Annotated in this window: 117 protein-coding genes and 1 tRNA gene (2 of these 118 cut by a window edge); 43 read left to right on the top strand and 75 right to left on the bottom strand. The window is 36.0% G+C overall.

Annotated elements, in window-relative coordinates; translation table 11 throughout:
* On the bottom strand, window positions 1–336 hold the 5' portion of the coding sequence (gene purL / locus LS66_RS01540; RefSeq protein ID WP_034368002.1) for a phosphoribosylformylglycinamidine synthase subunit PurL. 1902 nt of this gene lie to the left of the window's left edge; only the first 336 of its 2238 coding nucleotides appear in the window; it begins with the start codon at window positions 334–336; its stop codon lies beyond the left edge, outside the window.
* 161 nt (window positions 337–497) lie between these two features.
* On the opposite strand from purL, the gene ppsA reads away from it, so the two are divergent.
* Window positions 498–2927 carry a pyruvate, water dikinase gene (ppsA, locus tag LS66_RS01545; RefSeq protein WP_011116663.1) on the top strand — a complete coding sequence of 810 codons (2430 nt, stop codon included), beginning with the start codon at window positions 498–500 and terminating at the stop codon, window positions 2925–2927.
* 70 nt (window positions 2928–2997) lie between these two features.
* Here ppsA and LS66_RS01550 read toward each other — a convergent pair whose 3' ends face one another.
* From LS66_RS01550 to LS66_RS01570, 5 genes are all read right to left on the bottom strand, one after another.
* Window positions 2998–3654, bottom strand: coding sequence for a hypothetical protein (locus LS66_RS01550; protein ID WP_236096952.1), 657 nt, complete (start codon window positions 3652–3654; stop codon window positions 2998–3000).
* Window positions 3617–3940, bottom strand: coding sequence for a hypothetical protein (locus LS66_RS01555; protein WP_052057504.1), 324 nt, complete (start codon window positions 3938–3940; stop codon window positions 3617–3619). Before LS66_RS01555 ends, LS66_RS01550 begins: the two co-directional genes overlap by 38 nt.
* A 99-nt stretch (window positions 3941–4039) precedes the next feature.
* The gene (locus tag LS66_RS01560; protein WP_052057503.1) at window positions 4040–4747 is read right to left on the bottom strand and encodes an NlpC/P60 family protein; all 708 of its coding nucleotides are present in this window, start codon (window positions 4745–4747) and stop codon (window positions 4040–4042) included.
* A 29-nt stretch (window positions 4748–4776) separates the two neighbouring features.
* Entirely contained in the window at window positions 4777–5487 is a 711-nt protein-coding gene (locus tag LS66_RS01565; protein WP_034368011.1) for a hypothetical protein, read from the bottom strand.
* Window positions 5484–6917: a PhoH family protein gene (locus LS66_RS01570; protein WP_011116658.1), complete on the bottom strand. Its 1434-nt coding sequence runs from the start codon at window positions 6915–6917 to the stop codon at window positions 5484–5486. Before LS66_RS01570 ends, LS66_RS01565 begins: the two co-directional genes overlap by 4 nt.
* Before the next feature lie 67 nt (window positions 6918–6984).
* On the opposite strand from LS66_RS01570, the gene tpx reads away from it, so the two are divergent.
* Both tpx and LS66_RS01580 read left to right on the top strand, forming a co-directional pair.
* A complete protein-coding gene (tpx, locus tag LS66_RS01575; RefSeq protein ID WP_034366912.1) occupies window positions 6985–7482 on the top strand; it encodes a thiol peroxidase in 498 nt (165 codons plus the stop codon).
* An 8-nt stretch (window positions 7483–7490) separates the two neighbouring features.
* The gene (locus LS66_RS01580; protein ID WP_052057392.1) at window positions 7491–7910 is read left to right on the top strand and encodes a pyridoxamine 5'-phosphate oxidase family protein; all 420 of its coding nucleotides are present in this window, start codon (window positions 7491–7493) and stop codon (window positions 7908–7910) included.
* A 7-nt stretch (window positions 7911–7917) separates the two neighbouring features.
* Here LS66_RS01580 and LS66_RS01585 read toward each other — a convergent pair whose 3' ends face one another.
* The 8 genes from LS66_RS01585 to hisS all read right to left on the bottom strand — a co-directional run bounded on the left by LS66_RS01585 (window position 7918) and on the right by hisS (window position 14935).
* The gene (locus LS66_RS01585) at window positions 7918–8415 is read right to left on the bottom strand and encodes a hypothetical protein (protein ID WP_034366910.1); all 498 of its coding nucleotides are present in this window, start codon (window positions 8413–8415) and stop codon (window positions 7918–7920) included.
* Window positions 8416–8459: 44 nt separating this feature from the next.
* Window positions 8460–9347: a TerB family tellurite resistance protein gene (locus LS66_RS01590; protein WP_034366908.1), complete on the bottom strand. Its 888-nt coding sequence runs from the start codon at window positions 9345–9347 to the stop codon at window positions 8460–8462.
* Window positions 9348–9401: 54 nt separating this feature from the next.
* Window positions 9402–9710, bottom strand: a complete 309-nt coding sequence (locus tag LS66_RS01595; RefSeq protein ID WP_011116653.1) for a hypothetical protein — start codon at window positions 9708–9710, stop codon at window positions 9402–9404.
* On the bottom strand, window positions 9711–10526 hold the full coding sequence (locus LS66_RS01600) for a hypothetical protein (RefSeq protein WP_034366906.1): 816 nt from the start codon (window positions 10524–10526) through the stop codon (window positions 9711–9713).
* Between the two features lie 17 nt (window positions 10527–10543).
* The gene (locus LS66_RS01605) at window positions 10544–11212 is read right to left on the bottom strand and encodes a DUF5644 domain-containing protein (protein WP_034366904.1); all 669 of its coding nucleotides are present in this window, start codon (window positions 11210–11212) and stop codon (window positions 10544–10546) included.
* Between the two features lie 82 nt (window positions 11213–11294).
* The gene (locus LS66_RS01610; RefSeq protein ID WP_034366901.1) at window positions 11295–11786 is read right to left on the bottom strand and encodes a hypothetical protein; all 492 of its coding nucleotides are present in this window, start codon (window positions 11784–11786) and stop codon (window positions 11295–11297) included.
* A complete protein-coding gene (locus LS66_RS01615) occupies window positions 11755–13557 on the bottom strand; it encodes a M3 family oligoendopeptidase (RefSeq protein ID WP_201273642.1) in 1803 nt (600 codons plus the stop codon). Before LS66_RS01615 ends, LS66_RS01610 begins: the two co-directional genes overlap by 32 nt.
* A gap of 55 nt (window positions 13558–13612) precedes the next feature.
* Window positions 13613–14935: a histidine--tRNA ligase gene (gene hisS, locus LS66_RS01620; protein WP_193328826.1), complete on the bottom strand. Its 1323-nt coding sequence runs from the start codon at window positions 14933–14935 to the stop codon at window positions 13613–13615.
* Between the two features lie 181 nt (window positions 14936–15116).
* Here hisS and waaF point away from each other — a divergent pair, with 181 nt between their 5' ends.
* Genes waaF through LS66_RS01645 form a run of 5 tightly spaced genes read left to right on the top strand, consistent with a single transcriptional unit; the run spans window position 15117 to window position 19156 of the window.
* A complete protein-coding gene (gene waaF, locus LS66_RS01625) occupies window positions 15117–16355 on the top strand; it encodes a lipopolysaccharide heptosyltransferase II (protein WP_081947953.1) in 1239 nt (412 codons plus the stop codon).
* Entirely contained in the window at window positions 16345–16971 is a 627-nt protein-coding gene (locus LS66_RS01630) for a flavin reductase family protein (protein WP_034366898.1), read from the top strand. Before waaF ends, LS66_RS01630 begins: the two co-directional genes overlap by 11 nt.
* Window positions 16964–17350 carry a glycosyltransferase family A protein gene (locus LS66_RS01635; RefSeq protein ID WP_034366895.1) on the top strand — a complete coding sequence of 129 codons (387 nt, stop codon included), beginning with the start codon at window positions 16964–16966 and terminating at the stop codon, window positions 17348–17350. Before LS66_RS01630 ends, LS66_RS01635 begins: the two co-directional genes overlap by 8 nt.
* A 1-nt stretch (window position 17351) precedes the next feature.
* The gene (gene dapE, locus LS66_RS01640) at window positions 17352–18530 is read left to right on the top strand and encodes a succinyl-diaminopimelate desuccinylase (protein WP_034366892.1); all 1179 of its coding nucleotides are present in this window, start codon (window positions 17352–17354) and stop codon (window positions 18528–18530) included.
* A 17-nt stretch (window positions 18531–18547) separates the two neighbouring features.
* Window positions 18548–19156: a YhcH/YjgK/YiaL family protein gene (locus tag LS66_RS01645; protein WP_034366889.1), complete on the top strand. Its 609-nt coding sequence runs from the start codon at window positions 18548–18550 to the stop codon at window positions 19154–19156.
* Window positions 19157–19162: 6 nt separating this feature from the next.
* Here the strand turns inward: LS66_RS01645 and ligA are convergent, their stop codons facing one another.
* Window positions 19163–21121: an NAD-dependent DNA ligase LigA gene (gene ligA, locus LS66_RS01650; protein WP_193328825.1), complete on the bottom strand. Its 1959-nt coding sequence runs from the start codon at window positions 21119–21121 to the stop codon at window positions 19163–19165.
* A gap of 108 nt (window positions 21122–21229) precedes the next feature.
* Here ligA and LS66_RS01655 point away from each other — a divergent pair, with 108 nt between their 5' ends.
* The 3 genes from LS66_RS01655 to LS66_RS01665 are packed head-to-tail and all read left to right on the top strand — an operon-like array spanning window position 21230 to window position 24305.
* On the top strand, window positions 21230–22198 hold the full coding sequence (locus LS66_RS01655) for a chemotaxis protein (protein WP_011116641.1): 969 nt from the start codon (window positions 21230–21232) through the stop codon (window positions 22196–22198).
* Between the two features lie 40 nt (window positions 22199–22238).
* Entirely contained in the window at window positions 22239–23984 is a 1746-nt protein-coding gene (gene aspS / locus LS66_RS01660; protein ID WP_034366886.1) for an aspartate--tRNA ligase, read from the top strand.
* Window positions 23985–23993: 9 nt separating this feature from the next.
* On the top strand, window positions 23994–24305 hold the full coding sequence (locus LS66_RS01665; RefSeq protein ID WP_034366883.1) for a YbjQ family protein: 312 nt from the start codon (window positions 23994–23996) through the stop codon (window positions 24303–24305).
* A 228-nt stretch (window positions 24306–24533) separates the two neighbouring features.
* Here the strand turns inward: LS66_RS01665 and LS66_RS01670 are convergent, their stop codons facing one another.
* Both LS66_RS01670 and topA read right to left on the bottom strand, forming a co-directional pair.
* Window positions 24534–25169 (bottom strand): outer membrane beta-barrel protein, encoded by a 636-nt coding sequence (locus LS66_RS01670; protein ID WP_052057389.1) that lies wholly within the window; start codon window positions 25167–25169, stop codon window positions 24534–24536.
* A gap of 146 nt (window positions 25170–25315) precedes the next feature.
* Window positions 25316–27565 (bottom strand): type I DNA topoisomerase, encoded by a 2250-nt coding sequence (gene topA, locus LS66_RS01675; protein WP_011116637.1) that lies wholly within the window; start codon window positions 27563–27565, stop codon window positions 25316–25318.
* Between the two features lie 162 nt (window positions 27566–27727).
* Here topA and LS66_RS01680 point away from each other — a divergent pair, with 162 nt between their 5' ends.
* Together LS66_RS01680 and LS66_RS01685 are read left to right on the top strand one after the other, a co-directional pair.
* Window positions 27728–29272: a flagellin B gene (locus LS66_RS01680; protein WP_034366880.1), complete on the top strand. Its 1545-nt coding sequence runs from the start codon at window positions 27728–27730 to the stop codon at window positions 29270–29272.
* A 31-nt stretch (window positions 29273–29303) separates the two neighbouring features.
* Window positions 29304–31205, top strand: a complete 1902-nt coding sequence (locus LS66_RS01685; RefSeq protein WP_138091827.1) for a motility associated factor glycosyltransferase family protein — start codon at window positions 29304–29306, stop codon at window positions 31203–31205.
* On the opposite strand, the gene LS66_RS01690 is transcribed toward LS66_RS01685, so the two are convergent.
* The 14 genes from LS66_RS01690 to LS66_RS01755 all read right to left on the bottom strand — a co-directional run bounded on the left by LS66_RS01690 (window position 31206) and on the right by LS66_RS01755 (window position 41949).
* Window positions 31206–31604: a hypothetical protein gene (locus LS66_RS01690; protein ID WP_034367405.1), complete on the bottom strand. Its 399-nt coding sequence runs from the start codon at window positions 31602–31604 to the stop codon at window positions 31206–31208.
* 27 nt (window positions 31605–31631) lie between these two features.
* Window positions 31632–31955 (bottom strand): hypothetical protein, encoded by a 324-nt coding sequence (locus LS66_RS01695; protein WP_138091830.1) that lies wholly within the window; start codon window positions 31953–31955, stop codon window positions 31632–31634.
* Window positions 31956–32114: 159 nt separating this feature from the next.
* Window positions 32115–32672: a Fe-S-containing hydro-lyase gene (locus tag LS66_RS01700; protein ID WP_011116632.1), complete on the bottom strand. Its 558-nt coding sequence runs from the start codon at window positions 32670–32672 to the stop codon at window positions 32115–32117.
* A gap of 11 nt (window positions 32673–32683) precedes the next feature.
* The gene (locus tag LS66_RS01705) at window positions 32684–33529 is read right to left on the bottom strand and encodes a fumarate hydratase (protein ID WP_011116631.1); all 846 of its coding nucleotides are present in this window, start codon (window positions 33527–33529) and stop codon (window positions 32684–32686) included.
* 62 nt (window positions 33530–33591) lie between these two features.
* Window positions 33592–34395: a hypothetical protein gene (locus LS66_RS01710; protein ID WP_034367399.1), complete on the bottom strand. Its 804-nt coding sequence runs from the start codon at window positions 34393–34395 to the stop codon at window positions 33592–33594.
* 6 nt (window positions 34396–34401) lie between these two features.
* Window positions 34402–34680 (bottom strand): hypothetical protein, encoded by a 279-nt coding sequence (locus LS66_RS01715; RefSeq protein ID WP_011116629.1) that lies wholly within the window; start codon window positions 34678–34680, stop codon window positions 34402–34404.
* Between the two features lie 368 nt (window positions 34681–35048).
* On the bottom strand, window positions 35049–35489 hold the full coding sequence (locus LS66_RS01720) for a hypothetical protein (protein ID WP_011116627.1): 441 nt from the start codon (window positions 35487–35489) through the stop codon (window positions 35049–35051).
* Between the two features lie 27 nt (window positions 35490–35516).
* Window positions 35517–36182, bottom strand: coding sequence for a 3-methyladenine DNA glycosylase (locus LS66_RS01725; RefSeq protein ID WP_034367418.1), 666 nt, complete (start codon window positions 36180–36182; stop codon window positions 35517–35519).
* Window positions 36169–37752 (bottom strand): ABC transporter ATP-binding protein, encoded by a 1584-nt coding sequence (locus LS66_RS01730; protein ID WP_034367415.1) that lies wholly within the window; start codon window positions 37750–37752, stop codon window positions 36169–36171. Before LS66_RS01730 ends, LS66_RS01725 begins: the two co-directional genes overlap by 14 nt.
* Window positions 37739–38806 carry an ABC transporter permease gene (locus LS66_RS01735; RefSeq protein ID WP_034367396.1) on the bottom strand — a complete coding sequence of 356 codons (1068 nt, stop codon included), beginning with the start codon at window positions 38804–38806 and terminating at the stop codon, window positions 37739–37741. The genes LS66_RS01730 and LS66_RS01735 overlap by 14 nt, the downstream gene beginning before the upstream one ends.
* Complete coding sequence (locus LS66_RS01740) at window positions 38799–39851, bottom strand: microcin C ABC transporter permease YejB (protein WP_034367411.1); 1053 nt, start codon at window positions 39849–39851, stop codon at window positions 38799–38801. Before LS66_RS01740 ends, LS66_RS01735 begins: the two co-directional genes overlap by 8 nt.
* Before the next feature lie 79 nt (window positions 39852–39930).
* The gene (kcuS, locus tag LS66_RS01745; RefSeq protein WP_011116622.1) at window positions 39931–40167 is read right to left on the bottom strand and encodes a KCU-star family selenoprotein; all 237 of its coding nucleotides are present in this window, start codon (window positions 40165–40167) and stop codon (window positions 39931–39933) included.
* A gap of 56 nt (window positions 40168–40223) precedes the next feature.
* The gene (locus LS66_RS01750) at window positions 40224–41096 is read right to left on the bottom strand and encodes a hypothetical protein (RefSeq protein WP_034367393.1); all 873 of its coding nucleotides are present in this window, start codon (window positions 41094–41096) and stop codon (window positions 40224–40226) included.
* A 10-nt stretch (window positions 41097–41106) separates the two neighbouring features.
* Window positions 41107–41949: a hypothetical protein gene (locus LS66_RS01755; RefSeq protein ID WP_034367390.1), complete on the bottom strand. Its 843-nt coding sequence runs from the start codon at window positions 41947–41949 to the stop codon at window positions 41107–41109.
* A gap of 221 nt (window positions 41950–42170) precedes the next feature.
* Between LS66_RS01755 and LS66_RS01760 the strand changes: the two genes are divergently transcribed.
* Window positions 42171–42246, top strand: a tRNA-Val gene (locus LS66_RS01760).
* On the opposite strand, the gene lspA is transcribed toward LS66_RS01760, so the two are convergent.
* Window positions 42225–42725, bottom strand: a complete 501-nt coding sequence (gene lspA, locus LS66_RS01765; RefSeq protein ID WP_081947974.1) for a signal peptidase II — start codon at window positions 42723–42725, stop codon at window positions 42225–42227. The genes LS66_RS01760 and lspA overlap by 22 nt on opposite strands.
* 22 nt (window positions 42726–42747) lie before the next feature.
* The gene (gene glmM, locus LS66_RS01770) at window positions 42748–44109 is read right to left on the bottom strand and encodes a phosphoglucosamine mutase (RefSeq protein WP_034367387.1); all 1362 of its coding nucleotides are present in this window, start codon (window positions 44107–44109) and stop codon (window positions 42748–42750) included.
* An 87-nt stretch (window positions 44110–44196) separates the two neighbouring features.
* Between glmM and rpsT the strand changes: the two genes are divergently transcribed.
* The 3 genes from rpsT to LS66_RS01785 are packed head-to-tail and all read left to right on the top strand — an operon-like array spanning window position 44197 to window position 46638.
* Window positions 44197–44469 (top strand): 30S ribosomal protein S20, encoded by a 273-nt coding sequence (gene rpsT, locus LS66_RS01775; RefSeq protein ID WP_011116617.1) that lies wholly within the window; start codon window positions 44197–44199, stop codon window positions 44467–44469.
* A 25-nt stretch (window positions 44470–44494) separates the two neighbouring features.
* Entirely contained in the window at window positions 44495–45562 is a 1068-nt protein-coding gene (gene prfA, locus LS66_RS01780; protein WP_034367384.1) for a peptide chain release factor 1, read from the top strand.
* Window positions 45559–46638: a glycosyltransferase family 10 domain-containing protein gene (locus LS66_RS01785; RefSeq protein WP_034367381.1), complete on the top strand. Its 1080-nt coding sequence runs from the start codon at window positions 45559–45561 to the stop codon at window positions 46636–46638. Before prfA ends, LS66_RS01785 begins: the two co-directional genes overlap by 4 nt.
* On the opposite strand, the gene LS66_RS01790 is transcribed toward LS66_RS01785, so the two are convergent.
* The 6 genes from LS66_RS01790 to LS66_RS01810 all read right to left on the bottom strand — a co-directional run bounded on the left by LS66_RS01790 (window position 46578) and on the right by LS66_RS01810 (window position 52990).
* Window positions 46578–47162 carry an isoprenylcysteine carboxylmethyltransferase family protein gene (locus LS66_RS01790; protein WP_081947975.1) on the bottom strand — a complete coding sequence of 195 codons (585 nt, stop codon included), beginning with the start codon at window positions 47160–47162 and terminating at the stop codon, window positions 46578–46580. The genes LS66_RS01785 and LS66_RS01790 overlap by 61 nt on opposite strands.
* Before the next feature lie 34 nt (window positions 47163–47196).
* A complete protein-coding gene (locus LS66_RS10235) occupies window positions 47197–47358 on the bottom strand; it encodes a hypothetical protein (RefSeq protein ID WP_236096953.1) in 162 nt (53 codons plus the stop codon).
* A gap of 67 nt (window positions 47359–47425) precedes the next feature.
* Window positions 47426–49801, bottom strand: coding sequence for a ribonucleoside-diphosphate reductase subunit alpha (locus LS66_RS01795; RefSeq protein ID WP_034365744.1), 2376 nt, complete (start codon window positions 49799–49801; stop codon window positions 47426–47428).
* 9 nt (window positions 49802–49810) lie between these two features.
* Window positions 49811–50434: an NAD(P)H-dependent oxidoreductase gene (locus LS66_RS01800; protein WP_034365747.1), complete on the bottom strand. Its 624-nt coding sequence runs from the start codon at window positions 50432–50434 to the stop codon at window positions 49811–49813.
* A 71-nt stretch (window positions 50435–50505) separates the two neighbouring features.
* On the bottom strand, window positions 50506–52308 hold the full coding sequence (gene typA, locus LS66_RS01805; protein WP_034365749.1) for a translational GTPase TypA: 1803 nt from the start codon (window positions 52306–52308) through the stop codon (window positions 50506–50508).
* Between the two features lie 109 nt (window positions 52309–52417).
* Window positions 52418–52990 (bottom strand): adenylate kinase, encoded by a 573-nt coding sequence (locus tag LS66_RS01810; protein WP_011116610.1) that lies wholly within the window; start codon window positions 52988–52990, stop codon window positions 52418–52420.
* A 113-nt stretch (window positions 52991–53103) separates the two neighbouring features.
* Between LS66_RS01810 and LS66_RS01815 the strand changes: the two genes are divergently transcribed.
* Window positions 53104–53892 (top strand): DUF3943 domain-containing protein, encoded by a 789-nt coding sequence (locus tag LS66_RS01815; RefSeq protein ID WP_236096954.1) that lies wholly within the window; start codon window positions 53104–53106, stop codon window positions 53890–53892.
* Between the two features lie 18 nt (window positions 53893–53910).
* Here LS66_RS01815 and LS66_RS01820 read toward each other — a convergent pair whose 3' ends face one another.
* Both LS66_RS01820 and LS66_RS01825 read right to left on the bottom strand, forming a co-directional pair.
* Window positions 53911–54492 carry a hypothetical protein gene (locus LS66_RS01820; RefSeq protein WP_011116608.1) on the bottom strand — a complete coding sequence of 194 codons (582 nt, stop codon included), beginning with the start codon at window positions 54490–54492 and terminating at the stop codon, window positions 53911–53913.
* A 12-nt stretch (window positions 54493–54504) separates the two neighbouring features.
* Window positions 54505–56055, bottom strand: a complete 1551-nt coding sequence (locus tag LS66_RS01825; RefSeq protein ID WP_236096955.1) for a DEAD/DEAH box helicase — start codon at window positions 56053–56055, stop codon at window positions 54505–54507.
* 154 nt (window positions 56056–56209) lie between these two features.
* On the opposite strand from LS66_RS01825, the gene LS66_RS01830 reads away from it, so the two are divergent.
* The 15 genes from LS66_RS01830 to LS66_RS01900 are packed head-to-tail and all read left to right on the top strand — an operon-like array spanning window position 56210 to window position 69219.
* Window positions 56210–56950, top strand: coding sequence for a cytochrome c biogenesis CcdA family protein (locus LS66_RS01830; RefSeq protein ID WP_034365752.1), 741 nt, complete (start codon window positions 56210–56212; stop codon window positions 56948–56950).
* 1 nt (window position 56951) lies between these two features.
* Window positions 56952–58232, top strand: coding sequence for a metal-dependent hydrolase (locus LS66_RS01835; RefSeq protein ID WP_034365754.1), 1281 nt, complete (start codon window positions 56952–56954; stop codon window positions 58230–58232).
* The gene (locus LS66_RS01840; protein WP_011116604.1) at window positions 58232–59056 is read left to right on the top strand and encodes a mechanosensitive ion channel family protein; all 825 of its coding nucleotides are present in this window, start codon (window positions 58232–58234) and stop codon (window positions 59054–59056) included. The genes LS66_RS01835 and LS66_RS01840 overlap by 1 nt, the downstream gene beginning before the upstream one ends.
* Window positions 59056–60330: a metal-dependent hydrolase gene (locus LS66_RS01845; protein WP_034365757.1), complete on the top strand. Its 1275-nt coding sequence runs from the start codon at window positions 59056–59058 to the stop codon at window positions 60328–60330. The genes LS66_RS01840 and LS66_RS01845 overlap by 1 nt, the downstream gene beginning before the upstream one ends.
* A complete protein-coding gene (locus LS66_RS01850; protein WP_034365760.1) occupies window positions 60327–60806 on the top strand; it encodes a low molecular weight protein-tyrosine-phosphatase in 480 nt (159 codons plus the stop codon). Before LS66_RS01845 ends, LS66_RS01850 begins: the two co-directional genes overlap by 4 nt.
* A gap of 36 nt (window positions 60807–60842) precedes the next feature.
* On the top strand, window positions 60843–61226 hold the full coding sequence (locus tag LS66_RS01855) for a Spx/MgsR family RNA polymerase-binding regulatory protein (RefSeq protein ID WP_011116601.1): 384 nt from the start codon (window positions 60843–60845) through the stop codon (window positions 61224–61226).
* Window positions 61227–62597 (top strand): NlpC/P60 family N-terminal domain-containing protein, encoded by a 1371-nt coding sequence (locus LS66_RS01860; RefSeq protein ID WP_011116600.1) that lies wholly within the window; start codon window positions 61227–61229, stop codon window positions 62595–62597.
* Window positions 62594–63463: a metal ABC transporter solute-binding protein, Zn/Mn family gene (locus tag LS66_RS01865; protein WP_011116599.1), complete on the top strand. Its 870-nt coding sequence runs from the start codon at window positions 62594–62596 to the stop codon at window positions 63461–63463. Before LS66_RS01860 ends, LS66_RS01865 begins: the two co-directional genes overlap by 4 nt.
* A gap of 3 nt (window positions 63464–63466) precedes the next feature.
* Window positions 63467–64198: a metal ABC transporter ATP-binding protein gene (locus LS66_RS01870; RefSeq protein WP_034365762.1), complete on the top strand. Its 732-nt coding sequence runs from the start codon at window positions 63467–63469 to the stop codon at window positions 64196–64198.
* Window positions 64191–65003 (top strand): metal ABC transporter permease, encoded by an 813-nt coding sequence (locus LS66_RS01875; RefSeq protein ID WP_034365764.1) that lies wholly within the window; start codon window positions 64191–64193, stop codon window positions 65001–65003. The genes LS66_RS01870 and LS66_RS01875 overlap by 8 nt, the downstream gene beginning before the upstream one ends.
* A complete protein-coding gene (locus LS66_RS01880) occupies window positions 65000–65191 on the top strand; it encodes a DUF5408 family protein (protein ID WP_011116596.1) in 192 nt (63 codons plus the stop codon). Before LS66_RS01875 ends, LS66_RS01880 begins: the two co-directional genes overlap by 4 nt.
* Window positions 65192–65217: 26 nt before the next feature.
* Window positions 65218–67770, top strand: a complete 2553-nt coding sequence (locus LS66_RS01885; protein ID WP_034365767.1) for an RNA ligase — start codon at window positions 65218–65220, stop codon at window positions 67768–67770.
* A gap of 16 nt (window positions 67771–67786) precedes the next feature.
* Entirely contained in the window at window positions 67787–68248 is a 462-nt protein-coding gene (locus LS66_RS01890; RefSeq protein WP_034365770.1) for a hypothetical protein, read from the top strand.
* A gap of 15 nt (window positions 68249–68263) precedes the next feature.
* Complete coding sequence (locus tag LS66_RS01895; RefSeq protein WP_236096956.1) at window positions 68264–68842, top strand: hypothetical protein; 579 nt, start codon at window positions 68264–68266, stop codon at window positions 68840–68842.
* Window positions 68839–69219, top strand: coding sequence for a hypothetical protein (locus LS66_RS01900; RefSeq protein ID WP_236096957.1), 381 nt, complete (start codon window positions 68839–68841; stop codon window positions 69217–69219). Before LS66_RS01895 ends, LS66_RS01900 begins: the two co-directional genes overlap by 4 nt.
* Window positions 69220–69227: 8 nt before the next feature.
* On the opposite strand, the gene LS66_RS01905 is transcribed toward LS66_RS01900, so the two are convergent.
* The 11 genes from LS66_RS01905 to LS66_RS01955 all read right to left on the bottom strand — a co-directional run bounded on the left by LS66_RS01905 (window position 69228) and on the right by LS66_RS01955 (window position 79391).
* Window positions 69228–69560 (bottom strand): YraN family protein, encoded by a 333-nt coding sequence (locus tag LS66_RS01905; protein ID WP_034365772.1) that lies wholly within the window; start codon window positions 69558–69560, stop codon window positions 69228–69230.
* A 23-nt stretch (window positions 69561–69583) separates the two neighbouring features.
* A complete protein-coding gene (locus LS66_RS01910; protein ID WP_034365775.1) occupies window positions 69584–70879 on the bottom strand; it encodes a homoserine dehydrogenase in 1296 nt (431 codons plus the stop codon).
* 9 nt (window positions 70880–70888) lie between these two features.
* On the bottom strand, window positions 70889–72097 hold the full coding sequence (locus tag LS66_RS01915; RefSeq protein ID WP_034365778.1) for an LL-diaminopimelate aminotransferase: 1209 nt from the start codon (window positions 72095–72097) through the stop codon (window positions 70889–70891).
* 35 nt (window positions 72098–72132) lie between these two features.
* Complete coding sequence (locus tag LS66_RS01920) at window positions 72133–72942, bottom strand: hypothetical protein (RefSeq protein ID WP_011116587.1); 810 nt, start codon at window positions 72940–72942, stop codon at window positions 72133–72135.
* Window positions 72936–74093 (bottom strand): hypothetical protein, encoded by a 1158-nt coding sequence (locus LS66_RS01925; protein WP_011116586.1) that lies wholly within the window; start codon window positions 74091–74093, stop codon window positions 72936–72938. Before LS66_RS01925 ends, LS66_RS01920 begins: the two co-directional genes overlap by 7 nt.
* The gene (gene rlmB, locus LS66_RS01930; RefSeq protein WP_034365780.1) at window positions 74080–74769 is read right to left on the bottom strand and encodes a 23S rRNA (guanosine(2251)-2'-O)-methyltransferase RlmB; all 690 of its coding nucleotides are present in this window, start codon (window positions 74767–74769) and stop codon (window positions 74080–74082) included. Before rlmB ends, LS66_RS01925 begins: the two co-directional genes overlap by 14 nt.
* 4 nt (window positions 74770–74773) lie before the next feature.
* Complete coding sequence (gene rsmI, locus LS66_RS01935; protein ID WP_034365782.1) at window positions 74774–75634, bottom strand: 16S rRNA (cytidine(1402)-2'-O)-methyltransferase; 861 nt, start codon at window positions 75632–75634, stop codon at window positions 74774–74776.
* 4 nt (window positions 75635–75638) lie between these two features.
* Entirely contained in the window at window positions 75639–75842 is a 204-nt protein-coding gene (gene rpmE / locus LS66_RS01940; protein ID WP_011116583.1) for a 50S ribosomal protein L31, read from the bottom strand.
* Between the two features lie 158 nt (window positions 75843–76000).
* Window positions 76001–77260, bottom strand: a complete 1260-nt coding sequence (locus LS66_RS01945) for a hypothetical protein (protein ID WP_034365785.1) — start codon at window positions 77258–77260, stop codon at window positions 76001–76003.
* A gap of 18 nt (window positions 77261–77278) precedes the next feature.
* Window positions 77279–78418 (bottom strand): Opr family porin, encoded by a 1140-nt coding sequence (locus tag LS66_RS01950; RefSeq protein WP_011116581.1) that lies wholly within the window; start codon window positions 78416–78418, stop codon window positions 77279–77281.
* A gap of 76 nt (window positions 78419–78494) precedes the next feature.
* On the bottom strand, window positions 78495–79391 hold the full coding sequence (locus LS66_RS01955; RefSeq protein ID WP_236096958.1) for a radical SAM/SPASM domain-containing protein: 897 nt from the start codon (window positions 79389–79391) through the stop codon (window positions 78495–78497).
* Between the two features lie 219 nt (window positions 79392–79610).
* Here LS66_RS01955 and htpG point away from each other — a divergent pair, with 219 nt between their 5' ends.
* A complete protein-coding gene (gene htpG, locus LS66_RS01960) occupies window positions 79611–81470 on the top strand; it encodes a molecular chaperone HtpG (RefSeq protein ID WP_201273644.1) in 1860 nt (619 codons plus the stop codon).
* Window positions 81471–81550: 80 nt separating this feature from the next.
* Here htpG and LS66_RS01965 read toward each other — a convergent pair whose 3' ends face one another.
* Window positions 81551–82978, bottom strand: a complete 1428-nt coding sequence (locus LS66_RS01965) for an aminotransferase class V-fold PLP-dependent enzyme (RefSeq protein WP_052057320.1) — start codon at window positions 82976–82978, stop codon at window positions 81551–81553.
* A 343-nt stretch (window positions 82979–83321) separates the two neighbouring features.
* Between LS66_RS01965 and acnB the strand changes: the two genes are divergently transcribed.
* From acnB to LS66_RS01985, 4 genes are all read left to right on the top strand, one after another.
* Window positions 83322–85901, top strand: coding sequence for a bifunctional aconitate hydratase 2/2-methylisocitrate dehydratase (gene acnB, locus LS66_RS01970; protein WP_034365796.1), 2580 nt, complete (start codon window positions 83322–83324; stop codon window positions 85899–85901).
* A gap of 182 nt (window positions 85902–86083) precedes the next feature.
* Window positions 86084–86698, top strand: coding sequence for a sulfurtransferase-like selenium metabolism protein YedF (gene yedF, locus LS66_RS01975; protein WP_011116575.1), 615 nt, complete (start codon window positions 86084–86086; stop codon window positions 86696–86698).
* Between the two features lie 87 nt (window positions 86699–86785).
* The gene (gene selD / locus LS66_RS01980) at window positions 86786–87754 is read left to right on the top strand and encodes a selenide, water dikinase SelD (RefSeq protein ID WP_236096964.1); all 969 of its coding nucleotides are present in this window, start codon (window positions 86786–86788) and stop codon (window positions 87752–87754) included.
* Between the two features lie 75 nt (window positions 87755–87829).
* Window positions 87830–88522 carry a hypothetical protein gene (locus tag LS66_RS01985; RefSeq protein WP_034365803.1) on the top strand — a complete coding sequence of 231 codons (693 nt, stop codon included), beginning with the start codon at window positions 87830–87832 and terminating at the stop codon, window positions 88520–88522.
* Window positions 88523–88534: 12 nt separating this feature from the next.
* On the opposite strand, the gene xseA is transcribed toward LS66_RS01985, so the two are convergent.
* Complete coding sequence (gene xseA, locus LS66_RS01990; RefSeq protein WP_034365806.1) at window positions 88535–89788, bottom strand: exodeoxyribonuclease VII large subunit; 1254 nt, start codon at window positions 89786–89788, stop codon at window positions 88535–88537.
* A 95-nt stretch (window positions 89789–89883) separates the two neighbouring features.
* Between xseA and LS66_RS01995 the strand changes: the two genes are divergently transcribed.
* Window positions 89884–90735, top strand: coding sequence for a biotin synthase (locus tag LS66_RS01995; protein ID WP_034365809.1), 852 nt, complete (start codon window positions 89884–89886; stop codon window positions 90733–90735).
* 11 nt (window positions 90736–90746) lie between these two features.
* On the top strand, window positions 90747–91634 hold the full coding sequence (locus LS66_RS02000) for a YihY family inner membrane protein (protein WP_011116569.1): 888 nt from the start codon (window positions 90747–90749) through the stop codon (window positions 91632–91634).
* A 54-nt stretch (window positions 91635–91688) separates the two neighbouring features.
* Here the strand turns inward: LS66_RS02000 and LS66_RS02005 are convergent, their stop codons facing one another.
* From LS66_RS02005 to LS66_RS02070, 14 genes are all read right to left on the bottom strand, one after another.
* The gene (locus LS66_RS02005) at window positions 91689–92294 is read right to left on the bottom strand and encodes an outer membrane beta-barrel protein (protein WP_081947935.1); all 606 of its coding nucleotides are present in this window, start codon (window positions 92292–92294) and stop codon (window positions 91689–91691) included.
* 160 nt (window positions 92295–92454) lie between these two features.
* Window positions 92455–93420: a hydroxymethylbilane synthase gene (gene hemC, locus LS66_RS02010; protein ID WP_011116566.1), complete on the bottom strand. Its 966-nt coding sequence runs from the start codon at window positions 93418–93420 to the stop codon at window positions 92455–92457.
* A gap of 9 nt (window positions 93421–93429) precedes the next feature.
* Window positions 93430–95196, bottom strand: coding sequence for a proline--tRNA ligase (locus tag LS66_RS02015; RefSeq protein WP_034368075.1), 1767 nt, complete (start codon window positions 95194–95196; stop codon window positions 93430–93432).
* Between the two features lie 9 nt (window positions 95197–95205).
* Window positions 95206–96528 carry a glutamyl-tRNA reductase gene (hemA, locus tag LS66_RS02020; RefSeq protein ID WP_052057512.1) on the bottom strand — a complete coding sequence of 441 codons (1323 nt, stop codon included), beginning with the start codon at window positions 96526–96528 and terminating at the stop codon, window positions 95206–95208.
* 10 nt (window positions 96529–96538) lie between these two features.
* Entirely contained in the window at window positions 96539–97450 is a 912-nt protein-coding gene (locus tag LS66_RS02025) for a polyprenyl synthetase family protein (protein ID WP_011116563.1), read from the bottom strand.
* Window positions 97447–97923, bottom strand: a complete 477-nt coding sequence (locus LS66_RS02030; protein WP_011116562.1) for a hypothetical protein — start codon at window positions 97921–97923, stop codon at window positions 97447–97449. The genes LS66_RS02025 and LS66_RS02030 overlap by 4 nt, the downstream gene beginning before the upstream one ends.
* Window positions 97916–98179, bottom strand: coding sequence for a DUF2018 family protein (locus LS66_RS02035; RefSeq protein ID WP_011116561.1), 264 nt, complete (start codon window positions 98177–98179; stop codon window positions 97916–97918). The genes LS66_RS02030 and LS66_RS02035 overlap by 8 nt, the downstream gene beginning before the upstream one ends.
* Before the next feature lie 3 nt (window positions 98180–98182).
* On the bottom strand, window positions 98183–99493 hold the full coding sequence (gene hisD, locus LS66_RS02040) for a histidinol dehydrogenase (protein ID WP_034368073.1): 1311 nt from the start codon (window positions 99491–99493) through the stop codon (window positions 98183–98185).
* A 121-nt stretch (window positions 99494–99614) separates the two neighbouring features.
* The gene (mqo, locus tag LS66_RS02045; RefSeq protein ID WP_011116559.1) at window positions 99615–101099 is read right to left on the bottom strand and encodes a malate dehydrogenase (quinone); all 1485 of its coding nucleotides are present in this window, start codon (window positions 101097–101099) and stop codon (window positions 99615–99617) included.
* A gap of 198 nt (window positions 101100–101297) precedes the next feature.
* Window positions 101298–102029, bottom strand: a complete 732-nt coding sequence (ubiE, locus tag LS66_RS02050; RefSeq protein WP_011116558.1) for a bifunctional demethylmenaquinone methyltransferase/2-methoxy-6-polyprenyl-1,4-benzoquinol methylase UbiE — start codon at window positions 102027–102029, stop codon at window positions 101298–101300.
* Window positions 102022–103440, bottom strand: coding sequence for an argininosuccinate lyase (argH, locus tag LS66_RS02055; protein WP_034368300.1), 1419 nt, complete (start codon window positions 103438–103440; stop codon window positions 102022–102024). Before argH ends, ubiE begins: the two co-directional genes overlap by 8 nt.
* 10 nt (window positions 103441–103450) lie before the next feature.
* Window positions 103451–103891 carry a protoporphyrinogen oxidase HemJ gene (gene hemJ, locus LS66_RS02060; RefSeq protein WP_011116556.1) on the bottom strand — a complete coding sequence of 147 codons (441 nt, stop codon included), beginning with the start codon at window positions 103889–103891 and terminating at the stop codon, window positions 103451–103453.
* 16 nt (window positions 103892–103907) lie between these two features.
* Complete coding sequence (locus LS66_RS02065; RefSeq protein WP_236096959.1) at window positions 103908–104498, bottom strand: YigZ family protein; 591 nt, start codon at window positions 104496–104498, stop codon at window positions 103908–103910.
* Between the two features lie 29 nt (window positions 104499–104527).
* Window positions 104528–104977 (bottom strand): META domain-containing protein, encoded by a 450-nt coding sequence (locus tag LS66_RS02070; protein WP_226989490.1) that lies wholly within the window; start codon window positions 104975–104977, stop codon window positions 104528–104530.
* 108 nt (window positions 104978–105085) lie between these two features.
* Here LS66_RS02070 and LS66_RS02075 point away from each other — a divergent pair, with 108 nt between their 5' ends.
* On the top strand, window positions 105086–105874 hold the full coding sequence (locus LS66_RS02075; protein ID WP_011116553.1) for a histidinol-phosphatase: 789 nt from the start codon (window positions 105086–105088) through the stop codon (window positions 105872–105874).
* Window positions 105875–106049: 175 nt separating this feature from the next.
* Here LS66_RS02075 and LS66_RS02080 read toward each other — a convergent pair whose 3' ends face one another.
* The 3 genes from LS66_RS02080 to htpX form a co-directional block, all read right to left on the bottom strand.
* Window positions 106050–107177 carry a porin gene (locus tag LS66_RS02080; RefSeq protein ID WP_034368020.1) on the bottom strand — a complete coding sequence of 376 codons (1128 nt, stop codon included), beginning with the start codon at window positions 107175–107177 and terminating at the stop codon, window positions 106050–106052.
* 115 nt (window positions 107178–107292) lie between these two features.
* Entirely contained in the window at window positions 107293–107871 is a 579-nt protein-coding gene (gene folE, locus LS66_RS02085) for a GTP cyclohydrolase I FolE (protein ID WP_034368022.1), read from the bottom strand.
* 117 nt (window positions 107872–107988) lie between these two features.
* On the bottom strand, window positions 107989–108918 hold the full coding sequence (htpX, locus tag LS66_RS02090; RefSeq protein ID WP_011116550.1) for a zinc metalloprotease HtpX: 930 nt from the start codon (window positions 108916–108918) through the stop codon (window positions 107989–107991).
* 81 nt (window positions 108919–108999) lie between these two features.
* Here htpX and ciaB point away from each other — a divergent pair, with 81 nt between their 5' ends.
* On the top strand, window positions 109000–110952 hold the full coding sequence (ciaB, locus tag LS66_RS02095; RefSeq protein ID WP_034368024.1) for an invasion protein CiaB: 1953 nt from the start codon (window positions 109000–109002) through the stop codon (window positions 110950–110952).
* A 19-nt stretch (window positions 110953–110971) separates the two neighbouring features.
* Here the strand turns inward: ciaB and LS66_RS02100 are convergent, their stop codons facing one another.
* Together LS66_RS02100 and LS66_RS02105 are read right to left on the bottom strand one after the other, a co-directional pair.
* Window positions 110972–112279, bottom strand: a complete 1308-nt coding sequence (locus LS66_RS02100; RefSeq protein WP_052057506.1) for a CCA tRNA nucleotidyltransferase — start codon at window positions 112277–112279, stop codon at window positions 110972–110974.
* A 1-nt stretch (window position 112280) separates the two neighbouring features.
* Complete coding sequence (locus LS66_RS02105; protein WP_034368026.1) at window positions 112281–113435, bottom strand: FAD-binding protein; 1155 nt, start codon at window positions 113433–113435, stop codon at window positions 112281–112283.
* A gap of 112 nt (window positions 113436–113547) precedes the next feature.
* Between LS66_RS02105 and LS66_RS02110 the strand changes: the two genes are divergently transcribed.
* On the top strand, window positions 113548–114060 hold the full coding sequence (locus LS66_RS02110; protein ID WP_011116545.1) for a DUF4149 domain-containing protein: 513 nt from the start codon (window positions 113548–113550) through the stop codon (window positions 114058–114060).
* Between the two features lie 22 nt (window positions 114061–114082).
* On the opposite strand, the gene LS66_RS02115 is transcribed toward LS66_RS02110, so the two are convergent.
* A complete protein-coding gene (locus LS66_RS02115) occupies window positions 114083–115009 on the bottom strand; it encodes a DUF2860 domain-containing protein (RefSeq protein ID WP_011116544.1) in 927 nt (308 codons plus the stop codon).
* A gap of 184 nt (window positions 115010–115193) precedes the next feature.
* Window positions 115194–115343, bottom strand: the 3' end of a protein-coding gene (gene flgE / locus LS66_RS02120) for a flagellar hook protein FlgE (RefSeq protein ID WP_011116543.1). 2007 nt of this gene lie beyond the right edge of the window; the window shows 150 of its 2157 coding nt (coding positions 2008–2157); the start codon falls outside the window, past its right edge; the stop codon is at window positions 115194–115196.

The following is a 115343-nucleotide window of genomic DNA, read 5'->3' on the forward strand; positions in this document are numbered from 1 at the left end:
AGCCCCTGCGTGAGGCTCAATGAAACTTGGGTGATTATGAGATTCTATCTTAAAGACCGCACAAAGATTTTCCCCAATATCAATTATGCCCGCATTTTCACCTGGTCCTTGTACAACCCAAGGAGCTTTGGTAGGGAATCCATTAAGATATTTTTTGCTTGATTTGTAACTACAATGCTCACTCCACATTGCCGCAAAAATCCCTAATTCTATAAGGTTTGGAGGACGCTTTAAAATCTTAAGAATCTCCTCATAATCCTGCTTTGAAAGCTTATGAACCTTTAGAGTCTCATCAATGTCTTTAATCTCACCCAAAAGATGTGTAATATTTGTCATTGCCACCTCAATCATTGCAAAAATAAATAAAAAGTGTAGATTCTATCACAACTTATGCTTTTTTTCGCTTTTGTTTAAGAGTTACACTTTTTAAGTTTGGGATAAACTTTGATTAACTACAATATTCGCTCTAGTTAAAAACAACAATGAAGGTGTAGTGTATGAAATATATTAAGTTTTTTAAAGAGCTCAACAATAAAGATGTGCCGATTGTAGGCGGTAAAAATGCAAGTATAGGCGAAATGTTTCAAGAACTTGTGAGTGAGGGTATTAAAGTCCCTAATGGTTTTGCCATCACAAGTGAGGCATATTGGTATCTCTTAGATTCTGGTAGCATTAGAGAGAAAATTATTGATTTGCTTGATGGTGTTGATGTAACCGAAATAGATGTGCTTAAAACACGTTCTAAAAAAATCCGTGAGCTCATCTTCGGCACACCATTTCCTGATGATTTGCGCAAAGAGATTTTTCAAGCATATGAAATTTTGAGTGGAGAATATGGTATGAAAGAAGCTGATGTGGCAGTGCGCAGCTCTGCAACAGCTGAAGATCTACCTGATGCGAGTTTTGCAGGACAACAAGATACTTATTTAAATGTGAAAGGCAAAACAGAGCTTATACACTACATCAAATCTTGCCTTGCTTCACTCTTTACTGATAGAGCGGTAAGTTATCGTGCTTCAAGAGGGTTTGACCACTTTAAAGTTGCTCTCTCTGTGGGAGTGCAAAAAATGGTGCGAGCAGATAAAGGAAGTGCTGGGGTAATGTTTAGTATTGATACAGAAACAGGCTTTAAAGATGCAGTGTTTATTACTTCATCTTGGGGGCTTGGTGAAAATGTAGTGGGTGGCACGGTCAATCCTGATGAATTTTATGTATTTAAACCTACGCTTAAAGAAGGAAAACGTCCTATTATTAAACGTCAGCTCGGACACAAACATCAAAAAATGGTTTATGCACCACGTGGAAGCGAACACCCTACAAAAAATATTAAAACAACTCAACGCGAAATGAAAACCTTTTCTATTACTGATACAGATATTCTTACGCTTGCACGTTATGCAATAAAAATTGAAGAGCATTATACAAAAGAAGCAGGAGAATATCGCCCTATGGATATGGAATGGGCAAAAGATGGTGATAGTGGCGAAATTTTCATCGTCCAAGCCCGCCCAGAAACCGTTCAAAGCCAAAAGAGCAAAAAAAGTGATGGGCAAAAGTTAGAAAAATTTAAGTTTGTCAATCCCGAAGTCAAAAAAGAAATTATCCTTGTAGGAAAGGCAATAGGTGGTAAAATAGGTTCAGGAAAAGTGCGTATTATCAATGACATAGAACATATGGATAGCTTCAAAGAGGGTGAGATTCTCGTAACTGATAATACTGACCCAGATTGGGAGCCAGCAATGAAAAAAGCTGCTGCAGTTATTACTAATCGTGGTGGGCGCACTTGCCACGCAGCGATTGTTGCTAGAGAAATAGGTGTGCCTGCAATTGTGGGGGCTATTGGTGCAACTGATAGGCTTTATAGTGGTATGGAAGTAACTATTTCTTGTGCAGAGGGAGAAGAGGGATATATCTATGATGGTATTCACGAATATGAAATTGAAACCATTGAACTCAATAATCTTGGGAATCCAAAAACTAAAATTTATATGAATGTGGGCAACCCTGAAAAAGCCTTTAGTTTCTCACAGATTCCAAATCACGGCGTAGGTTTAGCACGTATGGAGCTTATTATTCTTAATCAGATTAAAGCACACCCCCTTGCTCTCCTTGATATTCAAAATGGCAATACTAAAGGCTTGAAAGAAAAATCAGAAATTGAAAAAATAATATCTGGCTATGAGAATCCAAAAGATTTTTTTACAAAGAAAATTGCTGAAGGTATCGGTATGATTTGTTCAGCCTTCTATCCTAATCCTGTTATAGTGCGCACAAGTGATTTTAAATCAAATGAATATCGTGGTATGCTCGGTGGAATGGGATATGAACCACACGAAGAGAATCCAATGCTTGGCTATCGTGGGGCAAGCAGGTATTATTCCGAGCAATATCGTATAGCCTTTGAATGGGAATGTCAAGCTCTCGCAATGGTGCGTAACGAAATGGGATTAACTAATATGAAAGTAATGATTCCATTTTTGCGCACACCTGAAGAAGGAAAAAAGGTGCTTGAAATTATGCGGCGTAATGGATTAGAATCTGGCAAAAATGATTTAGAAATTTATGTTATGTGCGAATTGCCTGTAAATGTCATTTTAGCTGATGATTTCTTAAGTATGTTTGATGGATTCTCAATCGGCTCAAATGATTTAACCCAGCTTACACTCGGTGTAGATAGAGATGGACAGCTTGTAAGTCATATCTTTGATGAACGTAATCCTGCAATGTTTGCGATGTTTAAAAAAGCCATAGAATCTTGTAAGCGCCATAATAAATACATTGGTATCTGTGGGCAAGCTCCGAGTGATTATCCCGAAGTTACTGAATTCCTTGTTAAAGAGGGTATTAGCTCTATTTCACTTAATCCCGATTCTGTTATTGCCACTTGGCAAAAAGTCGTGGAAGTGGAAAAATCACTAAAAAAATAAATACATTAATAAAGGGTGCAAATGTATCCCTTTATTAAAGAACCCTAGTGCCCTTTGAATACTTAAGTCATTATTTAGATACTACAGGAATATCAGGATAATGTGGAATATTAGGATAATCCAAACCCACAAGTGTTGCGCTTCCCCTTAATGGTTGCGCATCATTTGGTATCAAATCTTTCCGCAAATACGAAATTTCAATAAGAGGAGAAAAAAGTAGATTTTTAGCAAATAAAAGTCCTCCATTATGATTAAAATGCGTATGGATAGGACAATAATATTCGTTTAATTTTGCTAATACGGCTAGTCGCCTTTGTGTAAATACTTCATTATCAGGGTTACAATTATGAAATTCAAAAAGTATTTGAGGAAAATATTTTGCAAGAAGGCTTATGTCAATATTTTCAAGCAATTCCCATTCGGCATCTTCAATATCACATTGCAATATATTATGTGCATTTTTATCAAATTTATTTTCATTGATAATCTGCATAAGTGTAGTAGTATCGTGAGATTCCACAGCACCTACAAACTTTTTAAAAAATTTTATGTTTGGGTGATTGGGATAAGGAGAAGTTTTGATACTCGCATCATATTCTAGCACTTCATAACCCATATCTGCCATTTCTAAATCAAACGGAGAATAATCAGATACACCTAATGAAACACATTTTGGGAGAGAATTGCCTTTAACGGGGGGGGGGGCATAATAAACAATAACCACCATCAGCTTGTCCGCCTACACGCACAAATTGAAAAGAAGAATGGCGAAGCGGTCTTATGAGAGAAAAGTATTTTAGGGCATTTTCAGTATTATGTAATATCTTTGGACTAATAAAAGCCTTTGATAATTCTAACAATACATTAGGATTATCCATATGAGCCACCATTTGAGCAGAAAGCAAAATATTAAAAGAATTAAAATTTTTATCTTGAGCATTGAGCTTATCATAAACTTTTTTGAGCCTTTTAGGCATTGCAAAAGCATATTCAAAGTAGCGAAGAAATTTCATTTCATCTCCTTATTTAGTAAATACCATAGAGTAGCATTAAATTTATAAAAATATTATGAAATCCCAAGTAAAAACTTGCAAATGGCTTTTACAAACAAATTAAAAATAACTCCTTGCACCTTTATAAGTTTTGTTCCAATAAGCTGAATCTAATCGCGCCTTACTTACTACTTTCCCTTTACTTGGAGCGTGAATAAACTCATTGTTACCAATATAAACACCAACGTGATTTATTCTTTTACTTCTATTTGTGGTAAAAAATACCAAATCACCCTTTTGAAGCTTAGATTTTGCAACAGAGCTTCCATCATTGTATTGCTCATATGAAGCGCGCGGAAGAGAAATACCATTAAGACGATAAATTGCACGTGTCAGCCCACTGCAATCAAATCCAGATTCTGAAGTGCCTCCCCATTTATATGGCACACCAAGATATTGATGAGCACTCTCTACAATGTCATCTCTAATATCATTTGATTTTTTGCGCTTAGATGTTTTGAGTGCATAAACTTGTGGAGAAACAATAAAAAACTCATTAATGAGCCCTTGTTTTTGATACTCTTGTGCTCTTATTTTTGCATCTTCAAAACTTTGATAATTCCCAAAGCGCACTTTATACATTCCAGCTTCTTTAAATAAAAATGCATCAAGTCCTTTTTGATTAAGAGAATCCACCAATCGCCCAGCATTCTCTACACTACTAAAACTTCCCACTTGCACATTATATAAAGGAGATTTTGGCACACTCAAAGCACAACCGCCATAAAAAACAATAATAATTAAACATAACAGAGGTTTTATTTTCATTTTAATCCTTATGTGTAGATTCTATATAATTAAAACATCGGTGGAGCTAAAAATCGTAATCCTAAAGATACCCAACTTTCTTTACCTAAAAAAGCATTTCCATAAGTGCCATCAAGCTGGATTCTATCTTGTAATAACCATACTCTAAGTCCTAATTGATATTTTGGCGTATCAAATCGCTCATAAAAAAACTCTCCTAAAATCCATAATCTTTGAGTAATTTGCTGCTCTAAACCTAAACCAATATTATAAATTTGCCTATCTCCATTATTACGCTTAAGCTTATAGCCAAGATTAGAATGCAAAAGCAAAGTATTATCAAAAAAAGCCGCACTTATAGGAATATACATATAATATTCATTCCGGTGTTTAGAACGTTTAAAATTATAAGCATTACCCAATGCTAAACCAAAACTATATCCATCAGATTCCACATCTTTAAAAACTTTCTTTGCCCCTGTTACAAACTGACGACCGCCAAAGCTCTCATCGGCTAATCTCTCATCAATAGGTGCATTACTAAACATACCACCCATACTTATTTCCACATCAAAAAATAAATTACAACCGGGCAATATCCAATACTCGCCTATTTTACCATTATATACTCCCCAAGTTTCAAGCTGACAGGAATGTTTATCTACCACGCGTGCATCATCATTAATCATTGGACGCGCCCCATACATTCCTATCACATATATGAGTAAAATGAGACAGATTCTATAAAGTGAATTTTTCAAAAATTTTCTCCAAACCAACTTGCTACATCACTTCGTATAGTTTGATGTAAATGAATGCCAGCAATAAAATTATCTTTAAGCGCTTTAGTAAGCAAGCTTAATGCACCATTGCGAAACTTGCTTAAATATGGGTGGTCAATCTGTGCCCAATCTCCTAAAAATACAATCTTACTCCCCTCACCTATACGAGTGCCAATAAGTTTAATTGTAGCATTTGAAGCATTTTGCACTTCATCAAAAATGACAAACTTATTGCCAATACTAATTCCTCGTGCGTGAGCAATATCTACTATTTCAATTTTGTGTTTTTGGAGGAAATATTCAGTTGCATCTTGCTTTTGTATGCCATTGACTTCGCCACGATATTCAATGCGTTTAGCAAGTGAGCTTTCTTGGAGTTTGTCAATAGTGAAATTTATAGCACCATAAAGTGGATACATAAAATATCCAAGCTTTTGATTCTCATCTCCTTTACGATAACCAAGCTCCGCTTCTTTGTCATTTGCGGTAATGGTATTACGCATATAGATAATACCATCAACTATACCATTTTTGACAAGAGTAATGCCCGCTTGAAGAGCTATGAGTGTTTTTCCACTTCCTGTTGAGCCTGTGGCAATAGTGAGATTATTTTGCGGGTGAGTAAGAAGTGCATAAAACATTTTTTGCTCAAGATTAATAGGCATAATATAGGGTTGGTGATTTTTAAGAATCTCATCAAGATTGAGTTCTTCAAATGCTTCTCCTACCTTAATTCCAAAGATTTTCTTACCTGTTTTATACAATGAATTATCTGTATTATCCACTTCATCAATTTGGATAAGACTCCATTGTGTAAGATTCTGAAATTTTTTATTATCTTTTAAATGCGTCAAAGGCGTATCTTTATGTATCTCAAAAGACACCCAAAAATCAATATCACTTGGATTTTCAACTCTATCACGAAAAAGTGATTGTGCAGGAATACCCTGTGCTTGGGCACGCACTTTGAGCGAAATATCATTACTTAAAAGAACCAAGCCATAATCTCGTGCAATTTCAATGAGTTTAGAATCGTTATAGCTATGCTCTTGTGGCAAAAGTTTATATTTTGAGCGATAAATCAGCGTCAAAGGAACGGAAAAATTCTCATATTTGAAAATGAGAGTTTGGGTGAAATCATTATTATCTTTAGCTACGTGCATAAGAGTTGTATTAGTTACTATTTTCTGCAAAAGCCCTTCATTATCCGCGCCATCACTATTAATGCACCGAAAAAACTCACGCGCAAAGAAGCCTGTTTCATTCTGTAAATCTTTCTTTTTATCAAGCTCTTCAATAACAACATCGGATATAAAAAGTTCATTTTGTGCATTTTGCCACAAAAAAATGATATTTTGCGTATCATCAAGAATAATAGAAGTATCAAGTAAATAATGCTTAGTAATCAATTAACTCCCTTTGGTTAGAATGCCTGATTGTATCAAAAGATATATTAAATAATAAAAAGGAATAAAAATGGAAGTAAAATTTAAAGGTACTCCAGCGCAATTAAGCGCAAATACAATTAAAGTCGGCGATGATGCTCCGCAAATCAAACTTACTGCGAAAGACCTCTCACAAGTGCAAATAGGCGGTGCAAGCGGAAAATATCAAATCATTAATGTGGTTCCAAGTCTTGATACAGGTGTGTGTGCAACACAAACAAGACGTTTTAACCAAGAGGCTGCTACATTACAAAATACGAATGTATATGTAGTTTCAATGGATTTACCCTTTGCACAAGGGAGATTCTGCAGCACTGAAGGGATAGAGAATCTTACTCCTTTGAGTGATTTTGTAACAAAAGATTTTGGCAAAGCTTATGGCTTACTTTTGCAATCCTCTCCGCTTGTAGGATTACTTACTCGTGCAGTGCTCATAATTGACCCTCAAGGAAAAGTGATTTATACAGAGATTTGTGAAGAAATCACACAAGAACCAGACTATGAAAAAGCTTTAGCAGTAATAAAATAGGTTTTAAAATGGGAAAATTTACAGTCACACAAATTGATAAGATTCTTGCTTTAGGTGTCTTTTATCTTGCTACTAAAGGCACTTGTGGAAACCCAAGAGTGCGTCCCATAAGCTCCTATATTGTTCATAATGGCAAGCTTTACTTTGGCACTTCTAAAAATAAAAATCTTTATAAACATATTGAACAACACTCAGGAGTGGAAATTTGTATTAGCACACCAGATATTCTTTCATTGCGCATTAGGGGCGATGCACATATTGTTAATCATCTTGATGCAAAAGAAGCATTAATGGCTAAATATAAACGTATAGCTCAAAGTTTTGACAATAATCCTGCTCACCCTAATTTCGCAATTTTTTATCTTGAAAATATAAGTGCGCAACTACAAGATTTTAGCGGCAACATTCTCCTTTATAAGGAAAATTAAAAAGGGATTAAAAAATCCCGCCATTGACATTATCAACAAACTTCATCTTATTAATCACAGAATCTATCAATCCTTGCATTTCTTTGCTATGGTCATCATTTGCTGCAATTTTGTCAAATTCATCAAAGCTCACTTTTGATGAATGATTTTTTAAATAATCCATAGCTACTTTTTCATTGCTATTAATCAAACCTTCTTTTCTTAAGGTATCGGAGAGATTCTCAAATGAAGTTTTATCCCTAAAGCCACCCTCAAGATCTCCACCAATCTCGTGAGCTTTTTTAAGCTCTTGAGAAGGAGAAAACCTATCCTCTATACGTCTAGTAATATCTACGGATTGCAAAGATTGTATGCTTTTATCTTTATTGTGCACACTATCTACGCCATTAAGCTTTTGTTCACTTTCTTTGCTTTCATTTGCATTTCTTGGCTGATTTTCAACATTATAGATATTAGCAAGCATACCTTGCACGCCACCATTATGATTAATTTTTGTAATATCCATTTGAATCCTCCATTAAGATTACAAAATTAAAGCAAACTTTATTCCTAAAAATCCCAACCTTTGTGCGCTTTATCCCCTTTTTCGGTGATTTTTTCTATTTCTTTAGTATCTTCTACTAAAGAGGCATTCCTAGATAAAGATTCTAAAAGCAAGGTATAAGCCCCATCAATCTCCTTAATACGTATAAGCGAGGTATTATGAAAACTTTTATTGATGTTTTTATTATCAAAAATATTTTGCTTAGCACTTTTAATAAGTTCATTGTATTTGTGCGTTAAACTCTCCTTTGTTATATTTTCATCTTTTATATCAAAAATTTCTTTTGCTTTTTCTTCATTCATTGATATTTCTTTAGCATATTCTTGTTCAAATTGTTCAAAAATGACATTAAAATCCTCATTAGAGATTTCAAATAATGCTGCAATATCAATAATACAATCACGCTCACTTTCTGCAAGAGAGCCATCGGCATAGGCAATGACAAATAAAAATTCTACCACTTTTAAACGTTTTTTATACTCGCCTTTTGTAAGCAACACATATTCATCACATAACTCTTCAAGGGCAATATTTGAAGATTTTTGCTCCATCAATATGTCTTTTAATTCTTCCTTGCTCATCTTTGGATTCTTTGCTTCTTGTGCCATATCTGTAAGCATTTCATCAACAAGTTGTTCTTCAAGTGGGCACATCTTCTCATCACTCCATACTACGCGCCCTAAAATTGCGGCTAATACTCCAAATTCACTTGATTTTACTTTGTCAATATGCGTCATTTCTTGATAAGGATTTTTAAAATCTATTGGAGTATTATCTATACGATTTGTATTAAATTGTGGATTCTGATGAAGCGGATTTTTAAGGTATTCTTGTAAGGTATTGTAGAGAAAATACACCACCACTCCAGCAATAAGTAATAACACGATTTCCATTGTGAATCTATCCCTTTTTATGTAATTTAAATATTATTGTAACAAAAATTTAGTTTAACGTTTATTAATCCGTTGTTCAAAATCTTTTTTAAGCTTTTCCTCTTGCTCAAGCGCATTTTTTTTAAGACGCCTTAACTCCTCTAAACGTTCATTTTCAAGTGCAATTTTACGCTCTCTACTATCACGGATTCTTTGCATATATTCCTCTCGTCTTTTGGGGTCTTGATAGCGAATAGGCTTCATAAAAAGCACACCTAAAATAACAAAGAAAAATATCAATGCCATTGCTGCATCGCCACCACCAAAATGATACCAAGTTGAACCAACAATTGCTGCAAAAAGCAATTTAAGAAATACTTGCATTTATATCAACTCCACCTTTTGTTTATGATGTGCAAAACCAAGCTTAGTTTTATCTTTTTCACCAAATGCTAAAAGCAAAATTTGAGGCAAAAAAAGAATAGGCAAGGCGATATTATCACGATTATATGCTTTACAAAGCTGTGTGCGCTGCACATCAAGTATATTGAATTGACTAAGTGAATGACTCAAGATAAAATCTATGCCCAAATCTGCTAAATCAAAAAAAAGCTTTGCACTATTATAAATTGCACTCTGTGGATTAATATTAAGTAAATGTGCATAATATTGATAGCAAATGGGCGTATCAATAAATTTTAAATCAATTTGTTCATAGATTCTATGATTAGTGCTTTTGGGCAAATGCGCTTGATACGCACCACGAAGTATTACAGATGAAAATGTCGTAAATTTTTTACAAACCAATGCATTTACATCACACCCATTAAGCAAATCAGGTAAATAACTCATCTGCACCTTACTATCATAGAGCAAGTTGAACTTATGGAGGTATTCTGTCTCAATTTGACGCATAATCTTCGCATTAGATTCTATAATCATTTTAGCATAAAGAGCATTGGCATACGCATCTTCTTCTAAAAAAACAAGTGTCGCATCAGCAGCATTTGCTAAAGCTAAATTATAAGCAACATTGCGTATCAAATCATCTTTTTGCACTAATCGTGCCCAATATCCTCCACAATCAGCTAATGGTGTATTAAGAGTGAGCACTTCTAGCTTAAGTTGGGTAAAAAGCTCCTTGGCGCTGCAGAGTAATGCTTGTGCATTCTCATATTTATCATAAATAATATATTTCATTGCTTTACCCCTACCCTTTATTTTTGAACTTTAAGTGTATGCAAATGCTTCCATTGCTTAGATTCTGAAGAAAATACAATATTTCTCATAATCTCCCATATTTCCTCATCAATCGCATTTGCACGTGGATATACCATATCTGCAAGACTTACAAAATTTAATATGCCACTTTGTTTATCAAGAATCCACTCACGAATAGCTTTAATTCTATCTGGATGACGCGAGAAAATCCATTTAAGATATAAAAAAAAGCCATCACCTAAATATGTATCATTTCTCATAGGGGTAATTAAATTAAGAGCAAGATATTTTTCAAACTCTTCCTTCTCTTCGACACTCAAAAATTCTGCCCATACGAAAAATGATTCATATCGTTTCCACAACATTTGTCTATCAAAAAGCAAGTCCTTAGAAGCATAATAAGTGCTAAGAGGTTCAATTTGCCATTGTTCCCCAAATTGCTGTATAAGCTCAATAATATCAATGTCTTCAAAAACTGCTATACCATTGATACGCAATGCCAAAGCACTTGTATCGCAACCATAACCCTCTATTTCACTTTTAAGAAAGTGGAGTATATCTTTAAGTGTTTGGCTTTGATTAAAGTGAAATACAAATTTTTTATAATAAGGCAAATAATCTACGCCTGCCTCAAAAGTAAAAGCTTCAAGATGCACTTTGTCCATAACACCCCCTTTTTCTAAAGTTTTTAAGATGTATGACAATAATCTTAACATATTTCATTTACACTCTCCCTTAAAAGGTTAATTATTTTTTAAAAAATCTACTATTTTGTAAGCTAGAAGCAAATGCTAGGTTTGATTGCTCTAAGCCTTCTTGCTGCACAAAAGTAATTTGCTCTAATTCCTCTGGAGAAAGATTATAAAAGCAAGGGTGGCTTACATTAGTAAATAATGGAATCTCACGCAATAAATCGTTATCGTGAAGTAATATCTGCACAATACCGCTATACGGAATACTCACCAAACTGCCAATATTTTCATTACCAAAACCTGCCTCAAAAGTAATATGTTCATTCCTAAGTTCAATACTCTCAAAAGTGTAGCCAGCAAGCACAAAAAGTGTAATATCATTAAAAGTGTTGCTAATATTCTCGGGCAACAATGGAGAAAAATTTGTGCGCTTTATATCACATAAAAGATTAAAATTTATCCCCTCTTGAACAAGAAACATTAAAGTATCTTTAGCGTAAGTATCTACAATTAACTTAAAATGTGGATGAAAGAGAATTTTGTGCATTGACCAACTCCTTAAACTCCTCAAGCATTTTTTGCACTTCAGCCATACCTATAAGCCAAAATTTATCACTCTCAAGGTTAAAACCAAATGAAGCAATCAAATCTTTAGGGCTTTTACTTCCGCCAAGTGAAAGAAAATCTGTATATTTTTGGATAAATTTTGCTCTCATACGAGGTGTTTTTTGAGATTTATACAAACCAAAAAGCGCTAATACAAGTAATTGCCCATAACTATAAGCATAACAATAAAAAGGTGAGTGCACAAAATGCGGGATGTAACACCACCAGCCATCATAATTCTTAGTTAATTTTAGGCTATCTCCAAACATACGTTCATTTTCTTCGCGCCATATTTTATCAAATACTTCAGGCTTAAGCTCTTCACTTTGAGCGTGGATTCTACGCTCAAAGTGTGTCATTACAATTTGACGAAAAAGCGTAGAAAAAATATCTTCTAGTTTTCCTGCATATAAGCTTATAAGCTCTTGTTTATCCAATGTTGTTTTAAGCATATCAAAAAGTAACATTTCAGCAAAAACAGATGCGGTCTCTGCTGTTGTAAGCGGTGTATCCATATTAAGATAGCCCTGCGTTTTAGAAAGCTCCTGATGTATCATATGTCCAAATTCGTGCGCAATCGTAAAAGCATCACGGCGTGAGTTTGTATAATTAAGCAACACATAAGGGTGCGCACTAGGCACACTTCCGTGGCTAAAAGCTCCACCACGTTTGTTAGGTGTAGGGTGAGAATCTACCCACCCTTTTTTTAATGCTTTTAAAGCAATATCTTTGAATTCCTTGCTAAAATTTTCAAATGCTTTCAAAACAAGTTTGATAGCTTCGTTATAGGATATTTCGTATGTATGAGTGTCAAGAGGCGCGTAACGATCATAATCTTGCAGTTCATTTATACCAAGTAAAGAAGCTTTGACACGATAATAATCAGCCACAATACCATAATGCGCACTTACAATATCAATGAGTTTATCTACGCTTTTTTGTGTTGCACCATTATTAATATGACGGAAAGATTCAGGAAGTTTATAGCCACGCAATGTTGTTGTAATACTAAGGTCTTTTCGCACCATATTAAGAACATAACTCAAAAGATGACGGGATTTTTTGAGTTTTTTACTAAAAACCTTTTGAGCATATTTACGCACACTGCGTTTTGAATGATGAAGCAAACTCAAAATTTCCTCCTCACTCAATTTATGAGACTTTTTACCCTTATTTGATTTTTTATTTTCTTTCTTAAGCGGCTCAAAACGAAATTGTGCTAAATGCTCATCAAAAAGTCTTGAGAATGCTCCTACACCAACGGGTGAAGTTGCTAAAAGCACTTTTTCCTCTGCCAAAGAAAGTTGATAAGTATCTTGTTCGATAATCTTTTCCAAAAAATACGCATATTGTGGTGTATGTTGTATAACCTCTTTCCTATGCGTCTCAGGAAGCTTACAAAATTCAATCTCAAAAAAGAGCACAAGATTCTGTATTTGTGTAGTTTGCATTTCATATTTAGCATACAAATCCCCTTGTGTAGTATCTTTTGCAAAACACAAAAAAACATAGGTCATTATGCGTCCAAAACCTTCAAGAATCTGTTCATACTCTTTTATCACATCAGCAAATTCATTTGGTTTAATATTTTTAAGTTGCCCTTCATAGCTTTTGGCAAATTTTTTAGCACGGCGCAAATGGCTTGACATAAATCGCTCAAGTTGCTCTTTTGTCTTAAAAAGTGGAGTTAAATCCCATTGACTAGATTCTATAATGCCTCTCATACTGCTCCTTTGTGTTTTTAATTTATTTTGCTCTAAATTCATTTTACTCCTCCTGAATAAGTGCAAGAGCTTTAAGAAAGCTTATGCTATCTATTTGCACACCTGAAGTCATATTTTTAAGTGTGAGAGTTTTTGTATTAAACTCATTCTCTCCAATGACAACTACAAACTCATATCCTTTCAAATGAGCATAAGTAAATTGTTTTTTAAGTTTGGAAGCTTCTGGATACACTTCAATGGGAATCTCACTACAACGAAAAGATTCTGCAAGTAAATGAGCATATCCAAAATATAGTCTATCCATACACACAATAAGCGCGCGAGCAGATGTCGCTCTTTTTTGTAAGAGCTCAAGCTCCTCAAGTGCTGCTAAAAGCCTATCAATACCAATACTCGCGCCAACACCACTCATTTTTTCTTTAGAAAAAGTGCGCGTAAGATTATCATATCTTCCGCCAGAACATACGCTCCCTATGCTTTTTAAGGCATTCAGAGTTGTTTCATATACAATGCCTGTATAATACCCTAATCCACGAGCAATTGAAAAATTAACACGATAAGTATCTCTATCCATTTGCAAAGATGAAAGCACTTCATAAAGCATTTTTAAATCCTCAATGCCTTTTTTAATAGAATCATTCCATTCTTCCATAAATGAAATTTGTCTAAAAAAGCTTTCACTCTCACCTTGTTGCTTAATTGAAGTGTATTCTAAGAGATTCTCTACTTGATTATTATTTAAACCCAATTCCTTTTGTAACTCCTCACTTACACGCTCTTTACCAATTTTATCAAGCTTATCAATAATACGCAAAGCCACATTTATATCTTTTTCTTGTGTAATACCGCAATATTCGCAAATACCATTTAGAATGCTACGATGATTAAGCCAAATAGTAAATTCCTCGATGCCAAGTTTCATCAATGAGGCATAAATGACTTGTAAAATTTCAGCATCACACGAGATACTATCACTCCCAATAAAGTCAAAATCACATTGTGTGAATTCTCTATACCTTCCTCTTTGTGCTCGCTCTCCACGAAATACATTTCCAATCGCATATCGTTTAAAAGGCAATCCTACTTCATTTTTATATTGTGATACAAAACGAGCTAAAGGCACGGTTAAATCAAATCTCAATGCTACATCGCGCCCACCGTGATCTTTAAAACGATAGAGTTCCTTTTGTATTTCATCGCTACCCTGTTTAATAAGCACATCAGCATACTCTAAATGCGGTGTTTCAATAGGCACGAAACCAAAATTCATAAATACATTGCTCACTTTATTAAGTAAATGTGCTTTTGCAAGCGCCTCTTTTGGCAACCTATCTTTAAAACCGCTTAATGTGCGAGGGGTAACCAATGCCATTTGTAAACCTCCTTTAAAATTTCACTAACTAAAGTATGTGGATTCTACCTTAAAAATGTTTTATTTCGGCTACATTATGAGGTAATTTGGCAAATTTTTCACACTTTATAGTTAAATTTTAGCTTTTTATGCTTACAATATTACTTTTGTTGCATTTTACACAGGAGAAATTATTGTGCTATCATTGAGATGTCCTACAAATATTCCCACTCAAGAAGTAAAAAAGATTCTATTACGCTTACCAAATTGGTTGGGTGATAGTGTAATGGTTTCTCCCGCATTTGAATGGCTTAAACATAGTTTTGATAAAGCAAATTTTACTCTGGTAGGAAGCAAAGCAAGTTGTGGGATTTATGAACGAGATGAACGCGTAAAACATATTTTTATTGATGAGAGTAAAAAAGCGCGCTCCCGCATTTTAGCTACAAAGACACTTGCGCAAAATATAGGAAAGCACGATATAGCTATTAGTTTTAGCAATACTTTTTTCTCAGCATTATTACTTTATTTGAGCAAAAGCGCAGTACGCATAGGCTACGCTAAAAATGCGCGAAGTTTTTTACTTACACACGCTTTACCCTTAGAGAAATATGATTCTCAAGGACAAAAATATCATCAAGTATTTTTATATCTTCTACTTATCACACCCCTTGTGCAAGTGCAAAAACAAGCTATTGCATCTTATACGAAGACACTCTCTACACTTACAGAATCTTCACATCTCACACAAAATAAACATTTCTCACCAAAAGATATACTCTCTATTCTTGCCACACAACCGCTTACACTCATTTCCCATACGCAAACATTACATCAATCTCATACCCATACAATAGGAATCAATCCCGGAGCAGCTTTTGGTAGTGCTAAACGTTGGGAACAATCACATTTTATTACTATAATAGAGCACTTTCTTACTCAAGGCTATGAAGTCTATCTTTTTGGTTCAAGTGCCGAATCTGATGCGAACACATCTATTGCAAATGCTTTTATTGCACATTCTCAAAATCAACATTTCCATAATCTTACTGACAAAACAAACTTAAGCGAACTGATTGATTATATCGCTGCAATGGATATTTTTATTACCAATGATAGCGGACCTATGCACATCGGTGCAGCTTTAAAAATACCTATGATAGTGATTTTTGGACCAACAGATATGAACGAAACAGCACCCTACATACCTAGTGTGCCCTGTGTAAGAAAAGATTCTATATCTTTTTGTGAAGACCAACAAGTAAAATCTCTTTACGCTCTTGTTTGTAAATCTCTCCCTTGTGCGCCTTGCAAAAAACGTGAATGTCCCTTAAAACATCATAATTGTATGAAACTTATTACTCCAACAGAAGTTATCACTCAAACGCAAAATCTCCTAAAACTCCATTATAAAAGGCTTGATAATGATACTTAAATCTTGCGATTCTACGCCATTACAAGCTTATAAAATTCTAAGTAATACAATTACACCTCGCCCTATAGCGTGGGTAAGCACTATTTTTCCAAATGGTGGAATAAATCTTGCGCCTTTTAGTTTTTTTGCGCCTATTAGTGTTAATCCACCTATTTTCTCTCTTTGTATTATGCAAAAAAGTGATGGCAGCCATAAAGATACTTATAAAAATATTATTAACACGTGTAAGGCTACCATTAGTATGTGCGAACACTCTCATCTCCAAGCTTTACACGATACGAGCACAGAACTTGCATATAATGTAAGTGAGGCAAATAAATTTGATATTCCACTTGAGTTGCTTCAATCAGGATTTCCTCCCGTGCCTCAAGGCATTAAAGTCGCCTTTATGTGTAATTTATACGATGTGCTAGAGCTTGGCGAAAATAAAAGTATGCTTTTAGAAGTTGATTCTTTTTATATCGCTGATGAACTATATAGTGAAGACTTGAACTTTATGCCCACTTTTATCGGACGTGTAGGACGTATATATAAATTATGCTCTACGCCCATTACGCTAAATCCAGGTTCCAAAGATAAACAAAAACCATCAATTCAAGGAGAGAGTGATGAATGATACGCCTCTTTTTTCTATTATTGTGCCCATTTATAATGTGCAATCCTATCTTAAAGAATGCCTAGATTCGCTCTTAGAACAAAGTTATAAAGATTTTGAAATTATACTCATTAATGATGGCAGCACTGATAAAAGCGGAGAAATAGCACAAACTAATGAAACCTATGCTTTTTATTACCGCTGTATTCGCACCTTACTTAAACGCATAATGCGCATTTTAAATAACCTACCTTGGAGTGATGAAAAAGCTGATATTATTCAAAGCATTAAACCCCTTTATGCCTATGCACCTTATCGCACGAAATTTTCAATGAATTTTCCACACTTTAGTGCCTTTGCTACAAAAGCACTCTCTTATCTTAAATCTAAAAAGGACTAATATGCCTCTTTCACTTTTACAAGAGCTCATCAAGCGTCCAAGTATCACACCTCAAGAATGCGGTATTTATGAGATTATCCTTAATAAATTAAATTCTCTCATACAAAAGGAACATATTGATACATTCATCATTGAGCAAGAAAAAGAGGGGGTAAAAAATCTCTTTTATCTTATTGCACCTAAAGGTGCAGACAAATCAAATCTGCATCATTTTTGTTTTGCAGGACATATTGATGTTGTGCCAACGGGAGAGGGTTGGGAGTTTGAACCATTTTGTGGGACACAAGATGAAAAGTATATCTATGGACGAGGCACGCAAGATATGAAAGGAGGCGTAAGTGCCTTTATATGTGCCGTTTGTAATATTTTAGAATTCCATAATACTTCTTCATTACCCATTATGCTCTCAATCCTTCTTACAAGTGATGAAGAAGGAGAGGGAATCTATGGCACAAAGTTTATGCTTGAAGAGCTTAAAAAACGCGATTTGCTTCCTCATAGCTGCATTGTCGCAGAACCTACAAGCATAAATCGCACAGGCGATATGCTTAAAATCGGTAGACGTGGCTCAATCAATGGCACACTCATCATTGAAGGCAAACAAGGACACGTTGCCTATCCACAAAAATGTATCAATCCCATAGAACTATTAGGGAGCAAGCTTGGTGCATTAGCAGGCATAGAATTAGATAATGGGGATTCTCATTTTGCGCCGAGCAAACTTGTAATTACCGATATTCGAAGCGGTATGGAAGTTGTAAATGTAACACCACAGAATCTCAAAATAATGTTTAATGTGCGTAACTCACCTTTAAGCAATGAAGATTCTATTCGCTCTTATATTACCTCAATTCTTGGCTCCCTACCCTATGAACTCACGCTTAAAACTAATTCGCTTCCATTTATTACAGCAGATGATAGTGAAATTGTCAAATCACTTTGCGCCATCATTGAACGCACTCTTGGCATCACACCACAACTAAGCACAAGTGGAGGGACAAGTGATGCAAGATTCTTTGCATCTTATGGTGTAAATGTAGTGGAAATAGGTGTGCCAAATGATAGAATCCACGCTATAAATGAACGCGTATCAATAAGTGATATACTTGCGCTGCACGATATTTTTGTAGAATTTTTGCAACTCTTTATAAAGAATGCTAAAATAAAGAATCTCAAATAAAATATAAGGAACAAAAAATGGCAATCATCGGCAAACTTGCGCATTTAGATTGGTTTTTTAAAGCCTACCCTGTGCTTAAAGACATACAAGAATATATGAACAACGCTTTAAATCCCACACACGATATATACAAAAGAATATGCTCTCTTAATATTCCTCCACTTAAGGAGCGTTATGAGATAAGCTATCCCCTTACGCAAGGTGTGCGTGCTATTGAACAATCTTATCATCTCAAACCAATGCGCAATGCCTTTTTTGAGTCCCATCGTGTATTTATTGATTTCCAGCTTGTAGTAGAAGGCTATGAATATATGTTAATTGGCGATAAAAGCACATTTGATATACACATACCTTATGATGAAAGCAAGGATTTAATAGTCTATAACAACCTTTTAAGAGATTCTCATAGAGAATATAGCACTTTAAAATATACTTTACCCATTAATGAATCTTTAAATACACCCTATCGCACTAGTTTGCTTCTAAGTAGTGGAGATTTAGCAATTTTTTTCCCAGATGATACTCACGCTGGAGGTTTAGAACTCACACCTGATGTGCCTACACCTTCATCTTATGCTATTAAAAAAAGTGTATTGAAAGTGCCTGTATCATTGCTAGAACTATAAATTCTTTCACTTATTGATTTGCGCAAGAAATTCTTCTTCATTTAATGTGGTAATATTTAAAGATTGTGCTTTTTCTAGCTTGCTCCCTGCCTTTTCTCCATAAATAACAAAATCGGTTTTTTTACTTACACTTGAGCTTATTTTTGCACCCTTAGATTCTAAAAGTTTAATAATTCTATCTCTTGGCTGACTTAGTGTGCCTGTAAGCACAATAGTTTTATTAAAAAAAACATTATTGTTATCAATTTCTAATAACTCTACTTTAGGCTTGATAATACAAAGCAGCTCAGCAATAAGCGTTTTGTTAGCGTGATTAAATTCCACAAGCGAATATGCCATTTCCTCCCCAAATCCATCAACGCTCAATATTTCTGAAAGTTCAAGTTCAAACACATTTAATCCAAATTTTTGAGCAAGCTTTTTACTTGCGCCTTCACCAATATGTTCAATGCCAAGTGCATTAATAAAACGCCATAACTCTACACCTATAGTATTTTGTATAGCATAAATAAGATTATTTGCCCTCTTTTCTTGCCACCCTTCAAGTGTGAGCAATTGTTGTATGCTTAAAGCATAAATATCTTTAATATTTCTTACAAAGGCATTTTCATAGAGTTGTATCACGATTTTTTCACCTAAACCATCAATATTAAGCGCTTTTTTTGAGGCAAAATGGATAATGGATTCTATTACACGCGCTTCACAGCTTAGATTCTGACATTTGATGAATATATCTTCAAGTAAAAGTTCTTCTCCACAGACTGGACAATGCGTAGGTTTAGAAATAACTTTTTGAGTACCATCACGCAAAGCCACAAGCGGTTTAATGATTTTAGGAATCACATCTCCACTCCGAATAATAATCACTTCATCGCCCAAACGAATATCTTTGCGCTCAATTTCACTAAAGTTGTGTAAAGTTGCACGTGAAATCATCGCTCCCTCAATCTCCACAGGCTTTAGTTCTGCCACAGGTGTAATAATACCTGTGCGTCCAACTTGTAGGCTTACAGATAGAATCTTAGAGCTCTTTTCCACTGCGGGAAACTTATAAGCACAAGCAAAACGAGGAGATTTAATCGTCCAACCAAGTTGTTGTTGAGAGGCAATTTTATCAAGCATAATCACCATACCATCAAGCATTATGGGATAATTATTGCGTTGAGAAAAAAGCACATTATAAGCATTTTGTATGGATTCTATACTCTCGCAATAACTCAAAAAAGGCACAGGAGCAAAACCAAGTCGTGTAATTGTATTAAAAGCTTCATAAAAGCTCTCAAATCGTATCAAACCTGCCCCAATGCCCCAAGGCATAAAACGAAGTTTGCGTTTAGCAGTAATTTTTGCATCAAGCTGTCTCAAACTCCCTGCTGCTGCATTACGAGGATTTGCAAAAAGGCTTAGGTTTTCGCTTAAACGATCTTGATTAATATATTCAAAATCCTCTTTGGCTATGACTACTTCACCGCGTATCTCAATTTCCTCTTTATAATTAATTTCAAGAGGAATACTCTGAATCGTCTTTGCATTATGCGTTACAAGCTCCCCAATAACACCATCTCCTCGTGTCGTAGCACTCACTAGCTTGCCTTCTTGATAAAGGAGATTGAGACTTGCACCATCAAATTTAGGTGAGCAAGTAAAAGTAGCTTGAGGGTAGCTTTTATAGATTCTTTGCACCCATTCTACTAGTTCATCATAATTAAAAACATCTTCTAGACTCCACATACGCTCCAAATGCGTATTTTTACTAAAAGATTCTAAGGGCACATCACCTACACGTTGTGTTGGCGAACTTGCATCAATAAGATGAGGATTTTCTTCTTCAAAACGTACTATCTGATGATAGAGGCTATCATATTGCTCATCAGTTGCAATAGGTTCATCAAGCACATAATAGTGATATGCCATCTTTTTGAGAATCTGCACTTGTGTGTAATATTCTTGACTTGTCATAACGATTTACCTTTAAAATTTGAAGTTTAAGTGCTTATATTATGTATTTTATGATAGAATCATACCATTATTTAAGCGACATTTCTGTATTTCTTCTTATTTTGGAGGCTGACTTTGACACAAAAGCAATCTTTGATTGATAAAACAACTTCTTTGCATCTTAATAATGAAGTGCAGTTTTTATGCTTTACACTTGAAGAAGAAAGTGATGGCTCAAATCAGCTTTATGCAATGAATGTATTTAAAATACGTGAAATTATATACTATAATGATGACCTTACTGAAACTGCGGGAGACAATAGTGGTATTGTATTGGGTTATCTTACGGTGCGTGATGAAACAATTCCTCTTGTAGATATGAGACGTTGGCTCTATTATAGCAAGGAATGCCCTAATAGAGATTTGCGAGAATATTCACTCAATACAGATAAGAATCTCGTGATTATATGTAGCTTTTCTAATCATACCGTTGGGCTTAAAATTATGGGTGTAAAGCGCATTATCCATAAAAATTGGAATGACGTGAGCGTTGGACCAGAATATGGTGTAGATGGCGAATCAAAAATCACTGCTACGACAAAATACGATGATGGTTCAGTGATTCAAATTCTTGATGTAGAACGTATGCTCACAGAGGCTTTCCCGGGTGGAAACGCTGCAAATGAACTTGAACTCAATGATATAAAAAATATTGAAAGTGATAAAATTGTGCTTCTCGCTGAAGATTCTAAACCAGCAGCCAAATCATTACAACAAATCATAGAAAAACTCGGTCTTAAGTATTTTACTTTCCCTAATGGCAAGGCATTACTTGATTATCTCCATAATCCAGGTGTAGCCGCAAATATTGGGGTGATTATCACAGATTTAGAAATGCCTGTTGTTTCAGGCTTTGAAGTGCTTAAACGTATTAAAGAAACACCTGCAACTTGTCATATTCCCGTTATTATCAACTCATCAATGAGTAGCGATAGTAATTACCAAATGGCAGAACGACTGAAAGCTGATGGATTTATTAGTAAATCAAATCCTACTGAAATTGAACAATCTTTACGCCAGATTCTTGAAGAAATGAATTTTTAATTCTCTATGAATATGTTTATTTTACTCTAAAAGGCTAGCAATGTTAAGAACTCATTTATGTGCGGAATTAGGAGAGGAGCATATTGGCACAGAAGTGCAAGTTTGCGGCTGGTGCAATACTTACAGAGACCACGGAGGTGTAGTTTTTATTGATTTGCGCGATAAAAGTGGTATTGTCCAACTTGTATGCGACCCAAGCACTCAAGCTCACGCTATCGCTTCAAGTGTGCGCGATGAATATGTACTCGTTGCAAAAGGTAAAGTAAGAGCAAGAGGTGCAGGACTAGAGAATCCTAAACTTAAAACAGGTATGATAGAAATTGTGCTAAACTCACTTATTATTGAAAATAAATCGCCCACACCTCCCATTACCATTGGTGATGAAAGCGTAAATGAGGAGTTACGACTTAAATATCGTTATTTGGATTTGCGCTCTCCTAAAGCATATAATATATTCAAAATCCGCTCTGATGCAGCTATTGCTACACGTAATAGTTTGCAAAAAATGGGCTTTTTAGAAGTAGAAACGCCTATACTTACAAAAGCCACACCTGAAGGGGCAAGGGATTATCTTGTGCCCTCACGTGTGCATCAAGGTGAGTTTTATGCCCTGCCCCAAAGCCCACAGCTTTTTAAACAACTCCTTATGATGAGCGGATTTGATAAATATTTTCAGATCGCTAAATGCTTTCGCGATGAAGATTTGCGTGCTGATAGGCAACCAGAATTTACGCAAATTGACATTGAAATGAGTTTTTGTGAGCAAGAGGATATTATTAGTGTAGCAGAGAATCTACTTAAAGATATTTTTAGTGCGTGTGGCACGGAGATTGAAATACCTTTTATGCGTCTACCTTATGCACAAGCTATGGAATCTTATGGAAGCGACAAGCCCGATTTACGCTTTTGTATGCCGCTTGTAGAAGTGGGAGATTTATTTGTAGATTCAAGCAATGCAATTTTTAAAAATATCGCACAAGATTCTAAAAACAATCGCATTAAAGCTCTATGTGTCAAAGGTGGAGATACATTTTTTTCACGCAAGACTCTAGGTGAAGCAGAAGATTTCGTGCGTAAGTTTGGTGCAAAAGGGCTAGCCTATGTTCAAGTAAAAGAAAATGAACTCAAAGGTCCTTTAGTAAAATTTATCTCTGAATCTGCACTCAATGAGCTTGTATCGCGCGTAAAAGCAGAGGTTGGAGATATTATTTTCTTTGGCGCAGGAGCTAAAAAAATAGTATGGGATTATATGGGAAGGTTGCGTCTTAAAGTTGCTGAAGATATGAAGCTTATTAATGAAAACGAATATAAATTTTTATGGGTGGTGGATTTTCCTATGTTTGAAAAAGATGAGGGTAAAACAAAAGCCCTACATCACCCTTTTACAATGCCAAATGATTTGGATAAAGAAGATATTGAGGAGATTACCTCTGTGGCTTATGATGTGGTGCTCAATGGCATTGAACTTGGTGGGGGAAGCATTAGAATCCATAAAGATTCTATACAAAAGCGTGTGTTTGAATTACTTGGCATTAGCACACAAGAAGCAGAGGATAAATTTGGCTTTTTACTTGAAGCATTAAGCTTTGGTGCACCTCCACACGGAGGAATTGCTATTGGATTTGATAGATTGATTATGCTTTTAAGTAAATCTCAAAGTATCCGCGATGTCATTGCCTTTCCTAAGACACAAAGAGCAACTTGCCCGCTTACTCTTGCCCCAAGCAAAGTTAATGATGAACAGCTTAAAGAACTTCATATCCGCGTAAAAAATGAACTAAAATAAGGAGGCAATATGAAACTTTATAGTGTTGCTTATATACCACAAAGTTATGAAGTCTTAGGGCTTGTCAAAGGCTCAATGGTGCAATCAAAACACATAGGACGTGATATTATGGCAGGGCTTAAAGGTATTGTTGGTGGAGAGATTAAAGGCTATACCGAAATGCTTAATGACGCGCGAAATATCGCTACCGAGCGTATGATAGAAGAAGCCCACGCTCTTGGAGCAAATGGCATTATTGGTATTTCTTATGCCACTTCATCGCTTATGTCTAATACTTCAGAAGTGCTTGTATACGGGACTGCAGTGAAAATCTTATCCTAATTGATGAAATATGTAATTTTTGCTTGTGCCTTTGTAATGGCATCGTTTTTTCATAACGCACACACCACTTTTTGAGCACGACATCACAGCATTGGTTGGACGAGCAATAGTGTAAAGTGCTTTTTCAAGATTTGGGTTTTTAAAATAAATTTATCATTTAGATAAGGAGATTCTTAAATTTGAGTTTTGCAGTAAATATATTTACTGCAATCGTGAATCTAAAAGATTTTAGAAATTAAAAATATAACGCAGCTCAACATTATAATCATATGAACCTGTCATTTTTATCTTTTGGCCTCCATTGTCTCCATCAAAAATAGTAGTTTTTGTAAATGGCACGCGAGCAGCAATTTCTAGCCCATAATGCTTAGCAAACACACTACGCAAACCAAAATTTAAACCTGCACTAAAAGCAGTTTTTTTAACATTTTTTGAATCTGCAATATCCTTACCAATATCTTTACCCCAAGTATTTGCACCTGCTCCAGCTCCTAAGAAAAAACCAAGGTTTGCATTAGGGCGAGCGATAAAATTATAGAGCATATCAATATTTACCCCATAATCCATTAGAGTTCCTCTAAATTTTTGACCCACATCTTTTCCAATTGTATTTACATTTATATAGTAGCGCAATCCAAAGTTAGGAGTAAAGAATTGCTTATAACCAGCAATAAATGCAAAGGTTATGCCATTATAATCTGTCTTACTAGTATCTCCACTAACATTTGATACTTTAATATGAGGAGTTCCATAACCTACAGCATTGCCTCCAAACACACCGCTCTCTTCAGCCACAAGCGCCGAAGCCACAAAAAATAAAATTATAGCCAACCTTGCAAACAATTTTTTTGTTTTAATTGTCAAACCACCCTTATTGATTAAATTTGCATTTTTTATTTTACAAATGCATAAGCGCTATTCTACCCCCTACCCCGATTTTGCTTAAAAGCAAAAGGTTTTTTGAGGTTTATCTATTTTTTTAGAGAAAAAGTAACATTATTTGATAATTTTTATATTTCTATTCTATGCTTGCATTTGAGACATTCGCGCACTTGTTTTTTGCGATATTCACGCTCTACGCTTATTCCGCCACATTGCGGACATTTCTCTTTGATAGGCTCAAATTTTGAGATAAAAGTGCATTTTGGATAGTTCTTGCAGCCATAAAACGCTCCCCTGCGGCTAAATCTTTTTACAATCTCTCCTTCGCATTCTGGACAAACCACACCTTCAACACTATGAGCCTGTGCTTTGTCTGTGAGAGATTTTGTATTTTTACATTTGGGATAACCGCTACACGCGATAAATTCACCATTACGACCAAACTTTTTTATCATAGGTTCGCCACATTTTTCACATACACCATATTCTTGGGATTGCGATTGAGAATCTTGCTGTGTAGGTTTAATATATTTACATTTGGGATAACCGCTACACGCGATAAATTCACCATATTTGCTCTTGCGTTGCACAAGCTCTTTCCCACATTTTGGACACATCTCTCCTGTAGGAATAGCAACTTTTTGTGAGACAATCACTTTTTTGCCAGATTCTATCTTTTGCATAAATGGCTGATAAAACTCCCACAGCACAGATTCCCAATTCATTTTTGCTTGAGCGATTTCATCAAGCTTATCTTCTAATCCGGCGGTAAAATGGGTATCTACAATCTCATCAAAATAAGATTCCAACATTTCTATCACCTTAAATGCACTTTCTTGCGGCACAAGCTGCTTTTTTTCTATATTCACATATTCTCGTGCCACAAGCAATGCAATAGTTGGTGCATAAGTGGAGGGACGACCAATACCAAGTGATTCCATACTTTTAATAATGCTTGCTTCAGAATAACGCGACGGAGCTTCGGTGGATTTTTGAACAGATTCTATATTATTTAATAACACATCTTCGCCCTCTTTGCATTCGGGCAAAAGCTTATCTTTGTCATCATTTCCCATAATTTTATAGAATCCATCATAAACAAGTTTGCGCCCACTTGCTTTAAATTCAATCAAATGTGTTTGATTATGAGGTGTAAAAATAATATTTTGTATCTCAAAAAGCGCATCTTGACTTTGTGAAGCCAAAAAACGATAATAAATAAGTGCATAAAGCTTATGCTCTTCTGGCTTAAGATAAGATTTTGCGATTTCTGGAGTAAAATCAAGATTGGTTGGTCGTATCGCTTCGTGAGCTTCTTGTGCAGCTTTGGATTTGGTAGCATAATTTTTGGTTTTAGCAGGAACATATTCTTTGCCATAAGTTTTTATAATCATTTCTCTTGCGGCTTTTTGCGCTTCTTTGGCAATATTAAGACTATCTGTCCTCATATAGGTAATTACCCCCATACTTCCAAAATTTGTTTCCACACCTTCATAAAGTCGTTGTGCAATACTCATTGTCCGTGAGGGAGAAAATCCTAATAAACTTGAGGCACTTTGTTGTAATGTAGAAGTCATAAATGGTGGAGGTGTTGATATTTTCTTACTTTTTGTGATAATTTCTTTAATAAAAAATTGCTGCTTTTGGATATGCTCCAACATCGCCTCTACCGCCTCAAAATTTTGCAAAGAGAGCTTTTCAAGCTTTTTGTCATAAGTGATGAGTTCGGCTTCTATATTATTTTGACCATTATCTTGGTTTTTTTGCTTACTCTTAGGTTTCATATTAAAAACTGCATTAATTAAAAAATAAATTGTCGGCTTAAAGGCGCGTATCTCTCGTTCCCTATCCACAATAATCTTAAGCGCAGAACTTTGCACACGTCCTGCTGATAATCCACGCTGAATCTTGGAAGAAATAAGTTCGGAAAGTTTAAAACCAACAATCCTATCAAGCAACCGCCGTGCTTGTTGAGCATTTACCTTTGCCATATCAATTTGACGCGGATTTTGCAATGAGTGCGTAATAGCATTTTTTGTAATCTCGTGAAACACAATGCGTGGGATTTTTTCATAAGGGAGATTTAGAGCTTGAGTAATATGAAAACCGATAGCCTCCCCCTCTCTATCCTCATCTGTTGCAATATAAGTTACCTTTGCTTTTTTACTAGCAACCTTAATTTTCTCAACAATCTCCATATGGTCTTTACTGATAGTGTATTGTGGGTGGAATGTTTTATCCTTTATATCAATGCCAAAAGTATATTTTGGCAAGTCTCGGATATGACCTTTAGAGGCTATAACCTCATATTTACTCCCTAAAAAATTCTTAATCGTCCTTGCTTTGGCGGGCGATTCTACAATGATTAAATCTTTCATAGCTTAAATTCCCCTAATGCCTAATTTCTATGAGAAATAAAAAACGGATTTTAGCACAGATTCTCATTAGAATTTCACATTTTATGTTTTTTGACACAAAAAATATGGAACATCTTTTGCTTAATCGGCACAAATGAAAAAAAGTTTAGCAAAGGATGCAAAATGAGTTTTAGGATAAACACAAACATCTCCGCCCTTACTGCTCACACTATCGGTGTGCAAAACAATAGAAGTCTGCATAGCTCACTTGAAAAGTTAAGTTCTGGCTTACGCTTAAATAAAGCAGCTGATGATGCTTCAGGTATGGCGATTGCTGATAGTTTAAGAAGTCAAAGTGAAAGCTTGGGACAAGCAGTCCGAAATGCAAATGATGCTATCGGTATGATACAAGTTGCAGATAAAGCAATGGACGAGCAGCTAAAGATTCTAGACACCATTAAAACCAAAGCTATTCAAGCAGCACAAGATGGACAAAGTAACGAAACAAGAAAAGCGCTTCAAAGTGATATTATTCGCCTTTTAGAGGAGCTTGATAATATTGCAAATACTACAAGCTATAACGGGCAACAAATGCTCTCTGGTGCATTTTCAAATAAAGAGTTTCAAATTGGTGCATATTCAAATACAACTGTTAAAGCCTCTATCGGTCCTACAAGTTCGGATAAAATTGGACACGTGCGCTTAGAAAGTGGATCATTTGGAGGGATTGGTATGCTTGCTTCTGGTGCAGCATCAAATCTTACTGAAGTAATGTTAAAATTCCGCCAAGTTGATGGAAAGCACGATTTTGAAACTGAAACCGTTAAAATTTCTACATCTGCAGGAACAGGTATAGGTGTTTTAACTGAAGTTATCAATAAATATTCTGATACACTAGGTGTGCGTGCTGCGTGGAACGTAATGGCAACAGGTGATGTGCCTGTGCTCTCTGGCACTATTCGTGAGCTAGTTATCAATGGTGTAACAATCGGAAATGTTCACGATATTCGCAAAAATGATTCTGATGGACGCTTACTTAATGCCATTAATTCTATTAAAGAACGCACGGGTTGTGAAGCTTTTACTGATATTACAGGGCGTATGAATGTGCGTAGCCTTGATGGGCGAGCGATTTGTATCCGCACTCAAGGCGATAGTGGAAAAATATTTGGTGGAGGAAATTTCGCTGGTATCTCTGGAACAGACCACGCTATTGTTGGGCGCTTAACGCTTATTAGAACAGATGCAAGAGATATTATTGTGAGCGGAGTAAATTATAGCCATATAGGATTCCATTCTGCGCAAGGTATTGCCGAATTTACTGCAAATCTCCGCTATATACGTGGGGAAATGGACGCGAATGTCGCTTCTGCTTGTGGAGCAAATGCGAATGTCGCTCAAGCTAATCTCCATTTTGATGGTATCGGAGCTGGGGTTACAAGCCTTAAGGGTGCAATGGTAGTTATGGATATGGCAGAATCTGCACGTGCCCAGCTTGATAAACTCCGTGCAGATATTGGTTCAGCACAGATTCAACTTGTTTCAACTATTAACAACGTCTCTGTTACACAAGTTAATGTTAAAGCTGCAGAATCAAATATTAGAGATGTGGATTTTGCATCAGAATCTGCAACATTCTCTAAACATAATGTTTTGGCTCAAAGCGGTAACTTTGCAATGGCACAAGCTAATGCTGTGCAACAAAATGTGCTTAGACTTCTTCAGTAGTCAAGTAGCATAACTATTATAAATACACTTTATGCAGGATTTTTTTAGTCTAAATCTCTCTGCGTTGGCAATTCGCTCTCCTGCCCTCGCACTTAGATTGAACGAGTTTGAACCTAACCAGGACTTTGAAGTTTATCAAGGAAACGACCCTCTTAATATTAATATTATTGACAAACGCTCAAATACTCCACTCTTTCAAGGTAACCCGCTTGAAGAAACAAATGCTAAAATTGAATCGTTTGCAAAATATTCACATTATCCTTATTTGTATTTTTTTGGCATAGGCAATGGGGTGTTTTATAAAGTCCTTTTGCAAAATGATTTTTTAAAACGTATCATTGTGCTTGAACCTGAAATAGAATTACTCTTTATTGTGCTACATTTTATGGATTTTTCTAAAGAAATCTTAGAAAAACGGCTTATTTTTATTGACGCTAAAAGTTGCGATTCTACGAGCATTGATATACTTTTTGCAAGTAATCGTGATGCAAAAATTTACTCAAAAGTCTATGATTTACATCTTTTTAATTCCTATTATGAAATTTATTCAGAGCTTTATATCAAAATTAATCAATTTTTTATCCGCTCTATTGAACATAGTGTAATTAGCGTAGGTAATGACAGCCGAGATTCTATCATTGGCATTTCACATCACATACAAAATCTCCCCGATGTAATTAAATCGCCCACTTTGCTTGATTTACTCGCACAAATTAAAGGAAGAGATACAGCCATTATTGTCGCCACAGGTCCAAGTTTAAGCAAGCAGATTCCATATTTAAAGCAAATCCAAGATTATGCTACAATCTTTTGTATTGACGCATCTTTCCCAATCCTTGCAAAAGAGGGTATTAAACCCGATATTGTTTTTTCACTTGAACGTGTAGAACTCACAGCAAAATTCTATGAAGACACTCCTAAATGGGCACACAAAGACGTTATATTTGCAATCACTTCCATTGTGCATAATCGTCTTAAAAATGCACTTAAAGGTAATGTAGTGCAATATTCTTTGCGTCCTTTTGGATATACAAACTACTTTGAGATTCCAGAATATGGCTATTTGGGCATCGGTATGAGTGCTGCAAATATGGCTTATGAGCTTGTGGTGCATTCGCGCTTTAAACGTTGTATTATCATTGGACAAGACCTAGCATTTGGCGAAGATGGCACATCTCACGCTAAAAACGCCGTATATGGCACACACGAAATCAATCCCGAAGAAATGGAACAAAAGGGACAAAAAATTATGGTAGAAAAATATGGTGGCGGCGGTATGATAGAATCCACAAAAATATGGAAGCTATTTTTAACATTTTATGAACGCGATATTGCCAACACTCCTTATCCTATTGAGGTAATCAATGCTACAGAGGGAGGTGCTCGCATACACGGGACAAAAGAAATGCCTTTCCCTGAAGCTATCAAACTCATTGATACTTCACATAAAAAATCCCCTATCACACTCACTTTACCCACATCTGAAGCTTATGAAGCAAATCTAGCTAAAATAAAGCAAAAAACTCGCGAGTGGATTGATTTAGGGCTTAAAGATAAAGCATTTGTTGAAGAAGTATTTTTAGAAGTAGCAGCACTTACCGAACGTTTTGAGCTTCTCAATAAAGAAAAGCGTTTAGAAGAGCTTAAAAGTGAAGAATTACAAAAGTGTATAAATAGAATCCAAGAAGTAAAAGAGCTTTTTGATAAGCGGCGATTCCGTGAATGCTTTATGGACGCACTTCAATCTTATATTTTTCATCAAGAAATGGACATCGCTCGCATACTTGTAATGCCAGCTAACAATGAGGAAGCAAAGCTTATTAAACAAGCTGAACTCATTTATGCGCATAAATATTGGCTTTTCTCGCTTGCAGGAGGTATGGATAGTGTGATTGAAGTTGTTAAAAAAGCTTTTGCAACTTGGGAGATGTAATCACATAAAAGGCACTTTAAATTCTGCAATTCTTTGTCGTATTTGTTCTAATCGCACTTTATCTATTACCTCACCCATTGCCTTTTGAATGCTTAAATACAAATTTTCTAACATATCTTTTTTGAGAGATTCTATATCTAATACATTTGGATTAAAATCTACTTGTCCATTTTTTAGCTCTTTTTTCGTCCAAATTCTCAAAATCCCGCTCACAGCAGAAAAACGATTAAGATTCTCTTCTTCTAAGGCAATTAAAACCACGGGTATTCCCATAGCTACACAAGGAGCGGCACAATGCAGCGCACAAGTGATGATGAGTTTTGCTTGATTTTTATAAGTCTCAATCAAAGATTTATTTCTTTCATAGCTACTTTGCCAATCTAACCTCTCTTCAGGCACAACCCTGGGATATATTTATAAATCGCCTTAGTAACACCAACCAAAAAAAACCTTATTTTGTTCTACACTTGCTTCTCGTTTAGGAAGTGTAAGAGTCAAACAACGCGAAAAATAGGATTTTATACCAAGTTTTTGACAAAACTCCAATGTATATAAATCCCGACAACCGATTTCTTTGTTTTCAAAATACCAAGGATAATAACTGATAAAATATTGCAAAGATTTATGAAATGAAGTGGCAAAATGTGTGCCTACAAAAACGCTTAAAGTCTCATTATCAAAAAAATGATTCTGTTGTATTTGTGCATTGGGATTTGGCACGATAAAATGCCTTAAGTTTAGTATTTGCATTTCTGTTTGGGTTGTATCAAAATGAACAAATACCTGTCGTATCTTTCTCTTTAATCTAGATATAAAAACATTATTCCCCCATTCACATTATATTTATTTCGGAGTTTGTTATTGAACATAAATCTTAATAGATTTGAGAATCTATTAAGATACAAAATACTAAATTTTCTTATAAGGAGCTTGTCCAACTTCGTAGTAATTATTGCCTGACGCATCAATAGCCACAATCGCAGGGAAGTTTTCTATTGTAAGTCGTGCAACCGCTTCAGGTCCTAACTCAGGATAAGCTAAGACTTCATATTTAGTGATACATTTTGAAATGAGTGCTGCCGCACCACCCACAGCCACCATATATACAACGCCGTGCTTAACCATAGAATCTATGACTTCTTTGCTGCGATAGCCTTTACCAATCATTCCGTGAATGCCTTGCTCAATGATTGTCGGCGTATATTTATCCATTCTCCCGCTTGTTGTAGGACCTGCGCTACCAATCGCATTGCCCGGCTTTGCAGGAGTGGGTCCAAGATAATAAATCGTCTCGCCACTCAAATCCACAGGGAGTTTTTCTCCACGCGCTAACGCTTCAGTTAAAGCTTTATGTGCCGCATCACGAGCGCATAAAATTGTGCCAGAGATTAGCACACTCTCCCCTGCTTTGAGGCTTTTTGCCACTTCTTTACTTATAGGTGCAGTGATTTTTTTTGGCTCTCCCATTTTTTTCCTCCTTAAAGCTCAATATCAGCGTGTCGTGCGGCGTGGCAGTTGATATTTACTGCCACAGGAAGCCCCGCAATGTGTGTAGGATACCATTCCACATTGACTTTAAACGCAGTCGTAGTGCCACCTAATCCTTGTGGTCCTACGCCTGTTTGATTCGCAATTTCAAGCAATTCTTCTTCAAGCTTGGCATAGCGTGGGTCTTTATTTTTAGAATCTATTTCGCGCACAGCCGCCTGTTTGGCTAAAATTGCTGCTTTTTCCATTGTCCCACCAATACCTACGCCAATCACCATAGGAGGACAAGCATTGGGACCTGCGAGTTTCACCGCTTCGGTAAAGACTTTTTTCACACCCTCAATGCCATCGGCTGGGACAAGCATTTTAAGCACACTTTTATTCTCGCTCCCAAAGCCTTTAGGGCAGACTTTTAAATGCAACTTATCGCCCTTGATTATTCGCGTATGAATGACTGCAGGAGAGTTATTTGTCGTATTTTTGCGCTCATAAAGTGGCTCTTCTACGACAGATTTACGCAAATAACCATTCGTATAGCCCTCTTTAATACCCTCATTAATGGCATCTTCAAGGTAGCCTCCGGTGATATGCACATCTTGCCCGATTTCTACAAACACCACGGTCATACCTGTATCTTGGCAGATAGGCATCATATTGCTTTCCGCAATCTTGCCATTTTCAATGAGCGTATCTAGGATATTTTGTCCTAATGCAGACTTTTCACTTCCCTTTGCAGCACTAAAGGCGCGTTTAATATCGGGCGTTTGGATACAACACGCATTAATGGCAAGTTTAGCAACAGCAGATTTAATATCTTCATATCGCACTTCTCTCATTACTTCCTCCTTATTTTTGTTTGAAAACACACCATTCTACTCTAATATAATGTAAAAAAGACTTAAAGCCATTTATTAAATCCAAAGCCAAACTCTAAGCCAAAAATTGCTTGCATTGCTTGTGGATAGACACTAGAGACGCCATAGCGATTTATTACACTTGAAGATGCAGAATCTAAATGTGTGAGGGTAAAAGTGAGCTTACTATACAGCCCATAGAGTTTATTTTTGTGTAAGCCCACAAAAGCGCGGATTTGGTGATTATTTGGCTCTAGTTTGCTCCATTTTGTAGCAGCACCAAACCTATCGGGCGTGTATCTATCAGGATAAGTATAGAGTCCATACACACCATAGTTATAGGAGATTCCATACTCTAAGGCGAGATTATTTTCTAAAAGATAAGAGCCAGATACCCCAAGTCCCAATGTAAAAAGTGCAGTATTTGGCACACCATATTTTTCATCAAAAAATAAAGCACTTCCGCCAAGAATAATCCCCACAAAAAAAGGATTTTGCACATCATTTTTCACATTTTTGCTTAAAAATATCGTGCTATCTATATGCGCACCAAAGGTATTGAATCTATCCTTATTATAGGCTATCACAGCATTTTGAGCGTTTTTTACATTTGCATTGAGTAACCCAAATGTAGCATTCCATATCAAGCCATATTTTGCAGTATATTGAGAGAAAAGAGCATTGAATGTCCCGCCAAGCATTGACATATCGTGTAAAGAAGTATGATGCACTCCTGCTAATGCACCAAGCCCGATTTTATAATCTGTGCATTTAAATTCATCACAGCTATACTCCGCCCTAAGTGCGCAAAGTGTAAGGCACAAAAGAGCGAAGATTCTATAAAGCATTTACAATTACCAATTTATAGGTGGGCTTGTAAAACTAACATCCTTGCAGTTCTTATTTAAAAGACAATTAAGTCCCCAAGTAACCCCTGTAATGCCTATTGCAGTAAGCCAAAATTCTCCTGTTGTATTTTTCATTTCCTCATCACTTAAAGCAACGACATTCACTTCTGTATTCCCAAAAAGCAATGCTTTATCAGCATTTGTAAGTTCTTTTTGAGGTTTAGCCGCACTAAGAGTAGCAACACATAGACTTAAAACCACCACAATACTAGAAAATCTTTGCATAGCAACCTCCTAAGTTTTTATATAGGCTTATATATTAGTAAATAAAGATTTAAATATCACTTAAAAATAAAAAACATTATCAATTATATACTGCTTTCAAAAAAACTTAATCATATTTTAGATTCCACCCAAATTCTAAGCCTATCATCATATTACCTTTATGGGAAAATTTCATATTGTCATTATAGAACATAAAACTTTTTGAATCTTGTGGCGTAAAATACATCAAATGAGTTTCTGCATTTATGCAAAAGAAGATTTACTCCACAAAGCTCTAATACCACAAACAATAAAAAAATTTCTTCATTGTCGTCTCCTTAGAAACACTACTTTGATATACTACAAAAATCATTCTTATGACTATCACATCAAGGCATAACAAAGCAAGTAGTATGTATCGTAGTGTTATTGTTCTCATCATAAGTGATAAGATGATGCGCCTTATCTGTATCAAAGGAGAGTAAAATTAAAACTTGATTTTCTGAAGGCAATTCTATCTCTGCAGCGTGTCTTTGCTCTAAAATACTTTGTGTGGATATTTTTTGAGGCAAAAACGAATGTTTTTTTCTTAATGAATTATACACATCATCTAATGTCTTATTTTTATATACACAATGACTACCCAACTTTACTTTATTGTTAAATAAATCCAAACACTCAGGAACAGATTTACTTTGTATAGCACTATAATGTTTGGTAACCTCATCTTGAGGCACACAAGGGACTTTAGGGTGGCTATGTTCTAATGCATAAACTTGAATGCCAAATACTATTCCTAAAAACCAAACTTTTTTTATATTGACTTTCATTTTGCTTCTCCTCCTTAAAGCTCAAGTCTATTGTATCAAAATATGTTTTATATCCTGCTTTGTCTTACTCCATTCTACAATCTTGCCGTGAAAACGTGCAAAAATCTGCGCCAAACTCATATCTTGCGGATAAAGCTCATAGACTAAAGCAAGATTCTCTCTGACCCCATTCTCACAAAATGCCCTTAATTCCTCATAATCCTCTATCTCCCAGCCCAAAGCAGTCAGCAGCCTATGCGTGTATCTATCCACAACCATTACCTCACGCTCACAAACATAATTTAAAATTGCATACGCACTCTCGCGCCCTATACCCTTTTGAGCTATAAGCCATTCAAAATCCACAGCATTTTTAAAGCTTTCAAAATCTCCAAAATCTGTCATAATAGCGTGGGAAAGCTGAGTAATATAACTAGATTTTTGCCTCTGCAAACCAATGATATGTGATTGCAAGACATAAGATTCTATATGTGCCATTTGTGCTAAATCTTTTTGAGAATCTCCACTTAAAATTCCAGCCTTTTTCATAGAATCAAGCATTATTTCTACCTTACTCCATTGCGTATTTTGCACTAAAATTGCTCCAAGAACCACTTCAAAGCTTCCTGCTCCTTCCCACCACCAGCTTGGTTTACCTTCTAAAAGTCCATAAGATTTAAGTGCTTTAAGTAAGCTAAAGCTAGATTCTATCATTTTTCCCTCTTTTAAAAAACTCTGTAATAAGACTTTTTGCATACGCATTTTGAGGATTTGCAAAAACTTCCTTACTCACCCCTTGCTCTACCACACGCCCTTTATGCAAGATAAGAATCTCATCGCTTAAGGCTTGTAAAATCTCTAAATCGTGGGTAATAAATATATAACTCATATCTAATTGTTCTTGAAGCTGCAATAAAAGCGTAAGAATAAGCTTTTGAGAGCTTTTATCAAGTGCAGAAGTTGGCTCATCAAGGAGTAAAATTGAAGGTTTCCTCACAATGGCACGAGCAATAGCCACGCGCTGCTTTTGTCCTCCGCTAAGTTCAAAAGGATAACTTTGTGCAAAATGCGTATCTAGCCCCACAGATTCTAATGCCCATTCCACTTGTTTTTTAAAAACAGCAAATTTCCCACCCAATGCCTCTGCAATAATATCTCCTATGGTAAATCTTGGCGAAAGCGAGGAAAAAGGGTCTTGGAATACAATGCTGATATGTCTTCTTAATTCTTGCATATCTTTTAGACTTGCATAATTATGTCCTTTAAAATATATCGTCCCCTTTATCTCAAGTAAGCGCAATAATCCTAATGCGAGGCTTGATTTCCCACTGCCTGAAGCCCCAGCAAGACCTAGAATCTGCCCTTTTTGCAAGGTAAAATTGACATTTGATACAAGATCTTTAAAATGCGTTTTGAAAAAATGCCGCACAGATACACCCACATTCAAATTTTCTACCTTTAAAAGCGTGCTATCTTTTGAATTTACTCTCTTATGCACCTTAGTAGGTAAAATCAAAGATTCTATAAGAAAACGTGTATAAGAATGCGTAGGGCACGTAAAAATATTACTTGTTGTATTTTCCTCTACAACTCTGCCCTCTTTCATCACTACAACCTTATCGCAAAATCCCTTTACCACACCCAAATCGTGGCTTATAAATAAAATCGCACTTGTGGTGCTAAGATGAGAAAGTAGCTCCATAATTTGCCGCTGAATAAGCACATCAAGCGCCGTTGTTGGTTCATCACAAATAAGAAGTGTGGGATTATTAATAATGCTCATCGCAATAGCCACGCGCTGCTTTTGTCCTCCGCTAAGTTCAAAAGGATAACGATGAACCAAATTTGTGCTTAAATTGACAGATTCTAATACTTCTTCTAGCCTTTCTTGTGCTTTTGTATGTAATGCTTTGCCGCGTAAATGCGGATAAAGATCATTCGCGTGGATATAAAAACTCTCTAAAATCTGTTTTCCTACTTTATGAAGTGGATTAAGACTTGAGAGTGGCTCTTGGGGAATATAAGCAATGTCTTTTCCTCGCAAAGAGCGTAAATCCTTTGGGTTAAGAGCAAGGATATTGTGATGATTGAAACATATCTCCCCGCTTTGAATGCTAATATTATTTTGGAGTCGTAAAATCATCTGTGCAAGCATACTTTTGCCCGAACCAGATTCTCCTACAAGTGCAACTTTTTGACTCTTAGCAATGCTCAAAGAGACATTGCTCAAACTAAAATGCGAGGAGTGTAAAAATGAAGCATAAAGATTCTTAATCTCTAAAATCATTTTTATCCTTTAAATTCGTATGAGATTGCATACTTGGCTTTATATGTGGGTCAAGTGCATCGCGTAAACCCTCACCAATAAAAACAAGGATTGAAAGCAACACGCAAAGTGCTACAAAAGCACTTATACCTAAATGTGGAGCAGAGAGATTATTTTTACCTTGTGCGAGAATCTCGCCTAAACTCGCACTTCCTACAGGCATACCAAAGCCCAAAAAATCAAGACTACTTAACGTTACAATGCTTCCAGCCATAATAAAAGGCGTGAAAGTAAGCGTAGCACTCATCGCATTGGGCAAAATATGGACAAACATAATTTTTATATCACTCACACCCATAGCTTTTGCAGCTCTCACATACTCAAGATTCCGTGCTTTTAAAAATTCAGCCCTGACAAGATTAACAAGTATCATCCACGAAAAAGCCAACACCACGCATAAAATCCACATAAAACTTGGCTCAAATACACTTGAAATGATAATAATCACGAACAAAATAGGCACAGCGTTTAAAATCTCAATGAGCCGCTGCCCTATTAAATCAATTTTACCTCCATAATATCCTTGCAATGCTCCTACGCTTACACCGATAATCACACTACATATACTTAAAATAAGGGCAAAAATAATAGAGATTCTATATCCATAAATAAGCCTCGCAGCTACATCTCTTGCTTTATCATCTGTGCCTAGATAATGCTTAGAATCAGGAGATGTCGGGGCTTGAGTAGGTAAATCCATAACAATACTATCATAGCTATAAGGAATAGGCGCATAAACAACAAAAGCATCTTTAAGCAATTCATCTCTCACATAGCTATCTAAATAATCACTCCAAGTCTCAAAATCCCCACCAAAAGTAGTTTCAGGGTAATTTACAAACACAGGAAAATACATTTTGGAATCTTTATAAATAAAAAGTGGCTTGTCATTAGCGATAAATTCTGCAAATACGCTTATTAAAAAAAGGAGTGCAAAACATATAAGGGAATAAAAAGCGCGTTTATTTTGTTTGAAGACATACCAACGAGTTTTGAGTATACTATTAGACATTTTTGCTCCCAAAATGGATACGTGGGTCAATGAGATAATACATCACATCACTTATAATACCTATCACAAGGGCAATAAAAGTAAAAATATATAAAGTGCCAAAAATAACAGGATAATCGCGGTTAATCACACTTTCATATCCCAAAAGCCCCAAACCATCAAGGCTAAAAATAATTTCAATAAGCAAACTTCCGCTAAAAAATGCACCCACAAACACAGCAGGAAATCCGCTTACGATTAAAAGCATTGCATTGCGAAAAATATGCTTATAAAGTATATAAGATTCGCTCCCACCCTTTGCTTTAGCACTTATCACATAGCTTTTGTGAATCTCCTCCAAAAAGCAATTTTTGCTTAACATACTTAAAGTTGCAAAACCACCTATGGAAATGCACAACACAGGCAAAAATAAATGCCATAAATAATCTTTAATCTTGCCCCACATATTTAAAGATTCAAAATGCTCACTCACTAGCCCTCGTAAAGGAAAAATATCAAAATAACTCCCTCCACAAAAAAGCACGATAAGCACCACACCAAACATAAAAGCCGGAATCGCATTAAGCACAACAATAATGACGCTACTTATCACATCAAAATGCGAACCATTACGCACTGCTTTTGCAATACCTAGCGGAATGCTAATAAGATAAATAATAAGTGTGCTAAATATCCCTAGCGAAATAGACACAGGCAATTTTTGTGCGATGATTGAAAGCACACTTGATTGGCTATAAAAACTCTCACCAAAATCAAAACAGGCAAAATGAAAAAGCATTTGAAAATATCGTTCGCTTAGAGACTTATCAAAGCCATAGAGTTTTTTTATCTCTTCTATAAGTTCAGGCTCTAAGCCAATAGAGCCTTTATAAAGAGTATTTTGCCCTACTGCTGCCTCACTTAAATGCCCGAGATTCTCTATTTTAGCTATTGTCTGCTCCACAGGACCACCCGGGGCAAGCTGCATAAGCAAAAAATTAATACTCATCACACCTATAAGAGTGGGGATAACAAGTAAAAGCCGTTTGAAAATATAGCCTAACATCGGACGCTCTTGTAAAAAATCTGTGTAAGAATAAAATGCTTGAAAATTTGTTGTCGCAAACCTTGCGAGATATTGTTTATCAGCATTTTGCACTTCCTGCACCATACTTTGCCTCTAAAGCTTCTGTAAAAAACTCTTTTTGCGTCTTAGGGATTGTATCAGGGTGGTGAATTCTCATATGTTCTAAATATTTATCATAGCTTGGCATACCCACTAGCAAATGAAAAAATCTATCACTACGCCGATAGAGTGTCTTTAGCTTATGCCACCAAAGTTTATACGAATGCCCCTTACGCGTTTTGTCATTATTTTCCATTGACTCCCACGCTTTTATAGAATCTAAAAGCTATAATATAGCGTATTTAGTTTAACTTAAAACCCAAAGCTGTATTGAATAAAAAGACGATGTGTATTATTTTTAGGTTCATATAAATACACTTCATTACCTGTATAAATGCTCTCTGTTCTTATGCTCTTTGAATCTCCAATATTCCAATATTCATATACTAAACGTAATGAACGCAATTCTCTTGCTTTATTGAAAAAATTTGCTCCAATAAAGGCTGAAAATCCAAAGCCCTCTTTTTGCGTAACTCTTACATCACCTGTATAGCCATATTTACTCGCTGTAGAGAGGTGATTACCAAAAATCAAATAACGATAGCCACCACCATAGGTAAATGCTATTTTTGGATTTAAAAGTGCCTCTCCCTCAATCTCTAAAGGCACATAAAAATACCCCTGTATTCTATCCATTGACATAAACTCATTGCGATTAAGATGATAACCCAGTCCTGTTTGGAGATAAAGTGTGGCATTTGAAGAATGCAAGAGATTATATCCACCCTTTAACTCTATATCTCCAGCAACAGAGCCATCCATACCATATGCCTTCTCTCCGTCTCTATCGGGATTATCTGGGTCTAAAATACCACCTGTATAAAGCCCAAGTGCATAATTTACTCTCAATGTCCCCTCTAGCTTAATACCTTGCGAGATATGCCCTATCTGTCCTATAAGTCCAAATATCAAGGTATCTATGTGCATCACTGTGGGTTCAGTATAGCGATAATACCCACTATAAAAACCAAGAGAGCGATAAAAGCCCTGTTTAATAAGGCTTTTTTGCCATTTTGATTGAGAATCTCCTGCAAAAATACTCTCATCTGCCTTACTCATACCACAGAACAAAACACAAAAAAGAAACATTGTGATAAAAAATTGAGATAGTTTCATTGCTTTCATTATGCCCCCCTTAGAATCCAATGCCAAATCGTAAGCCCACATAGCTTATACTTGAGCGTGGATAAGAGACAACAGCACTTCCGGGTAAGTAACCGGGTGTGCCACTTGAACCCGCAGGTGGTTGTGCAATACTAATAGTTGCACTCTCTGATGCCCCAAAGCTTTGGTATGAAGCTAAGATATTAGTATAAAAGAAAGTTTCTTTGCTTACATAATACCTCCCACCAACACTTAAGCGTAATCCATAGCCTCTATTCATTGAAAGATTTCTTTTATTATCACCTGCATCATATTGAACAAGCAATGATTGAGATAAGCCTATATCATAGGCTAAAAGATATTCAAAAGCAACACGAGGACGCACTCTTATATCACCTCGCAATTCAATAGGCAAATAAGAAGCTAAAATTTGTCCAGCAGCAGGAGTATTGATTGAAACAGAGAGGAAAGTAGCAAATTTATAGCCTGTGCCAATGTATAAAGGCATATCAACACTCCGCCTTATTAGCGAATAACCAACATATATAAGACCATCAAAAAATAAATTCACACTGCCCACAGGTGATTTTTGACTTGTAAGATTCTCTGTGCCTTGCAAAGGATAGTGCTTATTAATATTTCCTGTGCTACCTCCTAACATTGCATCTGAGCCCCAAACAAAACCATTTTCAAAAATAGAATAAGAATCATAATGCAAGGCTATATGCAGGGAATCTATATGGCTTTTCCCTGCATTATGCGCTAAATATGCAAAGTTTAATCCTAATTTTGAAAAAGAACCATTTATTAGCTCATCAGCCTTGCTCTGCACACCTAAAACCAATACCAAAATAACTAATAAAATGCGTTTCATAAATTCCCCCACCTAAATTTATTTATAAACATATTATCAAAAAAAAAAAAAACGCAAAATCAAGTTATTAAATATAACGACAAACAATGAACTGCTAAAGCGATATGGCACAAGAAAATCAAATAATATTTAAGAAAGTTTAAATCAAGCTTGAGATAGAATCCGCTCTTTTTAACTTAGTGTCGCCTTTGTTGGCAATGATTTAAAGTTTTTATAATAAAGGTCGCGTAGCTCAGTTGGTAGAGCACTACCTTGACATGGTAGTGGTCGCTGGTTCAAGTCCAGTCGTGGCCACCATTTCTTTTTTCTTGTAACATTTGATAAATCATCAACACCACACTTATATCAATGAGCACATCAGCAAGGTTAAAAATTGCAAAATCAAACCAATAATGCCAATACACATAATCTACAACTCCCTCATATACAAATCTATCAATGATATTTGATAAACCCGCACCAATTAAAATGCCAAGAGGCACATAATGTTTAATAAAAAAATCACTCCACAATGCACCCGCAAATAAAATAATCAAAAGCAGAATCTGAATATATTTTAAATATTCCTCTAAAAAGCTAAACATTGAAAATGCTACGCCTTTATTATATACAAGAGCCCTCCCCCCGATAGTTATTGCTTCACTCTCCCATACAAAGCCCTCAAGCATAATGAATTTTACCCATTGATCAAGAGCTATACTTAGGATAAAAAGCGCAATAAAAATACTTAGTTGTTTTGCTGTAATCTGCTTTAAATACCTAAATGCAAAAGTCATATTGTCTCATTTTATTTGTTATTTACACATTGAGCTGCTTTTGGCATAAATCAACAAGCATTTTAACTTGCTCACTCACAAGCTTGCAATCTTTACCTTCCACCAAGATTCTAAGTTTATTTTCTGTGCCAGAGTAGCGCACAAGGTGGCGATTCCCAGATGCACTGATAGAATCTAATTTTTCTTGCAATCCATTAATTTTTTCAAGTGGCTTTTTTTGAGAAACTTTAAGATTCACAAGCTCGCTCGGATAAATCTCAAAGGGATTAAGCGCATCTTGAGAACTTTTCCCACTTTGGATTAAAAGTGCTAAAACTTGCAATGCACTCACCAAGCCATCGCCAGTTTTTGCATAATCACTAAAAATAATATGTCCGCTGCTCTCCCCTCCAAAATTAAGCTTATGCTCACGCATTTTATCCCATACATATTTATCTCCAACATTGCAACGATGAAGCCCTATTTGATGAGACTTAAGGAACTCTTCAAGTGCAAGATTACTCATCAAAGTTGCCACAATAGCATTATTTTCAAGTTTGCCAATTTGCTTTTGATACAAAGCAAGTGCACCGATGAGTTTATCACCATTGACAATATTTCCTTTATTATCCACCACCACTAATCTATCCGCATCGCCATCAAGAGCAAAGCCCACATCAGCACGATATGTCATCACTTCTTGAGCCAAGCCTTCAGGGTGCATAGCTCCGCACTGCTTGTTGATATTGTATCCATTAGGCTCATCATTAATAGCTATCACATCAGCTCCTAATTCGCTCAACACAATAGGAGCAACACGATATGCTGCACCATTAGCACAATCACACACTATACGCAATCCTCGTAAAGTTAGATTCTTTGGAAAAGAATTTTTAATATGCACAATATAACGTCCCACCACATCATCAATACGCTTTGAACTACCGATTTCTAGCCCACTTTTGAGTGCGCTTTGGAGTGAGGTGGGATTGTAATAATAAGATTCTATACTTTCTTCTTCTTCTTGAGCAAGTTTATAACCATAATGATTAAAGAATTTTATACCATTATCATCATAGGGATTATGGCTTGCGCTTATCATAATTCCCGCATCGCATCGCATATCCTCTGTCAAAAAAGCAACTGCGGGAGTAGGCATAGGACCAATTTGTATCACATCATAGCCCACAGAAGTGAGAGCAGAAACAAGAGCGTTTTCTATCATATAACCGCTACGACGTGTATCCTTGCCTACGAGAATCTTATTTGTCAATGAATGTTGGCGAAAGTGTATCCCCGCACTTGTTCCTAAAGCTATCACACTTGAGGGAGTAATCACTTCCCCCGCACGTCCTCGGACACCATCAGTGCCAAATAGTTTTGTCTTTGTATCTTTTGTCTTCATTCAATCCCCTTACAGACTTTTAAACTGCATTTAATCAAACTTTTGGCAGAATCTTGCCCTAATTTTTTAAAAAAAGGACTAATAAAAATGGCAAATCATAAATCTGCTCAAAAACGCATTCGGCAAACAAAAACTAGAACTGAACGCAACCGATACTACAAAACGCGTATTAAAAATATTGTCAGAGACCTTCGTGAGGCTGTTTTAAACAAAGATGTAGCAAAAGCACAAGAAGCGCTCAAAATTGCCAATAAAGAACTTCATAAATATGTCAGCAAAGGGATTTTGAAAAAAAACACTGCTGCACGCAAAGTATCGCGGCTTAATGCAAGTGTGAAAAAAATCGCTCAATCTGCTTAAATTATTATATTTTTAAGAGGTTGAAATGCTTATTGACAAACTTAAACCCATTGTGGCACGTTATGATGAGATTTCAAGCCTCCTTAGTTCAGAATCCGTTCTCTCAAATATCAAACAGCTCACAGAGCTTAGCAAAGAACAAAGCGATATAGAATCTATTGCGCAAAATGCCAAAACATATTTTTCCATCCTTGAAAATATCGTGCAAAATAAAGCCTTACTTGAAGACAAAGAGCTTGGCGAACTTGCCAAAGAAGAACTCAAAGATTTAGAATCTGCTAAAGCCACATTAGAAGAGGAAATCAAACTTCTTCTAATCCCCAAAGACCCAAATGATAACAAAAATATCTACCTTGAGATTCGTGCTGGGACAGGCGGTGATGAGGCAGGGATTTTTGTAGGAGATTTGTTTAAAGCATATTGTCGTTATGCGGATTTACAAAAATGGAAAGTTGAAATCATAAGCTCAAATGAAAATAATGTCGGTGGTTACAAGGAAGTTATTGCACTTGTCAAAGGAAATGGTGCGTATTCTAAGCTCAAATTTGAAGGAGGCACCCACAGGGTACAAAGAGTGCCAGAGACAGAATCTCAAGGACGCATTCACACTTCAGCTATCACTGTGGCAATTATGCCTGAAGTTGATGATGTGGAGATTAATATTAATCCTAATGATTTAAAAATTGATGTTTTTCGCAGTGGTGGGCACGGAGGGCAAAGCGTAAATACCACAGATTCAGCAGTTAGAATCACGCACATTCCTACAGGTATTAGCGTCTCTATGCAAGATGAAAAATCTCAACACAAAAATAAAGATAAGGCTCTTAAGATTCTTAAAGCAAGACTTTATGAGGCAGAGATTGAAGCGCAAAATGCGCAAAATAAAGAAGCGCGTAAAACTCAGGTAGGAAGTGGTGATAGAAGTGAGAGAATCCGCACTTATAATTATCCACAAAATCGCCTTACAGACCATAGAATCGGCTTAACTCTTTATAGCCTTGAAGAGATTATGCTTGGTGGCTTACTTGATGAATTTATCAATCCTCTCATTGCTCACGCTCAAAGTCAAGCTATGGGAAACATAGAACAATGAACCATGGTTGCACAAAAACTCACAAGCCCACAAAAAAAGTATATTTTTGTGATGGAGCAGTGAAAGGGAAAATTGTTGCTTTACTTGAACAACATTATGAACTTATTTTTACCAATAAAGACCCAGATTATATTTTTTACTCTTGTATGGGATTTGAACATCTTAATTACAATAAAGTAAGAATCTTTGCCACAGGCGAGAATCTACGAGCAGATTTTAATTTTTGTGATTATGCTATTGGATATGATTATATACATTTTGAAGACCGATATTTGCGCTATCCACTTTATCTTCACTGCGAATCTGATATGCAAAAAGCTATGAACAAACACTTACATATTACACCAGAGACACTCCAAAATAAGAGTCGTTTTTGCACTTTTGTTGTAAGCAATGGTAAGGCAGATGAGATACGCACACAATTTTTTGATTTTTTAAGTCAATATAGTCGTGTAGATAGCGGTGGGCGATACAAAAATAATATTGGGAATCCTGTCGTAGATAAATATGCTTTTTTAAAAGAGGGTAAATTCAATATCGCTTTTGAAAATTCAAGCACAAATGGCTATATTACCGAGAAACTTATTCAAGCTTTTGCTGCACACACCATACCCATTTATTGGGGAGATGAACGCATAAGTTTGCCTTTAGATAAAATGGGGGGGGGGATAAATCCAAAGTCTTTTATTAATATGCATAAATATGAGAGTTACAAAGAAGTTTTAGAAACCATTTATTTTCTTGATACCCACGATGAAGCTTATTTATCAATGTTAAGTGAGCCTGTATTTTTGGATAAAAATCATCAAAAAATATTTGATGAAAAACTTGAAAACTTTTTGCTTCATATTTTTAATCAACCCTTAGAAAAAGCTTATCGTAGAGGATTTGGACAATGGCGTTGCAATATTGAAAAACGATATAAAAAAGCTCAAAAAGCGCGTCAGATTGCCAATAATTTTGCAAATATTTTTCAAATACCTCTGCGCACTTTGAAAAAATATCTTTTGTCTATTTATCTATCTGCGACCTCAAAAAGTTTCGTCTTTTTCACCAAAGAGCGCACAAGTAAATAAAATACTGCCGATATACCAAAAAGATAGCTAAGAATCTCATTAGGCAAAAGCAGATGCCAATCATTGAGCCAACACACAAATACTACAATAAGATAATGAAATACAAAAAGCGAAGAGGTAAGTCCAAAAAATGAATGATACTCACGTCTAAGCATTGACCTAAAAGAAAAATCCATCTTACTTGGCACATAACCTGTAAATTTTGGAAAAAAAGGTGGAGTATGAAGCGTCCAATCTATATATTCTTGTCCAAATTTTGACCTCAAAAAATGTTCTTCAGCAAAAATAATCCTTTCATAATAAAGCCAAAAACTTAAAACAAACACCAAAATAAAAAGCCAATTTCCCAATAAAATACAAGGTGCGAGCATCATTAAAAAATTCCCTAAATACAAAGGATTACGACAAAGTGAATATAACCCTGTGTGATTAAGCACACTTGCCTTTTGCTCCTTAGTATTGCGTCCTGAAGTATCTTTAGGTGCAAAACCCGCTACCCAAATTCTAATACCCTGCCCCAACATTCCTATTATAATAGCTGTAGCAATTAAGGGTGTATTATATATTACCCCCCCCCCCCGGAATAACATTTTCGGATAATAAAAATGTGTCTGATGTAAAAATTACCAATATAAAAAAAGGTAATAGAGCAAAGGGTAAATAACTCCGATAACGAAATAAAAAATCACCTTGTTGTTTCAACTCTTCTTGCAGTGCCATAATATCCCCCCTTTATAGCTAAAATTGAACTCCTAGTATTTTACTCCTATTGATCTTAGTATTGACATTATTGACAATTCACACATTCTACACTTCTATCCATAATTTGTTCTTGTGCCTCTGGACTTTGAGAGCGTAAATAATATGTGCTTTTCAATCCTAATTTCCACGCAAGTGTATAAATGTCATTGAGCATTTTACCACTTGCTTTATCAAGACGCACAAAAATATTTGTGCTTTGTCCTTGGTCTATCCATTTTTGCCGGACAGCCGCCGCTTTAATGATATGAGTTTGCTCAATATCATACGCTGAAACATAATAATTCCAAGTGTCAAGGTTCAAGTGAGGCACAACCACAGGAATAAGCCCACTTAGATTCTCTTCATACCATTTTTTTCTATACACAGGCTCAATTGTTTGAGTTGTGCCTACTAAAATACTAATTGAACTTGTAGGAGCAATCGCCATTAAATAGCCATTGCGCATACCTTGTGATTTCACTTTTGCTCTCAAAGATTCCCAATCACATTGCTGTGAGAAAAGCCCCCCTCTATCAACAATCTTAAGTGCCTCTTTGTTTGCCATATCAATAGGAAATATGCCTTTGCTCCAATTACTGCCTTCAAATTGAGGATATTTACCCTTTTCTTGGGCAAGATTTGCACTTGATTCAATCGCATAAAAACTCACAAGTTCCATAATCTCATCAATTTTTATCAAATGCTCTTCACTCCCCCAATCAATGTGGGAACGCGCAAGCATTTCTGCTTCACCCATAACTCCAAGCCCAATAGCACGATTTTGCATATTTGTAACTTTAACTTTACGATTAGGATAAAAATTTAAATCAATCACATTATCAAGCATTCTAATAGCAATAGGCAAGACACGCTCAATATCTTCCTTGGTATTTATTTTGCTTAGATTCACACTTGCGAGATTACATACCGCTGTTGCCCCACCTTGTGCTATACGCGAAGTAATAAACACTTTCCTACCATTTATAGAATCTACACTTGTAATTTTATTTGCCCTCTTGCACATACCATTATCAAGCTTTACCTCTTCTTTTTCTTCATACACTACTTTTGAGCCATCTTCAAACTCCACTTCCACCACATAATGATTAGGATTAGTATTTTGAAAAATCTCTGTGCAGAGATTTGAGCTTCTAATAATTCCTGCGTGAGCATTAGGATTTACCCGATTAGCATTGTCTTTAAAGCATAAAAAAGGTAATCCAGATTCAAAATAATTTGTCAAAATCTTTTTCCATAAATCTTTGGCTAATATACGAGATTTTAATACCTTATCAGATTGCTCATATTCAATATATTTTGCTTCAAATGCTTCACCATAGAGTTCAGTGAGTTCAGGACATTCATAAGGGTCAAAAAGTGTCCAAAACTCATTTGATTCTACGCGCTTCATAAATAAATCACAAATCCAAATAGCAGGGAATAAGTCGTGTGTGCGTCTTCGCTCCTCACCGCTATTTTTGCGCAAATCAATAAAATCGTGAATATCATTATGCCAAATCTCTAAATAAGTAGCAATTGCACCCTTTCGTGTGCCAAGCTGATCAACTGCTATTGCCACATCATTAGCGATTTTTAAAAATGGCACGACACCACCTGCTGCATTTTTATGTCCATCAATAAAGCTTCCAAGCCCACGCACTCGGCTAAAATCCCAGCCTATACCGCCTCCATATTTGCTTAAAAGTGCCATTTCTTTATAAGCATCAAAGATTCCCTCAATATTATCAGGCGTGCTTCCTACAAAACACGAGCTTAACTGATGACGTGTAGTGCGAGCATTTGCAAGGGTAGGTGTCGCGCAAATAACCTCAAATAAGGAAATCATATTGTAAAATTTCACTGCCCAAGCGTTGCAATCTTTTTCATTTTGTGCCAAAAACATAGCAATTGCCATAAACATATGTTGAGGCAATTCAATGGGACGATTATTACTATCTTTTAATAAATATCTATCATAAAGTGTCTTAATGCCCAAATAATTAAATTGCAAATCACGTTCAGGCTTAATATGAGAATCTAAAAATGCTAAATCATATTTTTCTTTAATACCAGAGATAAGCTTACCCTCTCTTTCACCCTGCTCAAAATACTCTTCAAGCTTTTTATAACCTGTCCAACCTGTAACTTTATGATACAAATCATACAAAAATAATCGTGCTGCTACAAAGCTCCAATTTGGTGTATTTACATCAATTTTATCTACTGCTGTTTTTATGAGTGTTTGCTGAATTTCTTCAGTTGTAATTTTATCTTTAAATAGAATCTTTGCATCAACTTCTAACTCACTTTGACTAACTCCTTCTAATCCCTCTACTGCCGCGTAAGTATGTTTTTGAATCTTTGCAATATCAAGTGGTTCAATCCGACCATTTCTCTTTGTAACCGTGATTGTATCTAACATTTATCCCCCTTATTTATATTCAACCAATTCATCAAGCGTGATTCTATAACGTGCCTGCTGCGCTTTACCGCGATAACCAAAACATACAATCAAACTTACTTGTTCTTTAAAGCGATCCAATCCATAAAGCTCCTCTACTTTGCGTTTTTCAAAACCTTCAATATAGCAAGTGTCAATTTTAAGATAACTCGCATAGCTTACCATATAAGTAGCCATAATATAAGCCTGTAAAGCGCTCCAATGCGCAATTTTCTCATCAGTAAATCCACGTGCTTTAAGGTAATCTCCTAGTCGGCTACAAAAAGTCTCATATCCATTTAAATCCATTTTTCGCCTAAAAGTATTGCGTTTAGCATATTCACTTGGTGGCACTAAATCGCTTTGTAAGCTTTTAAATACCACTACTTCACTTGCACTTGTAATTTGTGGCTGATCCCAACATAGCGGACGCAATGCTTTCTTTGCTTCATCACTGCGTAAAACTAAAAGCCTTGTAGGCTCCATACCAAATGAACTAGGAGCAAGTCGTCCTACTTCTAAAATTTCCTCAAAGGTTTCTTTTGGGATTTTTTTGTTCTCATCAAAAAGTTTGCAGGAGTGGCGAAAATAAATTGATTCTAAAAAAGGATTCATTGTTTTTCCTTTATTTAATTTTAAGCCATTGGCTTAATAAAAGGGTGGCAAACACCCCTTAATAAACCAACTTATTTTGCTTTTGCTCTTTTACGCATATTTGGCTCTAGAATCTTTTTACGGATTCTAATAGTTTGAGGAGTTACTTCAAGTATTTCATCATCTTCTATCCATTCTAATGCCCTCTCTAGTGTTAAATCCCTTGGTGGCACAAGTTTAATCGCTTCATCAGCCCCACTACTACGCATATTAGTTAAGTGTTTTGCCTTAATAGGATTAACATCTAAATCATTATCTCTGCTATGCTCACCAATTACCATTCCTACATATACTTTAGTTTGTGGTGCTATAAAGAGTATTCCTCGCTCTTGGATATTAAAAAGTGAAAAACCTGTCGCATCTCCATTTTCCATACTAATGAGTGCGCCGTTTTTACGAGATTCTACACTGCCGCTAAAGGGACGAAACTCTAAAAAACTATGATTCATAATGCCCTCACCTTTCGTATCTGTCAAAAACTCACTGCGATAGCCGATAAGCCCACGCGCTGGAATCTCAAACTCTAATCTTGTATAGCCATCACTCATAGGATTCATAGCTTTCATCTCTGCCTTTCTCTTGCCAAGCTTTTCAATAATCGCCCCGCTAAAATCTTGCGGCGTATCAATGACTAAATGCTCAAATGGCTCGCATTTCACACCATTCTCTTCTTTGATAATTACTTCAGGACGTGAAATACTAAATTCAAAGCCTTCTCGGCGCAAATTTTCAGCCAAAATGGTAATTTGTAACTCCCCTCGCCCACTCACTTTGAATTTTCCCTCGCCCATTTCTTCACAACGCATAGCAATGTTAGTTTGCATTTCTTTTAAGAGCCTATCTTTAATTTTATTTGCCGTTACGTGTTTGCCCTCCAACCCTGCTAAAGGGCTATCATTAACTGCAAAATACACACTCATTGTGGGTTCTTCAAGGTGCATAGGGTCAAGCGGCATAGGATTAGTAGGACATACAATAGAATCTCCAACATCAACGGCATTAAAACCGGCAATAGCAACAATATCACCGGCTTCAGCAGATTCTATCTCTGTGCGTGCTAAGCCTAAAAAGCCAATAAGCTTACTAATGCGCCCGGTTTCTTTCTCGCCATCACTTTTAGCAAGCATTACATTCTCACCTTTTTTTATACAACCATTAAATACACGAGCAATGCCGATTTTTCCTACATAATTATCATAATCAAGCGTAAATACTTGCATTTGCAAAGGATTCTCTTTTGCACCACTTGGCAGTGGGACATATTCTAAAATTGCCTCAAAAAGAGGTTCAAGATTTTTCTTTTCATCTTCTAACTCTTTGATTGCATAACCATCTCGTGCAGCAGCATAAACCACGGGAAAATCTAATTGTTCATCACTTGCACCCATTGCTACAAATAAATCAAAAACTTCATCAATCACTCTATGAGGTTGGGCAGCTGGCTTATCAATTTTATTAACTACTACAATGGGGCGGATTCCAAAACCAAGTGCTTTTTTCACAACAAACTTTGTTTGAGGCATAACACCTTCTTGTGCATCTACAAGAAGCAGCACGCCATCAACCATTTTAAGCACCCGTTCTACCTCTCCACCAAAATCCGCGTGTCCGGGCGTGTCAATAATATTTATTTTTGTCCCCTTATAATTGATAGCTGTATTTTTTGAAAGAATAGTAATACCTCGTTCTCTTTCTAAATCATTAGAATCCATAACACGCTCATCAATTTGTTCCCTCTCGCCAAAAGTGCCAGATTGAGTAAGTAGCCCATCTACAAGTGTAGTTTTTCCGTGATCAACGTGAGCAATAACAGCAATATTTCTTATATTTTGCATAAAAATGATTCTCTACTTTCCATTTAGAATTAAAGTAAGGATTCTACTATTTTAAGTATAAAAAAACATAAAAGTGAAGAATATAATTTTAAAACATTATTTTAAAGTATTACATTTTCCCTTTAATAAAACTTTCCATTTCACTTACGATTTCCTCAATCATACGCTCACCATTAATTTTATGAAGCACTTTTTGCTTACTATAAAATGTCTCAATATCTTTAAGTGGCGTGAGATACACTTGCATACGATTATTAAATACTTCTACATTATCATCTGCACCTCTTGCCCGTCCTAACACTCTCTCTCTTGCGACAGATTCACTTACTTCAACTTCTATTACGCTCACTAATTGCACTTGATTTTGTGCTTTAAGTTTTTCATCAAGAGCTTCCATTTGCTCTATGCTACGAGGATAACCATCAATAATGATAACATCTTTGGGCGCATTTGCTATGGCATTAATAATTGTGCCAACTACAATATCAAGTGGGACAAGATTGCCCTTACTAATAAAACTATCAATGGTTTTTCCATATTCACTACCACTTGCAACTTCTTCGCGTAATAAATCTCCCGTGGAATAATGCACGATAGAATCCGCATTATCTCTTGCAATGATTTGTGCATCTGTCGTCTTTCCCGAACCGGGCGCACCAATAATTAAAAACAACTTTTTCATAACTATTCTCCTTAAAACTTTAATGGACAAAAAATATTTTTAAAAAAGATTATAGCTTTAAAATCTTAAGATATAATATGATTTCAAATATTCAAATGACAAAGAAAAAGAAGATGAATTTTACATTTACTAATAAATTTAAGCTTATGCTCTTAAATATGTTTTTGGTTTGTAATTCTTGGGGAACACAAATCCCTCACTTAGAATACGAAAAGCTAGAGCCACATACCGAATCTAATGCTCCATTAGATTTGCAAAAACATCAATATTATGAGCCACAAAATAAAATTGCATATTTGGCTGCAAGTTCGGGCATTATACTTGGTGGGACACTCATAAGCGCTGGTGTGCTTTATCTTATGCCTGAGAGTGTAACAAACTGGAACAAAGATGAAATAAAGAATCTTGGCAAAAATTGGGCAAGGAAAACCTCACAGGGACCAGTAGTAGATGCCGATAATTGGTTTTTAAATTGGGTTACACACCCTTATTGGGGTGCAGTGTATTATATGCAACCTCGTGTTGCAGGATATAGCTGGAATATATCTGCACTTTATAGTGTTCTTGCTTCTGCTCTTTTTTGGGAATATGGCGTTGAAGCATTCGCTGAAATACCATCGTGGCAAGATTTAATTGTTACTCCTGCAATTGGCTCAATGTTTGGTGAATTATTCTACCAAGCTTCACTTCGTATCCATAACAATCACGACACAATTCTTGGCTCACGTTTTCTTGGCAAAAGTGCCTTGCTTCTTATGGATCCTATTGGATTTATTTTGAAAGATTTAGGGGTAGCAAAACGAATTGGAATAAAAAATAAAAATGAAGCCCAAAGTTTCATTATGCCACTAAAAAACACAAAGGGTGAAGGAGCACAGATCGTTTTTGCGATGCGTTTCTAGCTCATACATAAATAAAATTTAAATGCTAAAATCATAATAACTTACACTTACAAAAAAAGATTGTGTATCAAAACGTTCTCCAAGCAATTTCTTACTTTTTTCATTAAATCCACGTTGGTAACCCACACTTAGACCATAACCTTTGGCTATATCAATAAAAACTTCTGCACGAGCTATGCCACCATAAATATTATATTGTTCTTTAGGTTCTGGTGTAGCAAGATTACTCATTTCAAATCCTCCTCCAACAAATGCAATTACACGTCCATCAAAGAATCTATATCCAATTTGCCCACCTACAGAAAAATTATATAGTCCATTTTTATTTTCAGAGCCTGCACTCCCATCAATCCACGCATTAAGAAGTAAAGTCTTTCCCTCTGTGAGAATAAAGCCTCGTTTCAAGCCAAAAAGCATTGCATTACGAGCACTTTTATAGTCTTGCAATACTTCATTTCTTTGCGCACCTGTGATTGTAGAATGTAACCAACCAATATTTAGGCTTCCAAAAGTATTAGAAGAAACAGGTGCTGGAGTAAAATCAATTCCCCATACTAAACCCAAATTTAGAACATTTAAAATAATTAAATTCTTTAACAATTTCAATACTTTTTACCCCCAAATGCTATTTGTGTAAGGCTGACTTCTATCAATATTATCATATCGCTTATTATTTTTACTCCCTTTACCACCACGTAGATTACCTTTAGTAGCACTACGTGTATTTCCTACAAATTTTTTATTAGATTTTTTAGGTTGTTCACTTTCATAGTTTTCTTCAAGTTTGGCTATTTGTTCCTTGCTTAAACCAATTTTAAGACTGCTATTTTTTTCTAAATGTAATGAAATGAGCTTAAGACAAAGCTGTGTGGTGTCTATTTTGTCTTTGAGTTTTTCATAAATAGCCACCGATTTATCGCTAATCTTTGTATGCGAAAGTTCCTGTGAAAATGCGTCATCACTATATTCTTGCTTTATCTCGCAGAGTTTAAGTTTGGCTTTGGTAATTTGTTTAATCTTGCTTAAATCTTTATACTCAAGTGGTGTAGCAAGTGTAACTGCAACACCTTTTTTTCCTGCACGTCCTGTGCGCCCTATACGATGCACATAACTCTCAGGATTGAGTGGTATATGATAATTAAATACGTGGCTTACATCACTTATATCTAATCCGCGAGATGCAACATCAGTAGCAACAAGAATTTCAATTTTATTTTCCCTAAATGCCTTAATCGCCTCTCTTCTATCCCTCTGCTCCATATCTCCGTGTAATGCTATAGCTTTAAATCCACGATTTGCAAGTCTTATAGCTAAAGCATCAGCTTCTTTTTTCATACGCGTAAAAATAATGCTTTTTGTAGGATTTTGTGTCTCAATTAAGCGCACAATCGCTTCATCGCGCTCACCTTCATTGATAATATAATATTGCTGTTCAATATCTTGATTTGTAACATCTGTGGGGGTAATTTTTACAAAAGCAGGTTCATTAAGTATTTTCATTGCTAAAGCTTTAATTGGTTCTGGCATCGTAGCTGAAAAAAGTAATGTCTGGCGCGTATTGGGCAAAAATTTAAAAATCTCTTCAATATCATCTAAAAAGCCCATATCAAGCATTTCATCACTCTCATCAAGCACAACAATTTGAGGCGAAAAATGTGCAATTCTACCATTTTGTAAATGGTCAAGTAACCTTCCGGGTGTAGCTATCATTGCTTTAGGTTTTTTCTCAAGCAAATCACATTGTCGTTTAATGCTCTGTCCTCCATACATACAAATTGTTTTAATTCGTCCAAACCGCCCTAATTTTAGAATCTCCTCACTAATTTGCATAGCAAGCTCCCGTGTAGGAGTGATAATAAGCGCTTCAATATCTTTATTGCGATTAAGGGTGTTAAGAATGGGTATAGCAAATGCAGCAGTCTTTCCTGTGCCTGTTTGAGCCTGCGCAATAAGGTCTTTGCCCTGTAAAATAATTGGTATACTTTGAGATTGCACTGGACTAGGTGTGCTAAAGCCTGCTTCTCTAATGCCCTTTAATACAAAATCTTTAAGTCCAAATACATTAAAACCTTGCGTATCTTGTTTATGTTTTGATTTCAATCCTTGTTTTATTGTCGCACTCGGAGACTCTTCTGATTGTTGTATGAGAGAAGCATTATCCATTCGTTTTACCTTAACATTTAATAAGTATCCCAAATTATTCATTTGGCATTTAAAGCGGGATTATAACAAAATTTTGCTCTTTTAAGATTGAAATTTACAAAAATATTATCGCACTTAGATATAATACAGCACTTCCAAAAGTTAAAGGATAAAGGTGAATTTTGACAATACCCTTACAACACTCTACAACACTATGCCTTTTGGAGCAAGTTTTCTCGCTGGAATCTTAACATTTTTAAGTCCTTGTATTTTACCTCTTGTCCCTCCTTATATTTCTTATATTTCTGGCATCAGCATTAATGATTTACACGCGCGCAATACCGCACATAAATCTCGTATTATTTTTACCTCATTGCTTTTTATTGCTGGTTTCTCTTTTGTATTTATTACACTTGGACTTTTTGCTTCATCTGCGCTTGGAACACTCTTGAGTTCATCTTGGATACGCTACATTGCAGGAGGTATTATCATTGCCTTTGGAATACATTTTTTATTTCCATTGAAATTAAGTTTTCTATATAAAACCTTTCAATACAATTTAAACTTTGCGCGTTTTGGTTTTCTTTCTCCATTTATACTTGGGATTGGTTTTAGTATTGGTTGGAGTCCTTGTGTAGGTCCCATTCTCACCTCAATTCTCACTCTTTCACTTTTCAATCCATCTCACGCACTTTGGCTTATGTTAGCTTATTCTGCAGGATTAGGCTTAGCATTTTTACTTGTAGCAATTTTTATTGATATAGGATTAAACTTTTTAAAAAAGCTTAATCGCTTTTTAAGATTTGTTGAAATTATTTCAGGATTACTGCTTATACTTATTGGTGTGTTTATCATTACACAAAAAATGGATTTTTTATTTTTTACTACTTTAGATTCTTGGAACAAGGAGGTTTAATATGCTTTTTCAAAATGCAACACTTTGTGATTATCAAGGCATAAAAAAAGCCGATTTGCGGGCGCAAAATGGTCTTATTACAGACATTGGCTCACTTCAACCCCTAAAAGATGAGGATATATATGATGCTAAAGATAGAATCTTATTTCCTGCAATGATTGACCTTAATGTTGCACCAAAAAGTTTTTCTCTCTCACGCAAAAATCTCCTCTCACTCGCACAAAAAGCACTTAAGGGAGGTGCGGGAAGTATTTTACTTTATCCGCATACCACTCCCTCTTGTAGCGAAAATGGCTCTATTGAGCTTATTAAAAGCCTTAATAAAGAATCTCCCATTCATCTTATTCCTGCAATTAGCCCACTTGATTCTCAAGGCAAACTAAGCGATATTAGCACATTGCATACGAATGGTGCAAAGGCTATTTTTGCACCAAGTGATATTGATGCACATAGCCTAATGAGCATTGCTCAATATGCTCAAATGCTTGATATTCCGCTTATGTGTTTTTGTCAAGACTCATCTGTAGCCGATGGAGTGATGAATGAAGGAATTTTGAGTGCTTCGCTTGGACTTCCTTCTATACCTGCATACAGCCAAACTAAAGAGGTTGCTAAAATTGCCGAAATGTTTAAAAATATGCCAATTAAACTTATTTTTGATACTTTGGTTTATCCACGTAGTTTTGAAATACTCCAATCTTTTAGAGCTATTTACAACAAAACTTCACAAAAAAATAAAGATTCTATGCAATTTGGCGAGACTCCACAATTTTTCACACAAACTTCTATTCATCATCTTATTTTAGATGAAAGTTTATGCGATAATTACAATACTGCAGCCAAGCTCAACCCACCACTTGTAGAAAAAAATGCTCAAAGCAAACTCATTGAGATGCTACAAAATGGATATATTGATACGCTTACAAGCCTTCAATGTGCAGATTTTAATTCTAAAAAAGACCAAGTTTTTGAGCTAGCAAGTTTTGGAGTAGATGCACTTGAGATATATTTTCCTTTACTCTATACTTATTTGCATAAAGCTTATAATATTCCACTTCCGCTTATTTCACAATTTACAAGCTATACACCTGCACAGATTCTTAATCTTAATAAAGGCGCATTACAAGAGGGCAAAATTGCCCAATTATTTGTATTTAATCCTCATACACGCTTTAAAGTAAATGATATGTTTTCACCTTATCATCAACACAATCTTTATGGTAACATTGAAGCGTTTTTGAGCAATGAAATACTCTATACACCCCACACAAAGGAACTATAATGCAAGAACTTAAAAATTATTTCATAGGCTATCTGCCTCAAATTGAACAACTTAGTATCGGATTCTTAAAAGCTGCGCTTATCCTCATTATTGGTTATTATCTCTCGCGTTTTGTGGCAAACAAAATCCGTAAAGCTATTGCAAAACAAGATGAAATACTTGCGCGATTCATTGGGCAAGTGATTTTTGTCCTTTTGCTTGTTGTGATGATTATCGCAGCACTTGGCACTATCGGTGTGCAAACAAACTCTATCATCGCTGTGCTAGGAACTGCAGGTGTGGCTATTGCACTCGGGCTCAAAGATTCTCTTTCATCAGTTGCAAGCGGCATAGTGCTTATCATTCTTCGCCCATTTAAACGAGGAGATTTAATTGAAGTAAGTGGCTTAGTTGGCAATGTAGAAGCTATCAATCTTTTTACTACTAATCTCCGCTTAAATGATGGAAAATTTGCAATTATCCCTAATAGTAATATGGCAACTGCAAATATTATTAATACTACCTATAATGACCAACGCCGCATTGAGCTCATTATAGGCGTAGGATATGAGAGTGATATAGAATCTGTAAAAAATATTATTATTGAAGTATTACAATCCACTCCTGAAGTTGATTTAGAACAACAATATTTTATTGGATTAACTGAACTTGCTTCAAGCTCTCTTAATTTCACACTTCGTTTTTGGGTAAAACTTGAATATGGTGTGCTCAATACGCAAAGTAAAGTTTTAGAATCTATCAAAACAAACCTTGATAAACACGGCATTGAGATTCCCTATAACAAACTTGATATAAATATTGCACAATCTCCTAAGGCTAATTAATGTTACATATTTGGGGAGCACAAGAAGCGTTTATTTGTGATGAGAATTTTTCTATTTTACATAATGGTGCTATTGCTTTTGAAGAAAATAAAGATAAAATCTTAGCTGTGGGGGATTACGAAGCACTATGCTCACAATTTCCTAATGCAAAAACTCATTTTTTTCCTCAAGGTATCTTACTCCCCTCTCTGATTAATACACATATACATTTTGAATTTGGCTCGCATTTGGCACAATTTTGTTATGGAGATTTTGGAGCGTGGCTTGATAGTTTGATGACATCACGTGATGAAGTCCTCAATAGTGGTAATTCTTCTGAAACTATCATTTTACAAGGCATTAATGATCAAATAAATGCAGGTGTAGGAAGTGTAGGTGCAATAAGTAGTTATGGTAATGATATGACTGCACTTGCTTCAAGCCCCTTACGTGTAGTATATTTTAATGAAGCCATAGGAAGTAATCCAAGTGCTATTGATTTTCTCTATGCTCACATATTAGAGCGTCTTGAACGTGCAAAATCTCTCCATAGCCCTACTTTCATACCAGCAATAGCCTTGCATTCACCCTATTCGCTCCACCCTATAATGGCACAAAAACTCATAGACATAGCTGCCAAAGATAAACTGCCCCTTTCAGCACATTTTTTAGAATCCGCACACGAGCGAGAATGGCTTACCCAAAATAGCGGATATTTTAAAACATTTTTTCAAAGATTCTTTAAAATTGAGAATCCTCAAAGCTTTTACTCACCCCAAAGTTTTTTAGATATGCTCTCTCCCCTTAGAGACACTCCACTCTCACTTACACACTGCCTCTATATAAAGGAAGAGGAGGCAAAAATGATAGAATCTCTGCAAGCTTCTATCATTACCTGCCCTCGTAGTAATCGCCTTTTAAACAATGCTTTCTTCACACGCTCCCTTCTACGAAATAAAAAAATCTCTCTTGCACTTGGCACAGATGGCAAAAGCTCGAATAATAATGTCAATCTCCTTGATGAATTACGCACAAGTCTTTATGCATATCCGCAAGAGGATATACTTGCCCTTGCAAAATCATTGATTTTAAGTGCCACACTCTATGGAGCAAAGACTTTGGGGCTAAATAATGGCACATTAAGCGAGGGTAAAAATGTAGATTTTGCCATTTTTGAATTTAGCCAACCTTTATTTCAAACTCATCAATCTCACCCCAATCAATCGCCCCTGCATTTTATTCTCCACGCTACAAAACCTACTCATCTTTTTATCAATGCAAAGGCAGTATTATGAAAGATTCTACAATTCAGAGCATACTTTTTGTGTGTTTGGGTAATATTTGCCGCTCACCCTTAGCTCAAGGTATAGCGCGACACATAGCACAGCAACATAACCTTAATATAGAAATAGATTCTGCAGGGACAAGCGGGTGGCATATTGATGAGCAACCCTGTGCTGGCTCACGCTATATAGCTAAAGAACACGGATTTAGCATTGATGATTTACGAGGGAGACGCGTAAGTGCGTATGCTGATGAAAAATTTGATTTGATTATCGCCCTTGATAGAAGTAATTATGCCGATTTACTCACACTTGGATTCGAAAAAAATAAGGTTAAAAAACTTGGTGAGTTTGGATTAAAAGGAGCAGATATTCCTGACCCTTACACTTACAAAGATATGGAAGGTTTTGAGCGTATATATCAAATGATACATCTTTGCGTGCATAATCTACTTTCTATACACTATCCTGTGATAGAATCTCCCTAACAATACTTCCTCTACAAAAGAATAGAAAGGATAAATATGACAATCTCACTCTATGGTATCAAAACTTGCGGTAGCGTCAAAAAAGCAATAACACTCTTACAAAAACATTCTATTCCTTTTATATTCATAGATTTGAAAACTCACACACCCTCTAAAGAACAACTCGCCTTATGGATTGAACAAAAAGGCATTGAAATTGTGCTCAATACTAAAGGCACAACCTATAAAACACTCAAAAAAGATGGAAAAATTACTGACACAATCTTAAATGCCACACTTCAAATGCAAATTAATACACTTTTTGATACGCCTATGCTTCTTAAACGCCCCATTATCACAAGTGATGAAAATCTTATCATTGGCTACGATGAAAGCGCTATCTTAAGGCTTATTCATATTTTTCAGCAAAGGAAGCTGTAAATGAAATTCTGCCTTACGCATATCATATTTGCCATTCTTTTTGCTTTACTCTTAAATGCTTGTGCAGACAAAATTATCCCTAGCACTGAAGTCAAAGATCTGCAAGCACTTCCTCAAGATGCAATTTTTTATATTCCTACAGATACTAAGATAAAATCTAAGCGCTATTCTGAAGAAACTTTAGCACTCAAAAAAGACTATTTGCAAAAATATTTTTCTCCTTGGCATCAAAAACCAAATCCAAAAAAAAATGAAGTTTTTTGGATTCTCCCCTCACTTCAAAATATTGCCACAGGCAAAGGTAAAACAAGAAGCTATGGTGAAAATCTCCAGGAAATAAACCCACAAGAGGCAAAGAAGCTTATAGATTCTATGAATCTTAGCTCTTATCCAAACCACAATCAAAAAGCCATTATCACCACTACAACTGCAGTGCGCGCAGTGCCTACAAATAAACCCTTATTTAATAAACCGAGTGGTTATCCATTTGATAGATGGCAAAATTCCCTTATTTTCGCAGGCACACCTGTGCTTATCACACATATGAGCAAAGATAAATCTTGGGTGCATATTCAATCTGGCTTTGTCTATGGCTGGATAGAATCACATCATTTTGCCACACTCACGCAAGAGCAAGTAAAAGAAATACAAAGCTACACAAGGTATGTAAGTCCTATTGTTGATGAGATTCCTTTATTTGATTCTCATAAACACTTTACCTCACAAGCACGTATTGGACAGATTTTCCCTGTGTATGGGACACAACTTAAAGAAATGATAGGTATTGCAACCTATGTGCGTTTGAATAATGGCAAGGCTAAAAGAGAGCAAAGCTTTATCTCACTTGATAAAACTAAACCTTTCCCAAGAAAGCTAGATTCTCAAACTATCGCTTCAACAATTAATGCAATGATAGGACAAAAATACGGCTGGGGTGGATATTTGCAAAATCGCGATTGCTCTGCCTTTATCCGCGATATTTTTGCACAATATGGCTTACATCTTCCGCGAAATTCTAAGGCTCAAGTATATTATGGTAAAAATCAAATTGATTTAAGCAAACTTAATCGCAAGGATAAAGAAGCCTTTATTATAGCCAATGCTACGCCTTATCAAAGCATTCTTTGGCTACAAGGACATATTATGCTCTATATTGGAGAATATCAAGGTAGAGCCATTGTCGCACATAGTGTGTGGAGTGTAACCACAGGTAAAAAATATGAAAATATGCTCGGTGGTGTTGTTATCACTTCTTTGTATGTAGGAGATGAACACAATGGTGTATTTGCAAAATCTGAATTGCTTATTGATAGAATCCAAGCTATGTCTGACCTTTCGCAGCTTGCAGCACAAATCAAAGGGCATAAATGAAAGTTATCATAACTCTATGCTTGTGTATTATGAGTATGTTTGCTAAAGAAATCTCGCCTATTAAAGTGCTTGTGAGTGTGCTACCACAAAAAGAAATGATTGAACGCATTGGGGGCGAATATGTTAAAGTAGAGGTGCTTGTGCCTGCGGGCAAATCACCTGAAATTTATGAACCAAGCTTTGCACAAATGAAACATATTCAAAATACTCAAATATTTTTTGGTGTTGGAATGCCTTTTGAATCTACTTGGCTTAAGCGATTTAAAAATACTAATCCTTCACTTATTTATCATAGCCTTATAGATGAAAAACCATCTCAGACTTCTTATCCCCACGCACATAATCCGCATATTTGGCTCTCATTTCAAGCTCTGCAGCCTCAAATTTTACGCATTGGCGATATTTTAAGTAAAATTGATACAACACATTCAGATATGTTTCAAAAAAATGCCTTAAAACTTGTTAAAGAACTTAAAAACATACAAAAACACACTCATATACTTTTCACTTCGCCTAAAGCTCAAAAAAATTTCATTACCTATCACCCTACATTTGCATACTGGAGCACAGAGTTTAACGTGCAAGAATTAAGCTTAGAGCATAATGGCAAAGAACTTAAGGGCAGAGAATTGCTTGCCCTCATCTCACAAGCTAAGGCGCACAATCTTAAAGCAGTTTTTATCCAACCTCAATTTGCCAAATCACGAGTAGAAATGTTTGCAAAAGAATTAGGTTTGCGTATTATTGAACTTGACCCTTTGCGTGAAGACTGGCTTTTATCACTTCAAGAATCTGCTTGTCAAATCGCATTTTCGCTCTCTACACAAGAGAGCAAATCCTGCGTGCAAGAATATTTCAAAGATTAACCTATGTCGCCACTTTTGGATATTAAAGAATTATATTTTTCTTATGGGCGAGAGAATGTGCTTGAAAATGTTTCCTTTAGTTTGCAAGAGAGAGATTTTTGGGCAATCATTGGTCCAAATGGTGGTGGTAAAACAACTTTCATAAAACTTATACTTGGGCTTTTAAAACCTCAAAGTGGAGAGATAAAATTTGCTCGCAATATGAGCATAAAGCATATTGGCTATGTGCCACAAATTACACATTTTAATATGGATTTCCCCATCTGTGTGTATGATGTTATTACAATGGGTTTGCTTAAACCTACAATCTGGGGCTTTAGACCAAAAAAAGCACAAGATATATACGATATAATGAAAAAACTCAATATCACTCACCTTGCAAAAAAACCTTTGTATGCCCTCTCTGGTGGTGAGCGACAAAAAGTTTTAATTGCACGCTCCCTTGTAGATAATCCAAAACTCCTTATTCTTGATGAACCAACCGCAAATGTTGATGTCAAAGCACAAAAAGATATTTATCAACTTCTTGCAACACTCAATGAAAGCCTAAGTGTCCTCGTAGTAAGCCACGATATTTCTGTTATGCTTGGCTATGCAAAAGAAGTGCTTTATATTAATAAATACGCACTTATCCATCAGATTCCAAAACTCAATTTTGATTTGAAAGAACATATTTGCGAAGTAGATATTCTTAACTCTTTTGCTCAAGCTGCACAAGGAGAATCTAATGGCTGATTTATTTTCATATCAATTTGTATGGATTGCGCTTTTTGTCTCATTTTTGGTAAGCGTGTGCAGCGGCATCATTGGTTCAATGATTGTAGCAAATAAAAATGTCTTTGTTGCTGGAGGAGTAACTCATAGCGCTTTTGGTGGTGTGGGATTAGCACTCTTTTGTGGATTTAGCACAATGCTTGGAGCAATGCTCTTTAGCATATTAATGGCTCTTTTTCTTGCCTATGCGTTCTTATACCAAAGACAAAGACTTGATGCATATGTGGGCGCAGGTTGGGCTCTTGGTATGGCAATAGGCGTCATTCTCATTGATTTAAGCCCGGGATATAATAATGACATTTCAAGCTATCTTTTTGGCTCACTCCTTGCCGTAAGTAAAGATGAAATGCTCGCTATGGCAATTTTTGATATAATTATCATCGCATTTGTAAGACTTTATTATTATGAAATCCTTAGCTTGTTTTATGATAGTGAATTTTGCACACTTAGAGGTATGAATGTGCGCGTTTGGACAAGTATTATATTTGTGCTTATAGCTATGGGTGTTGTGATTTCAATGAGTGTTGCAGGATTAATTTTAGTATTGGCTATTCTTTCAATCCCCGCTTACATTGCTAATCTCTTTTCGCATTCGCTTAAAATGATGATGGTAATCTCGTGGCTACTCTCACTTATTTTTATGTGGGCTGGATTTTTTATTGCTTATTGGTGTAATATAAGCATTGGAGCGTGTATAGTTGTGCTTCTCGCACTTGGTATGTTTGCTGCTATAATAACAAATAAATTTATGAGGAGGATTCTATGAGGGAAGAAGAATCGCAAAAAATTGCAAAAAGAGCTGTAAAAATCGCTTTGTTCTGTGTATTTATTACTTTGCTTTTAAGCCTTATTAATATCTATATACTGATTAACCAAATCAGTGCCACAGCAGCAATGAGCAAGGAAATTAAAGTGTTGCAGGAAAAAATAGGCATAAAAAGAGAAATACCTTAAAATTTAAGCGTAAATAAAGGGCATAAATGCGTATTTTGGTTCTTATGAGAGGGATTCCTGCAAGTGGAAAAAGCACTTGGATTGCAAATATGGGTTTAAGTGAATATACCCTAAGTGCTGATTCTTTGCGTCTTATGGCAAGTTCGCCTGTCCTTTTGCCCAAAAGTAAATCTAATGCTATTCTATCAGAATCTGCGGATTCTACAAAATCTCACGCATTAGATTCTCTGGCTTTTACAGGGATTAACCAACAAAATGATAAGCAAGTGTGGAAATTGCTTTTTACTCTCCTTGAAATGCGTCTTAAACAAGGGGATTTTACAATTATTGATGCAACTCATACGAGTATAAAAGCCTTGCGCGCTTATGAAACACTTGCAAATACCTATCGTTATCGTTTAATAGTGATAGATTTTAGTCATATTCCTTTAGAAGTAGCTTTACAGCGCAATGCTTGCAGAGGTTATAAATCTGTGCCCGTAGATATTTTGGAATCTATGTATAAAACTCTACAAGATTCTCTAACTCTGCCCTCGCGTTATGTTATTCTTAAATCCGATGAGATTGCGCCACTGCAAGACAAAACTCATCAAAGTATGCTGCATTTTAATCCAATTAATCTCAATACCTATGCTCAAATCCACCATATAGGTGATATTCACGGCTGTTTTGAGACGCTTTTACATTATCTTATTCACACCCATTCTTTAACACACTCACTCCAAGACGCATTGCGTATTTTAGAACAATCTCAATTTGCCCCTGAAATATGCGCTCGATTTCTCAATCCAAAAGCATATTATATTTTCTTGGGCGATTATATTGATAGAGGTGTGCAAAATGCTCAAGTCATGCGATTTTTACTAGGCATTATGGATTTACCAAATGTGTGCCTACTTGAGGGCAATCACGAGCGTTGGTTATACAAATGGGGAAAAGAAGATATAGGCACAAATGAGTTTAGCATATTTACTCTCAAAGATTTAGAAAATGGCGGTGTGGGAAGCAAAGACACACATAGACTTTATTCCAAATTGCGTCAATGTGCTTATTATACTTATGATAATAAGATAGTCTTGTGTACACACGGAGGACTTCCTACTTTGCCAAATAATCTCTTGCTTGTCGCTACAAAACAGCTTATTTATGGCAGCGGTGGATATGAGGATATGCAAGAATGCGCAAAAAGCTTCGCTCTTAGCACAGCTAGTAATACCTATCAAGTTTTTGGACATAGAAATAGAGAAAAACACCCTATGCGCGTATATGAGAGAAATTTTGCACTTGAAGGTGGTGTGGAATTTAGTGGTGCGTTACGTGTGCTCATTTTAACAAAAACCTCATTGCCTCCTTTTAGTGTCATAAAAACTATGCCTACTCAATCTAGTCTTTCAATGCAAGGTTCGCTTATGGGTAGGCATACCTCAAAAGATAATTTTACGCTAATATATATGCAAAATAAACACAATACATCAGCACTAAACGCATTACATCAATCACGTTCAACCTTTTTGTTCTTACAAAAACTTCGTGCGAATGCACTCATTAAAGAAAAGAAGTTTGGAGACATTTCAAGCTTTAATTTTACTAAAGAAGCATTTTTTTCTAAACAATGGAATACTCTTACTTGCAAAGCTAGAGGTTTATTTATTGATACACACAATTTCCATATTTATGCGAGAAGTTATGATAAATTTTTTAACTACCAAGAACGAGAGGAAACTAGCGATGAGACTTTGAGGGAGAAATTAACATATCCGGTAAATGTATTTATTAAAGAAAATGGCTTTTTGGGTATTATGAGTGCTCATAGTGCCTTGAGTGATACTAAAAATGCAAATAAAACAAATTATAATGTATTGCAAAACTTTTTCATTACATCAAAATCCGACCCTACAAGCCCTTATGCACATATAACGCGCAACCTTATTGCAGAATCTCTGCGTAAAACTGCACAAGATTCTATACAAGAAGTTGAATCTGAACTTTATGAAGAGCTTAAAACACGCAATCTTAGCCTTGTATTTGAAGTGATAGAGCCACAAGATGACCCACATATTATCGCCTATGAAAAGCCACAGGTTATTTTACTTGATGCGATTTATAACACACCTGATTATGCAAAACTCCCTTTTACAGAACTTTGTGCGCTTGGGAAATTTGGCTTTATATGCAAAGAGCACAAAATAACACTTCATTGCTGGAAGGAAATGAGTGAGTTTCTCCATTGTGAAAGTGCATTAGAATCTAATTCTTTATTTGCACAAGGTAAGCGGGAGAATGGCTTTATTGAAGGGTATGTGCTTGAAGATAGTGCGGGTTTTATGTTTAAGTATAAAGGTGTGTATTATCGTGCGTGGAAAGCCTTGCGTGAAATCGTTGAACAATGCGCACGCACTCGTGCTTTGCCTAAAAGTAAGGGTAAAAAATGGCAAGGAGATAGCGCGTATTATGAGCTTGAGGGAGCATTTATACAATGGCTATATCAATACATAGAACAAAATGATTTTGATTGCTTAGAAACTACCTCTCTTATTGCTTTGCGTGATAGCTTTTTACGCTCTTTAAGTATAACTTAACATCAAAGGAGATCAAATGCGATATAGTTTTATTATAATGACTTTATTTCTTGCATTAAATTGCACCGCTTTAGAATGGAAATGGGAAGAAAAAAGTCTTAAAGATTGTAACAAATATGAAAAAGAATTGAACATAGATTTACATTGTAAGCATACAGGAGTGATTGAAAAAATCATTGAAGCCAAAGATATACAAGAAGCTTATACTAAGCTTTTAAAAGCAAAGGCAGATTCTAATATTTTTGCCATAAAGGCTTATCACGAAGAACTTTTAAAAAAATTACCAATGCAAAATTATCGTCTCACCCGAATCATTCCTCCTTATAATGAAAAAGCTTATATAGATTATAAATGGACTAACACGAAAAGATTAGAGATTGCCATAGAAGCTGAGGATTGTCCTGCAATATATACTATTTATTTTATTGATTTGGGCAATGGAAAAGTTAAGATTCTATACGATCACGACGTTTGCTAAAGATAAGGAAAGAAAATGCGATATTTGTTGGTTCTATTATTTTGCTGCAATAGCTTATTTGCACAGATAGAAAAAGAAAAAAGCTTCACAGATACAAATATTACAGAAGCATATGGAGAAATGAAAATTGGTTTTTCAGAGAGTTATTATCTTCCACAAAGTATTAAGACTATGGAAAATATCACACAAACACTTGATGATGAGGAAAGTGAAATCTATGGCTATAAAACTCTCAAGGTGCAGTGGGAAAATACAAAAGAGGTGAAAATCAACCTAGAAGCTTTTGATAATGGGGAGAAAATTTGCACTTATAGAAGTTATGAAATCTCCTTGAAACAAACAGGCAAGGACACTCAAGGTATTATAGCATCCAAAATGCTTTACCCGCAAGACATCGAAACATACATACAAAATGCTTGTGCCTGTAACTATTTTCGTGGCGAATATGGATATGACAAAGCGAGAGAAAAAGAGCTTGATGAAAAAATAAAACAATATTGTAAGCCACTCCCACAAGCTTACAAAATCTTACAAGAAAAATATAATAATCAGCCAAAAATACAAAAGATTCTAGAAAGGACAAATGGGCTGTGAAGGCAATACAAAAGATAAATCAAATAATAATATTTATTGTGCTTTTGCTAAGTTTTGGGTATGCAAATCCTGAAGAAAAAGATTTTGTGGTAGATTGTGATAAATGCGTGATTGAAGTGAGTTTTACTGAAGAGGAAGTGGAGAGATTCAAAAAAGAAATGGGAGAAGATAACTTTTATGACACAGTAGATGATGCGAATTATTATTCCTACACATTAAGAAAATATCTTGAAGTAAATAGTATAGAATCTAAACATATTTCACGTCTTGAAACGCCTTATACAAAGCTTATTTTTCCATATGTATCAGACCCACAAGAACAAATCAATGCTTATTTTAATATCACAAATCCAAAATATCCTAAAGAAAATGAATAATTCTATGCTCAACACAAAGTAATATTCTCAATCAATTCACACTCGCCATTTTTGATAATCAACGCATCAAGACAATATGCTTGTGTAATCTTATGTGTGAGTAGATAAAATCCAATGGCTTTTGTAAGCTTTTTTATCTTGCTTGGTGTGATATTATAAATTGGCTCAAAGCTCTCACCACTTTTTACTTCAATAAAATGCACAACATTATCCTTTAATGCGATAATATCAATCTCACCATAACGAGCAAAAAAATTGCGCTCTAAAATCTCAAAACCACATTCACGCAAAAACACACAGGCAAAATCCTCTGCTTGTGCGCCTTTGTGTCTGCTATTCATTTATATGCCTTTTTTCTCCTATTTCAACATTCAATGCGCATTTTATAGGGCTTTTGTGAAATAGAATCTAATCTTTCTAGCTCCAAGAGTGCAGCATTAATATCCCTCTCATAGCAATGATGTGTGGAAAGTAACATTTTAGCGATATTTTTATCATTTGTCTCTTTTTGTAAAAATGCACCAATAGAAATATTATGCTGCCCTAGAATCTGCGATACTTGCCCCAATACGCCGGGTTTATCACATACATAGAGTCGTATGTAGTATTGTGAGTAAATCTCATCAATACTTTTAAGCTTTAAATGCTCATTGCCTTCAAGCGGTTGGCTAAATCCAAGCATTGCTGCACTCTCCCCTCGTGCAATAGCAATAATATCACTTACTACAGAGCTTGCAGTTGCATCACCTCCTGCTCCTGCTCCATAATACATACTCTCCCCTACATAATCCCCAATGACACTAATGCCATTCATTACATTATCTACCTTGCTTAACATTGCTTCTTTGCTTATCATACTCGGATGCACACGCAGCTCTACTTCGTTTCCTTGCTTTTTAGCAATACCAAGAAGTTTAATCACATAGCCAAATTCATTTGCAAACTCTATATCATCAGGCATAATACTCTCAATACCCTCAATGAGAATCTCCTCTGGCATCGCATTAATACCATACGCTAAAGAAGCAAGTATAAGTAGCTTATGTCCTGCATCGCCACCGCTTATATCAAGTGTTGGGTCAGCTTCTGCGTAGCCAAGATTCTGTGCTTGATTAAGTGCTGTGTAAAAATCTTGATTGTATTGCTGCATTTGTGTGAGAATATAATTACTCGTGCCATTGAGTATCCCACGAATAGCAAGAATATGATTTGCACTCAAACCATCTTTCAAAGCACGAATAATGGGTATGCCACCACACACACTTGCCTCAAAACCCACAGGCATACCATTTGCAAGCGGTGCTATATCATAACGGTGATAAGCAAGCATTGCTTTATTTGCAGTAATAAAAGCTTTTTTTACTTCTAACGCCCTCTTAGCAATCTCATAAGCAACTTCCACACCGCCCATAAGTTCAATAACAACTTCAATTTCGCAATCTTGCAAAATATCATCTATATTTGTGCTTACCTTTACATCAGTGGCGTTTAGATTCTTAAGCTTTGCGTGAGCTTTTGCCTCATCACGCACTACAATGCGCTTAAGCTCAATTTCTTTTCCAGCCCTTGCACTAATAATATTCCGATTTGCCAAAAGTGCCTTTAATACGCTACTTCCTACAACACCAAAGCCAACCATACCCACTACAAGTTTTGACATACAAACCTCTTATTGAAATTGTTTAAGAAATGATTTGAGATTCCGTGCAGCTTGGCGAATTCGTTTTTCATTTTCAATCAGTGCGATTCTCACATAGCCCTCACCATAATCACCAAAGCCCACACCCGGACTTACTGCAATTTTTGCCTCTTTAAGCAATCTTTTTGAGAACTCTAAACTTCCCATATCCCCTACACATTCAGGTAATTTTGCCCAAATAAACATACTTGCTTTAGGCTTTTTCATCTCCCAGCCTGCTTCGCTAAAGCTTTTAATCAATATTTCCATACGCTTTTCATATGTATTTTTGATGTCTTTTACGCAAGATTGGTCGCCCTCAAGTGCAATAGTAGCGGCAATTTGCAAAGGCGTGTAGATACCATAATCAATCCAACTTTTAATTTTTTGCAAGGCTTGGATAATTTTTTTATTTCCTACTACAAAGCCTACACGCCAACCTGCCATATTATAGGTTTTGCTTAATGTATAACTCTCCACCGCTACATCTTTAGCACCCTCTATTTCAAGGATACTTGGCGTTTTAAAGCCATCAAAACAGAGTTCTGCATAAGCAATATCAGAAATAATATAGAATCTCTCCTGCTTGGCAAAAGCGACTAAACGCTCATAAAACTCCCTATATACAACAATAGTTGTAGGATTATGAGGAAAATTAACTACAACAAATTTCGGACGCGGCATCACTTCTTTCAATACGCGTTTAATATTGATAAAAAAATCCTCTACATCAAGCTCCATTTGCTCATTCCACTTTAAACCAAAAGTAGAAACATTCGCACCATTAAGAATAAAAGCATAATAATGTATAGGATAGGCTGGTTCAGCTACGATTGCATTATCACCGGGATTTGCAATAGCTTGAACAAGATGCACATAACCCTCTTTGCTTCCCATTGTTACACACGCTTCACTCTCTGGGTCTAGCTCCACTCCATAAGTGCGTTTATACCAATTACAAATCGCCAAACGCAATTTATAAATGCCACGACTCACAGAATATCCTTGATTTTTACCCTTTTGTGCAGCTTCACAAAGCTTTTGAATAATATGCTCTGGCGTTGCTCCATCAGGATTACCCATAGAAAAATCAATCACATCTTCATTATTGCGCCGCATTTCTAGCTTAATCTCATTAATAGCAGCAAAAACATACTTTGGCAAACGTTTTATTTTATCAAACTCAATTTCATCAAACATATTTTCTCCTCTGTATTGTTTTAGATATTTAGATTCTATCGGAGATTCACAGAAATACCACCCTTAAGACTTTCCGAACTATCATAATCTGTAATCATTACAAACTTTACGCCTTGGGGAATCTTTACTTTAAGTGAAGCATTTGAACCTACATTACTCACCATATCTACTATACCAAGATTCTTATCATAAAGCACTACTCTTGGATTCCATTTAGGAAAATCAATGGCTTGGATATATAAATCTCCGCCTGTATTCACATCTAACCAATATTCACCTGATGCTTCGCGTAAATTTAAAGTTGCAGACTTTGCGAGGAATTTTGTATTAGGCAATCGTGGCTCATTAACCTCAAGCATATATTCCCAAAATTGTGCATTCACACGATTAATATCAAGACAAATAAAACCTCTTTTTCCTAGCTCATCAATAATGATTCCCATATCGGGACTATGCTCTGTATTAAAGGAAAATTCTATGCTTGATAAGCCATTGCTCAACTCCGCTTTACTGATAACAAAATATGAATAGCCCATTGTTGTAAGAATATTATTACCAATTTTTGTCAGTAAAATAGGGCTGGTGCGTGCACTAAAATTTAATTTAACCTCACTTGGCTGCCCAAAACGCGAAGAAAGCAAGCCATTATTCTTAAGCGCATAAACAATCTTAGCAATATCAAGACGCCCACCTGTATAATACATATTTTTGTTAGCAAAGATTCTATTAATAAAGTTTGCATTGAGTTGATAGTTTTGCTCACCCATTAAATTTCGTATTTTATCGTCAAATGCGTCAGCCCACGCATAAACAGCCAAACTTATGATGAATATCCATCTTACCATTCCAAACCACCATTGAGTTGTTTAAAGCGTGTATAGCCTACATCGCTAAGATTTGCGCCATCATAATACATTCTCACAGGGTGTTTAGCTCCGTGAGAAATATCCTTACCATTAAGCGTAAGAGTAAAACTACTATGCCCCATAACAAAGAGCATTTTATGATTGAGTTTAATATCGTATTCTCTTTTATAAGCAAATTGCTCTTTGCTCCCTGTCTCAAGATTAATTACGCCCAACCACAAATCATTATCGGCCCGAATATGTAAAACATTATCATTTTGCGAAAATTGCACAGATGTGCTTGCATTATTTTCTGCACTCTCTACATTTTGTTGTGTGCTTTGTGATTGAAAAAAGAAATTTTGCTCTGGGTGATTATTTGCGCTTGTTTGCTCTTGTTGTTGGTGAGGTATTTCCTCTGCAGCGGGTGAGAGCATATCTTGAGATTGTAATTCTTGTATATCTTGTTTATTTAGAGTATCTTCTTGTGGAGTTTGCTGAGTGGATTGCGTGTTAGATTCTGTTTGCTCAAGGGGTTTTGTAGTATCAAAAAACATACCATCATAAACTTCATTTTCTTCCCCGCTACTAGAATGAGAATCTTCGCTAGAATGCGTTACTTGTGGTGGCACATTTTGATAATCTTGCATAAATGCCTTATAGGCAAAATATCCCATAAATGCAAGGAGGATAAGCACCAAAATAGCATAGAGCCACGTATAAGATTCATTATCAGATTTTGTGGTAGGCTTAGCTTTAAGTGCAAGATCAAGCACACGATTTTCATGTTTTTTTTGCTCTTGCTTTTTCTTCTCTTCTTCCTCTTCTTTTTGAGCTAAATCTAGTAGTTTTTGAGCACGTTGCTCTTCATCTTGCTTGGTAATGACTTGCGAAACACTTTTAATATCTTCTTTTTGTGTCTGTTGTTGCAAAGTAATCCAATCACGTAAATCTACTTCATATTCACGCTCTAAAATTGCAATAAAACCTTTTGCCCTTACCTTATCAATCTTATCAAAACGTTTTTCAAGCACGTCTTCAATCTTTGAGCTTGCAAGTTTAGTGTTTTTGCTAATTTCCTTTAATCCAATAGCCTTCAATTTGGCAAGTTCTTCATCAAGAAATGTAGTATTTGTATTATTTCCTTGCATTTTTAATCCTATCTATTAAAATTCCCGTGGCTACTGCCACATTGAGTGAATCAAAATGGTGCTCCATTTTTATGGAGAGGATTGTATCAAGTTTGTGCTTCAATCGCGCTGATAAACCTTCAGATTCACTCCCTAAAAATAAAGCCCATTTCTTTTTTACGTTACAGCTCTCCTGCCCTTGCATATCTGCACCTATGAGCATAAAATCTGCATTTTTTAATTCATTTATTATATCAAAGATATGCGGAAAAACACCATAAGGCATATGTAAAAAAGCACCGCTTGAAAGACGAGCTATACTTTCTATGGCTTTTTGGCTAAGGTTTGATAAACAAATAACCACCCCTCCCACGCCTAAAGCATAAGCAGTGCGAAAAATTGAACCGATATTCCCTACATCAGTAACATTATAGAGCACAAGTAAAGAATCTTTGCTTTTGAGATCATTCAAGCTAAGCGGACTTGGTGGTATAATAGAAGCCAAAATGCCTTGATGATTCCCTCCGTGAGCAAGAGCTTGTGCTTTTTTCATATCTACACGTTTTATAGGCTTATCTAATCGCGCAAGTTGTTTAAATATGTCCTTTGGTAACTCTTTAGCAAGATATATTTCTTCAATGCACGAAGCATTTGTGTGTAAAATATACAAAATGGGTTGTTTTCCATAAATTATCACTGATTCACCTTAGTATTTCTTCATAACATTGCTTAATGCTATGTCCGCTTATTTTGCTTAAGATTTTAGCTTTAATCTTTGGCGGAATATCAAGCATAAAAATATCCTCATAACTTAAAGTTTTCTCTTGTTTTATGTGAGAAGAGCTAAAATCAAATATAATCACCCATTCGCCCCGAATCGTAACATCTTTGAGTATGGCAATCACTTCTTGTGCGCTACCATAATATCTCTGCTGATGGAGCTTAGTGAGTTCTTTTTGCACAATAATTCGTATATGAGGAAGAAGTAAAGCAATATCGTGTAAAGTTTCTAAGATTCTATGAGGGCTTTCATAACAAATAACACTATAAGAATCTCCCATATCTAAATGGGAGAGCTGTATCAGTTTAGAATGCCTATGAGTCTTTTTATGTGGTAAAAATCCTGCAAATACAAAAGGTGTAGATTCTATACCACTACCACAAAATGCCACATTAAGTGCACAAGCTCCGGGCAACACATCAAAGTCAATATCGTGTGTTATTGCATAAGAGATAAGTTTCGCGCCCGGGTCGCTAATACAAGGTGTGCCAGCATCACTCAAATAAAGCACACAAGATGCAAACATTTCCTTATGTAAAGAATCTATAAATTCCTCTTGATTATGAGAATGAAAAGATTTAAATTGTTTAGATTCTATAAAAGACTGACAATCCATATCAGTAGGTATCTGAAGCAAAGAACGAGAGATAAGAAGTTCTAAGAGTTTTTTTGCAACTCTTGTATCTTCGCATAAAATAATATCGGCTTGTTTAAATGCCTCTAACGCCCGCAGAGTAATATCTTCAAGATTCCCTATGGGAGTTGGCACAAGTATTAGCACAGGATTATTTCATATTATATTTTTGTCGGAATTTCTCAACACGTCCTGTAATATCTGTGATTTTATCACTTCCTGTATAAAAAGGATGACAAAAGCTTGAAATATCAATACGAAGCTCACTTTTAGTGCTCAAAACCTCAAGTTGTTTGCCACTTGTTACGCAAGTTACTTTGCAGGGTATATATTCTGGGTGAATACCTTTTTTCATCAAATGTCCTTCTTAGTTTAAGATTCAATTTTGCAAATAAAAGGTGCGATTTTATCAAACTCTGCTTTAATTCCTGCTTTAATGAGTGAATTTTATAGAAGAATAAATCCATAAAGAGCAAAAGCCCCCTATGGATTCTCAATAGGACTCTAAAATATTTAGAATCCAAATTTTACAAATGCAAGGGCTGAATGCTGCCATTTGTTACCATTAGTGCCATTAATAATTAAATTACCAAGTGTGCCATTTGCACTTGCTTTACCTGTCCCAACATAGCCAGCTCCAAGCGTAAGATACATTTTATCGTTTCCTTGCCAAATTTTAATTGAGCCAACTGCAGAAATTTCCTCATAATCACCACCAGCATAAAGCAAATCAATAGCTGCGCGTCGAGATTCTACTCCACCAAATACATAATAAGTATCACCATAGCCAAGGAAATTTCCTACACCTGCACCACTCATACCACCACGATAGCCATAAAATCTTGCTCTATCACCGTAGTTAAGAAGATTATTATTTTTACCTTGATTAATGTAACCAAGACCAACTTTGAAAATATCATTAATTCTCAATTCTTCATCAATCCATAATGTAAGTCCACTTGTGCTTGAAGCACTGCCTACAATATTATCCATACCCCATACTGCACGCAATGTAGTAAATGACCTTAAAGCACCACTGCCAACATCAAGCACTGCTTTTCCACCAGCATTTAAGACATCGTGTGTCCCGGTAGTTGTATTTTTATCTGTCAGATATGAAACAAAAGGAGAAACTTTAAGCGCACCAAAATCAAAATCCAATCCTGCACTCACAAGCTCACCAATTTTTGAGGCATTCTTATAATTTTGATAGGTATCAAAACTTGAAAGTTCATAACCCATTCTATTATAGGCTTGTCCTGCACCCAGTTGAGAATTTCTCCAATATGCCCACAAGCTCACCGCACCGCCATCAACATTGAGTGCAGCACCTTGCACATTACCATAAATCCAATCTACACCTGTATAATTTTTGCCATCTTTACCAAGATAAAATTCACCCATATCAAAACGTCCAAGGGCAAAACTTAATCGTCCACCATCATAACGCACATACGCATCGGATATATCACCATTTTTAGGGAATGCAATATCACCCACTGCACCATCAATTCCTGTGCTATAAGCTGGATAACCACCCCAAGCACCAATTCCAACACTCAAACTTGAGCCAAGCCCAATATCAAGTCCTGCTCTTGCACTCACATTAGCATAAGCTCTTTGCACTTCATTTCCATTTTTATTTTGTATGCCTAAACCACCAAATCCTTGATGATAAAAAGCACCTAAATGCCCAAAGGGGTTAACTTCTACTGCGTTTGCACTCATTGCTATGGCTGATACTACAGCAAGCGATATATAATATTTTTTCATTATTTTCTCCTTGATAGATTAAAAACTAACTCGTCCAAAAACACGGGTTAGCAGATAATTCTTGCCATCAGCGGCAAAAATTGAATTATCCAGCGTAAAATCGGCATTATTTATCATACCTATAATTTTAGCTCCTATTTTAATATTATTTTGAGGCTCGGAAGTGATGCCTACTTCCCAATTAAAGATATTTTTAGAACCAATAGTTGTATGGCGAATAGCTCCATCAAGCTGCACATACTGCTTTAAATCATACTCTAAAAAGCCATACAAAGTTGTTGCATTATTATAAAATAATCCTTCTCTTCGTTCAAAATAACTGCTCTGCCCAAAAGAATCTATACCTCTTGCACCATTTTGAGATACTGAAATTACACCTCCACCTGTGTTTAAACCAAGCCATTTTGCTCCACCCTCTAGCCACACAAAACCACCATCACCACCTGCAGTTTGGGTATCAATCACTCTATCTTTATTTGCACTCACAAAAGATAAAAAGTGCATTTTCCCATAAAGTATAGCATTACCAGCAGGCACCGCAACAAGCACTTTTAATGCAAATGAAGTAAAATCACCCGGTGCGGCATATACATAAGGAGTAATTTGTAATGGAGATTCTGGTAAAGTAATTGTTGCCCCAAGATACATTGCCCCCATACCACCAAAAGGATTCCTAAACCTGTCCATACGATAGTCTGTAACATAGGCATTTTTCCAAGCCCAAATAAAATCTACTTTAAGATTCTCTACATCTTCATAAGTTACCGCTGCACCTTGTGTATAATGTTTAATCCATTCACTATCAGTTTTAAATCGTCCTGCATACATACTTATACGATTTGGATTGACAAAGCTTGCATACGCTTCTGTAAGAATATAATTCTCTTTCACTTTTGAGAAATCCCCATTATGCACTTGAAAAAGCTTTGTTGCAGCCCACATAGAACCACCAAATGCCAATCCCCGAAGTCTTTGTGTTTGATAAGCAAGCGAAACATTTGCATCAAGAAAACCAGGAGCCGCACTTGTCATATATTGGTAATATATACCCATATGTCCACTTGGGTGTCCTGCAAGAAGATAACGCGCTAAATTATTTGCATTTGCAATTTCGCTTAAGCTAAGCACACACACAACAATCACAATTAGTTTTCTCATAAAATCCCTTTAGTGACTCTTCTAATTCCTTTTAGAATCTAGCTTTCAAGGACTTCTAGCAAAAATAATTCCATTTTCAATTATAATTATTTTGCAAAATTAATCTATATCCACATTTTTGGCACAATTCGCAAGGTATATTGCCTTGTCTCAAATTTAGACTAAATGCTATAAATGCTTTAGAATCTAGTATATCTGCCAAATTCTGCTCTTTTAAATTTCCAAAACTTGCCTGTGCATTATAATCTATGCAACAAGGCACAAGTTCTCCATTACTCAAAATTCCAATTTGCTTTTGTGCGCCATAACATAATGGCTTTATAGATGATTTATTATTGATATTATATGGCGGTGAAAATGTATCTTTTTGAATCTCCCAATCAAAAGAATGTGTGGGATTAAGAAATACTTTTTTTCCAAGCTTTAAACGCTCTTGCTTTAAATCAATATTAGAAAAACCAAAATATGCTCCAATTTCATTAAGCATTCGCACAAAATAGTTTTCTCGGCGCAAAATATCATTACTATGAAATCGTAAATTCACAAAAATAGGTGATTGAGAATGTATATTAAAGGCACAAAAATCTAAAATACGCTTTAAATGTGCCTTTTTGAATTGATGAGGATTTGCTAAAAATGCACTTAGAGAAAATGAAACTTGCACAAATGGTTCATTTAAAAGTAATTCAAAATGCTTTTTGCGTAAAAATAATCCTGTAGTTACCAAATCTACTTTTAAATGATACTTTCTAAGTATTTTTACATACATTGCAAAATGTTGCACACTTAAAGGATCGCCTAACAAATGCAAACATACTCTTCGTGTTTTGCCCTGAATCTGCGCGCATATAGATTCAAAAAGTTTTAAATCCATTGTGCCACGCCTTTTAGAGAGTGTATGGCTTGGGCAGAATCCACAAGAGAGAGCGCAATAATCACTTAGCTCTATATAAACTTTTTCAAATAGCTTCATTAATAATATGCCTTTATCGCAAAATAACATTAATATTATTTTCTTAACTCATTTTATAAAATAATACTATATTAAACTATATAAGCAGAATATTACAGATAAAATCATAATTTTTTTTATATATATACACTCATTAAAGTTTATTCTACTTATATCAACTTTATAAATTTTTAATCTTTTTTTGTTATGATTGCTTTTTTAATTTATATGTTAGGAGACATTATGGCAACAAAACATCAGTTTCAAACCGAAATCACGCAGCTTTTAGATTTAATGATACATTCTTTGTATTCCCATAAAGAAATTTTTTTACGAGAACTTATCAGTAACGCATCTGACGCACTTGATAAGCTCTCATATCTCACGCTCACACAAGAGAATCTTAAAACTCTTTCTTTTGAGCCACGCATTGATATTTCTTTTGATGAAGAGAAAAAAACCATTACCATAGAAGACAATGGTATAGGTATGAATGAAAATGATATGAAAGAACATCTGGGTATTATTGCCAAATCTGGCACAAAAAGCTTTCTTTCACAATTAAGCGGAGACAAAAAGAAAGATTCTGCACTTATTGGGCAATTTGGTGTGGGTTTTTATTCAGCCTTTATGGTCGCTCATCGTGTTGTAGTGCAAAGCAAAAAAGCAGGAGAGGAAAAAGCCTATGCTTGGGTGAGTGAAGGCAAAGGTGAGTATGAGATTGGCGAATGTGTTAAAGAATCTCAAGGGACACAAATCACGCTTTATCTACGAGAAGAAGATGCTCATTTTGCTTCACGATGGGAAATTGAAGGTATTATTCATAAATATTCTGAACACATTGCTTTTCCTATTTATCTTGCATTTGTGGAATCAAAATTTGAAGGTGAAGGCGAAAATAAAAAGGAAATAAAAGAAAATAAGCAATCTCAAATCAATACTGCTAAAGCTCTGTGGAAAATCCCTAAAGCAGAGCTAAAGGACACAGATTATAAGGAATTTTACGCCACACTCTCTCACGATAATAATGAGCCTATGCGGTGGATTCATACCAAAGTTGAGGGTAATTTAGAATACACTACGCTTTTTTATATCCCACAAAAAGCCCCATTTGACCTTTTCCGCGTGGATTATCAATCAGGTGTGAAACTCTATGTAAAACGTGTATTTATTACCGATGATGACAAAGAGCTTTTGCCTCCATATTTGCGATTTGTGCGAGGTGTCATTGATAGTGAGGATTTACCACTTAATGTCAGCCGTGAAATCCTCCAACAAAATAAAATTCTCGCCAATATCAAATCTGCTTCAACAAAGAAAATCTTAAGTGAAATTACCAATATTGCAAAAAATGAGGCAGATTATAAGACCTTTTATGAACAATTTGGCAAAGTGCTTAAAGAGGGATTGTATGGAGATTATGAAAATAAAGAAAAGATTCTAGAATTATTGAGATTTGATAGCTTTAAATCAGAATATATTTCGCTCAAAGCGTATAAAGAGTCTATGGGAAATGAGCAAAAAAGTATTTATTATATGCTTGGTGAAAATAAAGACGCACTTAAAAATGCTCCTTTACTTGAAAAATTTGCACAAAAAGGCTTTGATGTGCTACTTTTAAGTGATGAAATTGATGCAATAGTAATGCCAATGGTAGGTGAATATGATAAAGTGCCGCTTAAGAGTATTAATTCTAAAGAAGCTCTTGCAGAATTAGGAGAAGAATCTATTGATGAAGCAACACAAAATGCTTATGAGCCTCTTATCAAAGGCTTTAAAGACGCACTAGGAGAGCAAATTGCTGAAGTGAAGCTTTCAAGTCTTGGTGATGCACCACTTACACTTATTAAAGAAGATAATAATCCTATGATGGCAAATCTTATGGCACAAATGGGGCAAAAAGTGCCAGAAACTAAACCTACACTTCAACTTAATATCACACACCCTCTTTTTGAAAAACTTAAAACCGCACAAGAGGATAAAATCAAACAAAGTGCTTTGTTACTTTTTGGGGCTGCCCTCATTCTTGAAGGTAGCACATTAAAAAATGCTAAAGACTTTAATACAGAACTTAATAGCCTTTTACTCCAAAGCCTGTAGGCTTTGGGTTTATAGCCATTCTTTGTATATGCACTACTTGAGAAGTAGGGAAAGCCAAAAAAAGGCTTAACTTATAGAATCTAAAATGAGCCTCTTAATATTTTCACACAAGTTTTAATTGCATCAATGAGATATTCTATATCCTTTATCGTGTGGGTATAATGGATACTTACTCGTAGCCACATTGGCTTTTTCTCATAGCTACCATCAGGTATAAGATAATGTCCATAAGGACCCGCACAACTACACCCTGCACGAGTTTGTATGCCAAATTTTTTACTCAAAAGCGCACATAAATCAAGTGGTGAAATTGAACCAATATTAAAGCTCACTATACCTAATCTTTCTTTTGATAAATCTCCATAAATACTTACAGCTGGGATTTTTTGTAATTCATATAAAAAGGCTTGAGTGAGAATATTCTCTCTTCGTTTAATCCATTCTAACCCTATTTCATTGCGTAATTGATAGGCTAATGCTGCATAGAGTAAGCCTAAAATAGGTGGAGTGCCCGCTTCTTCACGCAAAGCTATATCATCAATGAAGCAATGTGTCGTATCATTGGCATATTTAATCACACCTCCACCAGCAAAACTTGGAGGAATCTGTGCATCAAGTAAAGATTTTCTTATTGCCAAGATTCCACACGCGCCTACACCACCCAAAAGCTTATGCGGTGCAAGAAATGCCACATCAAAATCAGCACAATCTACTTGCATATAAGCCGATGAGCTTGCCATATCAAGCGCAATAATAGCTCCATAGCGTCTAAGTAATGCTATACAAGATTCTAATGGTGTGAGAATCCCTGTAACATTAGATGCTGCGCTTAAAGAAGCAATAATCGTGCTGTGCTTATTTTCTTTTTTTATCTTTTGCAAAATCTCTTCTAAATGCTTTATATCAGGTAATCCTTCTATATCAAAAGCAATTTTATGAATATGACAAAGCCCTTGTCGGTAACTTATTTCATTAGAATGATGTTCAAACCCACTTATAATAATTTGAGGGAAATTTAATATATGCGTGTGTGCATCATAATCTTTAAGTTGTTGAAGCAAAGTAAGTTTTGGCGTGGAAGAAAGATTTTTATTTAAATGCTGTAAATGTGATAAACTGCGTGGAGGCACATAAATCCCCATAATCTCTTGAAATTTTTTAATACTAAAACTCGCTCCACTACCCCCAGCGATGAGTATAAAATCTTTATTAAGCCCGATTGAATGGGAAATACTCTCCTTTGCCTCTGCATAAAGTCCGCTCATTAGAGCAGCATTAGAGGCTATATAAGAATGTGTATTAGCATAATAGGGTAAAATAGATTCTATACGTTTGTTGATTATCTTATAAGCAAGACCGGAAGCTGTGAAGTCAAAATAATAATGTTTAGAATCCAAAATAGTATTTGAACGAAGTTGCGAAAGCTTATCATAGCGACTATCAAGTAAAGGTGTAAAAAAATGACGAATGAGTTTAACAACCTTTGAATGCGTATGCAAAAGAGCCATTACTTTCCTTCTAAAGAAATTATGCAAAATTTTATTTTTGCCTTTTTATGCAATCTTCTACAAGCTGTTACTTTATGTATCTTTTTGCACATATGTGTATAATGATATATACAATCTCTTACCTGTGCTTGCAAAAACATTGTTATAAAACCATTGTAGGTATAAATATAAAGAATTTTAAAAATAAAAAATATATAAATGGGAAGTTTTGGGGTAATCTTTTGGATAACTTTCACTTTACTTTCCTTCTTATTTAGGATTTTTATTATACAATATTTAAGAGCAAACCATTATACAGGGTTTTGGTTTCTATAACAAAATTTTAAGTAGCAAGGAGAACACAATGAGGGAAGAGTTTGAACAATTCATTAAAGACTACAAAGCACACGTAAGTGAGCGTGATGCACAGGGTATCCCACCCCTACCTCTTAACACAACACAAACACAAAGTGCAATTGATATGTGCAAGGATACAAGCATAAGCTCTGAGCAAAAAACATTTGCCAAAGAATTACTTATACATAGAGTAAGTCCGGGCGTAGATGCTTCTGCTAAATTAAAGGCAGCATTTTTAGGAGAAATACTCTTGAAAAACAAACAGGATTGGGGATTTACTCCCAACGAGGCTGTAACTTATCTAGGCACGATGCTTGGAGGCTATAATGTAGCACCACTTATTGAGGGACTTTCTCTTAATGACAATGCGCTTGCAAAAGCTTGTGCTAATGCTCTCAAACATACACTTTTAATCTATGATAATTTTGAAAAAATCGCTGCACTTAATACACCTCTTGCTCAAGAAATTATCCATTCTTGGGCTGAAGCAGAATGGTTTAAAAATAAAGAAGGCTTAAAAGAAAAAATTAAAGTATGCGTATTTAAAGTAGACGGCGAAACAAATACGGACGATTTAAGCCCAGCTGGTGATGCTTTCACACGAAGTGATATTCCTCTGCACGCTAAGGCTATGCTTAAGAGCCGAATTGAAAATTTTGAGCAACGTATAGAATCTGCAAAACAAAAAGCAGCTCAAAATAATGCTGTTGTAGCGTATGTAGGTGATGTCGTTGGCACAGGAAGTAGCCGTAAATCTGCTTGTAACTCTATTATGTGGCATTTTGGAAACGAGATACCATTTATACCTAATAAAAAAAGTGGTGGTATCGTTATTGGAAGCGTCATTGCTCCTATATTCTTTAATACTTGTGAAGATAGTGGTGCGCTTCCCATTGTTGCTGATGTGAGCGAGCTTAAAGATGGCGATATTATTGAGATTGACACACTCAAAGGGGAAATTATTAAAGAAGGAAAAATTGTAGCAACTTTCAAGTTAAATCCTATAACTTTGGCTGATGAGATTCGCTCCGGGGGTAGAATTCCCCTTATTATTGGTAGAGGATTAAGTGCCAGAGCAAGAGAATATCTTAAACTCGGTAAAAGTGATGTCTTCAAGGAAGCCAAACAGCCTGCTCAAAGCACAAAAGGCTATACTCTAGCACAAAAAATGGTAGGACGCGCTTGTGGAGTAGAAGGTGTGCGTCCGGGAAGCTATTGTGAGCCAAAAACGACAACTGTTGGTAGCCAAGATACTACAGGTGCAATGACACGTGATGAAATCAAAGAACTCGCCGCACTAAGTTTTGGTGCAGATTTTGTGCTTCAAAGTTTCTGTCATACCGCAGCTTATCCAAAATCAGCGGATGTAAGTTTGCACGCGACTTTACCAAACTTTATCTCTGAACGCGGCGGTGTAGCATTACGACCAAAAGATGGCGTTATTCATTCGTGGCTTAATCGTATGTGTTTGCCTGATACGGTTGGTACAGGTGGGGATTCTCATACAAGATTCCCTATTGGTATTAGTTTTCCTGCAGGAAGTGGCTTAATTGCTTTTGCGGCAGTTACAGGTTCTATGCCTCTTGATATGCCAGAATCTGTACTTGTGAGATTTAAGGGTAAGCTTAATCCGGGTATAACCTTGCGGGATTTAGTTAATGCAATTCCTTATTATGCAATTAAACAAGGGCTTTTAACCGTTGAAAAAAAGGGTAAAAAAAATATCTTTAGTGGGCGGATTCTTGAAATTGAAGGTTTGGGAGACTTAAAAGTAGAGCAAGCCTTTGAGCTTAGTGATGCAAGTGCCGAAAGAAGCTCAGCTGCGTGTAGTGTGCGTCTTAATAAAGAACCCATTATCGAATACTTAAGCTCAAATATCAAGCTTATAGAATCTATGATTGCTCAAGGTTATCAAGATGCAAAAACATTGCAACGCAGAGCTGATAAGATGAAAGAATGGATTGCAAACCCTGTGCTTTTAGAGCCAGATAGCGATGCTGAATATGCTGCTATTATTGAGATTGACCTTGCTGAGATTAAAGAGCCAATTTTGGCTTGTCCTAACGACCCCGATGATGTAGCAACTTTGAGTGAGATTCACGCTGATTCTAAACGTCCAAAAAACATTGACGAAGTATTTATTGGAAGCTGTATGACAAATATTGGGCACTTTAGAGCATTTGGAGAAATTGTTAAAAATGAAGGACAGAGCAAGACGCAAATTTGGATAGCACCTCCCACAAAAATGGACGAAAAACAGCTTACCAAAGAAGGATATTTCTCGCTTTTTGGTGCAGCAGGAGCAAGATTAGAAGCACCAGGTTGTAGCTTGTGTATGGGTAATCAAGCTCGTGTCCGTGATAATGCGGTAGTATTCTCCACCTCAACTCGTAATTTTGATAATCGTATGGGTAAAGGAGCACAAGTTTATCTAGGAAGCGCTGAACTTGGCGGTGTATGTGCAATGCTTGGAAGACTTCCAAGCGCACAAGAGTATCTTGAAATTGCTCCTAAAAAGATTGATGATAAGAAAAACAATATCTATACTTATCTCAACTTCCACCTTATGCAAGACTTCGCCCTCTAGGCGGGGCTTGCCACATTTATTTTCAAAAAACAAGGCATCAATAAGTGAATCTAAAACTTTTAAAGGGACTTTAATTCGTAAAAATATATTATTTCATTTTATAGGGATTTGTAAAATCCAATTTGATAGAATCTTTGATTAATGATGATTCTACAATAAAGGCTTACTTTAAGGATTCACGAATGAACAACACTATACAAATTGATGTGCGAGATTTACCCTGTCCAGAGCCAGTTTTAAAAGCAAAAAAAGCACTTTTGGGCATTAATGAACATACTCTAAAGCTTCATAACTATGAAATAATTGGCAATTCACCCTCTTCTAAAGAAAATCTTATGCGTTTTTTAAATACTGAAGGTTTTGAGTTTGAAGTAGGTTTTGGGCGCGATGAGCAATTTATGATTATCCTCAAAGGTAAAGCAAGTAAGCAAAATGCACATAAGGACAAAATAATCCCCAAAATGATGCTTATTAAAAATGACCGCGTAGGTGAAGGAGAACTTGGAGGTATGCTTATTAATGGCTTTATTAAATCTCTTCTTCAAACCGATATACTCCCACAAAAGATTTTTTTTGTTAATCGTGGGGTTTTACTCACTACTGATAACAAAGAAGTGGATAATACTGAAATTGTGGAAGTGCTCAAAGAGCTTGAAAAACAAGGAGTTGAAGTTTATTCGTGTGGTTCGTGTTTAAGTTATTTTTCGCTTACAGAACGACTCAAGGTTGGTATGATAGGCAATGCTATTCAAGGTGTGCAAAATATGCTTCTTGCCGATAGCCTCATTTCACTTTAGGATAATTATATGGCAGATTACCAGCTTACAAAGCATATTCAATGCGCAGGTTGAGCAGCTAAAGTAGGTCTGTCAGACCTCGCACAAATCTCTAGCCAGCTTACCCAAAAACCAAACTCTTTGCTCATTGCAGGATTTGAAAGCAATGAAGATTGCGGTGCAATGCTCTATGCACCAAATGATGAATACGCTATGCTTTCAAGTGTGGATTTTATCACACCTGTGGTTGATGACCCATATCTTTATGGACAAATCGCTGCAGCTAATGCTCTAAGTGATATTTTTGCAATGGGAGGTGAGGTCAAGAGTGCGCTTAACTTGCTTATGTGGGATAATACACATTTTGATAGTGCGGTAGCAAATGCTATTTTAAAAGGTGGGTTAAACAAAATTACAGAATCTAACGCATTACTTCTTGGCGGACATACTATTAAAGATAAAGAACAAAAATATGGCTTAGCTGTCAATGGCATAGCACACAAGAATCGTTTGTGGCGCAATCACACTGGATACATCGGCGATATGCTTGTATTAACAAAGCCTCTTGGTAGCGGGATTCTTACCACTGCTATAAAAGCTCAAATGTTCTCCCAAACAACTGAAGTAACTCAATCAATGGCTATGCTCAATCTCTATGCTGCGCGTATCGCACAAAACTACGAGATTCACGCTTGCACAGATATTACAGGATTTGGGCTTATTGGACACGCTTTTGAAATGTGTGGAGGTATAAAAAATCAAAATGAAAAAAGCATACTTTTTTATACCAAACAAATCCCACTTTTTGACAAGACAGAATCATTTTCTCAAATGGGTATCGTGCCCGGTGGCTCTTATGAAAATAAAAAAGCTTTACAATCTCAAGTGCAGATACAATGCACACTTGAAGATGATATTTTTTATTATGATGCACAAACTTCTGGTGGTCTCCTCTTTGCACTTCCTTTTAATCAAGCAAAATCATTTGTTGATGAATTACACAAAGCAGGTATCATACACGCAAATATTATCGGTGAAATCATACCTAAAACAGAAACATCTATTGTTTTAGGATAAGATTCTTTGATTTGAAAAAAATATGTTTCCACCGATTTTAGAATCTAAGATTCTCAAACACTTTGGGAGGGCATTATGCAGTTTAATACCATAGATACTCTAGTGCGTAAGTTTTATGTGTTAAAAGAAAAGGGATTTGTAGCAAACCCAAACTACAAAGAAGATTTACAGCATATGCTCCCTCAAGAAGAATTTGCAATGTTTAATATAATGTTTGAGCAAGATAGCATTGATAAAGCTATTGATAATATTAAACGCTCCTACACAGCTGGATTTGCTAAAAAACAAAGTGTTATTAATATTTTATCAGAACCCAAAATTACCCAAATTGCTTCAGTTTTGCTCAAAGGTTCTCAAGCAAACACTCTTGAAAAAGCCATTCGCTTAAGAGAGCAAACTGATAAAGCAAGCATAATATTTTTAGAACTTATGCGCAGCATTGAAGACAAGCTTTTAACTTTCCTTACCTCACGCATAAATAATTTTCCTAGCAATACTTCACCTGATAACTTTACACAAACCCTTGCCCGAAAAGAAATTAGTCTTAGTAATGCAGCACGATATTTTGGTGGAGATTTTGAAAAAGCATATCTTGATGATAAAGGTGCAGGCAAAACATATTTTGATTTTCTTACCTGCCAAGTGCTCGCTAAACATAAATTTATGCACACTGAAGATGTCCAACGTCTTTTGCTTGTTTTTATTTGGAACTCAATTCCAGCCTTTTTAAGCAAAACGCGTTTTACTTCAGTAGGAAGTGTGCATTAATAAAAGTTTAATTCATTGCAAACGCTTTGCTAAAATAGAATGTGTCATATCACTTAAATAAAATTCTTCATTTATATCAATATCACTTAATCTACAAGGTTTCCCTTCTTTACTTATTTGTGCATACCCACGAGTGGAAAGTGAGTGTGGATTCAAAGCATTAAACACCTCCAATATACGCTCATATTCATATTGACATTGCTGAAATTTCTCCTCACACCGAGCATTAAGAGATAAAAATATATGTTCATATTTTAGCATTTTATCCTCAAGTACTGCATTCATAGAATCTCGCATCATTTGTTGAAAAATATTGATTTGCTCAACCTTAGCACAATAGCGCTGCTCAAAATTATAAAGCTTAAAATATTCTCGCATTCGCTCTAATGCTTGACTTTTAAGCACAAATTGCTGCTTTAGGGCATAAAAATAACTATTCATTATTTCATCAAGCACACGCAAATATTCGTTTTTGTCAGGCAAAAGTATTTCCATAGCCGCTGAAGGCGTAGGAGCTCGCACATCGGCGACAAAATCACTTATAAATACATCAACCTCGTGTCCCACAGCAGAAATAATAGGTGTGTGTGCAGAATAAATGGCATCTGCTACGCATTCTTCATTAAATGCCCACATATCCTCCATACTTCCTCCACCTCTCCCTAAGACAATAACATCAAAGCTTTCAGATGTGCCAAAAAAACTATCAGCTCGTTTTAGATTCTCTACTATAGAATCTTTTGCTCCTTCACCTTGCACAAGTGTATTAAAAAGCGTAATATGCACAAGATTCCAACGCTTACGAGCTACTTTGAGCATATCCTCTTTTGCCGCACCTGTGGCAGAAGTGAGCAAAGCAATACGTTTAGGGAAGCGTGGTAAAGGCTTTTTATGAGTAGATTCAAAATATCCCTTTGCACCAAGCTTTGTCTTAAGGGCTTCATACGCTTGAGAGAGTTCGCCTAAACCTGCAAGTGTGATGCTTTTACAAAGAATCTGATATTCTCCTTTGGGCACATAGACACTAAGTGAGCCCATTATAAGCACACTTTGTCCTACTTCAAGCTTTATTTTCAAGTTACGCACATTGCCTTTAAACATCACACAACGCACGCTTGAGCTTTCATCTTTAAGAGTGAGATAAATATGTCCGCTTGTATGAATTGTTACATTACTTATTTCGCCACGCACACAAATATCCATAAAAGTAGATTCTAAAATACTTTTAATTTGTGCGTTAATCTCACTTACTTCTAAAGCTCTCACTCCATCTCCTCAAAACAATTAAATCATTCTATCACATTAGAACTTTTAAAGACTTTTTGCTACAATAGCATTATCTCAACACAATAAGGTAAGTTATGCAAAAAATAAGTAATGAAATATTCCTATGCAGTATTTGCAATGTTAGCTCTGGAGATTGTCCAGAAGATTGCAAATACTGCACCCAAAGTGCGCATTATGGCACACAGATTCAAAGATACAAAAACAAAAGCATTGATAAAATTGTGCAAGAAGCAAAAACATTGCGCGAATATGGTGCATTAGGATTTTGCCTTGTAACCGCAGGACGCAGTTTAGAATCCCAAAAATGTGAATATATTGCTAAAGCTGCAAATGCAATTAAAAAAGCAGATTTAGGCTTACATATTATCGCGTGCTGTGGTAGTGCAGATGTAGATTCTCTTAAATACCTTAAAACCAATGGCGTGGATAGTTATAATCACAATTTGGAAACTTCTAAAGAGTTTTTTCCACACATTTGCACTACACACACTTGGAAAGAGCGATTTGAAACCTGCGAAAATACTCTTAAAGCAGAGCTAGGACTATTATCTGGAGGCATTTTCGGCTTAGGTGAAAGTTGGGGAGATAGAATAGAACTGCTTAAACATTTACAGATCCTCTCCCCTCATACATCTCCCCTTAATTTTTATATCGCTAATGAATCTCTACCTTTACCTATGCAAACTCTTAGCCCACAAGAAGCGCTAGAATGCGTAACTCTTGCGCGTGAATATCTCCCAAATACACGCTTAATGATTGCGGGAGGGCGAGAGGCAGTCTTTGGTGATAACCAAAAGCCACTTTTTGAAGCAGGAATTAATGGCGTGGTGCTAGGCGATTACCTCACCACTGATGGCAAAGCACCTAAAGATGATGTAGCAATGATAGAATCTTATGGCTATGTCGCTGCAACAAACTGCCACTAAGGAGATTCTCTATGCCATCTATCCAAAAAGAACAGCTTGTTGCCAATCTTTGGTGCAAATCACGTAGCCTTTTTGATATATTATGGAATAAGATAAAAAGTATTTGGGATTTTGTCGCCGACAAAGAATTAAGCTTTTATGCAGCTTCGCTTAGTTTTTACACAGTTTTTGCAATTATTCCACTTTTAATGATTGTTTTTTCTATTGTAATGAATCTACCTAATTTTCAATCTCAAATTGAGCAAATCCGCACACTCATACTTTCTAATATTCTACCCACGCATACTGATGTGATTTCTAGCTATCTTGATACTTTTATGAAAAATAGCTCGGCACTAGGTATGATGGGGCTTGGATATACGCTTGTAGCATCTATAATGTTTTTTCGCAATTATGAATACATCGCAGCAAAAATGTTTAATTCAACACCTCGCAAGTTTTTTGATTCTCTTCTAATGTATTGGACGATGATTACGCTTTTCCCAATAGTGCTTGCTTTTTCAATTTATTTTAGCGGCGAAGTGCAAAAAACACTCAAAGGCACAGCAGATTTAAGCCTTTTATTTGACTTAATACCTTATTTGCTTACGTGGGCTATGTTTTTCTTGCTCTTTAAGCTCTCTGCAAACAAACCTCTTAAGCTTCTTGCACTCTTTAGTTCAAGCCTATTAACCACAAGTGTATGGCTACTCACAAAATGGGCTTTTGTATATTATGTATTTTACAATCAAACCTATAAAAGCGTATATGGACCTATTGCTATTTTTCTTTTTATGATGTTATGGATTTATGTATCGTGGTTTGTATTACTCTATGGAATGCGCTTTTGCGAAGGCTTTGGCACAAATTTTGGCAAAAAGCTTGAAGAAAAATATGGTATCAGCACCACAGAAGTATAACTCTATTAAAAGGGTGGAGGCATTTGCCCCCCCATTAAAGAATCTAAGCAACTCTTAGAAGCTTAAAATATAACGTGCACCAACATTATAAATATGTGAGCCTGTTTGTTTAGCACCTGTTATTCTATCATTTTCTAATGTCGTATCTATAAAAGGCACACGAGCTACAATTTCTATGCCGTGATGTTTGCCAAATTGACTTCTTAAACCAGCATTAAGTGCGACATTAAAACCTGTTTTTGCCTTAAAATCTTCATTATTTTTTGCAGCCCAAGTATTTGCACCAACGCCTACACCCACAAATGCACCGAGATTCACACTTTCACTCGCCACTACATTATAAAGCATATCTGCATTTAGTCCATAATTCATTATAATTTTTGGCTTTAAGTCATTCTTTTGTTCTGCATTTGAATAAGCAAAGTTTATATAATAACGCATACCAAAAGCAGGAGTAAGAAATGATTTATACCCAACGATAGTCTCAAAGCTCAAGCCATCAAGCTTTGTTTTCGTGTTATTAGATTTGATTTCGCTTTGCCCATAACCTGTGCCAACACCAATGAATAATCCACTTTCTTCTGCTATTCCATTAGAAGCTATAAAAGTCAAAGATAAAGCTAAACTTACTGCGCATTTTTTCATTATTTTGTTTTCCATTGTGCAACCACCTTTTATTGATATTTTGCATTAAATGCAGACCTGATTTTACCCCCCTGCCCACCGATTTTTGCTTAAAAGCAAAAAATTTTGAACAGAAAAACTAAGTTATATTTAAAATTGTAACATTACACTATTTTTGGGATTTTGGTTTTAATTTTTATGCAAATGCTATTTTTGCTGCTCGCTCAAGAAGTTCTTTTGCACCTTTATCAATAAATTTTTGTGCAAATGCTATACCTAGATTCTCGCTTGCATTTATATCATCTATATTTATAGAATCCTCGACACTATCTTGTAATACTTCACTTCCATCAGGCAGTCCTACTATAGCTTGAAGTGTGAGTTTATTATTGCTAAATTGTGCATACACGCCTATTGGCACTTGACACCCACCCTCTAATGTCCGCACAAAAGCCCTTTCTGCACTCACACAAAGCGCACTCTGCTTATCATTAAGCACAGCAATTCTATCAAAAAATATAGAATCCTTACGCATTTCTATTCCAAGCGCACCCTGCCCCATCGCAGGTATCATAAAATCTAAGGGCACGATATAGCGCACATCTTGTGTATTGATTTTAAGCCTATTCACTCCTGCTTGAGCGAGGATAATTGCATCAAATGCACCATTATGGAGTTTCTCTAGTCGTGTTTGCACATTGCCACGCAAACTTAATGTATCTAAATCAGAGCGATATTTTTTAATCTGCATTGAGCGGCGTAGGGAAGTTGTCCCTACTTTTGCTCCTTGTGGTAAAGCATTAAGATTGGGATAATTTACACTCAAAAAACAATCATTTGCACTCTCACGTTGAGTAATAGCTGCTAAATCGAGTTCAGGCACAAATTCTACAGGCACATCTTTGAGGCTATGCACAGCCAAATCAATATCTTTGCTTAAAAGCATTTCTTCTAACTCTTTAGTAAAAAGCCCCTTTCCACCTATTTTTGCCAAAGGCACATCAAGAATTTTATCACCACGAGTTTTAATAATTTGTATGCGAGATTGCAAACCACATTGAGCTTTAAGGCAAGACTTGATATATTCAGCTTGCCATAAAGCCAATATACTTCCACGTGAGCCAATAACTAGCTCTCTATCTGCTCCGCTCTGCTTTGCCATATCCACTCCTTATGCTATGATTTTGAGAATCTCTTCAAGCAATATTTCTTTATCAGTGGTACAAAGCTCATATTTTTTTAAGCCTTCGCGTTTAATCAACTCTACTTTGCCCTCATTTAAACCCTTACCTACAATCAAAGCAGAATGAAAACCAAGCAATTCAAAATCTTTCATCTTCACACCAAATCGCTCATCTCGCTCATCTAACAAAACATCAATGCCACGCGCACTCAATATCTCATATAAAGCACTACCAAAATCATTTTGCACAGAATCTTTAGTGTTTGAAATAATAATAGCTATATCAAAAACACTCACTTCTTTGCTCCATACACAGCCTAAATCATCGCTTTTTTGCTCTAATATCGCAGGCAAAATACGCGAGATTCCAAAGCCATAGCAGCCCATAATAAGCGGTTGTGTCTTGCCATCGTTATCCAAAAATTGCGCATTCATTGCACGCGAATATTTGTCACCTAATTTAAAAATATGTCCAACTTCTATACCTTTAGTATAATAAAGCTCTTGGGCACACTTAGGACATAAATCTCCCTCTTTACTTTGAGCTATATCGGCATATTCTAAGCCTTCAAATGTGCTTAAATCTACACCCACGAAATGATAATCCTTCTCATTTGCTCCGCAGATGAGATTTGAGGCGTCCCTTAAACTCTCATCAAAATAGATATGTGTAGCTTGAGTAATATGACGCAACCCATAAGCCCCAATAAATCCTACTTCTAATCCAGCTGCTTGAATCTCCTCTACACTCGCATCTTCTAAGGCAAGATAACAATTTGTATGTTTATTTATGGCATTGAGCATTTTTGTTTCTTCACCCTCATCATCACCACGCACAAAAAAATACACCAATTCACCTTCATTATTTGCTTTGATTGCTTTTTTTACTATTGCTTTGATTGTCCAAAACTTATCAACCTTAAAAAATGCGCTTAAAGATTCTATATTCTTTATATCAGGAGTAAAAAATCGTGCAAAAGCCGCCTGGGGTGCATTGCTATCATATCTTATTTCATTTGGACGCGGAGCAGTGCGTGGCGCTCTTTTACTTGCTTCAATATTTGCACCATATTCACAACCCTTACATACGACAATAGTATCCTCTCCGCAAGGCGCTAATACCATAAATTCTTTACTTCCGCTTCCACCAATTGCTCCAGAATCTGCCTCTACAACTTTAAACTTTAAGCCCATTCTTTGCAAAATCCTTTTATATGTCGCCTCCATAACATCAAACTCTCTATCCAAATCCGCATAATTACTATGAAAACTATATCCATCTTTCATAATAAACTCACGCCCACGCATAAGTCCAAATCGCGGACGCAGTTCATCACGAAATTTACTATGAATCTGATAAAGATGAAGCGGGAGTTGCTTATAGCTTTTAATCGTATTTTTTGCAATATGCGTTATGACTTCCTCGTGCGTAGGTCCAAGCACAAATTCATTCTCTTTTCTATCTACAAAACGCAAAAGCTCCCTGCCATATTGTTCATAACGCCCAGATTCTCTCCATAGCTCTGCAGGAGTAACAAATCCCATAAGAATCTCTTGTGCACCACTCTTGTCCATTTCTTCTTTAACAATAAAGCGCACTTTATCAAGGAGTTTTTTGCCAAGGGGTAAAAAATTATAAATACCACTGCCGATTTGCTGTATAAAGCCCCCACGAATAAGATATTGATGACTTTTAAGCACTGCATCTTTGGGAGATTCTTTAAGAGTATTTACAAAAAGTTGTGAAAACCTCATAGTATTCCTTTAAAAAATGGTGTCTTTCTCACATTTATAGCCATTGAGCATAACAACATCATCACTAATATCAAACACATTTTTCATTGCTTCAATAATAGGGTCGCCTTGAGGATTCTCACTTGCTTGCTTAAGCCGTATTGTTGGTTGATGCAAAAAGGTATTAAAAGCTCCGTGCAAAATCTTCTCTACATTTTGTTGATACGAAGCGGGTAAAAATCCTTTTTTTACCGCTCTATCAAGCTCTTTGAGGGCAGATTGTTTGGCAAGATAACGAATATGTTTAATGATAGGGTCAATCCCCAAAGTTTGAAGCCATTTAAAAAATTCTACACTATAACGTTCAAGAATCTTTTGTGCTTTTTTTGCACTATCTTCACGCGCATTTTTATGCTCTTGCACAATTTCTTCCAAATCATCAACACAAAAAATATGTAAATTTTCCATTTGTATAATTTCTATATCACGCGGCAAAGCCAAATCAAACCACCATCTTTGCTTTTGGCTCACTTGCACCATCTTTGATTGAATAATACAATTTGGAGCACTCGTAGCGCTAAAAAGCACTTCATATTGCCCTAAAAGTTGCTCTAAATGCTCCCAAGATTCTATATTTATACTAGAGTCAAGTTCTAAGGCAAGTTTGCGTGCATTTTCTTTTGTGCGACTAACAAGCGTAATTTGAGCGTTAGCATTTTGGAGATGCTTACACGCAAGACGCCCCATTTCGCCACTGCCGATAACTAAAACAGGCAGATTCTCTAAAGTTTTATCACACAAAGCAAGTTTTTGTTCTGCCATACGCACTGCCGTAGAAGCTACCGATACACTATGAGCTGAAATATCTGTCTCTTTTCGCACGCTTGCAGCACACTTAAAGGCAAAGTGCATAAGACGAGTCATATCTTTGGCACAAAGCGCATTCTCAAAGGCAAGTTTATAAGCAAGCTTAAGTTGTCCTGTAATCTGTGTCTCACCTATAACCAAACTATCAAGGCTTGAAGCCACACTAAAAATATGATAAATCGCATATTGGTTTAAACGCATAAGTGCAATATTTTTTATATCCTCTAATGCTATATTCTTATGTGTGCAAAAACATTCATAGATATGTTCTCTTGCTCTTTTTTTATCAATCATACTTACATAAAGCTCCACACGATTACAAGTGCAAAGTAAAATACTCTCCCTAATACTATCGCATACATTAATCTCTTGCAAAAATGGCACAATCTCTTCTTGGCTAAAACTCAGTTTCTCACGCGTAGCAATATCTACATTTTTGTGTGAAAAACTTACCACCATATATTGCACTTCCATTTTTTCTTGCATTCTATCCTCCCTAAAATGTCCTCTCAATCATTTGTGTAACAATATCTTTAAGCTTCTCATTGCCCTCATTTACAATAGATTGAATGGCTTTATTAGCATAATATTGAGCATCTGCGACACTTTGAGCGATGATATTATATTTTTGCAATTGCATTCTTATCCACGCTTGTTTTTCCTCATTAAGATGCACACCATAGCACTCAAGCAATTTTGAACGCTCATCTGCATTTAAATGTTCATATAAATACATATAAGGAAGAGTCGTTTTACCTTCTTTAAAATCACTCATTGAAGGCTTACCAAGTGTTTGGGAATCTTGAGTGATATCTAAAATATCATCAATTATTTGAAAAGCAATGCCTAAATTTTCACCATAGATTCTATAAATATTTTTATTTAAACCCTTTAAAATCGCACCACATTCCGCAGCAGCCACAATAAGTGCGGCTGTTTTATCTGCACACATACGAATATATCGCTCCTTATCTGTATGAAAAGAAAGTGAAAGTTTTACATCTTCAATTTCACCCACAGAAAGCCGAACAACAGCTGAAGAAACACTTTGAGCTAATCTGACATCAAGACAGCTTAGCTCATAAAATGCCTTAGAATAAAGCACATCGCCCAGCATTATGGCATTTTTATTACCAAAAGTAGCATTAATAGATGGAATACCGCGTCTTGTAAGAGATTCATCAATCACATCATCGTGCAAAAGTGAGGCACTTTGTATCATTTCAATTAAGGCACACACTCTTAAAGCATCTTCGTTCATATCACTAATAGAAAGCAAAAGTTTGCTACGAAGCATTTTCCCATAACTTAAATGTCCATATAAAGCATTTACTTCTTCATTTTTACACTCTTGGACGTAAGTATGAATATATGCCTTAATGCGTTCAAGTGCAAATTGTATATTCACGATGCTTGTCCTTGAGTAGTATCTTCTTCTGCCTCTTCGTCTTCTTTTTTATCTTTACTTGGCGAAATGCTCTCATCAAGCACTGCTGCACCTTGCCCCTCAATATAGAGCTTTAAATGTGCTTTTTTATCCTTATCAGCAAATTCCTTAAAATACATAATTAAATGTGGGTCATCTTTTTGTGAGCTATTGCCTCTTCCAAGTGATATTTTATAAGCATTGCGTTGATAATCTGTATAGAGAAGCACTTGATGATTAAATTTATCATAACGAATATGAAGTATAAGCCCATAATTTTTATAAAGTGTCCAACGAAACTCAAGTTCTTTTTGCACTGCACCTACACTAAAGTTAGCCTTATAAACTTGCTCTTTTTCAAGTGATAAGTCTTTTTCCCACGCCCAAATAGGAGCTAGGGCATACGCCGCACAAGAAAGCAAAAAAGGAGTAAAAAATAAAAAGATTTTATTCATAATTGCCCAATATTTTTGCCATTGATTCTATGGCAAGATTATCTTTTGCCACACGCAATGCTTCCTTATGAGTCTCATCAAAACGATAATTGACAAATGCAGATTCTATATCTATACCTTGATGTTCTAAAAGTGCTTCATATACAGCTATACGTTCTAACAAAGCCTCAAGCTCCAATCCTACTAAAGTAGGCGAAGCATTAAGGATAATCTCTTGCCACTTTTGCAATGGCGTGCCCTCAAAAAATGCGTCCATAAACTACTCCCTCTTTGATTTAATAGAATCTAATCTTGTTAAAACCGCTTGAGCGTGAGCAGATAAAGATTCACTTTGAGCCAAAAGTGCGCAAGATTCCCCAACTTCTTCTAATGCAGTAGCTGAAAAAGCAATAATTGAACTTTTTTTCATAAAATGCTCCACTCCAAGCGGTGAAAAGAAACGCGCACTTCCGCCTGTGGGAAGCGTATGATTAGGACCTGCAAGATAGTCTCCAATAGGCTCACTTGAATGCTCTCCTAAGAAAATAGCTCCTGCGTGTTTAATATAAGGAAGCGTATCAAATGGAGTGGTTGTAAGAACTTCTAAATGTTCGGGAGCAATGGCATTAGCAATCTCTATACTTTCTTGTAAATTGCGCGTATATATCATAACTGCACGATTTTTAATACTCGCTCCTGCAATCTCTGCTCTAGGCATTGAGGGTAAAATCTGTTCAATATGTTTTTGCACAGATTCTATAAGTGGGGCACTATCGCTTATGAGTATGGAACTTGCCATTTCATCGTGTTCAGCTTGGGAAAGCAAATCATAGGCAATGTAAAGCGGATTAGCTTGAGAATCTGCAATAATTGCTATCTCGCTTGGACCTGCAACCATATCAATATTTACCTCGCCAAAAACAAGTTTTTTGGCACAAGCAACAAAAATATTGCCCGGACCAGTAATAACATCAACTTTAGGAATCTCTTTGCAGCCATAAGCCATAAGCCCTATGGCACTCGCACCACCAACCTTATATACTTCAGTAATACCGCACAAATGTAATGCTGCAAGCACAAGGGGATTAGCTTGATTATGCGGTGTAGGAGAACATACAATAATCTCTTTAACTCCTGCAACAATCGCAGGAATAGCATTCATCAAAAGTGAGCTTGGGTAAGCTGCTTTACCACCGGGAATGTATAATCCTGCACGCTCCATTGGAGTAAATTTTGAACCAAGTATGCTTCCATTTTCCTCACAATCAATCCAACTTTGCATTTTTTGTTTGCGATGAAAAGCATAGATTCTATCATAAGCAAGATGAAGTGCAGATTTTAATTCTGAAGAAAGCTGATTATAGGCATTAAGACACTCTTTTGGCGAGATACGCAAATCTTCAAAACTTTTTACCTCCCATTTATCAAAACGAGCAATATGCTTCTTTAGAGCATCTAAGCCCTCTGTGCGAATCTCATCAAGCAATTCTTGCACAAGAGATGAAACTTCTTTCATATCCATTTTTCCACGAGATAAGACTTGTTGAAATTCATTTGCAAACTCTGGCAAACGCACATCAAGATATTTCATTATTTTCCCCATAATCAAAAATAAATGAGAATTATATACATTAACTCTAAACAAACAAATTACATTTATAATACCCTTTTAGGGTTTTTTTAAGCTTCTAAAAAGCTACTGTGTTTTAGATTCAAATTTCATCAAAAGGCAAATGAAGCGTTTGGGCTGTTTTTAAACGACATTCATTAAAATGAGTAATATTTTCCTCAAGAGAACGATTATAAGAAGGCACCATTTCAGCAAGTTTATCTTGCCAAGCGCTTGTTTTCATTTCATCACCAAAGCAACGTTTAAGCACTTCTAACATAATATCTACCACCGTTGAAGCTCCCGGTGAAGCTCCAAGTAATGCTGCAAGAGAGCCATCGCTAGAAGTAATCACTTCCGTGCCAAATTGCAAACTTCCTCTACCATTTTTATCTTTTTTAATTACTTGCACCCTTTGCCCTGCAAACTGCGCATTCCAATCTGGAAACTGCGCCGCAGGGAAAAATACTTCAAGCTTACGCATACGCATTCTATCAGTTGAGAGAATCTGCTTAATAAGGTAAATTGTCAATGGCACATTGTCAATACCTGCTTGAATCATAGGAATAAAATTATTTAAACGGATTGATGAGGGAAAATCAAAAAAACTTCCTTTTTTAAGAAATTTCGTATTAAATCCTGCATAAGGTCCAAAAAGCAATTCTTTTTTGCCCCTGATAATACGCGTATCTAAATGTGGCACAGACATAGGCGGGTCGCCAATAGATGCTTTACCATAAATCTTAGCATTATGTTTTTCAATAATTTCGCGATTATTACATATAAGCCATAAACCACCCACAGGGAATCCGCCATAGCCGCGCCCTTCGGGTATGCCACTTTTTTGCAAGAGCGGAAAAGAACCTCCCCCCGCACCTAAAAATACAAATTTTGCCTTTACTTGTTTTCTCTCATAGCTTTTAGTATCAATAACATCTAATAACCATATATTGCCCTCTTTGGTTAAATCACGCACTTTATGATGAGTATAAACATCAAAACCCTCTTTTTGGCTTAATTTTTCTCCAAACTGCCGTGCAATTTCACCAAAATCAACATCACTTCCACCAGCCATATAAGTAACTGCCATCTTTTGTGTCTCGCCTCGTCCCTCAAGTAAAAGTGGCGCCCATTCTTTAATCTGCTCTCTATCTTCAGTATAAATCATATTTTTAAAAAGCGGAGAATCTTTAAGTGTTTCATAACGTTTTTTCAAATAAGGCACAATATCATCAACGACAAAGCTCAAATGTGGCACAGGATTCAAAAAAGTATGAGCACCTTTGAGAATCTGCTTTCTAATACAATATGCCCAAAATTCTTTACTTAATTCAAATTGCTGATTAATCTTTAATGCTTTTGAAACATCAATACTTCCATCTTCTTTTTGTGGCGTATAGTTAAGCTCACAAAGTGCTTGATGTCCTGTTCCTGCATTGTTCCATACCGAACTACTTTCAGTAGCTAAATCCTCAAACATTTCATACACGCTGATATGTAAAGAAGGTTTGAGCTCCCTTAGCATTGCTGCCAAAGTCAAACTCATTATGCCTCCACCTACTAAGACTACTTCAGAATCCTCACTCATTCCCTCACTCCTTCTTAATACCCACGCTCTGGGCTAGGTTTTAAAAACCTTAAATATGCTTGCGCTATTGGGGATTATGCTTTTTGCTCTCATTTAGCCTTTCTTATGGTAAGATATTTTTGTAAATAACCCCTTAAAAAGTAAAGCAAAAGAATAACTTTGTTACTAAAATAAATTTTTTAAATCACTTTTACGCATTTATACCTTCACTCCTACATAGAGTGTAGAAATATTAGCACTATATCCTTTAATAAAATAACTTTTCACTCCCCTCTGTAAGAGTTTATTTGCGAGTTCTTCGCTGCTTACAAAACCCTCAATAGAATTTGGTAAATACTTATAGGCTCCATAATTACGAGAAATAATCCCCCCCACTACAGGAAGAATCTTGCGCGTATAAAAGCGCATAAATATATCAAGTAATCCTCTAGGCTTGTTGTTCATAAATTCTAAAATTACAAGAACACCCCCACTTTTAAGCACACGCACAAATTCATCAAGTGCTTTATCAAGCTCTACGACATTGCGTAATCCATAAGCAATTGAGAGAATATCTACACTTTGGGATTCTACACATAATGCCTTTGCTTCGCCAATATCAAGCATTAAAGTATCAGATGTAAAAAATGGTGTAAGTTTCTTTCTAGCTACATCAAGCATACCACTAGAAGGGTCAATTCCACGCATTTGTGTGATATGTTTATGTGCCTTTTGTGCCTCATTATGCCAATGCAATAACATATCACCTGTGCCACACGCCACATCAAGCACACACTGAATTTCATCTTTGCCCAAAGCCTCATAAGCTTTCTTGCAAGCCTCTTTACGCCAACTCACATCAATACCCAAACTCATCACGCGATTTGCCCTATCATAGCTCGGAGCAATATCATTAAACATATTTACAATTTGTTCTTGTTTTTCACTCATTTTTACCCCTTCCTACTTGCAAACACGCCATTTGCTCACGCACAAAAGATTCAAGCACCTCAATTTGATGACAAGTTTGTGTTACTGCTGTGCCACCAAGAGTATTACGTGCATTCATAGAATACTCTAAACACAGCACAGCTTTTACACCTTGTTTAATCCGAGAATCCACACCCATAATCTCTTCTTCGGATAAATCGCTTATATCTACACCTTTGCTCTCTGCATACGCTACGACTTGCCCGGTGATATGATGTGCATCACGGAATGCTACACCACACTCACGCACTAAAAAATCTGCCAAATCAGTAGCACTCAAATGTCCAATTTTCGCCATTTTATACATATTTTCAGGGTGAATACTCATCGTTTTAAGGCATTCTTTGAGGATTCTAAGGCAAAGCCCCACATTTTTAAGTGCATCAAACACGCCCTCTTTATCCTCTTGCGTATCTTTATTATAAGCAAAGGGTAATCCTTTCATTACACAAAGCAGTCCCATAAGCTCCCCATACACGCGCCCACTCTTTCCGCGCAAAAGTTCAGGCACATCAGGATTCTTTTTTTGTGGCATTATAGAGCTTCCCGTAGCATATTCATCACTTAAAGAGATAAATTTAAATTCCGAGCTACTCCACAGCACAAGCTCCTCTGCCACACGAGAAATGTGCATCATTATCATAGAAAGGGAATAAAGCATATCAAGGGCAAAATCTCTATCACTTACTGAATCCATTGCATTAAGCGTAGGTTCGTCAAACCCTAACTCTTGGGTAAGGAAGATTCTATCATTGCCATAAGGTGTGCCTGCTAATGCACCACTACCAAGCGGACATTTATTATTTCGTGTATAATCACTCAATAATCGTTCCACATCTCGTTTAAAATTACAAGCCCACGCTACAAGAGCAAAACCAAAATTAATCGGTTGTGCGTGTTGTAAATGCGTCATACCCGGCATAATCGTGCTAGTATGCACTTTTGCTATTGCAAGGATAGATGCCATAAGCTCTAAAAGCAAATTAACAATCTCCTTATTGCTTTTTAACACATATAACCTAAAATCAAGTGCCACTTGGTCATTACGGCTACGTGCAGTATGAAGCTTTTTACCTACATCACCAATAAGTGCAGTAAGAGCAGATTCTATTGCCATATGTATATCTTCATCACTTGCATTAAATACAAACTCACCTCTACTAATGCGCTGTGCAATAATTTCAAGTCCATTGATAATTTCTTGTGTTTCTTCCTCACTCAAAACGCCAATTTTATGAAGCATTTTTGCGTGAGCTTTTGAACCTTTTATATCTTCTTGCCATAGCTGCTTATCAAAGAAAATTGAAGCGTTAAATTCCTCTAAAAGCGCACTTGAATCTAATTCAAAGCGTCCTCCCCATAATTTTGCCATTTATTGTCTCCTAAAATGGCTTACACACTGCCAAAAAGACAATCACAATAACTAAAAGTGTGGGAATCTCATTAAAGATTCTAAAAAATGTATGGCTTTTGGTGCAAGTGCCTTTATCCAAAGTCTTAATAAAATATCCACATACAAAATGATAAATCACAAATAAAAGCACAAATATAAGCTTAATATGAAGCCATAAGCCAGAATCAGCCACTTTAAATAATGCAGGATTAAGTGCTATCATCACTCCTCCGCTAAGCAGAGTAAGCACTAATGCGGGCAAACCAATATATTTATACAGCCGCATTTCCTGGAGCTTGACAATTTCTACAAACTCCAATTTATCCGCATATTGCGCGTGATAAACAAATAATCGTGGGAGATAAAAAAACATTGCCATCCACGAAATGAGTGCTACAATATGCAACACTTTAATATACAAATACTCCATTGCTTACTCCTTTAATTTATTTGGGATTTGCTATGAAAACAAAGTTGTTATTATACATTGTTTTAAACATTTCAAGGCATTTCTTTTCTCCTTGAACCCTCACTTGCACGCCAAAGGGCAAAAAAGCCTCTTTTTCAAAACATAATCCTAACTTTTTAGCCTCATATTCGCATACAGAAAGTGCAGAATAAGCAATTTGTAACTCAAAAGTCTCCGCGTGTATATAATCAACGAGTAATCCTTGCATTTTAGCAGATTCTATTGCATTTTGCACTGCATTTGTATAAGCTCTCACCAAACCGCCAACACCTAATAATGTGCCACCAAAATATCGCACTATTACCACGCCTACTTCAACAAGCTCCTCTCCACGCAATACATTTAGACTTGGCGTGCCACTACTTCCCCTTGGTTCTTTATCATCATCAAAAGATTCTAGAATCTGCCCATATTCATTATAATGCCTACTCGCACTCACAAAATGCACAGCCTTTGGGTGCTGCTCTTTTAAACTTGATAAGCTTTCATTAAATTGCGCAAAAGGAAAAAGAAAGCTTAGAAACTTTGAACCTTTGCTCTCAAAATTGCCTATTGCTTGTATTGGCATTTGTTTTGTTGCTTGTGAGGCAAGAGTTTTCATCTGCGCAAATAATAAGTTGCGTGTTCACCTTTTAAACGCATTTCTTTACCCTCTTTTTCTATGACAAATTCCCCCTCCAAAGAGCGCACAAACCAAAATTCATATCTACTACTTTCGCTTGGGTGGCAAAGTCGGCGAGACGCTCCGCTAGCACTTACTTTAAGTTTTTTACCCCTTAGTGCAAATGTAGCAAAATAATTATTGCACACACTCACACCAAAAATACGATTTTCTTCAGTATCAAAGCTCATAGTTGATTGAGCCTCTTTCCAAATAGGTTCAAACTCCTGCCCGTCTTTAAGTGTAAATTTATACACATACCATTGTTTCTCATCTTCTAAAAGTGAATCTTTATATTCTTGCGTGATAAGATTCACAAAACATCCACTCATAGTTAGTGCCACAAGCACAACTAAAGCTCCTTTTATGAAAGATTTGTATGTCATTTTCACCCCATTTATATTGATTGAGCATTATTATAAGCCATTTATAAGCGTGCCATTATAGAATCTCAATGCAAACAAATGCACATTATAAAAACATAAGGAGAGCAAATGCGCATTGATTTACACAATCACACAAGCCTTTGTCATCACGCTACAGGCACGATGAGAGAATATGTCCAAAAAGCACTTGCGCAAAATATTAATGTATTTGGATTTTCTTGTCATTCCCCTATGGCATTTGATGAAGCCTATCGTATGAGTGTGCAAGAACTGCCTTTATACTGCGAGGAAGTGCGTGCCTTACAAGAGGAATTTAAAGATAAAATTGAGATTCTTTGTGCGCTAGAGGTGGATTATATCCTCCATAGAGAGGATTTATTAGAATCTTGCATATTAGAATATCCCTTTGATTATCTCATTGGTTCAGTGCATTTTTTAGGCACTTGGGGATTTGACAACCCCGCATTTATTGGCGAATATGCTAAGGTGGATATGAAAGAGTGCTGGAAGCAATATCTTAAATCTATTGAGAGTATGGCACAAAGTGGATTGTTTCAAATTGTGGGGCATTTTGATTTACTTAAACTTTTTGGACATAATATTCCGCCCTCTTGTGAAATAGAGCTTACTTTAGCTTTAGAATCTATTGCTGATAATCATCTTGCACTAGAGCTAAACCCTGCAGGGTGGCGCAAACCTATTAATGAAGCCTATCCAAGCAAATCTATTTTACACAAAGCACATAAGAAAGGTATTCCTATTACATTCGGTTCAGATGCACATAGCATAGAACATATCGGATTTAAATATGAGGATTTATGCGCCTTAGCCAAAAGTGTGGGGTATAACTCTGCGTTGTATTTTAGACAAAAACAACCTCAAAGTATTAGATTCTAAAGATTTGATAAAGTATAAAGAACAAGTAAAATCTAAGAAAAACTAAATACTTTCAATCAAATACACAACGTATAATAAAGCAAAAAAAAGAAAGAGTGAACTTCTAAGAGAAAGTCTCCAAAGCCTAAGGCTTATGCCCTAAGCTTTGATTATTAAAGGAGAGGGGATTAAAGAATTAGAAATCCCATTTAAATCGTGTAGCAGCAACCACACCTGTTTGTTTATATTGTGCATTTGCTACTCTTTCACTACCTGAAAGCCCATAATAAGCTATTTGAGGAGCAAAAGTGAAGTTTGCATTGACTTTATAAGGGAGATTGATAAACGCAGAATATCCGTGTAGTTTTCCGTAACCACTAACTGGTGTTCTACTTGTTGTTGCTTGACCACCACCATTAAATGTTGCTTGATATCCTGCACCAATTGCAAGAGATAAATCACTGCTTAATTTTGTGCCAAACTCTACAAGCCCACCTGTTCTTATTGCATTAAGCCCAATATCAGTGTCAAGAGGGTTAAGTAAATAGCCACCTCCATTATATGTAGTTTTTTGCTCACCATAAAGATGTCCATTTTTACCATAATGTGCGAGCACAGAGATATATGCGTTACCAAAAGTAGGTTTTAACCCAGCCCATACGTGCCACGCATTAGCTCCAGCCAATGGGTTGGGAGTAGTTGGATTATTAAGCCCATTAAAGTATTTATATGTCCCTGCGATTTTTAATAATGGCTGTCCATTCGCACCTTTGATTGTATAAGCTGCAGCAATACGAGGGGATTCTTGATTTAAATCTCCCCTACCATTACCAGCAGTTACTTCAATAAAAGCAAGACTCAATCCTGCTACATTATATTGAAGTTGGATTTGACGATTACCTGTAGCGACACCACCAACCCCTTGATAGCCATTATCATTACTTAACCAGTTGCTTGTGAAAGCATTATCAATCGTTGGAGACATTGCTTTACCAAAAAGGATTTGTCCTATATTTGTATCATAAGCTCCCCAATATTCGCGATAAGGTGTGCCATCACCGCTTATACCTGTTTCTTTTGCACCAAGTTCTACTTTTGCACTAAATTTACCAGATTTTACCTTCACACCAAATTGTGAGTTATTTTGCACCCCAATTAGGTATCCTGCATTTTCTCCACCATTACCAGTTTCACCATAACCCATATAACCACGAATAGAACCATATAAATCAACTTTAGTATCATCAGCATTATATACTTCAAAAGCTGCTGCTGGTAAAACAAGAAGAGCTGATAAAGCACTACTTACAACAATTTTTTTCATTAGAAAACCTCCAAAAAGTTAATAATCCGATAACGGATGGGGCATTTTTGCAAAAAAAAAGCACTTTGTCAATAAAAAAGTAAAATTTAGCTTGAAAAATACTCTTATGAGGGTTTTAATCTTTGAGAATCTGCATAAATTCTGCTCTTGTTCTAGAATCTTTTTTAAAAAGTCCGCGTAAAGCAGAAGTAATAATATGAGATTGTGGCACATTAGAGCGCATTTCAAGGCAAAGATGTCGTGCTTGGCAAACTATCATTGCCCCTTTGGGTTTAAGCTCAGCAATCAGCGCATCTGCAATCTGGGCAGTCAAACGCTCTTGAATCTGTAATCTATGTGTAAAAACCTCTGTCAATCTTGCTAAGCCACTAATACCTACAAGCTTTTTATCAGGGATATATCCAATAGAAATATGCCCAAAAAATGGCAAAAGATGATGTTCGCATATAGAGTAAAAATGTAGCTTTTTAAGCACTATCATTTCATCACATACGCCATCTTCAAAGACACTACCAAGCGCTTGTTTTGGGCTTTTGGCATAGCCATTTAGCATATCGGAAAATGCACTAGCAATGCGCTTTGGTGTATGAAGTAATCCCTCACGCGTAGGATTTTCGCCGACATTTTGACATAAAGATTCAAAAAATGCTTGCGCATTGCACTCTAAGATAGAATCGTGGCTAGATTTTTGCATATTTTCTCGCTTTTTAAAAATTGCGCGTTTTGCATTGTGTAAATTGTATAATATTTTTGCTTATGCTTTAATTTCAATGTTTATATCTCACCTTATTCGTGCGATTTTATCCATTGCTTAAAAATGTTGTCCAAGTAATGCTTTTATACGATTTTGTATGCTTGGATGTGTGCTTAGAATCTCACCTATGCCGAAAAGATAGGCATTTGCTCGTGTGGGATTTGGCTCTTGATAATTATTTTGCGCATAATCTTGGCTAATTTTTTGTAATGCCCGAACCATTGGCTCACTTTCTTTCATTAAATATGCTGCTCCAGAATCCGCCATATATTCACGATTACGAGAGATAAAAAGGCTTAGCACAAGTGTAAGAAGTGGGAGGACAAATTGTAAAATGAGCAAAATACTTCGTGCTGCCCTTGCTCCTTGAGATTGAGCAGAGCTAAAATAAAAGGCAAAAATATTCACACCTAAGAGCATAATGTTGCTTAAAATCCCTACACACATCGTTAATCGCACATCTCCGTGCCGAATATGGCTTAACTCGTGCGCTACTACCGCTTTTAGCTCACTCTCATCTAATCGCTCTAACAACGCTGAAGTAACAGCAATCATAGAATTTTTTTCATTCCACCCACTCGCAAAAGCATTCATATAAGGGGCTTCCATAATATAAAGTGCGGGTTCAAAAGAACAATTTGCACTTCTAAGTAAATCTTGAAATACACCATACAGGCGAGATTCTTGACGAGAGAGCACATTATTAGGATTAATGCGTTTATATTCATTGCCACTTAGCATAATGCGTGAGAAACGCTGCACGCTAAAAAGAATAATGCCCACTGCCACCACTGCCATTCCAAAGGTAATAAGAGGAAATTCATAAAAACTAAGAAGCATTATAAACCCCTCTTGTAAGCTAGGAGCGTCAATGCGAATAATATCTGCAAGCAAACCAATAAGTATAAAAATGATGATATATATAGCCAAAACCGCATAAGTTTTAAGCTTATTTTGAGCAATAATGCGTTCAAAATGGGAGTTCATTCTCTCCTCCTTAATATTTAACTTACTATTTAATAAGTGATATTATGGCAAAGTTTTGCAAATTTTTGAAAAAGGAAAGATATGTCTAAAAAAGCACATTTTACACAGGATTTAACCCATATATATGCAATGAGCAAGGATATAAATGCTCATTTATATGAATTTTTTGAAGCGATAAAATCACACGATAAGCCTCACTCACCCGCAATACAAGAAAAATATCAAATCCTTTGCACACTTGCCAAACAATGCTCACTCAAACCCACAACACCTACTCTTATGGCTTTAGCAGAGCGTATCATTAGTTTGCGTGAGGAAAAAATCGTGCAGATTCTAAAAAACCAGCCCACATCTCAACATACATCTAAATCTACACCCTCTTTGGAAATGCAAGAAAAGCATATAGACGCTTGCAGGACGATGCTACTTGATTTTGTAATGAATTATTATGAGAAAATTCAAAGCGAGTTTATAGAATCTATCCATAAAGAAAAGTTTTTAAGCGCATTTTACCGAGAAGTTTTGGATAGCACACATCGTATAGGTAAGGCGATGAACGGGTTTTTTAAGGTGTGGCAAAAACATCTTATTGATGGAATCAATCGTGATTTAGAACATTCATATCGCTTTGAGGAAGTTCTTGCTTTGCTTGAGCCGACTTTGGAGCGCGATAAAGAAGGAAAAATAGCTGGGCGGTGCTATTCTGTGCCACAATTTTTGCCTCATACCCACTCTTTTACCTCTTGTGCCTATAACAAAGCCTTTCCTAAAGAAGTAAAACACATACTTGAATCTTTGCAATTAAGCATTGAGCGTCTAAATGGTTTAAAAGATGAAATATACAATCGCAAAGAAGCTTATATTGCGTATTTTAAAGCACTTTATGCTGCGTGGGCTGAATGTGAGAGTGCTTATCTCATAGAGCGGTGGCAAGAGGTGGATTCAAAATGGCTAGATATTGATACGCCTTTACAAATAGCGCACCCTTTTGAATATTACGAGGATATTTATCGTCATAGTGTCGCACCTGAATGGGATTTGCGCCTGCAAAGTCCTCAAAATATGCTGCCCTCACACACAAAGGCAAATATAAATGCAATGTTTAAAATGATGAGTGAGGAATTAAATGCAAGCGAGATGTTAAAAGCTAGTGTGCGAGGTGCATTAGAGCAAACTAAACTTTATAATGCGCTTCCTGTGCTCATCTATGGTGCTGAAAATAATGGCTTATTCTCTGCCCAAGTTGTGCCAAACGATGAGCACATCTCACATTTAAAGGGTAAGAAAATTTTTGCATTCCCTGATAGAATCATCGCACAAGAAAGAGCCAAACCGCAAATGAAAATAAATGCAGAGTTTTTCCCTGCTGCATTTTTGCAAGATATGCGTGATGTGTTATTGAATAATGAATCTTTATGGCATTATATTTACGATATAAGCACAAATGGGCACGAATTTGGACATATTTTGTGGATTGAGGAAGAGAGTGAGAGATGTATGAATATTGATGGGGAGTTTAAAAATATTGAGGAGTTTAAAGCCACTTGTGGTGGTCTTGTAGCGTATTTTCTGCATTATGAGAGCAAAATTAATAATGCACAACAAACACACAAAGATATAGCACTCTATGAAGCACAACTTGGCGGTAAAGAGCATATCCTCACTTGTTTGCTTAATGACACAATCGCTCGTGCAATAAAACTTATGGCGTGGCGAGAGAGCATTGAGGTGCGCGCATATTATTGTGAGGGATTAATCCACTTAAGCGGTATGTTTGAAAGTGGTGTGCTTAGATTCAATCAATCTCTAAGTCCTAAGTTACAAATTGATACATCACGATACAAAGCATTAATGCAATGGTATCAACGCACTTATATTTCGCTTGCAAAACATTATCTACAAAAATCCCCTGCAAAGGAATGGCTCAAAGATTTTGTGCAAACAGATGGCTATTATCCTACAAATGCGCAAGTAAAAGCTTTTTCAGAGCATTATTGGAAGCGATATAAGCTTATTGGTGGGGAGATTCTATAAAGAATCTTAAATGTATGTATTAAATCTCACTCTTTTTGGTTTGTAAAAACGCTTGTGCTTTTGATAATAATGCTTCTTTTGTATTGCTCACTCGCTCGTGCAACACTTCTTGATGTAAAAAATGGAGAATCTCCCCTATTCTCTTACCCTTTGGCACTCCGATATAGATTAAATCTCTGCCATTAAGACATAATTCTTTTAATTCTAAAGGCACAGAGGAAGCAAGAACACACTCTAAAAGAGAATGGATAGAATCTAGCATTTGAAGTTTTTGCGCTTTATCCGCTGTATCTTGCGCATTTATTACCGCAACCTTGAGTTTAAGCATATCTTTAAACATTGCTTCACCTTTTTTGCGCCCTCCCATATCTACAAGCATCGTCTTAAGCGTGGTGGGATTATTGTCTAAAGGCTTTTTAACATAGACAAGCAGGGAGCAAATATAGTCCTTGTTATATGTGTCAAATTTAAGTGATTGCAAAATATCTCGTGCTTTTAATTCATCTGTGTGATACAAAAACGCTACCCACGCTAGAGTGTGGCTACGAGGGGTAAGATTATCTAGCATAGAAAGTGTATGTTGCCATAAAGTATTATTTGCAATTATTTCACGCATTTGTGGGAGAATTTCACTTATCACAAATCTAAACTCATCAAGCACTACCTTTACCCACGCTCCACACAAAAGCTTTGTAAATTCCACTCTTATGCGCTCTTTGGCGATAAGGCACACTTTAGAGGAAAGTGAAAAAATCGCTTCTTTTGTGTGAGAATCTATCTCAAAGCCAAGTGTAGAGCTAAAGCGCAAAGCGCGTAGAATCCGCAAAATATCTTCATTCAAACGAGCAAACGCATCACCTACACACACAATACGCTTGTGTTGCAAATCTGCTAAACCTCCCACCTCATCAATAAGCCCACTACAAGGCGCATAAGCAAGAGCATTAATTGTAAAATCTCTTCTTTGTAAATCCTGTGCAAGGGAGCACGTGAAAGTAACATTTTTGGGGGAACGCGCATTTATATATGAGCCATCAATACGAAAGGTTGTAACCTCATAACTTTGAGATTCTATCAAAACGCTTATAGTGCCATATTTTAACCCTGTGTGAATTGTGTGTGCAAAAAGCTTCATCACTTCTTGTGGCAGGGCGGAAGTCGTAATATCATAATCATTTATAACATAAGGTATATGGGAGTTTTGAGCAAGAAGCATATCTCGCACACAACCGCCCACAATATAAGCCTCATATCCTGCACTCTGCAAACTTTCAAGGATATATAAAACCTCTTTTGGGAGAGTAGGCGTAAAAATATGTGTTTTCATCTTAGACAATATGCTTATTCTTAAGCCCACATCGCACACGCAATATGCCAAATCGTAAAATAAAACGTCTAAACAATGGAATAAACATAAAAGGATAACGCACATAATGCCTCAAAAGTGTTTTGCATACAAGGAATCTTGTGCGTTTTGTATAAGTGCGATGAAGCAATTTATACCACAATGCTATATCTTTGCTGTGTGAGAGAGCATTAAATTCTTCATTGTTGAGAATCTCACTTAGAATCCTTGAGCTATTCATCGCTCCGCTAATACCCTCCAGAGTGCTTGCATTAATAAATCCTGCCGCCTCGCCAACAAGAAATACACCGCTATGTCCTCGCACAAAATCACGCCACCTCGTAGGAGTAAGCACAAGACAGGCTTCACGCTTAAAGGGTTGTCCAAAAATAAATCCTAAGTTTTTTAACCGCTCTTTTTGTGTAGCAAATGCCCTTTTGCATTGCTTATGAGGATATGCTCCGCCAAAAATAAAATACTCATCTTTAGACATACTCCAGCTATAACTTGGACTTAGCTCTTTATCAAATATACAAGAAAGCATTGAATTAGTGGATTCTTTAAACCACTCTTGGATACATACAAGCGAGGGTGTTTTAAGCTGTGGATAAAGCCAGCGGCGAATATGACTTTTTGCACCATCTGCACCTATGACAAGTCGCGCATTGCAATGATAAGATATATATTGAGAATCTTGCTCTTGTGTGAAATAAATCGTATAAAATCCTTGCTTTTGCTCTATGCGTTTAAAGTATGCCTTATGAAAAGTATGAATATGAGGAGGAATAAGCGATTTTAGCCATAAATCAAAGCGATGTCGCTCCATATTGATATAAGCTTTTTGAATATATGAAGCATAGGGATAATGCCAATCAATAGTATTAATCGCAAAAATTTGCGGATTTGCTAAAAGTGTATTTGGGAGATTTAAACCCTGCATCGCAAAAGCCTTTTGCGCACCTTGAGAGAGTAGCCCACCGCAAGGCTTATGAAAATACTCATCATTGCAATGCCCTTGTATGTCTTTTTTATCAAGTGCGATAACTTTAAGATGAGGGTTTAAAAGTGCAGCAAGATTACTCCCTGCCACACCTAGCCCGATGATAGCTATATCATACTCTCCTAAATCCACACTCATTTTTGCCCTTATATTTAATAAATCAAGGTGCGATTTTAGCTGCTTTTTGTAATATGGGGCTTAATTAAGAATCTTTAAATACAATCTTATAAATAAAATATAAGGAGCTATGATGAATCTTTTTAAAACTTTTCGTGTGCTTGATGCGCTTTATATTCTTTTACTTGGCGCAGGTGTAGGCTGTATTATAGCTTGTGTTTTTGCTGCAGCGACAATTTTTAAAGCTGGAGAGTTTCTTCCACAGCTTTCTATAAGCGATAGTGGCTTACTTATGGGAAAAATTTTCCTCAAAAGCAATGTGTTTTTTAATATACTTGCAGGAGTGATTATTGTGTATGAATTGCTTACATTTTGGAGTGCGCAACTCTTTAACTTTAGCAATCAAAGGCGTTTTTGGGCACTTATTGGTGGTATTAATGTAATTATGATTTTTCTCTTCACGCTGTATTATACACCTTATATTATGGAAGCTCAAGCGCTTGGTAATATTGCCACACCCGAATTTGATTCTATGCACAAGCAAAGTGAGCTGGTATTTAAGATTCTATTGGTAGGTTTAAGTGTATCGGCACTTTGGAGAGGCTTCATCGGCAGCACTCCTGCCACTTTTAATACTAAAGCCTAGAATCTTAATTTTTTAGCTTTTATCAAAAATTATAGCCTAACCCACTCATTATGTATTGAAAATCCTCATTATAAAAGCTGATATTGTTTTTGCGCTTTTCTTTTTTATAACTTGCAAAAAATAAAACACGAGGATGAAAAAAGTTGAGTTTATACATTGTAAAACTTGCTTGAGCCACAAAACCAGTTCTAAGTTTGTTAAAAATAGGATTGATTGCTAGAGTTTCATACTCAAAATATCCAAAACTCGGTTTGAAAACAAGTGTCCCTTTCATCAAAGGAATGTTAATATCTATTTTGCCACCAATATTTGAATAACTCTCTGCCTCACCATCTGCAACTATATAATCATAATGCGCTAAAATTTTAACAATATATAATGAATAACCAATTTCGCCTTGATGCAAAAATTTATTGCGCCTAAGAGATGGATAAGGTATGCTTTCGCCTTTATAATCGTGATGTTGCAACACATAATTCACAAATAAGTAATGATAGGGAGAGAACATATAAGATTGTGTGATACCAAAACCAATTTTACTTAGATGCCTTTCTTTACGCGCTCCTTCAATATAAGGATTAGCATAGGCTCTTTCATATATAGAGCTAATAAGCGCAAATTCGCTTTTAAGTCTTTTTTTTATCAAAGTGCTATATCCAAGCTTTAATCCTCCTAATTCTCTACCACTAAAGCCTTTTAAAAAAATCTTATCTTCTCCCCAAATACCATTATAAGAAACATCTAAGCCAATTAGAGGGATAGGCTGATAATAATTGTTTGGTTTAGCTTGAAGACTACTTAAATAATCCTTTGGTTGGGGAAATAAATGACTATTGATGATTCTCACTCCAGCTCCAAGTATGATTGTGCCATGAAAGCCATTTTTTGTATTTTCTTGAGAAAAGCAAATAGTTAAACAAATTCCTAAGAAAAAAACTTTTTTATGCATAAAGTATCCCTCCTATTTGATAAAACAGCCAGGCATACTATCAAAAAAAAAAAAAAACAAGAAAAATATAAAACAAGAAAAATATAAAACAAGAAAGTGTTAAAAGCTAAGTAGAGGAAGAAATGTTACAAAAATGTTAAAAAGATTGAGTAGGTTATTTCTAAGCCTACTCAATTAACCTCAATTATTGTTTGAGATTAAGTAAAGTATTAAGAATCTGGTCTGAAGTTGTTACTGCTTTTGAGTTTGCTTGGAATCCTCTTTGCACAACAATAAGCTGTGTCAAAGAGCGACTTAAATCCACATTACTCATCTCAAGTTTTGAACCAGACAC

The organism is Helicobacter sp. MIT 03-1614 (assembly GCF_000762925.2).
In the GTDB taxonomy this organism is placed as follows: Bacteria; Campylobacterota; Campylobacteria; order Campylobacterales; family Helicobacteraceae; genus Helicobacter_C; species Helicobacter_C hepaticus.

Bases quoted from the DNA above. Each gene is read 5' to 3' on its own strand.
- LS66_RS01740 (WP_034367411.1), bottom strand. From the start codon at position 39,851: ATGTTAGGCTATATTTTCAAACGGCTTTTACTTGTTATCCCCACTCTT.
- LS66_RS01895 (WP_236096956.1), top strand. From the start codon at position 68,264: ATGCGATATTTGTTGGTTCTATTATTTTGCTGCAATAGCTTATTTGCA.
- LS66_RS01700 (WP_011116632.1), bottom strand. From the start codon at position 32,672: ATGGGAGAGCCAAAAAAAATCACTGCACCTATAAGTAAAGAAGTGGCA.
- LS66_RS01630 (WP_034366898.1), top strand. From the start codon at position 16,345: ATGATACTTAAATCTTGCGATTCTACGCCATTACAAGCTTATAAAATT.
- LS66_RS02070 (WP_226989490.1), bottom strand. From the start codon at position 104,977: ATGACATACAAATCTTTCATAAAAGGAGCTTTAGTTGTGCTTGTGGCA.
- LS66_RS01925 (WP_011116586.1), bottom strand. From the start codon at position 74,093: ATGCAAGGAAATAATACAAATACTACATTTCTTGATGAAGAACTTGCC.
- LS66_RS02075 (WP_011116553.1), top strand. From the start codon at position 105,086: ATGCGCATTGATTTACACAATCACACAAGCCTTTGTCATCACGCTACA.
- hemA (WP_052057512.1), bottom strand. From the start codon at position 96,528: ATGCAAGAAAAAATGGAAGTGCAATATATGGTGGTAAGTTTTTCACAC.
- LS66_RS01890 (WP_034365770.1), top strand. From the start codon at position 67,787: ATGCGATATAGTTTTATTATAATGACTTTATTTCTTGCATTAAATTGC.
- LS66_RS01715 (WP_011116629.1), bottom strand. From the start codon at position 34,680: ATGCAAAGATTTTCTAGTATTGTGGTGGTTTTAAGTCTATGTGTTGCT.
- LS66_RS01600 (WP_034366906.1), bottom strand. From the start codon at position 10,526: ATGAAATATATTATTTATGATAAATATGAGAATGCACAAGCATTACTC.
- LS66_RS01635 (WP_034366895.1), top strand. From the start codon at position 16,964: ATGAATGATACGCCTCTTTTTTCTATTATTGTGCCCATTTATAATGTG.
- LS66_RS01985 (WP_034365803.1), top strand. From the start codon at position 87,830: ATGCAGTTTAATACCATAGATACTCTAGTGCGTAAGTTTTATGTGTTA.
- LS66_RS01685 (WP_138091827.1), top strand. From the start codon at position 29,304: ATGCAGGATTTTTTTAGTCTAAATCTCTCTGCGTTGGCAATTCGCTCT.
- folE (WP_034368022.1), bottom strand. From the start codon at position 107,871: ATGCAAAAATCTAGCCACGATTCTATCTTAGAGTGCAATGCGCAAGCA.
- LS66_RS01995 (WP_034365809.1), top strand. From the start codon at position 89,884: ATGCAAAAAATAAGTAATGAAATATTCCTATGCAGTATTTGCAATGTT.
- LS66_RS01560 (WP_052057503.1), bottom strand. From the start codon at position 4,747: ATGAAAATAAAACCTCTGTTATGTTTAATTATTATTGTTTTTTATGGC.
- LS66_RS01920 (WP_011116587.1), bottom strand. From the start codon at position 72,942: ATGGTAAGATGGATATTCATCATAAGTTTGGCTGTTTATGCGTGGGCT.
- LS66_RS01870 (WP_034365762.1), top strand. From the start codon at position 63,467: ATGTCGCCACTTTTGGATATTAAAGAATTATATTTTTCTTATGGGCGA.
- LS66_RS01720 (WP_011116627.1), bottom strand. From the start codon at position 35,489: ATGAAAGTCAATATAAAAAAAGTTTGGTTTTTAGGAATAGTATTTGGC.
- LS66_RS01825 (WP_236096955.1), bottom strand. From the start codon at position 56,055: ATGGATAATGCTTCTCTCATACAACAATCAGAAGAGTCTCCGAGTGCG.
- LS66_RS01905 (WP_034365772.1), bottom strand. From the start codon at position 69,560: ATGAATAGCAGACACAAAGGCGCACAAGCAGAGGATTTTGCCTGTGTG.
- LS66_RS01610 (WP_034366901.1), bottom strand. From the start codon at position 11,786: ATGCACAAAATTCTCTTTCATCCACATTTTAAGTTAATTGTAGATACT.
- LS66_RS01665 (WP_034366883.1), top strand. From the start codon at position 23,994: ATGAAACTTTATAGTGTTGCTTATATACCACAAAGTTATGAAGTCTTA.
- LS66_RS10235 (WP_236096953.1), bottom strand. From the start codon at position 47,358: ATGGCACTGCAAGAAGAGTTGAAACAACAAGGTGATTTTTTATTTCGT.
- LS66_RS01750 (WP_034367393.1), bottom strand. From the start codon at position 41,096: ATGAAAGCAATGAAACTATCTCAATTTTTTATCACAATGTTTCTTTTT.
- LS66_RS01695 (WP_138091830.1), bottom strand. From the start codon at position 31,955: ATGCAAATACTAAACTTAAGGCATTTTATCGTGCCAAATCCCAATGCA.
- LS66_RS01950 (WP_011116581.1), bottom strand. From the start codon at position 78,418: ATGAGAAAACTAATTGTGATTGTTGTGTGTGTGCTTAGCTTAAGCGAA.
- LS66_RS01875 (WP_034365764.1), top strand. From the start codon at position 64,191: ATGGCTGATTTATTTTCATATCAATTTGTATGGATTGCGCTTTTTGTC.
- LS66_RS01945 (WP_034365785.1), bottom strand. From the start codon at position 77,260: ATGAAAAAATATTATATATCGCTTGCTGTAGTATCAGCCATAGCAATG.
- LS66_RS01840 (WP_011116604.1), top strand. From the start codon at position 58,232: ATGCAAGAACTTAAAAATTATTTCATAGGCTATCTGCCTCAAATTGAA.
- LS66_RS01590 (WP_034366908.1), bottom strand. From the start codon at position 9,347: ATGGAAATCGTGTTATTACTTATTGCTGGAGTGGTGGTGTATTTTCTC.
- rpmE (WP_011116583.1), bottom strand. From the start codon at position 75,842: ATGAAAAAAGGTATTCACCCAGAATATATACCCTGCAAAGTAACTTGC.
- htpX (WP_011116550.1), bottom strand. From the start codon at position 108,918: ATGAACTCCCATTTTGAACGCATTATTGCTCAAAATAAGCTTAAAACT.
- LS66_RS01795 (WP_034365744.1), bottom strand. From the start codon at position 49,801: ATGTTAGATACAATCACGGTTACAAAGAGAAATGGTCGGATTGAACCA.
- LS66_RS01835 (WP_034365754.1), top strand. From the start codon at position 56,952: ATGCTTTTTCAAAATGCAACACTTTGTGATTATCAAGGCATAAAAAAA.
- LS66_RS01910 (WP_034365775.1), bottom strand. From the start codon at position 70,879: ATGTCAAAACTTGTAGTGGGTATGGTTGGCTTTGGTGTTGTAGGAAGT.
- LS66_RS02015 (WP_034368075.1), bottom strand. From the start codon at position 95,196: ATGAGGTTTTCACAACTTTTTGTAAATACTCTTAAAGAATCTCCCAAA.
- LS66_RS01550 (WP_236096952.1), bottom strand. From the start codon at position 3,654: ATGGTGGTTATTGTTTATTATGCCCCCCCCCCCGTTAAAGGCAATTCT.
- LS66_RS02100 (WP_052057506.1), bottom strand. From the start codon at position 112,279: ATGAAAACACATATTTTTACGCCTACTCTCCCAAAAGAGGTTTTATAT.
- LS66_RS01790 (WP_081947975.1), bottom strand. From the start codon at position 47,162: ATGTTGGGGCAGGGTATTAGAATTTGGGTAGCGGGTTTTGCACCTAAA.
- LS66_RS01705 (WP_011116631.1), bottom strand. From the start codon at position 33,529: ATGAGAGAAGTGCGATATGAAGATATTAAATCTGCTGTTGCTAAACTT.
- lspA (WP_081947974.1), bottom strand. From the start codon at position 42,725: ATGACTTTTGCATTTAGGTATTTAAAGCAGATTACAGCAAAACAACTA.
- hisD (WP_034368073.1), bottom strand. From the start codon at position 99,493: ATGAAATATCTTGATGTGCGTTTGCCAGAGTTTGCAAATGAATTTCAA.
- LS66_RS01885 (WP_034365767.1), top strand. From the start codon at position 65,218: ATGCGTATTTTGGTTCTTATGAGAGGGATTCCTGCAAGTGGAAAAAGC.
- LS66_RS01735 (WP_034367396.1), bottom strand. From the start codon at position 38,806: ATGTCTAATAGTATACTCAAAACTCGTTGGTATGTCTTCAAACAAAAT.
- LS66_RS02110 (WP_011116545.1), top strand. From the start codon at position 113,548: ATGAATCTTTTTAAAACTTTTCGTGTGCTTGATGCGCTTTATATTCTT.
- LS66_RS01800 (WP_034365747.1), bottom strand. From the start codon at position 50,434: ATGAATCCTTTTTTAGAATCAATTTATTTTCGCCACTCCTGCAAACTT.
- acnB (WP_034365796.1), top strand. From the start codon at position 83,322: ATGAGGGAAGAGTTTGAACAATTCATTAAAGACTACAAAGCACACGTA.
- LS66_RS02005 (WP_081947935.1), bottom strand. From the start codon at position 92,294: ATGGAAAACAAAATAATGAAAAAATGCGCAGTAAGTTTAGCTTTATCT.
- hemJ (WP_011116556.1), bottom strand. From the start codon at position 103,891: ATGGAGTATTTGTATATTAAAGTGTTGCATATTGTAGCACTCATTTCG.
- yedF (WP_011116575.1), top strand. From the start codon at position 86,084: ATGAACAACACTATACAAATTGATGTGCGAGATTTACCCTGTCCAGAG.
- LS66_RS01965 (WP_052057320.1), bottom strand. From the start codon at position 82,978: ATGGCTCTTTTGCATACGCATTCAAAGGTTGTTAAACTCATTCGTCAT.
- LS66_RS01810 (WP_011116610.1), bottom strand. From the start codon at position 52,990: ATGAAAAAGTTGTTTTTAATTATTGGTGCGCCCGGTTCGGGAAAGACG.
- LS66_RS01880 (WP_011116596.1), top strand. From the start codon at position 65,000: ATGAGGGAAGAAGAATCGCAAAAAATTGCAAAAAGAGCTGTAAAAATC.
- LS66_RS01645 (WP_034366889.1), top strand. From the start codon at position 18,548: ATGGCAATCATCGGCAAACTTGCGCATTTAGATTGGTTTTTTAAAGCC.
- dapE (WP_034366892.1), top strand. From the start codon at position 17,352: ATGCCTCTTTCACTTTTACAAGAGCTCATCAAGCGTCCAAGTATCACA.
- LS66_RS02115 (WP_011116544.1), bottom strand. From the start codon at position 115,009: ATGCATAAAAAAGTTTTTTTCTTAGGAATTTGTTTAACTATTTGCTTT.
- LS66_RS02000 (WP_011116569.1), top strand. From the start codon at position 90,747: ATGCCATCTATCCAAAAAGAACAGCTTGTTGCCAATCTTTGGTGCAAA.
- LS66_RS01725 (WP_034367418.1), bottom strand. From the start codon at position 36,182: ATGATAGAATCTAGCTTTAGCTTACTTAAAGCACTTAAATCTTATGGA.
- LS66_RS01585 (WP_034366910.1), bottom strand. From the start codon at position 8,415: ATGGATATTACAAAAATTAATCATAATGGTGGCGTGCAAGGTATGCTT.
- glmM (WP_034367387.1), bottom strand. From the start codon at position 44,109: ATGAAGACAAAAGATACAAAGACAAAACTATTTGGCACTGATGGTGTC.
- kcuS (WP_011116622.1), bottom strand. From the start codon at position 40,167: ATGGAAAATAATGACAAAACGCGTAAGGGGCATTCGTATAAACTTTGG.
- LS66_RS01845 (WP_034365757.1), top strand. From the start codon at position 59,056: ATGTTACATATTTGGGGAGCACAAGAAGCGTTTATTTGTGATGAGAAT.
- ppsA (WP_011116663.1), top strand. From the start codon at position 498: ATGAAATATATTAAGTTTTTTAAAGAGCTCAACAATAAAGATGTGCCG.
- LS66_RS01860 (WP_011116600.1), top strand. From the start codon at position 61,227: ATGAAATTCTGCCTTACGCATATCATATTTGCCATTCTTTTTGCTTTA.
- mqo (WP_011116559.1), bottom strand. From the start codon at position 101,099: ATGAGTGAGGATTCTGAAGTAGTCTTAGTAGGTGGAGGCATAATGAGT.
- ubiE (WP_011116558.1), bottom strand. From the start codon at position 102,029: ATGAGTGAAAAACAAGAACAAATTGTAAATATGTTTAATGATATTGCT.
- LS66_RS01605 (WP_034366904.1), bottom strand. From the start codon at position 11,212: ATGGACAAAGTGCATCTTGAAGCTTTTACTTTTGAGGCAGGCGTAGAT.
- LS66_RS02080 (WP_034368020.1), bottom strand. From the start codon at position 107,177: ATGAAAAAAATTGTTGTAAGTAGTGCTTTATCAGCTCTTCTTGTTTTA.
- LS66_RS01955 (WP_236096958.1), bottom strand. From the start codon at position 79,391: ATGAAGCTATTTGAAAAAGTTTATATAGAGCTAAGTGATTATTGCGCT.
- tpx (WP_034366912.1), top strand. From the start codon at position 6,985: ATGGAAGTAAAATTTAAAGGTACTCCAGCGCAATTAAGCGCAAATACA.
- LS66_RS02035 (WP_011116561.1), bottom strand. From the start codon at position 98,179: ATGGACGCATTTTTTGAGGGCACGCCATTGCAAAAGTGGCAAGAGATT.
- LS66_RS01595 (WP_011116653.1), bottom strand. From the start codon at position 9,710: ATGCAAGTATTTCTTAAATTGCTTTTTGCAGCAATTGTTGGTTCAACT.
- LS66_RS01710 (WP_034367399.1), bottom strand. From the start codon at position 34,395: ATGCTTTATAGAATCTTCGCTCTTTTGTGCCTTACACTTTGCGCACTT.
- LS66_RS01755 (WP_034367390.1), bottom strand. From the start codon at position 41,949: ATGAAACGCATTTTATTAGTTATTTTGGTATTGGTTTTAGGTGTGCAG.
- LS66_RS01815 (WP_236096954.1), top strand. From the start codon at position 53,104: ATGAATTTTACATTTACTAATAAATTTAAGCTTATGCTCTTAAATATG.
- LS66_RS01680 (WP_034366880.1), top strand. From the start codon at position 27,728: ATGAGTTTTAGGATAAACACAAACATCTCCGCCCTTACTGCTCACACT.
- LS66_RS01855 (WP_011116601.1), top strand. From the start codon at position 60,843: ATGACAATCTCACTCTATGGTATCAAAACTTGCGGTAGCGTCAAAAAA.
- topA (WP_011116637.1), bottom strand. From the start codon at position 27,565: ATGAAAGATTTAATCATTGTAGAATCGCCCGCCAAAGCAAGGACGATT.
- LS66_RS02030 (WP_011116562.1), bottom strand. From the start codon at position 97,923: ATGAATAAAATCTTTTTATTTTTTACTCCTTTTTTGCTTTCTTGTGCG.
- LS66_RS01555 (WP_052057504.1), bottom strand. From the start codon at position 3,940: ATGAAATTTCTTCGCTACTTTGAATATGCTTTTGCAATGCCTAAAAGG.
- typA (WP_034365749.1), bottom strand. From the start codon at position 52,308: ATGCAAAATATAAGAAATATTGCTGTTATTGCTCACGTTGATCACGGA.
- LS66_RS01915 (WP_034365778.1), bottom strand. From the start codon at position 72,097: ATGTTTGATGAAATTGAGTTTGATAAAATAAAACGTTTGCCAAAGTAT.
- LS66_RS01850 (WP_034365760.1), top strand. From the start codon at position 60,327: ATGAAAGATTCTACAATTCAGAGCATACTTTTTGTGTGTTTGGGTAAT.
- LS66_RS01865 (WP_011116599.1), top strand. From the start codon at position 62,594: ATGAAAGTTATCATAACTCTATGCTTGTGTATTATGAGTATGTTTGCT.
- aspS (WP_034366886.1), top strand. From the start codon at position 22,239: ATGTTAAGAACTCATTTATGTGCGGAATTAGGAGAGGAGCATATTGGC.
- LS66_RS02065 (WP_236096959.1), bottom strand. From the start codon at position 104,498: ATGCCAATACAAGCAATAGGCAATTTTGAGAGCAAAGGTTCAAAGTTT.
- LS66_RS01785 (WP_034367381.1), top strand. From the start codon at position 45,559: ATGAACCATGGTTGCACAAAAACTCACAAGCCCACAAAAAAAGTATAT.
- ciaB (WP_034368024.1), top strand. From the start codon at position 109,000: ATGTCTAAAAAAGCACATTTTACACAGGATTTAACCCATATATATGCA.
- prfA (WP_034367384.1), top strand. From the start codon at position 44,495: ATGCTTATTGACAAACTTAAACCCATTGTGGCACGTTATGATGAGATT.
- LS66_RS02105 (WP_034368026.1), bottom strand. From the start codon at position 113,435: ATGAGTGTGGATTTAGGAGAGTATGATATAGCTATCATCGGGCTAGGT.
- argH (WP_034368300.1), bottom strand. From the start codon at position 103,440: ATGGCAAAATTATGGGGAGGACGCTTTGAATTAGATTCAAGTGCGCTT.
- hemC (WP_011116566.1), bottom strand. From the start codon at position 93,420: ATGGCAAAGCAGAGCGGAGCAGATAGAGAGCTAGTTATTGGCTCACGT.
- LS66_RS01580 (WP_052057392.1), top strand. From the start codon at position 7,491: ATGGGAAAATTTACAGTCACACAAATTGATAAGATTCTTGCTTTAGGT.
- rpsT (WP_011116617.1), top strand. From the start codon at position 44,197: ATGGCAAATCATAAATCTGCTCAAAAACGCATTCGGCAAACAAAAACT.